We start from the raw sequence: 114,054 nt of genomic DNA on the forward strand, positions 1-114,054 counted from the left end.
GTTGCTGAGACCTCTTTAACAATCCCAAATATCCGAGTGGTCATTGATAGTGGCTTGGAGCGCCGAACTGTACAGCGTAATGGGCGCACTGCTCTGACACTCTGTCACATTTCCAAAGCCAGTGCCGCACAACGCATGGGGCGTGCTGGTCGAGTAGCAGCAGGAACATGTATCCGGTTATATGGCGAACATGCGCCTTTAGAGTTGGTTACGCCGCCAGAGCTTCACAGAGAAGAGTTAGTGGAGCCTATGTTAGCGGCGGCTTGCTGTGGACACCGACTATCAGAACTGGCCTTTTTGGACTCTATCCCAGAAAAATCACTTAGTTTGGCGCTTGAAACCTTACAGGCGATGGATGCCATTGATGCAGATGGAAAGATCACTGAACACGGCAAAAAAATATACCCATTGCCGATTGATGCACTGTTTGCTGATCTGGTTACCCGTATCCAAACCAGACCAGAAAGAGAAGCGATGATCGACTTAGCTGCAGCGCTTTCAGTGCCGGCTCAGTTATATCAATTGACAAGTGGTGAAGCGGCAGAAGCATTGGTACTAGAAGAACCAGCCGGGTGTGATGCTTCGTTACTGATTCGTTTGGTTCGCGGAGAACGATTGCCCGGTGTAAGTGTCGATTCTGCGGTGTTGGTAGAGGCACAAGGACTCGCGCAACAAATGCGTGAGTTGTTTGAGCTGCCTCAACTGGACGTGGCATCCAGATACAAACGAGAGGCTCTGAGCAAAGCGATTGCGGCCCTTCATCCAGAGTTAGTGTTTGTGCGCAGGGAGCGTCGCAGAGAGGCGTTGGGTAATGGCAGTCTGGAAATGGTTGTCGGACGCAACAGTCGCTTCCCTGCGAAAGAAGAAGCGGCCATTGTGTTAGACAGTCATAGTGTGCCGGGCAGGGGAGTGAAACAGACACTGAATCTCGCGTCAGTCATGATGCCAATCCCATTAGCGTTCATTGATGAGCTCAAGCTGGGCGATTGGCAACAAGGCGATACCAATTACGATGAAGAGGCTCTACGAGCAAGCATGAATTTGGTATACGCTGGTCGTACTGTGATGACTGAATATCAGGCTCTTCAAGGTGACGTTGCCATACTGCCGATTATCGATCTGATTGAGAACGAAAGCTTACTGCCGGGTTTTGCCCCGTTACGAAAACAGCAGATTCAACATTGGAAATTGTATAACGCGCTTGGACTTAATAAGCAAACTGCCGATCTTAGCGTAACGGAGTCACTGACGTTTTCAGGTTGGTTAACAGAGCAACTTAAAACACTGGGTGTGGAATGCGTGTCTGATATTGAGCTATTTGAGGCAGATGACTTACCTTTCGACGGGATCCCTGAGTGGGAATATGAAGAGTTTGCAGAAAAATACCCGCTGAAGTTATTTCTGGCTGAGCTCAAGCTGGATGTCGAGTACTTTGCTACCCGCAAGCTTGTTCACGTAATTTATAGCGAAGGCAGTCGAAAGGGCGATCCAAAGCGCTGGGAGCTACCTCGCTGGTCAGGCTGGAAAGTGCAATACAAAAAAGCCAGTCGCGTCATTGATGTGAAATAGACGAGTTCCAGACCCAATTGAGTCAATGTTATTAGTGTTATGAATGGGTGTTTATTTTGTATCCATTTATTGAATGTTTGTGTTCGTATTTATTTTACTTTCGAAATATTAATCAATTGGTTGCTTATATAGAAAAGCTGTACATTACTTGTTACGAGGCTGGTTTTAATATTTCCTTTTGCATATAAATTTGGGCATAAAAGATTAATCTTTTATATCCCATTGCTATATCAAAATAGTTGAACGATATTTGCTGTATCTCAATTCGAATCTCGGAGCATAGAGTGAATCAACAAAAGAAAACATGCATTGAATTCGACTACACCAGCTTCTTAGGGGCGACAGCAAGTAAGAAGTGGACCTTCTTGGAGGCATTTGCCACGATTGCTCCGATGTTTGGTTTGATGTGGAAAAAAAACCTCGCTGAATTGCGTCAGCCTGAAGATCGATTATGGGATGCGGCGTTAAAAGCGTTGTCATCACGTCATAGTGATGAGTCCAATCTGGTCCAGTTAACGCAGATTGCAAAAGACGAGGGTATCGATGAACTGCGTGTTGTCATGCCATATTCGCTGGACGCAAAACAGATTGAGTACATCGAATCTCGAAGCCACATGAAAGTGGATACGGCCGAACAAGACATACTTAATATAAAACTATAACTCTGTAAATTTGACGCCTATTAGCTGCGTTAGTTATTTCAGATATTAGAGCGATCACTGTGTGGGTCGCTTTTTTATTGCGCCGGCAACTTTATTACTCCTAACTCCTCACAACCTTCATCTAAGAGACCATCTTCTCAGAGCAATTCTCATTTTTATAAAATCTACGGAATATAGAGTTTTAATACTAACCGTAAGGGATTTGTCACACATAGCAATGCAAATGTCACAACTAGCTTCTAACTTATTATTTTGGAGTAAACGATTTGACCTGAGTATCAATCGTGTACGTTATAAATAATAACGCTTATGAACCAACAAGATAGGTAATTTTGTGCTCCTCCGAGTCAGTTGGGAATAAAGTAATAAACAAAAAGGAAGTGAGTATGTCTTTGTCTCGTCGAGATTTTATGAAAGTTGCCTCTTCAACCGCGGTTGCGACCGGATTGATCGGTTGTGGCAGCGATAGTTCTGAATCGGTAGTGGTTACTTTTGATTATGGTGTCGCCAGTGGTGACCCGACTCAAACTCAAGTTATCATTTGGACACGTGTCACTACTGAAAGCAGTTATGTGGATGTCGCTTGGCAAGTCGCTTCGGACGCAGATTTTTCGAATCTGGTGCAAAGTGGTGTCTTTAGTACAGACACAAGTCGGGACTTTACAGTAAAAGTCGACGTTCAAAACCTTAGCCCTAATGCTCATTATTACTATCGATTTATGGTCGGTGAAACAATAAGTGGCGTGGGAGAAACCAATACGTTACCTGATGACAACGTAGAGCAAGCCTCAATGGCCGTTGTTTCGTGCGCGAATTATCCGGCTGGATATTTCAATGTATATCGCGAAATTTTAAATCAGCACGAAGAAACGGCATTTGATGTGGTCGTTCACTTAGGTGATTACATCTATGAATATGGCGCTGGTGGCTATGCCAGCGAAGACGCTGAAACATTAGACCGAGTCGCTAGTAAAGGGACAGAGTGCATCACTTTAGACGATTACCGAAAACGATATGCTCAGTACCGCCAGGATGCCGATCTTCAGGCTTTGCATGCGAAGTTGCCAATGATTGCCGTATGGGATGATCATGAACTTGCCAATGATGCATGGAAAGAGGGCGCTGAGAACCATCAAGAAGACGAAGGTAGCTTTTCTGCACGTCGTGCTGCCGCTGCTGCTGCATGGTTAGAGTGGTTGCCGGTAAGAGAAAATAGCTATTCTAGTATGTTGATTTGCCGTCAGTTTTCTTTTGGTAACTTAGTGAACTTGATGATGCTCGACACACGCTTAGTTGGCCGCGATGAACCTTTGGATTATTTTTCATTGAGCGAACCAAGCATGGAGGCAATTGCAGGCTTATTAGCCGAGTCTCGTAGTGTGGACAGAGAATTGTTGGGTACCGATCAGCTTGCTTGGTTGATAAATGGGTTCACAGCTCAAGATGCGCAATGGAATGTACTGGGCCAACAAGTTCTGATGGCTAAAATGGAGTTACCGAGCTCTGTCATGACAGCGATGTTCCAACTTTTCACTGCAACAGAAGAACAGCAAGCAGCGGCTTTGCTGGCAGTGAACACAGCAATTACCAATTATCTGTCTGATCCAAGTTCCGATCCCATTTCGTTGCCTTATAACCTGGATGCTTGGGATGGTTATTACGTCGAGCGAGAAAAAGTTTATCAGTTAGCTAAATCAAGCAGCGGTCATTTTGTGTGTTTAGCGGGTGATACGCACAATGCTTGGGCGAGCGAGTTACATGACATTTCTGGGGATCCGATAGGTGTTGAGTTTGCAACAAGTTCAGTCAGTTCTCCAGGCTTAGAAGAGTATTTGGCAATGGATCCAGCCGTGATTGCGCAGATGGAATTCACTTTGCCGAATTTAGTTTCAGAGTTGCAGTGGACAGATATAAAACAACGTGGCTTTATGCGAGTGACGTTTACGCCTGATAGTGCGCAATCCACCTGGTATTTCGTGTCTACCATCAAAGAGACAGAATATCAGGTCACCACAAAATCGGTGTCGACGACCGACGGTATCACGTTAAACATTGCCTAGCCTGATGAATGGGCAGATATAAAAAAGTCCGCTCAACGCGGACTTTTGCTATCAGATCAGTTCTGAGGAATATCGAAAGCGTTAGTCGATCAGTCCATATTCTTTATTTAGAATGTCGATGATCTCGGCTTTCGGGTTTTCGCTCAGAACAATTGGCTTACCAATAATCTTTTCTGCGATGCCCAGGTAAGTTTTTGAAATGTCCATCAAAGACTCAACAGGCAGTTCATTGTCACGAGCAAGCGCTTCACGCTCAGGCATGCGCTCTTTATTCAGCAAAATATCTGGGTCAGGGAAGTGGTTTAACAGGAACTGACGGAAACCTTCTTTCGAGTTTTCGACGATATTACCTGCTTGGTATTCTTTAGCATCCCAAATACGAGAAGAATCTGGCGTGCCCACTTCATCCATGTAAATCAGTTTTTCATTACCAGCAGCATCTTGGACATAGCCGAACTCGAATTTAGTATCTACGAAGATCTGGTCAATCGCTTCTAGCGCACTGCTGATAACGTTAAAGCCTTCTTTCAATAGCTTTTCATACAGTGCGATGTCTTCTGCGCTAGAGAAGTTAAATGCTTCAAAGTTATCCACGATATTTTGGCGAGTGATGTTAACGTCATCCGCTTCTGGTACGCCCGGAATCCCTTTCAAAATGCCTTTTGTAGAAGGTGTCATCAACAATTCTGGGAGCGCTTTGTCTTTTTCAAGACCTTCAGGCAGCTGAATTCCACAGAACTCGCGCTCACCGTTTGCATATGCACGCCACATTGAGCCTGTGATGTATTTACGGCAAATTGCTTCGATTTTAACTGGTTTTGCTTTTTGTACGATCCAAACAAACGGGTGAGGAATATCTAAAATGTGGCTGTCAGCCAAGCCGTTGTCTTTAAAAAGCTTAAACCAATGGTTAGAGATCGCGTTTAATGCAGCGCCTTTACCTGGCACACCTTTAAGACCACCTTCACCATGCCAAATACAATCAAAAGCAGAAATACGATCGCTGATCACCATGATCGCCAGAGGTGCGTCTGGAGCTACGTCGTATCCTTTTTCTTTGATAAGGCGGGCGCTGTCTTCTTCAGTTAACCAGTAAACTGAACGAACTTTACCACTGTGAACAGGTTTGTGAGTGCGAATTGGCAGGTCGTCATTGACGGCAAGTACTTGATTAGCAAGGCTCATTGCGACATTCCTATTATCTGAATCAAACGTCATAAAGAGAAGATATTCAGCGAAAATTAACAGCTGAATAAATCGAATGTGGGCATCATACCAGAACTATTTTAACTCGCCAGAGAAAAAGCAAACGTTTGCTTGATTTATGAATTATCTAAGCTGAAGGTGAAAAAGTGCCCCCAGTTAAAGGAGGCGAGATGCAGGATGGGTAACGTCGATCTTGTTAGTGATACTGGTTTACTCTGCCTTCGACGAAAAAGACTTCACATTGATAGCGCTGACCAATGTCACGCAACATGGATTGATTCAGTGGCGCTATGTCATTAGAGGCGACGACTGCACTGGCGTTACCAGAACGAATCGCTTTAATTACAATTTGAACTTCAGAAAGCTGTTGAGAAGGCTTCATCTGAATGACGTTTTTACAGCAAATATTGAAAGCAGTGAGCTGGTCAAAATTGGGACGAGGACACTCGGAAGTAAATAAGATCCACTGTTTCTGCTGTGAAAGCACAGCCAGCTTAGACAGAAGCTGATCAGAAACGTCCATAGGTTGAGTAGCTTGTGCGAGTACATTGTAACGTGAATATGTTTGAGTTTGACCGTGTATCTGCATCTTACTGTTCCTTTATACATGCTGTATGCTTATACAGTAGTTTGTTTTCGATGACCGATCAACTTGTTTTTATATAAATTATGGCGACAACTGTTCTATTTAGAGTTGGAGTTTTTATTAACCTATTGATATTAATTGGTTTATTTTGAGTCTTGATATGTATGGTACGGAGTGCAAAATGTGAGGTGAACCGCAGTATTTAAACGGTATGCACCGAGAGTAATACTGTAAGTACAGCATGGGTTGGGGGGTTATACAGTGCTTTTTCGAAACGTATACAGGTGATTGGCATTGACTGGCGCGCGAGATCGTATTGATAGCAAGTAGGAGTAGGCGAAAAAATACGACAAAAAAGCGCCTTTGTTAAAGGCGCTTTGATAGGATCAGTTCCGTTGACTTGCTCTTTTACTCAACTTTTTCTTTTGCTCAACGGGTGCGTTGAGTCATTCGCTGAAGCATTTGTAATTCACCTTGATTGAACAGGCGAACATCGATTTTCGCCATGTCATAACAAGAACGGCATGAGTGATGATGTTTTCCATCCAAATAGTCATGACGTGTGATAAGAGCCGTTTTTTTACACCAGTCGCAGGTGCCTTCTACAGTGAACATTATTTCTCCCCACCTAGAATAGTTTGAATTTTTAGGTGCTATTTTTCGCAAAGCATTATGACATAAATAAGAGATAGAAGTTAAATGTCTGTTAACTGATTTGAGAGGGAAATCGATTGCAGGTCACTATTTATAGGGGCTAAAAGACGATCGGCTTTGACTGTTCTGCTAAGTTTACGGTTTTGTAACATTTTGTTAGGTGTATTTTCACGCCTGCTTGATTAGGTTGTGGCATGTCGTCTTTAACGCAGTTTTACCGTTTGAGGTTTATGAGGCGTGTGGCAGAAGGGTGAGTGATTAAGCTAAAACTCATAATGAGGGTTTGAAAAGTATTGAAACATCAGGCCAGGAAGTTATTTCTAGGCCTGAATCGTTATCTTACCGTGCTGTTAGATCACTTAAGAGGCAAAATTTGAATTTCTACACGGCGGTTACAGGCGCGACCTTCTGCCGTTTGGTTCGAACAAAGAGGGTTACGTTCGCCGTAGCCGCGAGCAATGGCGCGACCTGGTGCAACATTTTGCTGAACAAGGAATTGTCGTACCGATTCTGCACGGTTTTCAGATAGAGCCTGGTTGTGTGTGTCACTGCCGGTACTGTCGGTGTATCCATCAATGACTAAGCTTGTATCTGGGTATTCGACCAGGATTCGGGCAACACCACGTAGTGTGTTGTGGATTCCATAATCAAGTTGGTATGAATCTGTAGCAAAACCGATACCATTTTCCATTCGAAGTAGAAGTTGGTTTTCACCAACACGCTGTACCTGTACGCCAGAATTTAGCAACTCTTTGCGTAAGGCAGCTTCTTGCTTGTCAAAGTAGTAACCGATACCTGCACCTGTTGCGCCACCAGCAGCTGCACCAATCAGTGCACGTTGACGACGTTCTTTTGCATTATCCCCAGTCGCCAAACCGATAGCGGCACCGGCAACAGCACCTGTTAGAGCGCCCAGAGTGGTTGAGTTAGTTTCGTATTCACCAGTAGTGGCGTTTTGGCGTTGTGTGGCCTCACAGCCAGTTAGAGCTAGCACTAACGCAAGTGCAATAGACAGCTTTTTCAAGGGAAAATCTCCGTATAAAAGTGACGTGAAACGCTGCTTTAAAGTTAGATTATCAAGCAACTGCCAGTAATGTTTGTTAGGTGAAAGTAAGATGGCAGCAGAAAATTGTAAGAATTCTCTTACTTAATAAGGCATAAGGGTGATATGGCCAAATAATCTTGAGGAGTTTGCTACGCAGTTAAAGTTATTTGACCATTTTGAGACATTTATTCTGAGTGATTTCCGAGCATTTTTCGTGCTTGTTCGCCACCGACCCCGCGGCTGACGGAAACTTTGCGACCTTTTTTCAAACCGACTTCATAGTCTGCAGTCAGGTTTTTCATCGCTTCTCTAAGTTGCTTTTTAAAGGTTTCTCTGTCGATGTTTTTGAATTCTTTATCGATATAGTCGTTGATTTTGTTTGCCGACTCTTCATCAGGAGAAATAACAGGCAATTTTTCGATCGCGCCTTCTACCCAGCCAGAAACAAACGAGTTTACGCGACGAGTAACTTCCAGTGACGAGGTGCCACTGCCAGCGAAACTATTGCGGAACTGACCAGTACTTTCGTTCATTTCACGATAGATGATATCGAAAGCGAACGCGGCGAAAATTGCCCGATCAGCTTCACCGATAAATTCGACACGTTTTAGCCCTTTGTGATTCAGCAAAACTGCTTCAACCCCGAATTTGGTGTTGATGCCACGAATCACGCGCAAGATTGTAGAACCTATGTTTGCTGGTAGAAGATGGGAGGATTGTGTTTTTCCCATCTTGATGAACTCAATATCATCTTTATCCAGACCATATTTAAGCATCAAACGGTGCGCCATCTTGATGGCATTTGCAGCCTCATTGACGTTAGCAGAGTTACCCAGTTCTAAACACTTGGCGATTTTTTTCAGAGCTTTTTGTTTATCCATCGACAGCCAGTAACGAAAGCAGAAAATTAATGAAGTCAGACATATTACCTTTTTTGACATGAAAACGAAATACGAAGCCCCTTTTTAATGCGGATAAAAGCAACCTCGGGTGGCAAGAAGCTATGTGTTTAGAAGCGATGCGTTTAAGGGACGCTTTTTGCAGACAGGAAGGCTTACATTGCTTCAATGTTAGATATTAAAAGTCCAAAAATAAGGCATAAGATTAATTCTGGAATCGAGATTCTGATTTAATCGCTTTTTTAAATGTTGTAAAGTTACCGAATCCTAAGAAATCCATGCTACTCGTCCTCTTTGTCTAGTTCGTGAATTTAACGAAATGTGGCTGAGATATGAGTAATAATAATTAGATAACCCGCAGCTGATAGGATCAGCGACGTATGGGCAGGAAGCAAATGTTACCAAGATTACACTCGCAAACTGATGTCGACCCTCTTGTTCTGATTTTCCTAAAAGAGCTTGAACAAGCTGGATTCTCTGGCGATATAGAAAGCCAATATTCAAGCCGTCTAGCGGTAGCCACTGATAATAGTGTCTATCAGCAACTTCCTCAGGCTGTTGTCCATCCTAAAACGACTCAAGACGTTGCGCTTATCGGGAAACTGAGCAATCAAGAAAAATACGAACGAATCACTTTTTCGCCGCGTGGTGGTGGTACTGGTACAAATGGCCAGTCTCTGACCAAAGGCATTGTGGTTGATTTGTCTCGTCACATGAACAAAATACTCGAAATCAATGAAGATGAAGGCTGGGTACGAGTTCAGACTGGTGTGATTAAGGACCAGTTGAATGATGCGGTGCTCCCGTTTGGTTACTTCTTCTCTCCGGATTTATCAACCAGTAACCGTGCTACCATTGGCGGAATGGTGAACACTGACGCCTCTGGTCAGGGATCGTTGAAATACGGTAAAACGTCTGATCATGTATTGTCACTGCAAGCCGTGTTCGCTGACGGTTCGATTTTAGAGTCAGATTTGTCTCATGGTTATCCAAAAGAGGGCGAGTTTGCAGCAACCGCGCTCAACGTGACGGAATCGGTCTGTCGAGAAAAACGCCAACAAATCAACGATAAATTCCCGCCTTTAAACCGCTTCTTAACCGGTTATGATCTGAAGAACGCGCTCAATGAAGACGAGGATAGTTTTAATATCACTCGTGTGTTGTGTGGCGCAGAAGGTTCACTTGCCTTTATTACTGAAGCAAAATTGAACCTGACTCGTATCCCTAAAGTACGTACGTTGGTGAACGTTAAATACAACAGTTTTGATTCAGCATTACGTAATGCGCCACTGATGGTGCAAGCGAATGCCATGTCGGTAGAAACGGTTGACTCAAAAGTTCTTAACCTGGCAAAACAAGATATTGTGTGGCATACGGTAAGTGATTTAATCACTGATGTTCCAGACAAGGACATGCTTGGTATCAACATTGTGGAATACGCAGGTGAGGATGAAGAAGAGATCGCATCACAAGTCGCTGCGTTAACCGCCAGACTCGATACCATGCTCGAAACTGAAGAGGCAGGTATCATCGGTTATCAAGTTTGTGATGATCTGGCGAGCATTGGCCGAATTTACAACATGCGTAAAAAAGCGGTGGGTTTGCTTGGTGCGGCAAAAGGTCGCGCCAAACCAGTACCATTTGCTGAAGATACCTGTGTTCCACCAGAAAACTTAGCGGATTTTATTGCTGAATTCCGTGAGCTACTGGACGGAAAATCATTGAACTACGGTATGTTTGGCCACGTTGATGCGGGTGTCTTACACGTTCGCCCAGCACTGGATCTCTGTGATCCTAAGCAAGAAGCTTTGATGCACGAAGTCTCGGACGAAGTGGTTAAACTGGTGTCGAAATACGGTGGCCTGATGTGGGGTGAACACGGCAAAGGTTACCGCTCTGAATACGGACCTGAGTTCTTTGGTGAAGAGCTGTTTACCGAATTAAGACGCGTAAAAGCTGCATTCGACCCTCACAATAAGATGAACCCGGGCAAAATCTGTACGCCGCTGAACAGCAATGCAGAGTTAGTGAAAGTCACTGGAACCAAACGCGGTTACTTCGACCGTCAGATTGATGTTCAAGTTCGTGACAGCTTCAAACAAGTGATGGAATGCAACGGCAACGGTTTGTGTTTTAACTATGAAACCAGCTCGCCGATGTGTCCCTCAATGAAGGTCACTGCGGATCGCCGTCATTCTCCAAAAGGTCGTGCTGGCTTAGTGCGCGAGTGGTTACGTCAGTTAACCGAACAAGGCATCGATATTCTCGACCTTGAGAAGCAAACGCTGGAAAATAAAACGTCAATCAAAACGATGATTGACCGTGTTCGTCATTCTATTAACCGTCGCCACGAATATGACTTCTCTCATGAAGTCTATGAAGCTATGAATGGTTGTCTAGCGTGTAAAGCATGTGCTAGCCAATGTCCGATCAAAGTTGATGTACCAAGTTTCCGTTCTCGATTCCTGAACATTTACCACTCGCGCTATCAGCGTCCAGCGAAAGACTACTTAGTTGCCAACATTGAAACGATGTTACCGCTGATGGCAAAAGCACCGGGTGTGGTAAATGGCGTATTGAAGCAATCTTGGGTGAAAAGCTTGACCGCATCAACAATTGGCTATGTGGATGCACCTTTGCTGTCTGTACCTACGTTGCAAAAGCGTATTGAGTCTCTGACTACAGCATATGATCTCAATGCCTTGTCTGCACTCTCGTCAGAACAGAAGAGTAAACACGTTCTGATTGTACAGGACCCGTTTACCAGCTACTACGATGCGGAAGTCGTGGAAGATTTTGTTAAGCTGGTCAGAAAGCTGGGGATGAATCCGGTTCTGCTGCCGTTTAAGCCAAATGGTAAAGCTCAGCATATCAAAGGCTTTTTACGTAAATTCTCTGAAACGGCAATGGATACGGCTAAGTTTTTAGACCTAGTTGCCGATTTGGGCATTCCGATGGTCGGTGTTGACCCTGCGTTGGTGCTTTGCTACCGAGATGAGTACAACGAAGTTCTGGGTGACAAGCGCGGTGAATTTGATGTACTGACGGCTCACGAGTGGTTGTATCCAAGGTTGAAGGATTTTGCTGAAGTAGAGTGCAAACAACAAGAACCGTGGTACCTGTTTGCCCATTGTACAGAGAAGACCAAAATGCCAAATGCCGAAAAAGAGTGGGGCGCTATTTTTGCTCACTTCGGAGGGGTGTTGAATACCGTACCGGTTGGCTGTTGTGGGATGGCAGGGACGTTTGGTCATGAAGTGGATAAGTTGTCGATGTCGAAAGATATTTACAACCTGAGCTGGAAACCAAACTTAGACAAGTTGGACAATGAGCGATGCTTAATTACGGGGTATTCTTGCCGAAGCCAGGTAAAACGCTTTGAAGGAACCAAGCCTAAGCATCCAGTTCAAGCGTTGCTAACACTTATATAACTAACCATTAAGCAAATAAAAGCCCAGTTTTTGCTGGGCTTTTTATCGATCAATCAACTTAAGATTTCAAAGGATGAACCTTGAGAAAGCTTGAACTTAGAGTGCCACCAGTCGCCGTGTTCTTACTGGTGATTCTTCTGATGTACTGCCTGAAAGGACTCACACCGGATTTTATGATTAGAGTGCCTTTTGTCGAATTTGTCGTCTCTGCTTTAGCGTTGGTATCGGGATGTATCGGTATTGCGGGGATTTATGAGTTCCGTAAAGTTAAGACAACCGTGAATCCCGTTAAACCGGAGTCTGCTACGTCGGTCGTAAATACTGGTGTCTTTGCTTATACACGCAACCCAATGTACGTTGCTCTGCTACTTCTGATCATTGCGTTAGGGTTGTGGTGGCAACATCTGAGCGTGTTTATTTGTGGCGTGCTGTTTGTGTCTTACATGAACAGATACCAGATAAAACCAGAAGAGCGCGCTTTAGAACGATTGTTTGGTGAAGAATACCTGAAATATAAAAATCGGGTACGTCGCTGGATATAACCGCGATCTTTGCCCTTTTCTTCACGTACCCAGTGTGAATGAGTTTGTCTACATTGTCCCTGGTGGCCTTTGGGCAAACTCTTCTACTAAGAAGTCGATGAGTGCCCTGACTTTTCGTGGAACGACATTCCCTTCCAGATAGACCGCATTAATAGGGTGGGTGTTCATACTGTACTCTTCAAAGAGTCTTACGAGTCGACCGCTTTCGAGGTCATGCTGTAAAACGAAATCCGGACATATGGCAATGCCTCGACCATCTATCGCCCAGTCTTTAGCAATGCGAGCGCTGTTCACCATCAAGTTTCTGTCCGGAACCACGGATATTTCTTCCGTCCCTCTGTAAAACAACCACTTGTTGTGACTTCTTCGGTTTGTATCAATGATACAGAAATGATTGCTCAGCTCTTGAGGTGTCTTCGGCACTCCTCTATGAGCAAGATATTCAGCAGAAGCGACGACACAACTGGTGATTTCACCGAGTTTCCTTACCTTCAGCGTAGCGGTGTCAGGAAGACCTATGCGAAATGCTAAATCAATCCCTTCTTTTGCCAAATCAACATAAGTGTCGCTTAAACGGAGATCGATAGAGAGTTCCGGGTGAAGTTCAGAGAATCGACTAAGTAGACCGGTAATGTAGATCTCACCAAAGGTTAATGGTGCTGATAGGCGAAGTACTCCAGTCAGGCCCTTTGACTCTTCCGATATTGCACCAAGAAGATCATCAAGCTCATCTAACAGAGTAGGGGCACGCGCTAGTAATTCCTGACCTGTAGGTGTTAGACCGACCTTTCGGGTGGTTCTCTGCAATAACTGAGCGCCGATTTTCTCTTCCAACTGCGCAACGTACTTCGACGTGATGCGGTTAGATACACCCAACCGCTGCGCAGCTTCGGTAAAAGAACCGGTTTGAGCCGTTGCTACAAACGCTTTTAAGCCATCAATTAAGTCCACGCTATTGACTCCATTAAGAACATTTTGAGGATTATTATTCTACATAATCGTCATTGTATTGAAAGTGATTGAGGTACATACTTTTCCCATACCAAGTTAAACAAGCCACACTATTGTGGTACTGAAAACATAAGGGAAGAACGATGAGCGTGATGTCCTCACTTCAAAAGCTAAAAGACAGATTTAAAGCTTCACCAAGAATGCCGGTGGTATTTCTTGGGCATGGTTCCCCAATGAACGTCATTGAGGATAATGCATTCACACGCAGCTGGGCGGAGCTTGGACGCACGCTACCTAGACCTCAGGCAATTCTGGTGGTTTCTGCTCACTGGATGACACAGGGAAGTACGCTGGTTGATGTTTCTGCACTGCCTCGTACTATCCATGACTTTTATGGCTTCCCTGATGCTCTGTATGAAAAACAGTACGCAGCGCCGGGCCATCCACAACTTGCTAAAGAAGTTGCAGCATTATTGTCGGATCATCATGTGCAAACCGATGATACCTGGGGTTTAGATCATGGAGCATGGTCAGTATTAAACTCACTGTTTCCAGCCGCCGATGTGCCTGTTTTTCAATTATCTATTGATATCACCAAAGACATGAACTGGCACTTGAGCATAGGTAAAAAACTATCTGAACTACGCGACCGAGGTGTGTTGATTCTTGGCTCGGGTAATATTGTTCACAATTTAAGAGCCTTACAGTTTGATGGAAAACCACATGACTGGGCGATTGAGTTTGATCAGTATGTCGCTGACCAACTGAATAACCGTGACTTTAAATCGTTAGCCGATGTTGCTTCTATGGGAAGCCTATTGCGAATGGCGAACCCGACACTTGAGCATTATGCGCCAGCATTGACGATCGCCGGAGCATCAAGCTTGAAAGATGAGCTTATTTATACCTCACAAGGTGTCGAGCTAGGCTCAATTTCAATGCGCTCATTCGTTTTTAACGGCGCTTAAAATTAGGGGGATTAAAGTATGTTAGTAGATGGCAAATGGACAGAAAACTGGAAAGCGTTGCAAAAAGCGGATGAAAAGGGACGTTTTGTTCGTCAGGTTTCGGAGTTTCGTAACTGGATTACTCCAGACGGTAGTCCAGGTCCAACAGGGACTGGTGGATTTAAAGCAGAACCCGGACGTTACCGATTATATGTTGCTCTTATCTGTCCCTGGGCGTCGCGTACCCTGATCGCACGTAAACTGAAAGGTTTGGAAGATATTATTCCGGTGACAGTGGTTAATCCCCAAATGACATCACAGGGATGGGCATTCGGCGGTTATGATGGCGCTGATACTGACCCGTTGTTTGCATCACAATATATGCACGAAATATACACTCGAGCGAACCCAACTTACACGGGGCGTGCAACCGTACCTGTGTTGTGGGACATGAAACAAAACGTGTTGGTGAACAACGAGAGTGCCGATATTCTGCGAATGCTGGATACAGCGTTTGAAGAGATCGTGCCATCTGATATCAGATTGTATCCTGAGGAGTTTGCGTCGGAGATAGATGAACTCAATCCGCGTATCTATAACGACCTCAATAATGGCGTGTACAAAGCGGGTTTCACTAAGTCGCAGTCTTCTTATGAAGAGGCGGTGAACGAAGTATTTGCGATGCTAGACGAGTTGGAAGAACGTTTAGAGGGGCAACAGTTTCTTGTTGGAAATCGCCTCACGGAAACGGATATCCGAACCTTTGTAACACTGATTCGATTTGATGCGGCTTATCATGGCCTTTTCAAAACCAATCGGAAGCAAATCGCCGACTATCCGAATCTTTCAAGCTATATGGAAAGAATACTCAATCTTCCGGGAGTGGTTGATACGGTGAATATTGACCATATTACGGCAGGGTATTATTCAATTAAGGAGCTGAATCCGGCAGGAATTCGCCCTACAGGGCCAGCTTACATTGATGCTTTGATTGCTTCAGCGAGAAAAGTAAATAGAGAGAAGGTAAATAGCGGCAACTAATCAACCAGTTGCCGCGGTAAATTTCGTATCTGAGCGTATCAGGATAGGATAGGATAGGGATGCGAGTTGTTCAGGCAGCGATTATGCTGCCTCAATGAACTTTGCTAAAAATGCATCCTTACGCGCATGAAAACGCTGAACCAAATCATCAACGGCTTCTTGGTCGTACGGCTTCAAGCCACTTGCGACCATACGCTTAATGCCTTTACCAACAACTTTACCGTCTTCTTTAAATGCGAAGTTCAGCGTAACGACACCACGTTTGCCTTCAACATCGAAAGTTGCACCAGTAAATTCTACTTCCGGGTGAGTAAGGTCTAGGCGAGAAAATTCAACTTCCATGCTTTCATAAATCACTAGCGGGCGCTGGCAGTTGATCATCATTTGTTGCTCTTCCATTAGAGGAACCATGATGTGCGGGAAGTTCATGCCAGAAAACTGAACGTAGTTCGTTACAACGTGTTCAATAAAGGCTGAATCGTGATTGGTTTCGCCTTCACGAGACATGTGTAAATACTCTTTACCAGCCTCATCAACTACAGCGCTCTCTTTATCACACTTATTTTCGATATGAAGCGCAACGCCGTCATTAACCATGCCAGAGAAATTGAAACGCATCTTGTGGCTGATGCCTTCTTTACTCAGTAGTACCGCGAAAAGCAAATCGCCTGGTACGCAGAAGCGTTTATTGTCTTCATCATGGATAGGGTTGTAATCTCCGGCAACGCGCTTAGCGAAGTGACTTGCCTGCTCGCGAGTGAACTGGAACTGGTGCTCATTATTTGAAAAATAAGGTGTTAGAAACATAATTTTCACGTAGTAATCAAAACTGTAAGGGATTATATGCGAAACACTGACTGGCAATGGTCCAATCAGTGGGAGTTTACCCTATTTTCTCAATGGATAGCCATCGAAAGATAAACGTTTAAAAACGCACACTTGAGTGGCTTATTATACCTACATAATCTCTACGGGTTGATTAAAACGCTCGAAGCTATTTAGGTATAACGTCACTGTATAAAAGTATAGACATAAAAAAGGCTTCACACTTCATAAGGTGGAGCCTGATATTTGCTATTCAGTCAGCTTAGCCACTTTTGTCATTGTACACAGTCGTCATTGTATATAGTGCAAATCGAGGTGGCTTAGCCAGAGCAGCCAGAGACAGGTCAAACGCCTTCGTGTGAAATATATTCACCATTTACTATTCGGCCTACCAGACGTTTTGCACCGATTTGATAGCTTAAGTCTGCTGGATGCTCGATATCCCAAATGGCGAAGTCAGCATCATAACCTACTTCAATGACACCGCGTGAATGCTCGTAGCCCAGTGCTTTCGCTGCATGCTGGGTGACACCTCGCAATGACTCTTGTGGTGTGAAGCGGAATAGGGTGCAAGCCATATTCATCATTAAAGTCAAATCTGAAAATGGCGAGGTTCCCGGATTCACATCTGTCGCAATAGCCATCGGTACCTGATGCTTTCTCAGTAATTCAATCGGTGGCAGTTGCGTTTCTCGCAAGAAGTAAAATGCGCCCGGCAGTAAGGTCGCGACAGTGTTTGATTTGGACAGCGCGATAACGCCTTCTTCATCCAGATATTCAATATGATCGGCAGAGAGACCGTTGTACTTGGCTGTCAGCGCTGTACCGCCAAGGTTAGATAACTGTTCGGTGTGGCCTTTCACCTTTAAGCCATGTTGTTTGGCTGTTGCAAATACTCGTTCTGTCTGCTCAAGATTGAAACCGATGGATTCGCAAAACACGTCCACGCTGGTGGCCAGTTTTTCTTCCGCGACTAGTGGGATGATGTCCTGACAGATATGGTCGATATAGTCGTCAGCACGACCTTCAAACTCAGGTGGTAAAGCGTGTGCAGCGAGTAGTGTTGTCGTGATTTTGACTTTACGCTTTTGCTCCAGCGCCTTTGCAGCGCGCAGCATTTTCAGTTCATCGTTAAGCGTTAATCCGTATCCCGATTTCACCTCAATAGACGTTACCCCACTTGCCAGCAAGCCGTCTAAACGAGGCAGAGCAAGTTCGACGAGCTGCTCTTGCGTTGCTTCTCGCGTTGCTTTTACTGTAGAGAGAATACCACCGCCTTGCTTTGCGATTTCTTGATAAGGTACGCCGTTTAGACGCATCTCGAACTCGTTGGCGCGATTACCGGCATAAACAAGATGGGTATGACAATCAATCAGTCCAGGCATCATAAGTTTGCCTTTCAGATCGACAATCTGAGCGTAGTTTTGAGTAGACAGTAATGATTCGACTTCAGGATCGTCTTCGCCAATTGCGCTCGTGCTGATGGCGACGATTTTCCCTGATTGAATACCGACACGTGCAGCGGATGTAGGCAGGTAACCAGCGTCCCCTTGTGTCATAGTGACCAGGCGTGCATTTTCAATCAGCAAATCCATTTTTATATCCTTGTTAATTCGTATCATTAAATGTATATACAAATAAGGTAAAAAAGTATCGATGACAAGTTTAATGTTGAGAAAGTGTGATCGAAACTTAGAGGTATGAGTAGTAACTGATCATTAAATCAAAACCTTAGAGCTCAATTTGTATTTATTGCCAGGGTGGTAGAGCAGAGCGGTACTGACAAGTTTATCCTGGCTCCACGTTCTGCGGTTTAAGAGTAGGCAAGGTTCGTTTGACTGCATTTTGAGATCAAGTTTGATTCGGCTATCAGGAACGATGGCTTCAACAGTATGTTCTATAGCGCTCAATGGGCAGCTATCAGACAGATACTGGTTGGGCGTCATTTGAGTGAAATCCTGGTCAAGGTAACCTGGGGCATATTGGCTATTAACCCAGCGCAGTTCTAACTGAATAGGAGTGCTGTCTTCATAATGAATAATCTCACTGTAGAATACAGTGGTTCCGAGCATTACCCCGAGTTTTGTTGCGATTGTGTCGTCGGCTTTTATCGCAACCTGTTTTAGCACTTTGCTGCGGTATTGGCGCCCGCGATCGCGGACTTCTTCGGCAATGTTTCGGATATCTAACAATGGCGATTCAGATTTTTCAACCGGATCACAGACAAATGTTCCGAGCCTTGGGCGTCGTTGAAGTCTGCCTTCGTTGACAAGATCTCGGATTGCTTTATTGACGGTCATTCGGCTGACAGCAAATTGTTCTGTCAATTCGAATTCGGTTGCGATTTTTTGGCCAATCTCCCACTCTCCCAACTCAATTTTATCGAGGATAAATTGTTTGATTTGTATGTAAAGTGGTGCAGACATAATAGCTTCCTTTAAATTGACTATACAAATAGTGCTCAATTTAAGTGCAAATTGCAAATCATTCTATTAAATTGGCATCGATATGCTTGGTTTAGCTGCAGATATCCGAAATTAGATAAAAGGCATGTGCGTTACTCAGGTAGCAGCCGCTTAGCATTTGCCGACTTGTGGATGAAGATTGAATGACAAAGTAAATCGTTCTTTGCATTCTAATTGTGAGCTATGTACAATCGCACTTTCGTTAGCGGTCCGGTATTCGTGTTACTGAGCGACCACTATCGACTCTCAACTATTTTCAAATAAATAGCTTCTAATTTGAATAACATGTGTTGCTTGGTGTGCAACACCACTGTAAAGGACATAGCATGCCTATTATTACTCTTCCTGACGGCAGTCAGCGTCAATTTGACAACCCAGTATCTACTATGGAAGTTGCACAATCGATCGGTCCTGGTCTTGCAAAAGCAACTATCGCTGGTCGTGTTAATGGTAACCGCGTAGATGCGTGTGATCTAATTGAAGAAGACGCAAGCCTTGAGATCATCACAGTAAAAGATGAAGTAGACGGTCTGGAAATCGTTCGTCACTCATGTGCTCACCTTCTTGGTCACGCTCTAAAGCAGCTTTACCCACAAGCTAAAATGGCGATCGGTCCAACGATCGACAGCGGCTTCTACTACGATATCGACCTAGATGAGTCTCTAACGCAAGACGATCTTGAAAAGATTGAAAAGCGTATGAAAGACCTTGCGAAAACTAAGTACGAAGTTGTTAAGAAAAAAGTAAGCTGGCAGGAAGCGCGTGATACATTTGAATCACGTGGTGAACCGTACAAAGTGGAAATCCTAGACGAAAACGTATCTCGTGATGATCGTCCAGGTCTTTACCACCATGAAGAATACATCGACATGTGTCGTGGTCCTCACGTTCCTAACATGGGCTTCTGTCAACATTTCACTCTATTGAATGTTGCAGGTGCTTACTGGCGTGGTAACAGCGACAATAAAATGCTTCAACGTATTTACGGTACCGCTTTCCACGATAAGAAAGCACTAAAGGCTCACCTGACTCGTCTTGAAGAAGCTGCGAAGCGTGACCACCGTAAAATCGGTAAGCAACTAGACCTATTCCACATGCAGCAAGAAGCACCGGGTATGGTTTTCTGGCATCACAATGGTTGGTCTATCTTCCGTGATCTAGAAGTGTTCGTTCGTGACAAGCTAAACGAGTACGGTTACCAAGAAGTAAAAGGTCCACTAATGATGGATCGCGTTCTTTGGGAACGCTCTGGTCACTGGGACAAATACGCGGATGCGATGTTCACGACTTCTTCAGAGAACCGTGAATACGCAATCAAGCCAATGAACTGTCCGGGTCATGTGCAGATCTTTAACCAAGGTCTGAAATCGTACCGTGATCTACCGTTACGTATGGCAGAGTTCGGCTCGTGTCACCGTAACGAACCGTCAGGCGCTCTACACGGCATCATGCGTGTACGTGGCTTTACTCAGGATGACGCTCACATCTTCTGTACTGAGAGTCAAATCCAAGAGGAAGTAACAAGCTGTATTAAGATGGTTTACGATACATACCAAACATTTGGTTTCGAAAACATCGTGGTGAAACTGTCTACTCGTCCAGAAAAACGTGTAGGCTCTGATGAAATCTGGGATCAGTCTGAAGAAGCGCTAAAGCAATCTCTTGAATCAATGGATATTCCATACGAAATTCAAGAAGGTGAGGGTGCGTTCTACGGTCCTAAGATCGAATTCACGCTATACGACTGTCTAGACCGTGCATGGCAGTGTGGTACTGTTCAGTTAGACTTCAACTTGCCAGGTCGCTTAGGTGCCACTTACGTAGGTGAGAACAACGAACGTCTTGTTCCGGTAATGATTCACCGTGCAATTCTGGGTTCACTAGAGCGTTTCATCGGTATCCTTATCGAAGATTACGCTGGTTTCTTCCCAACTTGGTTAGCACCAGAACAAGTCGTTTTGATGAATATTACTGATAAACAGTCAGATTATGTTCAAGAAGTAGTACAAAAATTACAAAAAAGTGGAATTAGAGCTAAAGCGGACTTGAGAAATGAGAAGATTGGCTTTAAAATCCGCGAACACACTTTGAAGCGTGTACCGTATATGCTCGTTGTTGGTGACCAAGAGATGGAAGCTGGCGAAATTGCAGTGCGTACTCGTAAAGGTAAAGATCTCGGTAAATTTAAAGTGGATGATTTTATCTCATACATCCAAGACGAGATTTCAAGCCGTAAGCTCAATCTGGAGGAATAAACTATTAAAGGCGGAAGACGTGGCCAAGTGCCGGCCAAACAAAACCAGCACCGTTTAAACGGTGAAATTCGTGGCGTTCGTGAAGTTCGTTTAACTGGCGCAGATGGTGAATCAGTTGGCGTTGTTTCAATTCAAGAAGCACTAGCTGCAGCCGAAGAAGCTGGTATGGATCTCGTTGAGATCAGCCCTAACGCCGAGCCACCAGTTTGTCGTGTGATGGACTATGGCAAGTTCCTCTTCGAGAAGAGTAAAGCTGCGAAAGAGCAGAAGAAAAAGCAAAAACAGATCCAGATTAAGGAAATTAAATTCCGTCCTGGGACTGATATCGGAGACTATCAGGTAAAACTACGCAACCTGACTGGTTTCCTTGAAGACGGCAACAAAGTGAAGGTAACAATTCGCTTCCGTGGCCGCGAAATGGCTCACCAAGAAATCGGTGTTGACGTTCTTAATCGTTTGAAAGAAGACACTGCAGAATTTGCTGTAGTTGAATCTTTCCCAACGAGAATTGAAGGTCGCCAGATGATCATGGTGCTTGCCCCTAAGAAGAAGTAATTAACGGCTTATCAAGTAACTAAAACCTAGCCGCGTTCCTTTCAAAAAGGTACAAACGGCTGGGTTTCGTTCGCCCTAATTACATTGTTAATTAAACTACTACAATGCGGAGTTATTCATCATGCCTAAGATGAAAACCAACAAAGGTGCTGCTAAGCGTTTCAAGAAAACTGCTGGTGGTATTAAGTACAAGCACGCTACTAAACGTCACATTCTGACTAAGCGTACTACTAAGAACAAGCGTCAGCTACGTCCGAACTCAATCCTTCCAAAATGTGAAGTGGCTGGTGTTCTACGTATGTTGCCATACGCTTAATTCTTTTTAGTTATCAATCGTTTAGTTTAGGAGAAGCATAATGCCTCGCGTAAAACGTGGTGTACAAGCTCGTGCACGTCATAAGAAAGTTCTAAAACAAGCTAAAGGTTACTACGGTGCACGTTCACGTGTTTACCGCGTAGCTTTCCAAGCAGTTACCAAAGCTGGTCAATACGCTTACCGTGACCGTCGCGCTAAGAAACGTCAATTCCGTCAACTATGGATTGCACGTATCAATGCGGCATCTCGTCAAAATGGTCTATCTTACAGCCGTTTCATCAACGGTCTTAAGAAAGCATCTATCGAGATCGACCGTAAGATTCTTGCGGACATCGCAGTATTCGACAAAGCTGCATTTGCAGTTCTAGTTGAAAAAGCGAAAGCTGCTCTTTAATTAGCAGTTTAGGTTTAAGAAAAGGAGAGCGTTAGCTCTCCTTTTTTATTGCCTTTAAAAGCCAATCCCCTCATATTTCTCTCAATTCCTTTATCTCCACTGTTCTTATCGTCTCTCCAACGCTCATACCTACACTTGTCTATGAGCAGGTAAAAGCCATTACTCAGTCCAACTGCTAAATTCTGCGCTTGTTATATTAAGTTAATCCAACTAGATGATGGTTTTACCAAAGTCCACGGTTTCAATGTCGTAAAGGGGAGGGGACAGCGATCCATTTTTCCTGGTTTGATAAACTGTATTTTACTGCACATCATGTGAATTGTTATTCATTTTCTGTTTTGGGTTGGTAAAGTGTAACATTCTGAAATGGTATAATTTCTATGGTGTAACATTCTGAAATTTATGAACGGAATGTTGTAAGTGTCTAAATAGATGCTGAATTTATTAGTTTTTGTTATCAATAAGATTTGATGGGAATAATGAAATCAACAGCATTTCTCAATGTGCCATTTGTCATGTGAATGTAAGGGGCGGTATATTAATTCATATTTTTATGATAAAAATATGAACTATTGACTTGCCGAGTGGTTCTAAGTTGTTACAAATGTTGTACCGCTGTAACTTTTTCCAAAAGGAATTTTAGATGAGAGATTTGACTCCCGAGTATTTGCTAGCCGCTTTAAGACAAGCGATTAAAACAAAAGGGCTAACATATCGAGAGCTATCTGAAAAAATGGGCATGCCTTTGTCCACTTTTAAAAGACATTTAACCAGTACCAATCTGGCTTTAGATAAATTACTCGAATATTGCCGCGCCATCGATTGTACGTTGGATGAACTACAAAAGTTAGCAGACCAACTTCAGAGTGAAGATGAAGACTACTTTAGCCATACTCAAGATGAAGTATTTTTCCAATATCCATATCTGTACGATTTTTATCGTGAATTAAGAATGCTGCGCGGGAAAGATGGCTACTCCATTTTAAAGAAAAAGTATGAGCTGTCTAAACAGAGTATGTCCGACTACTTAAAAGCTCTGGAGCTATTGGATCTCGTCTATGTGGATGGAGAGAACAATATTACGCTTCATGGTCCGCTTTTCTATAGCTATGCTGAAAACTCGAAGCTTAACGATAAATACACAGAAATCATTAAAAAGCAGGCCATTGCCGCTGAGAACTGTGTCCGTGTCGCTTTGGCAAGGATGAAGATCACTGAAGAGCAGCTTTTACAGCTTGAAGACATTGTCGCCAAGACAGTGCTTGATTTCCATTCAAAGAATGTTGTCGCTGAGAACTATGACGTCTCGGATTTCACCAACATCGTCGTGCTAGCTGGCCCGCATCAGCCTGTCACATTCTCTGATGGCATTACTGAGACAAACGCGCACTTTATTGATGATATTCGCTATGCGATTGCCTCTGCAGGTGAAAAGCCGAGTTTGTCTATCTAGCGATTCCTCGCTTGTTAGTATCTCTACTATTTCTTAACCGCTGGCTGCCTAAAGGCAGGAATGAGTTTGAAATAGTAGTGGTATACTAATTTTTTTATACCGCTTCCAACGTGAATATCGCCTTTCTTATTCAGTTTTCCCACTTCGCTTTCGATCCGATTCAATGGTTTTAAATGGGGAAGTATAGGCAGCAGCAACTCAGATAATCAGGCTTCATTTAACAACTACACGGCTTTTTTTACGTTTTTGTGTTCTTTTTATTCAATAACCTCTTCTTTTCGTAATTCAATTTGGCATTGGTGTCTGGTTTGGCTACTATGTACAGCTATCAAAAAACCAATCACTCCCTTATGGACACTACCAGCAGGTAGATGAGGAAACGATGCAACATCTAGAAGAGATCATTGCTAGCGCAAGCACTGCAATTGAAGCTGCCGAATCGCTAGTCGCACTTGATGAAGTGCGTGTTCAGTATCTGGGTAAAAAAGGTGAGCTAACCACTCAGCTTCAAAGCCTAGGCAAACTACCACCAGAAGAGCGCCGTGATGCTGGTCAAGAGATCAACAAAGCGAAAGGTGCCGTTCAGCAAGCAATCGCAGCTCGTAAAGATGCACTACAACGTGCAGAGCTTGAAGCAAAACTATCGGCTGAAACCATCGACGTTACTTTACCAGGTCGTCGTATTGAAAACGGTGGTCTACACCCAGTTACTCGTACCGTTGAGCGTATTGAGAAGTTCTTTGGCGAACTTGGCTTTAACACTGAGTCGGGTCCAGAAATTGAAGATGCATTCCACAACTTCGATGCGCTAAATATCGCTGCTGATCACCCAGCGCGTACTGATCACGATACTTTCTTCTTTAATCCTGATTTGATGCTTCGTACTCACACGTCTGGAGTACAAATCCGTACGATGGAAAATGGTAAACCACCATTCCGTTTCATCGCTCCGGGCCGTGTATACCGAAACGACTACGACCAGACGCACACGCCAATGTTCCACCAAGTGGAAGGCATGCTGGTTGATGAGAACGTAAACTTTGCACAGCTGAAAGGTGTTCTGCACGATTTCCTATGCAACTTCTTTGAAGAAGAAGTTGAAGTTCGTTTCCGTCCATCTTACTTCCCATTCACAGAGCCTTCAGCAGAAGTCGATGTGAAAGGTAAAAACGGTAAATGGCTAGAGGTACTAGGCTGCGGTATGGTTCACCCGAACGTACTACGTAGTGTAGGCATCGATCCTGAAAAATACTCTGGTTTCGCATTCGGTATGGGTGTTGAGCGTCTAACAATGCTTCGTTACGGCGTGAACGACCTGCGTGCGTTCTTCGAGAACGATCTTCGTTTCCTAAAACAGTTCAAGTAATCCAGAGGGTTCATCAACATGAAATTCAGCGAATCATGGCTTCGTGAGTGGGTAAACCCTGCGGTTACTACTGACGAGCTCACTCACCAAATTACAATGGCCGGTCTAGAGGTTGACGACGTTCTTCCTGTAGCGGGTTCTTTCAATGGCGTTAAAGTAGGTCACGTTGTTGAATGTGGTCAGCACCCTGACGCAGACAAACTGCGCGTAACAAAAGTCGATGTGGGCGAAGATGAGCTTCTAGACATTGTGTGTGGCGCGTCAAACTGTCGCCAAGGCCTGAAAGTTGCTGTTGCAACGGTAGGCGCAGTGCTTCCTGGTGACTTTAAAATCAAGAAAGCAAAACTACGTGGTCAGCCATCTCACGGCATGCTTTGTTCATTCACTGAACTAGGTATTGACGTAGAATCTGACGGCATCATGGAATTAGCAGAAGACGCAGTAATCGGTACTGATTTCCGTGAATTCCTGGGCCTGGATGACGTAACTGTAGACGTAGACCTGACAGCAAACCGCGCTGACTGTTTCAGTATCCGTGGTATGGCTCGTGAAGTTGGCGTACTTAACCGTGCAGACGTAACAGAGCCGTCAGTACAAGCTGTTGCTCCTTCGATCGACGACAAAGTCTCTATCGAAGTGAAAGCGCCTGCTGCATGTCCACGTTACTTAGGTCGTATTGTTAAGAACGTAAACGTTCAAGCTGCAACGCCACTTTGGATGCAAGAAAAACTGCGTCGTTGTGGTATCCGCTCAATCGACCCGGTTGTAGACATCACTAACTACATCCTTCTGGAGCAAGGCCAACCAATGCACGCATTCGATTTAGCGAATGTCGATGGTGGCATCATTGTTCGTATGGCGGAGCAAGGCGAGAAGCTAACACTTCTAGACGGTAGTGAAGCAGAACTGAACGCAGACACACTAGTCGTTGCTGATCACAACAAAGCACTGGCTATCGCTGGTATCTTTGGTGGTGAAGGTTCTGGCGTAAACTCAGAAACTAAAGATGTACTTCTAGAGTGTGCTTTCTTCGCACCAGATCACATCCGTGGCCGTGCACGTAGCTACGGTCTGCACACTGATTCTTCTATGCGTTTCGAGCGTGGTGTGGACTACGCACTACAAGTAAGCGCAATGGAGCGTGCGACACAACTTCTCGTTGAAATTTGTGGCGGTGAAGTTGCACCAGTCGTTGCGGTAGAGTCAGAAGCGGATCTTCCTAAGCCAAATAAAGTTGCGCTGCGTCGTACTAAGCTAGACAACCTACTGGGTCACCACATCGCTGATGCAGATGTTGTTGAAATTCTGGAGCGTCTAGGCCTGTCTGTTGAGACAACAGAAGAAGGCTGGGTTGCAGTCGCACCAACATGGCGTTTCGATATCGCTATTGAGCAGGATCTGATTGAAGAAGTTGGCCGTATCTATGGCTACGACAATATTCCTAATCAGCACCCTGCGGCAGCGCTTAAGATGCACGACCAAGTTGAATCGGATGTTCCGTTAAAACGCGTTCGTAACCTATTGGTTGACCGTGGTTACCACGAAGCAATTACTTACAGCTTCGTTGAGCCTGAGCAGCAAAAACTGATTGTACCGGGTGTTGAGCCTCTAGTGCTTCCAAACCCAATTTCAGCGGATATGTCAGCAATGCGTCTTGGTCTTATCCAAGGTCTGCTGAACACGGTTGTTCACAACCAGAAGCGTCAACAGCCACGCGTTCGTCTGTTCGAATACGGTCTGCGTTTCATTCCATGTGAGTCGGCTGAGAATGGCATGCGCCAAGAGCCAATGCTAGCAGGTGTTATCGCTGGTACTCGCAGCGAAGAGCACTGGGACATCGAAACTAACACAGTTGATTTCTTTGATCTTAAAGGTGATCTGGAAGCGATTCTTGAGCTTTCTGCTAACGAAAAAGCGTACTCTTTCGCAGCAGCTAAGCATCCTGCACTTCACCCTGGTCAATCTGCAGCAATTATCGTAGATGCTGGTCTTGAAACTGAAAGAGAAGTAGGTGTGATCGGTACGGTTCACCCAGAGCTTGAGCGTAAATTTGGTCTAAACGGTCGTACAATCGTATTCGAAATCGAATGGTCTGCGATCAACACCAAAGTGATCCCGGAAGCCGTTGCTCTTTCTAAGTTCCCTTCAAACCGTCGTGATATCGCGGTAGTAGTGGATGATGCAATTGCTTCTGGTGACATTGTTAATGCTTGCCTAGAGCAGGGCGGCGAATTCCTTAAAGATGCGAAACTGTTCGACGTTTACGTAGGTAAAGGTGTAGAGGAAGGCAAGAAGAGCCTTGCAATCGCTCTGACTCTACAGTCGCTTGAGCGTACGCTTGAAGACGCAGACATCGCGGGTGCGGTAGAAGCTATCGTTGCTCACGTATCTGAGAAGTTTGGTGCAACTCTACGTGACTAAGCGTATCGCAACTCTTCTCTAATTAGAGTGTTTAAAAACCCTGCCAACTCGGCAGGGTTTTTTTATACTTTCAGTCAGTAAATCAAAATAAACGAGCATGCTAAATAAGGAACGTTCCCAACTAAAAGTGAAGATAATGGGGTTTAATGGACTTTATCGCGTCTAAAAACAAGACCTACCTCAACTATGGCTACTTAAAATACGTCGAAAACTAGGAAATTAATGGCGGCTATGCTAATTTTGCAAACGTTCCCAATTTTAATTGTTTAGGTAAACTGATGTCTTTAGCACCATATCTTTCTGTCTGTGGAGGTATTGAAAATATCACCCGCACTCTGCTTACAGAAAAAGATCTTATGATAGAAGTTCGGGATAACGGTTTGGTTCAGGATTCTAATTTGATTCAAACCCGAGAAGTGGTTCAAGGTGAAGTTCAGTTGACATTTTCTCGTCCCATGAATTTAAACCGTCGAGACTTGCTGGAAGTAGGCGAGGCCATTTCTGCTCAGCAACGTAATCGCTTTTCTGCTTTTCAAGTTCCTGTAGAGTGTGAATACCGTCCGACTTGGCACATCTCTCCTCCTATGGGCTTACTCAACGACCCGAATGGATTTATTTATCATAATGGCGCTTACCATCTGTTTTATCAGTGGTATCCGTACAGTTGTGAACATAAAGATAAACACTGGGTACACTTAACGAGTCAGGATCTAGTTAATTGGGAATGGGACTCTGTTGCTCTGACGCCATCTTTTTGGTGTGACAGCCATGGTGTGTTTTCTGGACATGCGTTGAGTCAGGGTGAGGATTTGATGTTGTTCTATACGGGGAACACACGCATAGGACAAGAGCGAGACAGACAAACCACTCAATGTTTAGCAATTTCTCGCGATGGTTTTAACTTCACCAAACATGGTCCGGTGATTGACGCTCTGCCGCCTAATGTCACGCCTCATATTAGAGATCCAAAAGTCGTACGTCACAATGACAAGTGGCTAATGTTACTTGGCGCTCAGACAACGGATCTTAAAGGACGCCTCGCTATTTACCAGTCTGAGGATCTCTACCAATGGGAGTTCAATGGTTTGTACGGCGACGAGCTAGGTGATTTTGGGTATATGTGGGAATGCCCGGATCTGTTTAATTTGGATGAACAGATGTTTGTGGTGATTGGTCCACAAGGTATCCCATCTTTTTCGGAATACAACACCATTCCTCATCACAACGGGATTGTGAAAGCCGATTGGATGGAGGGCAACGGTCTGAAAATGGGTGATTTTCAGCATTTAGACTTTGGCTTTGATTTTTACGCACCACAAAGCATGCAAACGACAGATGGTCGACGTGTGATGTGCGGCTGGATGGGGTTGCCTGACGAAGTGGATCAGCCAAGCCGCGATAACGGCTGGGTGCATCATCTTACAGCGATGAGAGAAATAAATTATCGAGATGGTACTCTATATCAGTGGCCAATTGCGGAGATGGAATCCCTGATTGAGTCTTCTTCTGAGCTAACACTTAACTCAGATGGTCTGAGCATCGGAACGAAGTGTTTTGACCTGAGCATTACACTAGAGTGGGGTGATGCACTGAACCTGTTTGAAAGCGCTGAGCAGAAGTTCGTTTTACAAGCAGACGCTGAAAAGTGCTGTTTGGTTATGGATCGCTCTCAAACGTTGAACCGTGCGCAAGATACGATTCGTGAGCTGCCATTAGACAGCGAACGTATTGAGCTGCGTGTTCTCGCCGATAACTCTTCGGTTGAAGTGTTTGTAAATGGTGGTGCTGCGGTCATGACGTCACGTGTGTTTACTAACAAAGATGCAATGCGAATCTCAATACAAGGTGATGAGAGAAAAGCAACTTTACACCGATATAAAGCGGCGAAAGCGCCATTTAGTCAATCATAAGTAATGACCTCTACAAAAATCCCCGCACGTGCGGGGATTTTGCTAATGGTCATTTGTTTTAGACCTTAAATGTAAGCGAGCAAAGCTTCTTGAGTCGGTAATGCTGTCATCGCCCCTTTTTGAGTCGTGGCTAACGCACCGCAGCCATTCGCCCAATTTACTGCAGCATGAATAGTGTCTTTATTCGCCCATTCTGCTTGCTGAGCTAACTTAGCGAGCAGGCCACCAACAAATGCATCACCAGCCCCCGTCGTATCGACAGGTTTAACCGCTCGACCAGAGATCAGCTCTTGCTCACCGGAAAATACGACCAACGCACCTTTGGCACCTTGTGTGATTAATACAAGCGTATTACCGAAAGGTTTGATCGCTTCCAGACCAGACTCTAATGAATTCGTATCGGTTAAGAAAAGCAGTTCATCGTCAGAGAACTTCACCACGTCAGCGAGTTCGATGGCCTGGCGTACCACTGGTTTAAGTTGACTTGGGTCTGTCCACACTTCTGCACGAAGGTTAGGATCAAAGCTGACAAAACCGCCGGCTGCTTTAATGTCTTGCATTGCTTTAAGCGTACTACTACGGCTTGGTTCGTTTGCAAGAGCAATAGAGCAGACATGTAACCAGTCCCCTTGTGAAAAGTCGGGGATATCTGCAGGAAGCAGGAACTGATCTGCACTTGGTTTTACCATAAACGTAAAGCTGCGTTCGCCTGAGTCATCCAAATCCACGATAACGGTTGATGTCCGATGATCTTCATCAAGCAACATAAAGTCGGTGTTTACAGACTCGTTTTTGAGCGTTTCCTTCATAAATCGACCTAACGGATCGAGTCCAACGCGACCAAAAAACGCAGTGTTACCCCCTAAACGCGCTATAGCTACCGCAACATTAGCGGGTGCGCCGCCTGGGCATTTTAGATACGTGCTGTCGGTATCCGGAATCAAATCAACGACCGCATCTCCAGTCACCCAAATTGTGCTCATAACTTATCCTTTAAACTACATAGAATCACTGAGAGTATTTTTAGCTAAAACGATTTAGCTAATCAATTGAAATTCATTTAGTAGAGTGAAAATAGGCAATGATTGTGATCTAAACCAAGCTATGGAGAGGATAAGTTGCGATCATGGTAACTAAGTCGCAATCATGGTAGCAAAAGGGATGGTTTTCACTATGTACCCAGATATCATGGCTCGCAACGTAGTTAAGCTATGATCGGAACAAATTAATTTGAAGAAGAAAAAACTGAAGTTGGCGGATATTGCAGAACTCGCTGGAGTATCTAAGTCCACCGTCAGCTTTGTCCTTAATGGCCATGCGAAGAAGCATCGTATTAATGAAGAAACGGTGAAACGAGTTCAAGCCGTGGTCGATGAGCACAATTACGCACCAAGCCTCTACGCTCGTGCACTTAAGGCAAGTCGTACTTATACCTTAGGTCTCGTGATACCTGATCTAGCCAATATGGGATTTGCTACGACAGCTAAATTACTGGAGAAGCGGGCCCGTAGCCATGGCTACCAGCTTTTAATCGCTTCTTCGGAAGATAATCCTGAGCTGGAGAAAGCCGCAGTTCAGAGTCTGCTGGAGAGGCAAGTTGATCTGTTGATGGTCGCGACAGCGATGACTGAAGATACGTTTTATCTTGAAGTCACTCAACAGACCCCGGTAATACTGTTTGACCGTATTTTTGAGTCTACCTCGTTAACCACGATCAAAACTGATGCCTACAGTGCGACACAACAGGTGGTAGAAAAACTTTGCCAGCAAGCAGAAGAATGTGCGTATTTAGGCGGGCAATTAAATCTTTCACCAAGTAAAGACAGATTCTCGGGCTATCAGGCGGCGTTGAATGCAACTGGCATAACGCTGGATTTGGCTTTGGTCAGACATAAGGATTATCAGCCTGAATCTGGTTATGCAATGTTGCAGGAGATTCACCAAGATATTGGGCGTCTGCCGACAAGAATATTTGTTGCTTCTTATTCCATTCTGGAAGGCGCGCTGCGCTATCTGACTGAACATCGGTTGCTGGATGAAAATATAAAAATAGCCACATTCGATAATTCAGCAATGTTGGACTGTTTGCCGATAAAAATTGATTCAATCGAGCAAGACTGTGAACTTATTGCGCAAGCCTTATTTGAGCAAGTCGCAGCGTTAGTTGATTCGTCAGAACGTCAAGCGGAACATCTGACTCTTCCCGCAAAGTTACATTATCGTAAGTGAATCTCTTGCCTCATTACGAAAGAGACAAAGTGTAAGTGAGCAAAAGCGGTAGGGTTAAGATGCTGAAAAAATTGCCAAATAACACCATCGAAGCAACTTTCATTGGTTCTATATTCAGCCGCTCTGCGAATAAATAATTCATAACGGCAGGCGGTAACATGGTGAAAAGTACCATCATTTGTAACTGCATGGTAGGCAGTGGAATGAACCAGTAGATTAACGCAAACGCGACTGCTCCCGTTACCAGTGATTGTACTGTACAGATCACACCAATTCTTAGGCCATCCAAGCGTAAGTTACACATCTGTGCACCAAGAGAAAGTAACATGACAGGTACAGCCGCTTGGCCTAACAAGGCGGTTGCTTCATATAGGGGAGTCCACGCCCCGATTCCAGATAAGTTCAGACATAATGCGAGAGAGGCCGAAAAAAATATTGGCATTTTGATGATTTGCTTCAGTGGATTACCGTTGCTCAGTAGCATTACTCCCAAACTGACATGCAAACAAGCTGATACAACAAACAGCAAAACCGCTGAAGAAAGCGCAACATCTCCGAATGTGTAAGTAAACAGAGGAATAGCTAAGTTACCACTGTTACGGAACATATGTGGGGGTGCCCACGCTTTAAAGGTTAACCCAGTCACTTTACAGATAGGTATCATAAGTAAACCCGGGGCTAAAACAGCGATAACGGCGGCGAAAAGAAGAGGCCCCTGATCCGCATCAAGCGGCATGCTGACAAGCGAAGAAAATACCAACGCAGGGGTAAATACATCAATGTTGATTCGATTGATTGGGCGGAAGTCGGGTTTGATATGACGACCAACCAAGTAACCTACGCCAACAAGAGCAAATACAGGAAAAAGAATATTAATGACTTGATTTATCATGACCGCTCTTAAATAGACGTTAAAAATGAGTTACTAAATGAACCTGAGTTCAAACTATCAACCTTTGTATGCTGAGTCATCGAAAAACAGCGAGAATCTTGGGGTGAATCAAGCTTTAAAACGAAGAACTGGCGGTAGCTGGAGAAAGGTTGGGACAAGTAGGTTTGGTGCCTAGCTACGTACAAATTACTGAAATATCGACAACTTTTATGTCAGAAAATTGTAAATTAGTCTATGCGTGATATATTTATCAAATAGGGAAATTAACTAAATATAGGTAAGATTATGGTCAATTTAACTGCTTGTTATTTGTATTTAAGATTTCTCTAAATAAAAAGCGCTAAAATATCGGTATTTAACAATAATTTATACAGCTGTAATCCATTTAATCGTAAAGAAAAAAGTTGGCGAAAATCATAAGCTTGTCATACACTTCCTGATGTAACCCCGATATGTTGTTGAATTGGTAGGGTAAAACTGCTCTGGCGCTACACTAGGTAGCATTGTTAAACATAGCTTTGAGGAAAGTTTTATGGCGCTCACAAAAGCCGAATTGGCAGAAAACCTGTTTGATAAATTGGGATTTAGTAAACGGGACGCCAAGGAAACGGTGGAAGTGTTCTTTGAAGAAATTCGTAAGGCACTGGAAAGTGGCGAACAGGTAAAACTGTCAGGTTTTGGAAATTTTGATCTTCGTGACAAGAACGAACGACCTGGTCGTAACCCGAAAACCGGTGAAGATATTCCAATTACTGCTCGACGTGTCGTTACCTTCCGCCCGGGCCAGAAGTTGAAAGCTCGCGTAGAAAATCTTAAGAAAGAACAGTAAAGCAATCAAATCGATCACGGCCTGATCGTGGTCATTTGTTGTGTGTGCATATAGTGTCGGCATACAAAAGAAAACCACCGCAATGCGGTGGTTTATTATTTTCAGAGAAGATGTTTTGCTAAGCAGCTTCTAAATGCGTGGTTAAGTAAGGCTGCCATGCTTGTTGGTACAAGTTCTTCGCTTGACTGCGCATGGTTCTCACTGATGCCATTTCAAATTCAGTCAGGCTACGTTTTTCCATTGTCGCTTGTCGTTCAAGTTTCTGAATTTTCTCATATAAGTCGTGTTCCGGACCGTTTTTCACATCCGCAATGGCTTTCAAATGGATTTGTACTTCTGCAATTAGGTTTGTTTTCGGTAAACGAACCAGTAAGTTTAAATCTCGGTAACCCGATGGCCCCGGTTTTTTAAATCGGTTTTTGACTTTAACAATCGTCGTTTCACGTTCTAGTGTTTCGTAGATTGAAACTAAACTGGCCACATCTTCTGCCACTATTGTCGCACGTGCGAGGTCAGTAATTCGTTCCACCTGACCATCAAGTTCGTGAGCGATCTTTTCCTCTGCTCGTTGTTTGGATTTTACGCCGGCAAAGTAAGGTTGGGCGTCGTTGAGAAGGGCCGTACTTTTACAGATGGTCTCAAGTTCGAATTGAGCTTGATGTGCTTTGCTGTAAAGAATATCAAAATCAGAGTATGGCTGAGTTGGGTATGTGTCTAGTGGTTGAATACCATACAAGCCACTTAGGCTATGTTTGAATAACTTTGGACATACCTCATTTTGACTGGTCGTCCGGTTTTGTTCGTTACTTGGCGCAGGAATAGCGGCGAATGCAGGTGCACGGCTTAGTACCAAAAGCATCAATGCTGCTGTACGTAAAAATAAGCTCATTCACTCTCCTTAACTTGCTTGCACTTAGAAAATGGGGGACATAGAAGTCGCTAAGTTTGCAAATCAGGTTGTTATTTATAAATGGGGGATCTTTTGAAACATTCCAAGGTTAACTCTCACGTTTGCAGTGGAATTATGCGTTAGATCACCATTTATATTTTCATTGTTCTGTTAATTAAGCGTCAGTATCGTTTGGTTTATCATGATTGCATCCTAGCATTTGAGGATTAACTAAAGATGAACAGCATAGACAAATTCGAAAAAATCATTAGTCTTATCGCACAAAATGAAAATCAGCTGACAAGTAGAAAGTAAAATGAGAGACCCAGAATTTTGGCACAGCAAGTGGGCCAGCAACAAAATTGGATTTCACCTGGAAGATGTAAATCCATTATTGCCTCAGCACTGGCATCTTACGAATCCAAAACGCGAAGATACCGTGTTGGTTCCGCTCTGTGGTAAATCTGAAGATCTAGTATGGTTGGCAACCAAACATGACGAGGTTACTGGCGTCGAGTTAAGCCAAATTGCGGTGCGTGCTTTCTTCGCTGAGCATTTTTATACCCCAACGGTAACGCAATTAAATGGCAGGCATGAGCTGTACCAGTTTGATGAGCTCTCAATTTATACCGGGGACTTTTTTAGTGCTCCTATTTCTCAAGCCGATATCGTTTATGATCGCGCTGCATTAGTTGCACTCCCGCAAGATATGAGAGAAGAGTACGCAACTCGTTTAAAACAGCTTCTTAATCCGGGAGGTCGTATTCTGCTTGTGACACTAAACTACGTTCAGGAAGAGATGGCTGGCCCTCCATTTAGTGTACCGGTAAATGAGATAGAACAACTATTCTCTGGTTACAAAGTCACTTGTCTGAACGTTGATGAAGCCGATGAAGATCACCCGAAAATTGCAAAGCAGGGGCTGAGTCGTTTTTCTGAAGAAGTGTATTTAATCGAAGCGCTGTAACTTTTAATGTTGTAGGCCGTTACTTGCCCAGAGATACAAAAAAGCGCAGCTGACTATTTAGTAAAGTACGAATAGTCGCTGCGCTTTTTGTTATTTTAGACGCCTAAATGGGGCATTTAGTAAATGATATTTACTTTTGATGCGCTTTCTACAGCATCCTGGACAGACTTTTCTATAGTCTTACGACGAGTAAGTACGACACCCAAACGACGACGGCCGTCGATTTCAGGTTTGCCAAATAGACGAACTTGCGTCTGTGGCTGTGCTAATACTTCAGACAGGTTATCGAAACGAATATTCGTTGAAGTGCCTTGTCCCAGTATGACTGCTGATGCAGAAGGTCCGTATTGAACGATTTTGTTAATTGGCATACCTGTAAACGCGCGGACATGAAGCGCGAACTCAGACATTTCCTGTGAAATCATGGTTACCATGCCGGTATCGTGTGGGCGAGGAGACACTTCGTTAAAGATAACTTTATCGCCTTTCACAAATAGCTCCACACCGAAAATGCCGTAACCACCCAGAGCATTAACCACTTTCTCAGCAGTGAACTCAGCCGCTTTTATCGCGTTCTCAGACATTTCTTGTGGTTGCCAAGATTCACGGTAGTCGCCATCTTCTTGGCGGTGACCGATTGGAGCACAGAAATGTACGCCATCAACCGCACGTACTGTCAGTAGCGTGATCTCGTAGTCGAAATCGATGAAGCCTTCCACGATCACACGGCCTGCGCCAGTACGACCGCCTTCCTGTGCATAATTCCACGCTTTTTCGATGTCGTCTTCTGTTTTGATAACGCTCTGGCCTTTACCAGATGAACTCATTACTGGTTTAACGACACATGGGATACCGACGAATTCTACTGCCGCTTTGAAATCGTCATAGCTATCTGCAAATTTGTAAGGAGAAGTGGCAAGATCAAGCTCTTCTGCGGCTAAACGGCGAATGCCTTCGCGGTTCATGGTGAGTTTAGTCGCCTTTGCAGTTGGAACTACATTCAGGCCCTTCTCTTCAAGCTCAACCAGTTTGTCTGTCGCGATAGCTTCAATTTCCGGTACCACGTAAGCTGGTTGTTCTTTGTTGATGATCTCTTCTAAAGCTTGGCCATCTAGCATATCAAGCACGTAGCTGCGGTGAGCGACTTGCATCGCTGGTGCATTCGCGTAACGGTCACAAGCGATGACTTCTAAACCAAGTCGTTGGCATTCAATTGCTACTTCTTTACCAAGTTCGCCTGAGCCTAAAAGTAATACACGGGTAGCATTCGCGCTAGTTGCGGTACCGAACATATTGTTCCCTTACAAAATAAAGTGATGAGACAAAATTTTCAGGGGATCATACTGAATTTTTCTCGCAAAGCAAACGTTTGCTTCCGGCTTTTTCACAATAAAAAAGCTCTACATCTTGTAGAGCTTCGATCGACATTATTGTCGGTGTTACACGTTAACGAAACTGAGCGGAATATCCGGATTCAGCGCTTCTAACGTCGATTGTGTATCGGCTAAGTGGCTAATCTTGCCTTCAGAATTTTCTACCAAAGCCGCTGCTGTAATTTTATCGAACGTTTCGCCAGCCAGAAGTACCTGAATCAGCGCCACTTGCAGAGGTGGAAGGCTTGGGTTGAATGCGGCATTTTCTGCGTAGGCACCCTGAATAATACGCCCGTCAGCAAGCTCTAATGCTAAGCCGCTTAGGTTGTTCGTGTATGGGGCATGACTCATGTTCATTGCATCAACGGCTTTTTGAATCAATACATCGTCATCATCACATCCAAACTGATGCTTCACGTCTGCCATTAAACCAGATGTGATCCCCAAATCTGCAGGGCCAAACGCTTCAGGAAGGTATTCGTGTAGCGATTTTTCTTCACGCTCTGGTAGCTGTACCTTTAACTCTTTCGCGGTAGACAGCTCATTCATAAACTGACGGCAGTGACCGCAAGGGCTGAAGTTAATTGTAATGTTTTTTAGACCACGTTCGCCTTTCATCCAGGCATGGCTGATTGCAGATTGCTCTGCGTGAACGGTTTGTCCTAACTGAACACCAAGGAACTCCATGTTTGCACCAAAGTAAAGGCGACCTGAGAGACCGCGAACAATCGCGCCAACATAGAATTCAGAAATCGGAGCGTAAGAATAGGCTGCGGCAAAAGGAAGCAGAGCAACACGTAGCTCTTTATCTGATAAGCCAGTAGCGGAAAGTAACTGCTCGAACTGCTGAACTGAAAGAGTGGCATCAAAATCGTCGGCAAGGACGATAGGAGCAAGTTGGTTTGAAAGTGCTTCAGGAGCGTTTGATAGCGCTTGTTCAATGCGACTTTTCATGTTGAATCCTTGTTAATGCATGGACAATTATTCTAAGCAAAGGAGAGAAATGTTCAGTGATTTATATCACGTTTAATTATGCAATAATTGTGCTTGTTACATAATTAGAGTGATGTCACACATGTATTCGATTGCGCAGCTGCTGAGTGTAAATTTCGTCTCATAACTATATCAACTCATGCACATATACCCAAGAAATGGGGGAATGAAAACGCTTTCTTATTAGCTTTGGTTTTACGGTTTTGAACTGTAGAGGAAAAGAATGGGAAATGAAGGGGGCGACCTGCCGTAGGGACAGGCAGGTCGCTGATACTAATTATTGATATAGCCAGACAGCCAGAGCGAAAAAGCTTGGTGCCAGAACAGAAGTGATAATACCGCAGAGAACCAACGCCAGAGATGAAAATGCCGCGTCGGCCGGTTGTTTCTCTACACAGGCTGCCGTACCGAGTGCGTGTGACACGGTACCCATGGTAAGGCCTCGGGCGATAGGATGCTTAATGCCAATCAGGTTATAGATCGGGTAGGCGACGATGGCACCCAGCAAACCCACGAGAAGAACTAAGATCGCAGCAACAGCGGCTTCACCACCGAGGTGGCTGGAGATTTCCATTGCGATAGGGGTTGTCACGGATTTACCCACCAAGCTGGCGATCAAACTAATCTCAGTATGAAATGCTACGGCGATTAAGGTTGTCGTCAGCATTGACATCACACTACCCACAACACAAGCGAGTGTAATGATACGCCAGTTGGCCTTAATTTGTGGCAGCTGCTCGTAAAGTGGATAAGCAAGCGCGACAACCGCTGGTTGCAGTAAGAAACTGAATATCTGGTTGTCGGCGTAGTAAGTGTCAAACGGCACGTCCAAATAGGTTAACAATGGGATAATGACCGCAATGCTGATAAGTAGCGGGTTTACAAGGGGATTATTTGCCTTGACCGCAATTTTCCGGGCGATCAGGAAAACGACAATAGTGAGTAAAATCCACATATTAGTGTTTCTCCTTAAGCAAGTAATCTAACAGCAACGCAAGACTGACCAGAACAATCAGGGTACCACCTACCGCGCTAGCAAGAATTGACCAGGCGTTAGCGAATAAGAGGTCGAAATGCTGCATGAGGCCAACACTGACTGGGACAAATAACAAAATCATGTAGCGAATAAACAGAGTCGCCCCAGGTTTGACCCATTCCACTTTAACGATGCCAAGCACCATACTAAAAAACAAGATGATCATGCCAATAACACTGCCCGGGACGGCAACGTCAGTGAACTTTTGGATAGTAACCCCAATACCAAGCGATCCCATGATGAGAAAGAGGGAAATAAGCAATTGAACCAGTTGTAAGAATCGATCTTTTATCATTTTGATAGCATATTGAAACGACAAGTGCACCTGATGGTGCCCTTGGATTAAGTAATAAAATTAAGAGGCTAGGCTCTCAACGTAACGGTAAACGGATTTTAATAGCGCGATTTTCTTTTCGTCACTTTCATGTTCATGAACTAAGTTCTCCAAATTCATCATGTACTCTTCAATCTGGCTTTCAAACACTTCGCGGCAGTGCAGTGCCCAGCGTCTTTGTTCTTGTTCATCAAGAGTACCTGGGAAATTTCGTGCACGGTAACGGAAAAGCAGTGGCTTAATGCGTTTATCATCGAACTCAATATTCAGAGCTGCCAGGTTATTCGGGTCGGTTTCACGAATGATATCCATTGCTGCGCGATCCGCAGGCGAGAAGAATCCATCATAAAGCTGGGTATCTACATCATCATTCTTTTCAAACGTGCGCTCTACAGAAAACAGGCTGATCAGTTTTTCACGAATCTCTGGATGCTGGCGAAGCAGTGCAAGATTGTTCAAACACTGCTGACGGTCTATGCCAATAGATTCGGCGTTTTCTGCGGTCAGTGTTTTAGCCGGAGCCAGAATAGGGCACTTGTTCAGGTGCACGAGTTTGACTGGTACTGGCAATAAATCTCCGAGATCTTCACGTTTGGTGTACAACCTTTCATGAAGCTCTTCGGCTGATAACTCAAGAATTGGCTGCGGATCTTTCGCTAAATCAATCGTGATTACCGCGTTGTTATTCGTTGGGTGCCAGGCAACTGGTACAATCCAGCTTGTGTATTGGCACTCACGCCCTAACATGCCTGATACATGCATCAGAGGCGTCATATTGACGATATCAACCAACTCATTCAGCTTACGTTTTTGACGCATCGAGAAGAAGTACTCAAACAGCTTAGGCTGCGCGGCTTTGACTTTTTTCGCCATCTCGATCGTCGCGATAACGTCAGCCATTGCATCATGCGCGTTGCTGTGTTCGATACCATTGGCAACAGACAAGTTCTCTAGCTTAAAGCTCGTAAATCCGTCTTCGTTTTCTGGCCACTCGATACCCTCCGGACGGAGTGCATGGCAAGCACGCATGACATCAAGTAAGTCCCAACGTGAGTTACCGTTCTGCCAACTCCAGGCATAAGGATCAATGAAATTTCGGTAACACGTATAACGCGTCACTTCATCATCAAAACGAATACTGTTGTAACCCAAACTCGTGGTGTTCGGTTTGGACAACTCCGCATGAATTTTAGCGATGAACTCAGGCTCAGACAGACCTTCCTGAACGGCTTTTTGAGGGGTAATGCCCGTAATCAAAGCAGCTTCAGGAGAAGGGAGATAATCAGCAGGTGGCTGGCAATACATCACTAAAGGTTCGCCGATGATATTGAAGTTTTCATCTGTGCGAACACCAGCGAACTGACTCGGACGATCTTTTGCGGGGTTTGTACCCCAGGTCTCGTAGTCAAAGAAGAAGAATGTCGGCTGTTCTGAGTTATTCATAGGATTCTTTTTTTGTTCGTTGTTCTTCAAAACTATCCTTGTTAATCAGTCGATTAGCGTTGTTTGTTATGCTATCTTTTCATTAGGTTTTTGTAGTTTTAACGCGTTTTACATTTGCACTTGCGTCCAAATATGTGTCCAAATTTTGTAAGTGCTGCGTCCTAATTTTTAAGGTAGATAACTTGAGTATTACAGACAAGCAGCTAAAAGCTATTACAAAGCTAAGCGAATATAGCGGCCCGGCAGAACTGAATGACGGTGAAGGTTTAGTAGCGAAGATATCGCCCAAAGCAAACATCACTTTCCAATACCGCTGCAGGTTTAATGGTAAAAACAAACGCATCCGTATTGGCAAGTATCCGATAACCACCCTCAAGAATGCAAGGCAAATCCATAAAAGGATGCTTGAGCTGAAAGAAGAGGGCAGAAACCCCGAGATAGCCATGACGGGTGAAACCGACTTTCTCACCCTAAAAGATTGTTTGGATTACTGGTTTGAGCACAAAGTCTCGACTCAAAAAGAGGGGACGCAGACACTCTACCGTTCGGTAGCGAGCAACTACTTTTACAATGCCTTCCCTGATGTCGATGTAGAAAAGATCTCAGCACGAGAATGGATGCGTTGGTTCGACGACATCGCCAAGAAAAACCCAAAGACGGCAAACTCCGCGTTTTCCAAAATGCGCGCTTGTCTTAACTTCTGTAAATCCAAGTTCCTTATCGATGGAACGCACTTTGAAAAAATCAGGCAGCAAGATGTCGGTGAGTCGGCCAAAGCCGGTGACCGCGTGTTATCACTTCCTGAACTCGCCAAAGTGTGGATTGCGATTGAGCGCAGCAAAGCAGGAACAACGACCAAGAATCTGCATTTAATAACAATGTTATGGGGTAACCGATTATCTGAACTTCGCTTGGCCAAGCGTGAACACTTCGATATGGTCAACGACATTTGGACGGTACCGCCAGAACTCAGCAAAATGGGTAACACCATTCGCAGACCCATCCCTAAACACATCAAGCCGATGCTGGAAAGGTTAATGAACATCTATGATGAATACCTTTTCCCTGGCGCATCCCTCCATAAGCCCATCAGCATATCCGCAGCAAACCGCTACATAAGAAGGTTACGCGATAACCTGAACCTACCTCACTGGCGAACCCACGATTTCAGACGCAGTATTTCTACCACTTGTTCCGAACTTGGCACAATGCCACATGTGACCGAAAAAATGCTCGGGCATGAGCTGGTTGGCGTAATGGCGATATACAACAAGCATGACTGGCTATCAGACCAAAAAGAAGCATATGAAAAGTTTGGAGAAGCGTTGTTTGCCCAAGTGCAAAAAGAGCTGGAATATGAAAAAGTAGTTGTAAATTAGTATGCTTGTTGCTGACCAATTGGTAGCATAGATCAATAACTAGCTGTTTAACTTTTGAATCTAACAATGAAAGGCGGCATGATAATGTCGAAAAGGTGGCTCTTAGCCGTTTAATAAGCGTTAAAGGCCTAAAGGAAGCTAATGAGTATTTGGAAAGAACTATACGATATTTTTGATAAAGAAAGAGCTAGATGGCAAACGAAAAGTGCCAATAAGCAGGCTTTGGTATTTGAGCTTCAGAGTAACTTATCTTTTCTTGCCGATGCTTTAAAAAACGGTCTTGGTCAAGTCAATATAGTGAACGGCCTAGAACGTTCGGTTTTTGAAAAATCGATGCAAAGTGGCTTTTCTATTAATTCCATCTCCAATAAGAAGGTAACAACCAAAACAATTGGCGGTTTTGCTGAGTTCAAAAAGTACGTCGGCAAAGACACCGAATATCTGGTGAAAAATGCGTACTTAAAAATAGGTACATTGACAAAGCTTGTAAACTCAAGTGACAGCAAAAACTACTCACTTAAGATTAAGTCACTGTTTAGGTTTTTAATGTTGTTGATTACTCATATAGAGGGACGGTATTTAACAAGGAGCTCAAGGAATAGAAGATGAATAATACTAACCGGCTATACAGATATACAACATTGCCAGTAGCATTAGATATACTGTTTCATCTACAGTTGACATTTTTAGACCCTAGTTCTTGGGATGACAAAAATGATTCTTATTACATGGAGCTTTATAGAAAAAAGAAACGGCTTAAGAGCCTTCTTGCATTGTGTTTTACTACTAAAGCTGAGACATACCATCATTGGAAAGTATTCGCTGATGGTATTAGTGGTGTTAGGATAGTATTTAATAAGCAAAGGCTAATGGATGATATTGCTAGATATAGAACGGCTAAAGTAGATGAGGTGTACTATCTGCCTATTAGCGAACTTAAAGATAGACCACCAGAAACCAATGAGTTACCGTTCATCAAACGTTTAGCTTTTTCAGACGAGCAAGAATTTCGTGCTATTTACGAGTCAAGACAAGAATCACTTCAATTTGTTCACCTTAATATAAGTCGACGAAGTATAGTTGGAGTCACTTTGAGTCCTTGGGTTCCAGAGGAAATCTTCAAGTCGGTGAAGGAAGTAATTCACTCAATTAGTGGTTATTCAAACCTCAATGTTCAAAGATCGTCTTTAATAGATAACCAGATTTGGCAAGAAGTCGCTGACAGACCAAGAGCATAATAAGGCATCTAAGAGTTATTACCAACACGTGGCTTCTTGGTTTGAATTAGTTTTAGTGTTTACTGAGCATTCTATTAGATCAGTTGGTGGCGTTGTCCACACCTTGAGTACGTCTACATGTGTACAGTGTAGTCAGAAGGAGATTTTAATTATGAAAATAAATATTCATACATCACACCCATCTGCGTTTATCAGTTCAACATTTGTTGATTTATACGAGGATAGAGCTGCGATAGCGGATGTTTTGAAAAATAGAGGATTGAATGTTAATGCATTAGATATACGACCTGCTTCAAATCAGTCATCAAAAAAAGAAATACTCAACGGTATTAAAGAAAGTGACTTTGTTATTCTGCTTATCGGTGACAGGTTCGGGTCAATCTTAAAAACTATGACTGGTAATGAATCTCAAAGCATCACTTGGTGGGAGTATACAAACGCATTGAAAATGGGGAAACCCGTGATTGCTTATTTTAAGAATGTAGATAGCACAGACCCTAAATCTCATGATGAAAAGTCTGACCCTTTGTATAAGCATAAAAGACTTCAGTTTGAGAAATTTAAAAAAACCGTCACACAAAGACATAACCCATCATTCTATACAAATCCGTATGAACTTGCCGACCAACTAGATGAATCTCTAATTAGTACATATCGTGCCGGCGTTAAAGCACTATGTTTGAAAAATTCAGAGTTACAAACAAGGATTAGTCAGCTTGAATCTGAGTTGTTGGCATTAAAAGCGAAGCCAGAACCACTTACTTCTAGCACACCGGCCAATCCTTTTAGTGAATTACTGAACTTGGGATTAAACAATCCACAACAAACTAACACAGATGCACAAGTGCAGGGGCTTTATGATATTTTGAATAAAAAGCAATCAAAATAAAGCGTTTAAGGCAGATTCTTAGCATTTGGTGTTCTCAGTTCAGAGGCGGGATTTGTTACTCTGTAGTGTTTAGGTTCGGTAATGGTGCTTCTGACTACTTTAACGTGGCGTGATGTGTCAGTGTTTGCGGAGGTTAAAATGAGAAAAAAGATAGACTTAGACCCCCTACGGCAAGCTATTAGAAAGCACAATATGATGGCAATTTGGCGAGAAAGTACGATCAGCGAGTATGAATCTCCTGAAGAACACGCAATTAAAAAGGCTCATGAGTCAAAGCGTAAGTTTGAACAGATAATGTCATCTGTAAAAAATGACGGTACCAAAGAGTATTTGGCATGGGCTATCAATACTTCGTTGAATCTTAAACTAACCCGTGGGCATAGCGCTCAAGCAACAGGTGGGAAGCACTGGCAGTCATGGGGACTCAAAGCTAATAAACGTAACAAGAAACACAAATAACAAAGCCTTGAAGAGTTATTCCCTTCGCTTGGCGGTCGCAGTTTTGTATTTTAGGTAGTCTGCGGAGACTTTAGTATTACGTTGCTAATTCCCTTAACGCCCGAATATTTCTTTAGAAGCTATAACGTCCAAATTATTATTTTTAATGTGTGAGTGAACAATGAATAAACTATTAGTCCTATCGGTTACCGTTTTACTTCAAGCTTGTGCCACGGTGGGTATGATGCCTAAAAGTGCGAGTGAAGTTGATTTTTATGGAGTAGAAGGAAAAACAGGCTGGTCTCAATACAAGCATGTTGAAACCTTTAGAGGTTATACAAAAGAACAGGTTTATGATGCAGCAAAAGTTGGTTTAGGAAATGCTGGCTTTTCCCTTCGTCAAGCTGACTTCTCAAAAGGTCTGGTTATCGGTGAGCATGGCATGACAATGCATGATTGGAATGTCATGGCAGGCGTTTACTTTATAGAAGAAGATAACAATACCAAGGTTGCTGTTATTGCCGAGGGTTCAAAAGATATTGGTTTTAGTGGTGACGTAACATCTGATGGTTGGACAGGTAAGATCCTAAAGGGCATGCGTGAGTATCTAAATGACACATACCAAGCTGTATTGAAGGTCGATAAGAGTGACTTAAAATAGCTCTCATATTGATATATAAAAGTGACTCCCAATGCTTGGCATTTTTAGTTCAAAGTTGGGTTTGTATTTAAACCGCAATTGCTTACGCGGCAGCGTTGCTCACCAATTAACGCGGTTACACATATTGGATTTAGCATGGCAATACTAGATGATTTAATTAAGTTAGTTGATGAGTATCAGGCTCGTTTTAGACACCCAGAGATGCAACCTCTGACGTTTGTGCCAGAGTTTGACTTAAATGTTACAGACCCAATCTGTCCAGTAGACGCTGCAAAAAAAGGGGTCTATGCAATATTCTGTGGCGAGAAAATTATTTATATAGGTAAGTCCTCGGCACAGAAGAAGGCCATATGGCATCGTATTGTGGACCATATATATAGTTCTAAAAAGAGTAAGTGGAGCGACCAAGCGACTCATTTCGTTGCTTGGGCTGTACCAGATGAAACTTTTTTTGAAGCGAGTGCTTTAGAGGAGTTTTTAATTTTTAGGCTTAAAAATGAATTGCCCAATAATAGAATTGGCAAATAAGAACATAAATTGCTCAAGACTCATTCCCAACGATGAGGTAATTTAGGGCAAAACCCTCTAAACCCCAGCCTTAAACCCACCTTCATGCTCTACCCATTCCATCACCGCTGCGCGTATCCAACGCAGCGGTGATTTGCTAATTGGCTCTGGGAAGTTGCGGTTCTTGCGCCAGGCGATGATGGTGGTTCGCTTCTTATTGAAGAAGTCCAATACCTCTTGATGACACATGATCTTGTTGGACGACTCAGGGTAACGCTCTGCGTCATAGGCAGGTTTTTCTGTTTGTTTCGCTGACTCACGGACGAAAGCAGGAGCAGAGTAGGTGAAGTTCATCGGTGATTGATTGAAGTCTGAATAGTTCATTACACAAATTCCTAATTTTCGTTAACTGTAGCCGTTGGCTGATAAATACGAACTCGATTAGCGGTGTGCCAGCAAGTCGCGTCACCTTTAAATAAACCGCCATCGCTTAGCTTGGCGCACCCTTCTGGGAGCTGTTCTCCGCACTTACTGCATTTCCCCAGTTGCGTTTGAATCACTGGAATTTCGCTATAAACACGGTGGATCAGTGACTGTAGTGCTTCTTCCTGTGTATAGGGTTCAGCAGGGTAGGCGAAGAACTGACAGATTTTCTCTAGCTTCGCCTGTTCCTGAGGGTTTAGAGATATGCGCAAATCATGGTTGTTGTTGGCTTTGCGCTTATCTCTACATCTTTGAGCGCGCTTTGCGTTTTGCTTACGTTTACGCTCTTCAGGTGTCATTTTGTTTTGCTCTTTCTAGTTCGCTTTGGTTTGCTAGGTGAGAGCATCTGTTTAGCTCTGGCTAGGCATTCATCGAACACCTTACCTTTGGCAAAACCTGCAGTATTACGATAGTGATTGATTCCGCGCTCAACGGCGCGTTTGATGTCGAGTTCTTCATGTCCATCGTTCTCGAGAGCTGTGGTCATATGTTTGGCGATAAATGCTTCTTGGCTGTTTCGGTAAGTTAAAGTACTCATTACACAAAGTTCCTATTGCTTGTGGGTGAATACCCGCAATCAGCCTAAGCCCTTGATATTGGTGGTCAGCCAGAGATATACTGATTGCGAGGTTTGGTTATCTAAGTCTCATTGCACAAAGAACGCCCCTGTTGGTTTGGTCACCGATAGGGGTTTTCTCTTTCTAGTGGGGTAGCGTTCTCGCTTCCACTGCGGCTTGCAGGCTAACCAGCTGGCTGAATAGCTCTTGCGCCTTTTCAAAGTCTTCTTCGTTTACGTGAATCTCCAGCCCTTTAAAGTCTTCGGCTCCTTCAAAGATGGAAGTCGCAGCGATACGAAGCGGATCATCCTTACTTAGCTCTGCTGTGAACTCTTCAAACTGATGGCTGCACACATTCAGTAATTGCAGGTTGTTTAGCAGTTGGTGAGTTTGTTCTAACGTCATTGCTTTCATCATTAAGCTCTCATTGCACAAAGTTCTCGGAAACCGATTGGTCAGATCGGTAAGTTGCGTCTGGTCAGGCATACTAGATTTTGAACACTAATTGTGTTTACTAGATTGCCTCGATAGGAATAAAATACACAAAACGTGTTTATTATGTCAACACGTTTTGTGTTTGGTTTGCGCCAAATATAAAAAAACCGCCTAAAGTTAGGCGGTTTTATGAAAAAAAGCTGTTTGTCTTTTCTATACGAGTCTTAGTCTTGCTTCTACTACGACACCGATGATTTTGCAGTTACCGTTGATAGGAATCATTTTATAGTTTTCATTTAATGGCTTTAAATAGTCCTGACCACCATCAGTTACAAACTTTTTAAACGTTGCTTCATTAACGTCTGTTAACTTCGCTACAACCAAAGAACCATTGCAATGTTCTTTCTCTGTATCGACCAGTACAAGAGTTCCTTCAGGGACGCTGACCCCAGACAAACTGGTCATCGAGTCACCTTGAACTTTTAACCAAAAGCTTCGCTTCGATGTTTTAACTGTTGCTTCATACCATTCGTCTATTTCATCTAAGGCGTATGCCTCACAAGCTTCTGTCCATTGACCTGCCTGTACAGAACTTAAAAGAGGGAATGAGCTTTGAAGCCTAGGTTGAATATCTATTTCATGTACATTTGGAATTGAGTCGATTTCTGAGGAATCGAATAGGATTTCATATGGTTTGATTTTTAATACCGAGGCAATAATTTCAGCATCATCTAAATTGATACTTCTTACTCCAGCTTCATAATTGCCAATACGAGACGCACCCCAGCCGCATTTCTCAGCTAGGGTCTTTTGGCTTATGCCTTGGGCTTCTCGGAATCGCTTTAAGCGCGACCCCACTTCTTGCTTTTTACTCATATCCATAAATTAACACGCTCTGTGTGTGGTGTAAGCACACGATTTGTGTTTACTGTTAAACACGTTTTGTGTATTCTCTTTGGCGGAGGGCTAGCAATGAACAATATTTCATTATTTCGCAATCAAGCCAAAATCAGCCAATCGAAGTTAAGTCAGATGGTGGGAGTAACGCCATCGACCATAGGTAACTACGAATCAGGGATTCGAGCCATAAATATCAGTATGGGATGGAAAATCGTGAATGCATTTTCTGCTTTGGGTATTAAGTGCCAGTTCACAGACGTATTTCCAAATCCCTTAGATTCAAAAAATAGCAAACCCCGTTCTTAAAAGGCTGATCAACAACATTCTGTACAAACAACCAGTAAGGAAAACCATGAACAACAGTTTTAAAAGCGTTATGCGTAACGCGATAGAAAGTTGGCGAACGGAGCTGAGCAAAGAGTGCATTGCTCACCGTGTCGCTAGCTTGTATCACAAACTCGATCTTGAACATGAAGTCGATGCTCAGCGTAAAGCTCTGCTCAAAGTGCCAGGTGCGGATGACAAGAACAACGCGCAGAACTTTTTCCGCTATGTCGAGCGCACCAGTGTAGAAGCCAAAGCCACAATGATGGATTTGTTACCCGCGGTACTTAAGGCGATGCCCGCAAAACGCGCGAGCGACATGCTTAACCAATTTCTCAACCCGCTTGGGTTCTCTGTCACTTGCATTGGTGCCAGTGATGCCAACCTTAACCGCGATTTATTGCTGCACAACCACAACAAAGAAACTTCAGAAGCGTTTTGTGCGGTGATCTCTTTGGGTGAGAACGCGACCATCGGCCAGCTGCGCAATGCGTACCGAGAAGTGCAGGAGGCGAAGGCATCTCACGCGCCGCTTCTGGAATACCTTGAATCGTTGATGGCCAAGAAAGCCGCCTGATTTAAACGCGTAGTGGCTGACCACCACACAGTACGCGCCTTTATCCGAAAACACGGAGAACTTTGTGCAATGAGCCTTAGCTTACAGAACTATCACGGCTGCCTGATTTGGGTGGCCAATAACGGTGTGTGTCGTTTCGTCGTATCACGGACTAAAGCGATGGAAATCTTTGAATCAATGAAAGCGGGGACGAGTCGTGATTGAGTATCTGGATAGACCCATCGCTTTTCATAGATCGTTCGTGAAGATGGGGATTGGTATCACGGGCGCATTAATGCTTAGCCAGAGTATTTACTGGAGCCGAAGAACGAACGCTTCTGGGTGGTTTTATAAAACTCAGGAAGAGTGGCAAGACGAAACGGGCATGACTCGAAGAGAGCTTGATACCGCGCGTAAAAAACTGCGTCAGTTGGGTATTCTGGAAGAGAAAAAACAAGGTGTGCCTTGTCGAGTTTTCTACCGCATTAATGAGCCAAACTTGATTGCACAAATGGAGCAAACTGGTTTGGCGGAATGCGCCAAACTAGAACGTACAAATGTGCCAAGCAGTGCTGCACAAATCAGCCAAACTAAAACAGAGACTACACAGAGATTACCAGAGACTACTACAGAAAAAGTAAACAAAAAGTCTCCCATCACGGGTAGCTTGGTTTCTGAGGAGCACATTCCAGCCATGCTCGATCGCGATGCTTGGGCTGAGTACCTGGCATTCCGTAAGCGAATCAAAAAGCCTTTCAAAACTGAGCGGGGCGAGCGAACCAAAATGCTCGACTTGCTCAAGCTCTCCCAGAACGTGGTGAGCATGCAGCGCCAAATCATTACGCAATCCATCGACAACGAGTGGCAGGGTTTGTTTAGCCTCAAATCGTCCTCGCCAAACTCAAAGTTAATTCCGGTGGAGCAGTTTTCTGACCAAACCAACCCTGATGATTACGGACCACCTCAGTGGTTCAAAGACCGCCAAGATGGAGGTGACCAATGAGCAGCTTTTACCAAAAATTACAGCAAGCGATGCCTGCGAACGTTGTGCCGTACACGGCTGAGCAGATGGAGCAAATCGCTCAGCAGGAAGTCGAGAAGCAAAGCCAAGTTGCATTTCAAAACTACCAGCAGAGCAAGGTTCAGGATTTGCTTGGCCGCAGCGGTGTTGGCAAGAAACACCAAAAGTGTCGATTCGCAAACTACGTGACAGACAGCCAAGGCCAGCGTCAGGCGTTCAGTGTTTCTCGCCGTTGGGTGTCGGAGTTCTTAGAGGGTGGCTCGAAGAATTTTATCTTCTCCGGTTCTACTGGGACGGGAAAAAATCACCTAGCTTGTGCGATGGCGAATTCGCTGATGACTCGCAATCATACGGTGTTGGTGATTACGGTGGCTGAGCTGATGATGAAAATCCGAGATAAGTACAACCGCCAATCGAATGTGACGGAAGCTCAGTTTCTGAAGTATCTGTCTCAGGTGGATCTGTTGGTGCTCGATGAGGTTGGGGTGCAGCGCATGAATGACCACGAGGCGATCATGATTAACACCATCATCGACTCACGTTACACCAACGAGAAGGCAACCGGCATTCTGACCAATCTGAAATCTGATGACCTGACTCAGGTTCTTGGGGCACGAGTGATGGAGCGTTTGTTGGAGAGCTGCGAGTGGGTGAGCTTCACGTGGGAGAGTTTTCGCAAGCAGGTGAGGAACAGCAAGGAGGTAGCGTAAATGCGACCAGAAACGTTATTGGCTAAATTCGATTTGAAAGGCATAAATTACGAACCGCAAAAGGGCGGCAGGGGCTTATTTTCTCTTGAAGACCAACTCGGGATGGTGGGGATAACCTGGAAGGAATCTCCAGTTGGTTTTTTAGTTTTGTTTGTGGAGTTACTGGACAACGCACAATCTCGAAGAGCACTTGAGAAAGCGGTTCTTGCGGAATTGTATACTCTGACCGATGACTGGCGCGGCCAAAAAAGCGAAGCCGCATTTGCTGCCATTGTTCGCGCAGCTGTGGAAGAAGCGATCACTCCACAAGGCCGTGTTTGTTCTTGCTGCGGTGGAAGCGGTAAGTACCGAGCCCCAAACCGCCACTACCGTAAATGCATGCATTGTAACGATGGCCGTGTAGCGTGGGATCTAGAAAGCCGCTTCGCCGCCATGTGCTCCGGCCGCTTCGTTTGCACTTTCTCGGTATTCAAACGCCAATACCACCCAGTTCTCGATGGCCTAGCAGATTGGCTAGCCGCAAAACGTAATGCTGCGATGTTGGCGTTGATGGAGAGAATTGAGAAGGAGAGGGTGGCTTAGTTGGGGAGGCCTGTCGAACTTCTAAATTTTATTTTACGGGGATAACACAGGCCTTGGTGTAGCAGGTGATACCATAAATATGGTGCTGTGAAAGTTGACGTGCTGAATATTACCGTCTGGTTTGGAAATGTTCGCACTGAATAATTCCTGATATGGTTAACCTTTTTCGTAAGCAGAGTCCTTAAAAAGTGGTATTCGTTAGTGTGAGTGTGGTAACACTTTGCAAAAAATCAGAGCCGTGAACTCAATGGTTTCTAGATTAAAATTAATAGGTTGGGGTATGTCATGCTAGGATGTGATGTAACCCCTTTAGTTATCCGATAACAGTAGGAACTTCTGGTCACCATAGTGCTCCAGCGAGTAGGTAACAGTACTGTATCTACTTTGACGGAAGTAAAACTTACTAAATTGAGTAATAGGACAACTGGCTCCATATTAATAGATAGGGGGTAAATACTATATGTTTAATCCAAAGCCACCTGCGGGATGACTTTTCTGTTTATCAAGCACGTCAAAGGTGGAAAATCAACGTTAAGTTCAAGTTAGGACGTGTTTATGAGCGAGACGGCTAATATCGCAAAAATGGCTTCATGTGTATCAGACGAAATGTTTGAAGTATTCAAATGGAAGCGAAAAATCGTTCAGGACCATAGCTGGGAATGTGTGACTCCAGAAGATCACGGTGGAAAGGCAGATCACCCTTCTGATTGTGTTTTTTACTATCGTGATCCTTACGATAATGAAATGAAGTATGTGAACACAGATCTAAAAAGTTATGCGAAAGGCTCGATTACGAAGACGCAAATTCGAAAGGCAATGCATTCTCTTACCTACGCAACAAATTGTGCTCAGTACAATCAGAACTGGAAGGATTTGTTTACTCCAGAGGCTTCTCATACTGTCAAAGGTATGCTGTTTGTGTACAATCACTGCGGTACTTATAATGGCTCGTTTACCGAAATCATCAATGACATCAACGAACCTGATGGTGACAAAGAATATGTGAATCACCTAGACGGTTATGGACAAGTTTACGTCATGAGTCCATATAAGATAGTTGAGCTGAACAGTGTTGCTTCAGATATCCGAGTGATGATTGCTAAACAAGAGCTTCCCTTCCCTGAACAGTTCTGCTTTTTTCACCCAAGTGAGATGCTGAACAAAAATCATTTTAGCCAAGAATATTCTGAGCCAGCCACGTTAGAGGTTTTGTTTTCTTCTTGGATCATCATTAAACATGCAGCTACTGCGAAAACTGATGCAGGGTACGTTGTGTACTATATGCAAGAAGGTAATGAAGTAGATGAGTTTGTATACCTTTTAGACGCCCTTTCCTATTATCAAATACTTAATGATAAGGGTTCGGTACGTATTAAGTTGGTGAAAAAAAGTAAGCATGCTGTTTTGAAACTACGTGAAGCTGTCGGAGAGTACTTTAGAAACCTAGGGTATGATGATGAACGTATAGAAGAGTTGCAAAAAAGACTAGCCGGGGAAACCATTGCTAAAGTTATCCCACAATTTTCTGAAGTAGAAGTGGGGTTAATGGACTAATGAGCAGAGAGCATTTAAAAAACGGTAATCGTCTGTACTTCATGAATGATAAAAATATTCGTGATGGCTTGGTCGCTCAAAAGGTTAAAGCAGATCACCTTATTAAGTTCCTACAAGATAAGGGCATTTTTGTTGATCGTAACAGCTCGAAGGATGACCTTGTTGACGCTATCCAAACGATGAGGTTTGATTACTTCGACTATGTGTACCTGTCTTCGCTACTTGAACATCATGATAAGCGTGATAGCCAAGCAAAAACGGAGCTTCCGACGAAGTTTACTGCTACAAAGATTACTAAAGCTGCGGATGATTTGCGTAAAGCGTTGGCAGAAGAAGAAATTGAAGCAACACACACAATCTCGGGTAAGAAAGCGACAATAGAATTTAGCTATGTTGACATTGACTATTCGAAAGCCCCAATGCGTCAAAAAACGCCAAAGAAAGCTAAAATTGTTGTTGATTTTTCTGATGAAAATGGCACTGGGATTGATTTTCCTTCCACTGAGATGGGAAAAAAAGTTAAGACTCTCTTGGTTAAACAGCTCAATAGCCAACTACCTAAACCTGTCGCTCCTGTAGATATTGAGCTGGAACATACTACTCCAGCAAACCGAAATAAATTTTTTACTTCTCTATTAGCTTTGCCGGGCTATGAAGTATTCGACGTCGAGAAAGTTAGTGTGGCTCACTCTTCTGGCATGGATGAAGATGAAAGCGATGTAACAGGCGAATTGCGTAATGCAGCCTTGTCTGGAAAAAATCTCTTGGAGTCTGCTGTATATCAAGGTCTTGCGAAAACCAACTACAATATCTATCGTATTTCATGGAAATTGAGAGAAGTCGTCACTATCAAATCATCAGATGAATCTGGTGAAGCTGAGACGCTAGCGTCTACTGCGGATCAATCTGACTGTTTCACCGTAGAAGCTAAGTTTGATGATAGAGAGAGTTTTAAAGGTTTTAGTTTCAGTATTAAAACTGTTCAACGTTATAACCAAAGTAAAGCACAACTTAATTCTACGACTGCTAAGCCAGACAAGAATGAAGTTGATAAACTTTCTAAGCACTTGTACGACACTGCAGTGAAAATCTACACGAAACTAATTAGTGAGGGATAAAATGGGTAGTCGTATCTCATTGTTTGAATTTCAAGTTGACATGAGTATAGAGGATATAGCTAACTCGTTGATTAATATGAGATATGCTATTGGGAAAAGTTCGGGGTTCATTCTGAAAAAAGTTCAGAGAGACCGTATTTTTGCTAAGCACGTAACAGAGGTTATGTCTGAACGTTCCGTAACAAGCCCGTACGGTGACGTAGAGGTTTCGCTTATTAAAGATTATTTAGTAAACGAGTTCGAGTTGAGTCAAGGTATGCTGAAGATCAACGATGCTACAAAGAGTTTGTCTAAGTTGCGTAGTGATTTGTCATCAAGTTTGCAGTATCAATGTTCTATTTCAAGTTTTAATTTGGATCTTAAGCGTATAGCTGAAGAGATAGCAATGGAGCAAAGCACTATAAACATTACCTCTGTAGATATCGTGACCTATGATTTGCTCCCAAACAGCACATCTAGGATGTCTATAACAAGTAACCAATGTGTCATGGAGAAGGTCCTCAAGCATTTTTGCGATAAGTCATTCGAAGTAAAAAAATTGGGGATTGAGACAGACCTAGGGAAAGCAGAAATAACCCAAAAAGGTAATGTTAAGATTCATGAAACAGATAAAGCTGCAAAGTTGTTTGATGTAGTTCAGGCAAAGTTTTTAGCTTCGCGCAACTAGCTTGAATTTTCACCCTAAATTGCGCACTCGTTCCAGCGTGTAAAACCTCGCCAACTCGACGGTTTTTTTGTTTTTATGTCATGAATTAAAAGACTAATTTATATAGCCGAATGGTCACAAAGCACAATGCTGAGCGGTTGACTTAGTTGTTACTAGACCTGTCAGTGTCTAACTCAATAAACAATAAGCTCTGACAGGTCTGTATGATTTAGTTAACCTATTTATTACAAAGCTAAATTACACGATAGGAGAATGGAAAAAAGGCGTTATGTGACTTAAGCACTAGCGGTACCGCTACAAAGGAGTAGCAGTATACGCACTAATAATAGTAAGTATGATCGTTTCAGGATTCCAAACCTCATCTTCAGTTAATCCAACTTTTAGGTTAGAGCCTTCTGGGCAATCGATCGTCCAGTACTCACTACGTTTTACTGACCCATACCTACTTGTTCCTAAATTTTGTGTTCCTCTGTATTCACCCATAACTTTTTTGTCAGAGGTTATACAATAAAGCCGATAATAAATATTTACTTCACCAGTTGTCCCATTCGAATGATGTAATTCAAAAAATTTGGTCCCATTAGTATCTATTTTAGTATTCATGTAAGTATATAATTTGCTGCGATGTTTGTAAGTTTTGGAGTCTTCTAACTTTATCTTTTCTTTAGCCCCATTAGGCGTATAGTGCATAAAAACTTGCTCGGCTGAGAAGCAACTAGCTGAGAACAAGATGGATATTAAAATTGCGATAATGGATTTCATGTACATTTCTCCTGGCCAATTGACAATATTGAAAATAGACGAAGGGTTGGCGTTTTTCTGTCTCAGAATTGCGACGATTTAGGTTAAGCTGTTGCACCGTTCACAACTCAATGTGGTGTTATGCAACAGATTGTGTCTTGGGGGCATAATTGTTAAAATTTTAATTTTAAGAAGATTCAGCAATGAGTGAAAAATCAATTTTGGAAAAAGCATATGAAAGAAAAGCATTACTCTCTTATAAGTCAGACTCTTGTAAAGCTTTGAGCTCATCATTAGCTGCGGCTTCCATAGCATGGTTTGGTCTTTACCTCGCACATGCGCTAAATACTGGTGATGTTGTATATCCAATATTTGCTATAATAGGGTGTATTTTGTTACCTTCAATGTCCTATGGGTGGTACTCTAAGGGTAGAGGACACATGGTTCAGGTTGCAAAACTTGAAGCTGAATTATCAAAAAACTAAGGAGTGGAGATGTTTGAGCAAGAGATACTGTTCTTAACTATTCCGTTTTTGGCTCTCTTAGTGGGGTTTGTGTTTACCTATATTCACGTTTGGCACAATAAGTCGAAAAGAGAAGCCTCAGAGTCTCAAATTACTGAAAATATCGTGGCTCAATTGCGTGAACACAAAACCGAAGATATTCAAAAAAATGCAGAAAAAGAGAAAACGCCAGATCCAGATGAGTTAGTAAAAGAGTTGCTAGCGCAGCAATACTTAGTCGCTGAAAAACGCTGGGAAGAATTTTGCGAGGCAAATAAAATTGTTTCAGATAAGATATCTAAACTAGAAGCTAAGATGCATTCTAATCAACGAAGTAAAGTAAATCCTCGTTCCGTTGGCTTGGCTATGAGTAATTCATTGGGTGTACAGAGCTATATAGGTGAAACAAAGGCGGCTATGCAAGCTCTTTCTCTTCAGATGCCCTCCGAAATACCATACGATTTTGCTATAGAATATCGTGCTTCATTACCATCACGCTTTCGTGGAAGAGTTAAAACGCGCGATTTACAGGTTAAAGGTGCAAGTTCAAAAACAAAATAGTCAGTCATGGCTAAGTATTTAAGAGTGATTTCCAAGGTTTGGCATTCTTAGCTCTAATAGGTTTTTGTGGGGTGAGTGTTGACATTCACCCCTAAATGGCGCACTCTTTCCAGCATGCAAAACCTCGCCAACTCGGCGGGGTTTTTTTATATCTCTACAAAATTAATTTGGAGCGCCTTTCGGGGCGCTTTTTTCATTTCTGAGGGTTTCAAATGGCGTTAGCACGTTTTGAAGAGTGGAAAGAGCGAATTATTACCTACGTTGGTGGAGGCAGTATCAGCCTATACAACGAGAAGGTGTTAGCAAAAGCTCAGGAGACGGCGGAAGCTGTAGCAAGCTCTGGCCAGTCAGTGGAGCGTTTGATTTCTACAGCAGGTTTGGTTCTTATCGCTAGTCGCCTCGCTTTTGAAATCTTCGTGTTTTTTGATCAGCGTAAGTTGAAAAAGGAGCAGCAAAAAGATGGATGCAAAGCAACTGACAGAGCTGGTCGTTAGGCCAACTTTAAAAGAACTTGGTTTATACAGTACAGCCGCGGAGCAGCTGGTTGTCGGCACTATTTTTGTTGAGAGCCGGGCTAAATATCTTAAACAGATTGGTAATGGCCCTGCATTGGGCATCGTGCAAATGGAACCTGCAACGCATGACGATATTTGGCAGCACTATTTAGCTTACCGAACTGAACTAAGTGAGAAGGTAAGACAAACTACAAAAGAAGCGATTCCTAAGGAACTGATCACCAACCTGGCTTATGCGGTAGCAATGTGTCGAGTGCACTATCTGCGAGTGCCAAAGCCTTTACCCAATTCCGGTGATATTCCGGCGTTAGCGAGATACTGGAAGCAGTACTACAACACGCATCAAGGCGAAGGGGACGTTTCTGACTTCATCGATAAATTCCCGAAAGAAATACTCAAATAGCAGCGGCCTACCACGGCCGCTTTTTTATTGGAGCCAATACCATGAAAGTTTTCTTGTTTACCTTCTTCAAAAGTCTGCTTGGCTATTGGGCTGCAAAGCTACTTAGCCCTGAATCCGTGACTGAACTGCTCATTACGATCGCAGACTCACACGCGAAAAATACCAAAACCGATACTGATGACCGCTTGATTACTGTGGTGAAAAAGCACCTCGGTAAAGAGCAGTAATTCATTTTCACCACCAAGAGCAAAAACGTTAGCGTTCTGCAATGTCGTCGAGCATTGCCAGGCTTCGGCCATTTAGCAATTGTGCTTACGGTGGTGACCCTTTTGGGCAGGCGATGGTGCCTCGCTGTTTCTCTGTGTTAGCTACGACCATGAAGTAACCTGACCCGTTACTTACTCCTTAACATGAGAGCGCACGAAGAAAATCAATAAGGCACAAGCTAAGGGGCGAAACTCCCCTCATTACTGGAAACGTCAGCCACAGGCGAAGAAGCGGCGTGACACTGGAGAGACAGATTAGCGGTTTAACTCTATGACTACAGTACGATTACGTATCTCTGATGCGAAAATTAAAAGCTATCTGAAAAGTGATACTGTCACGAGGCTTAGGGATGAAAGGTATGCGTTGGAGCTGCGTTTTCATAAGTCTCGTGAGAGTGCTACTTGGTGGTTGATTGATAAGCGCAAGAATAATGGCAAGTACGGGAAACCGAAGTGGGAGCGTCTTGGCTTATGGCCACGTTTAAACGCAAAGGCTTTGTTTGAGTTGTTACCTCACAAGATAGCGAGAATGGCGACAGAGACAGACCAAGTCGTCACGGATTGGGATTGTTTCGGTGATTGTTTGCGTTGGTATGTGCAGCATATCGAATCGAACAAGGACATTTCATCGGAAAGAAAGAGTGCGGTTAAGTCAGTGGTGGTTAATCATCTGCTACCTGCACTGAGCGAATTACCTCTCTCCAATATTCGAAAGCATCACATCAAGGATTTGTTGGTTTGGCCGCTGAGAGAACGGTACGAACTCAGGACGGTGAAAGGCTATTTTGCCATTCTGAAAGCCGCGTTTAATCAGGCGTATCGAGAAGAGCATATCGTTTCTAATCCTGTTGCTGGCATGGTGTTTACTGACTTCATCAATAAGAAAATCACTCCGAATGAGGGCAAGATTCAGTCTGATGATGTAAGCCAATTGCTCGAAAGGTTAAAGGCTTATGCACTGCAAAAGCAGGTGTTTGTTTTGATGCAGTTAGCGCATGGGACACGTATTCGTGAAACCCGATTAGCTCGATGGAGCCATATCGATTGGGATGAGAACATCTGGAGGATACCGGCCTGTAATGCCAAGAACGGTGAAGCGTTGATGTTGCCAATGACCTGGCAGATTAGAAACCTGCTTCAACAATATCGGCTCACTCAGAAAGAAGGCCAGAAGTTTATATTCCCAAATACGAAAGGGGATGCGCCTATCTGTAAGGACACGGCCAACAGCACTTATGCAGAGTGGAGTGAAGGCGAGTTTACCAGCCACCATTGTCGTAAGTTAGTCGGTACAAGATTGACTGACCTTGGTGTCGATAAGTTCGTGCGTGAACGCATTCTCAATCACAAGATGTCAGACCTAGACCAAGCTTACATACACACCACGACAGAAGCCTTAAAACTCAAGGCGTTGCAGACCTATCACAACTGGTTAGATCTGCAGGGCTTTATTTTTTTTCATGGGAAGATCGCGGGAAGATCCTAAAACATGATCATCTAGCCTGAGCTTAGATTTCATAAGGGCTCAAGCATCGCTGACCGATTTAACTCTTAAGAAAATCGGTAAATTGCGGTGATTGTGATTTTTTGGATTTCTAGACGTCTAAAACCAAGAAGGGAGTAGAAGGGAGTTTTACCCCTATTTTGCCCCAAATCGCCTGATTTCAGCGTTTTTCGAGGGGTCGAAAATCGGGGCAAAAATGGGCTTTTAAAACGCTGTTCGATTGAGTTCGAAACAATTTTCCTTCAAGCCTTATTCCACGTGGGCTGCGAGAGATTTTTGGGTCCTTCCCAGATGTTCGAAAAGCCACGGGGCTGAGACTCGCCGTTTCCGCCTCGTTTTTATGTGCGGTTTCTACTCCCTTCTAACGGGCGGGTTGAGAAGGGAGTGAACCATAACGCGTAACACTAGAAGAATGTCGCTATGGCTGAAGTAAACCGAAACGAATTTGCCCGAATCATGGGCTACTCACCCAAGTGGGTGGGTGACCTCATCAAAGAAGGTTTGCCACACCAAAGCGGTGGTGGTCGAGGCAAGCCACTCATCATTGAAACGGATAAAGCCATTCAATGGATTATCGACCGAGAAATTAAAAAGCAGGTTGGCCAGTACGAAAAAGAGCACAGTGCTCCAAAGGTCGGAACCAAAGATGGTGAAGACTTATTACTGACTGCAGCCAAACGCCGCAAAGCTGAGATTGAAGCTAAGAAGGCAGAAGAAACCGTGATGGATTTGGGCGACTTGGCTCAGTTCCTTTACATGGTTGGAAACTTATTCGGCAGTGAGCTGGATGGAATAGGTGCGCGAACCGCTTTAGAGGTAGCTTCAGAACATGAACCCGCCAAGTGCAAAAACACCATTGACCGAGAAGCCAGACGTATACGCACTGCCACCGCTGACCACCTCAGTTCGTTCGTTGCTGAATATCTTGCAAAACGTAGCAGAGATGATCAGAGCGAAGCCGTTGAGGAATGCAGCGCAGTGGGCAACTGAAAACCGAATTATGCCTCCGGGCTCTCCGATACCTGGTCCGTTTGATACCACTTCTACGCCATACATGATTCCTGTCTGTGTCGCCTTTGCTGACCCAGCATATTCGAAGATTACCTTTGTGATGGGAACACAAATGGGGAAGTCGGCCACCATGCAAAACGTGATTGGCTGGCGACTTGATGATCAACCGGCACCGATTATTTACGTCGGTCCAACCGAGTCGAACATAAACAACGTTGTCGAACCGAAGATCATGGAAATGTTCCGAGAGTGTTCGGCGTTATGGATTAAGTACGACGACAAAAGTCCAAAACATAAAAAGCGTATTGGTGGTGTGTCGCTGCGTTTTGCATGGGCGGGTTCGGCGACCGAGCTGGCGTCCGACTCCGCAGTTATCACCTTGGTGGATGAGCTAGACCGACCGGATGCAAACGCAACTGGCGAAGGCTCACTAGCTGAAATTGCAGAAGCTCGTGGTGATGCTTACATCGATTCAAAACTTGGGCTGACCAGTACGCCAACACACGGCAAGGCCAGTACCTATGAACATCCAGAAACAGGAATAACTCATTGGGCTGTTGCGCCGAAAGGTAAAGTCTCCAGCCCAATCTGGTTGGAGTGGGAGCAGGGAACCCGACATGAATGGGCGGTTCCGTGTCCAGACCCAGATTGTGGTGATTACTTCATTCCACGAAGTGACTTACTTTGGTGGCCCGGTAAAGGTACCGAAAATGAAGTCTCTCCGGCTGCTGCTTCAAGAGAAGCTCGTTTAATCTGTCCTCACTGTGGTGGTCAGATTGAAGACAAACACCGCAAGGCAATGAATGCTCGCGGTGTTGCGATTGCACCTGGTCAGTATGCCAAGAAGCACGATGCCTCTTCTGTGCTAATCACCCAAGGTGGCGAGTCTACAGTAGTCCCGTTTCACTCCATGCTTCATCCATTGGAAGACAACAACCATTTCAGTATATGGGTTAGCGGTTTGTGTTCTTTCTCGGGGAAAAAGAGTTACGGCTATTTAGCGAGAAAACTCCTGCAAGCACAGAGAGGTGGTGACCCGCACCAGCTGCTTTCGGTCTACAACACTGGCTTTGGCGAGATATTTGCCGTGGTCGGTGACGCTCCTGAATGGGAAGAAGTTTATAAGTTACGTTCAACCTACGCTTCAGGCGATATACCTGATGGGGTAGACACACTCATCTGCACCGTAGACGTCCAGAAAAACCGCTTGGTATACATCGTTCGAGGCTGGATCAACGGCATGACATCGCGCCTGATTGAGTTCGGAGAGCTTTGGGGTGATACCGACAAGCCAGAGGTCTGGGGTGAACTTGATGACCTGATGGAACAAGAATGGGGTGACTTAAAAATCCGACAGTGTGGCGTCGATGCTGGCTATCGAACTGATGAAGTTTACGCTTGGGTTCGTCGCCATAAAACTCGCGCACGAGCGTTAATGGGCTGGCAAAAACTTCCTAAGCCTTTTCGTGTAACCCGTGTCGAAGTGGATAAGCAGGGCAAGGTAAGAAAGCGTGGTGACAAACGTTGGGATTTCGATGCCAGCTTAGCAAAGGCTTGGGTACACAACCGTGTTAGATGGAAGCGTGGAACCGTCGGTGACTGGTTACTGCCTTCCGATATTTCAGAGGACTACTGTAAGCAGATCGTTGCCGAAGAGTTCGATGAAGAAAAGGGCGAGTGGAACCGAGTCAGTAAGGATAACCACTTCCTCGACTGTGAAGGCATGAACTATATGGTGGCCAGAATGCTGCGACTTGACCGCAAGAAACATAAGCCGACTGATGATGAGGATGAACCTCAACCTGAGTCGGTAGCCGAAGAGGCAGAAGAAGAGCAGGAAGACGATGAAGAACGTAAGCCTGTTAAGTTTAAAAAACGTAAGCGCCGTTTAGTCCGGCGGAAAGGAAACTTTGCTAAATCATGGTAATGCCGACGACGATCACTGCAGGTCTGTCGGTCAACTTCCAACTCTCTTATCCAGATTTCCCCGCTAGTACTTGGGGAGCCACTCTCTATCTTCGTTCCGCATCCGGTAAAGCTGACATTGTCGGTACGCCGGAAGGTGAGGCGTTTCTTTTCTCTGTGCCAGCAAGTGAAACCGCGAGCTGGCCAGCGGAAGAATACAGTGTTGTGTTGCGAGTGAGTTATGGCACTGATGTTCATCAGCCATTAACCAGTCGATTGACTGTTCTGCCAGATTTGGCAGCGATGGATACTCACGACCCACGAAGTGAAGCAGAAAAAGCATTGGCAGCTATCCAGGCAACGTTGAGCAACCGTGCAACTTCTGATCAGCTCAAGTTGTCATTTGGTGGGCGCAGTCTGGAGAAAACCCCGCTTAGTGACCTGCTGAAGTTAGAGCAGCGTTTCCTTAATCGGGTAAATCAGGAGAAGCGTAAGAAGTCTGGCCGAGGACTTTTGACAGTACATAAAGTGAGGATGCGCTGATGTGGAATCCTTTTAAAACTAGAGCTCAGCCAGAGGTGAAAAAGAAACGCCGCAAAGCTCCCTATATCAAACTTAATCCTGTCTCTCGTAACCTATTTTCAGCAGCAGACCCAGACAGAAATAACAGCACTTGGGATTCCACTCCTGTACCGATTGGCAAGATGATTGACCAAAAGTTGTCTGTCTTGGTTGCCCGTTCTCGGGAGCAAATCAGTAACAACGATTACGCCCGTGGGTTTGTCCGAGAAGTTCGTAAGAACGTGCTTGGTCACAAGGGCATTATTCTTCAGGTTCGTGGAAAAGAGCTGGATGGTTCGCTCGATGCTTATGGCAATGCTGCTGTTGAAAAAGCGTTTAAGAAGTGGGGGCGAAGAGACACTTGTACGGTTGATGGCCGTCTTGACTGGCAAAGAGCCAAGCGCGTAATCCTCAACACAGTAGTCGGTAGCGGTGAGCAGTTCATAAGAATTGTAGAAGGCACCACTGCTGGGCCTTGGGGTTTTGCTATTCAGCTTATCGACCCTTTACGTGTTCCGATTCAGGTCAATGAAAGTCGACTATCAAACGGAAACATTATCCGACATGGGATTGAAATGACTCCTTACGGGCGTCCTATCGCTTACCTTGTCGAAACTAAAGCTGGCGTTTTGGCTGAACCTTTCAGGCATAGCGGTAAAGAGTTTGAGCGAGTTTCCGCCGAGGACATGCTGCACATCTATGACCAGGAACACCCAGAGCAATTCCGTGGCATACCTTGGAATCACAGCTCGCTTAGCCGGATGCGAAACTTAGCGGGATTCGAAGAAGCGTCTGTGGTTAACGCTCGAGCTGGCGCGAGTAAAACGATGGTGCTGAAAGCCGACCCAGATGTGTATGAACCGGAAGATGGGGAAGACTTTGCAGAGCCAGAAATTGAGCTTGAAGCCAACACGGTTGTGACTCTACCTCCGGGCTTTGAGCCAGTGGATTACGCTCCTGATTTTCCATCAACTGAAACCGCTACATTCTCCAAGCATATGCTGCGTGGTATCGCGACTGGCGTTGGTATTGCTTACAACACCTTTGCTAACGATCTCGAGGGCGTGAATTTCAGTTCTATTCGTCAAGGCAAGCTCGATGAGCGTGACGGTTGGAAAGAGCTTCAAGAGTGGTTCATCGAGTCAGTTTGTCAGCGCATCTATGAGCGTTGGCTGCAGTATTCACTTCTCTCCGGAAAAATCATCAATACCAATGGCAAATCTATTCCAGCCAGCCGATTAGGAAAGTTCTTAGAGGTTGAATGGCAAGCTCGCCGTTGGGAATGGGTTGATCCGCTCAAAGAAGAGAAAGCCATTACGGAAGCTCAATCAAACGCACGTAAATCACCAGGAGAAGCAATTCGAGAATCTGGTCGTGACCCTGTTGAAGTTTGGAAAGGGTACGCCGCAGATATTGCTGCCATGAGGAAGGAGGGCATACCGGAAGCAATGATTCTCCAGATATTAGGGATTACCGCCAACGCACAACCTGCAGGAGTAAATCAAAGTGAGCAAGAAGAAGACGAAACTGACAACTAGTGACCTTATTCGTCAGGTTACTGGTCAGCCTGTGTATCGGAACTACACGGTTGAGTCAGTGGATGAAGAAAGCCGCACGGTTGAGCTGGCGTTCTCCAGTGAGTACCCGGTGGAAAGGTGGTTTGGCTACGAAGTCCTCGATCATTCCTCTGGTGCGGTACGAATGGAGCGGTTTGAGGCGGGTGCCTCTGCGTTGGTTAATCACGATTGGGATGACCTGGTCGGAGTGATTGAGTCAGCTCGTGTTGAAAAGGGAAATGGACGTGCCGTTGTTCGCTTCGGTACTAGTCCACGGGCGGAGGAAATTTGGCAAGACGTTAAAGATGGCATTCGTCAGCACGTTTCTATCGGCTACATCGTGCATGCGATGGTGCTGGAGAGTGATGAAGATGATGTTCGCACTTACCGCGTGACAGATTGGGAGCCATTTGAGCTCTCTTTTGTCACCGTTCCCGCTGACCCTTCCGTTGGTGTAGGGCGCAGCTTAGATACAACCAAATATCAAAACCATCTGCGTGATATGGGGATCATCATCCCAGCTGGCGCAGCAGAAAATGAACCTGAAATAATTGATAAACGGAGCAATCCTATGAAAGAAAAAGTCCTGCGTGATGCCAGTGGCCGTTTGGTACGTGCAAAAGTTGATGAGAACAATGCCATTGTAGAAGTGTTGGAAGTGATCGAAGAAGCCGGCACTGAGCGCCAAGCAGGTGCGGAAGCAGAACAAAACCGAGTGCGTGACATTCTTGATCTGTTTGAGCAGTACGGTAGCCGCGGTGTTGACCCTAATGCTTATCTTCGTGATAAAACGAAGACCGCTGCCGACTATCAACGTGCCTTGCTCGATGCGGCAAGTGAAAATGGCGGTACGCCAGCTGGTTCACGTAGCGCAACACCAACCGTTGCAGACAGTCCTGATATCGGTCTATCTGATAATGAAATTCGCCAGTATTCATTCCTCAATGTTCTGCGTTACCTTTCTCAACCAACGAACGAAAAATACCGACGAGCCGCTGCGTTTGAGTTAGAAGCATCCGAAGCAGCTGCCGACAAGATGAAGCGTGAAGCGCAAGGTGTTATCGTGCCTAATGACGTTCTCCGTGCTGCTGCTCCAGTGAGTAAAACTGGTACTGGCGGCAACTTGGTTGCAACGGAACATATGGCAGGTAGCTTCATTGACATGCTTTACAACAAGTCAGCGGTGATGAACTACGCGACAACACTGACTGGGCTGGTGGGTGACCTCTCAATCCCGACTCAGGAAGGTGGTGCAACGGGCTACTGGCTTGGTGAAGACGTTGATGCAACGCTATCTGAAATCACCTTTGGTGAGCGTGGCTTGCAGAACCGTACTTGTGCGGCTCTGGTTGAGATGACACGTAAAATGCTGATGCAGTCTTCTCCAGACGTCGAAATGTTAGCTCGCGCTGACATCGCGAAGGCACTGGCTCTGACCATCGATAAAGCTGCTATGTACGGTACAGGTGGTGATCAACCGCTTGGATTAGCGAACATCACTGGTGTGAACGGCGTGAACTTCGCGGCAGTGAATCCTACTTACCAAGAAATCGTGAATATGGAGACTGAAATCACGGCAGATAATGCTGATGTTGGCTCCATGCTCTACATGATGAACGCTACGGGTCGTGGCCACTGTAAGACAACTCAGAAGTTTGACGGCACCAATGGCGCACCTATCTGGGAAGGTGGTAACACTGTCAACGGGTACGGTACGCACATTTCCAACCAGATTGAGACTGGCGACTACTGGTTCGGTGTGTGGTCTGAAATGTTGATTGGCCTGTGGGGTGGTCTGGACTTAACCATTGACCCATACACTCACAGTGCCAAAGGTCGCTTGCGCGTAGTCGCGTTCCAGGATGCTGACGTCACTGTCCGTCATCCAGCTTCGTTCTGTTTAGGCAAAAAGCCAGCAGCGTAATTAATCCCAGTAACCATCTAAGCCACTCTGCATGAGTGGCTTTTTATTTGGAGAAACAAAATGTCTGTTCAAGCAATTGTAGTCACCCAACCATTCCGATGTAACGGCCAATTAGTGAAACCAGATACCGTGCTTGAAGTCGGTCAAGGCTGTGATGTAACCCCATCAGAAGCCCGTTCTCTGGTCGGACAAAAGAAAGCAGTTTGGGTTCCAGAAGACGAACTCGAAGTAGAAGAAGACGAAGATGAGTAATTGGTCTCAATCAGTATCTGAAATGGACTCTGCCTTATTTGATGCGTTCGGAGAGTCCGCTGTCATTGCGGGTCAATCTGCAGAAGTGGTCCCAACTACATCACAAGATCAATTTGGGATGATGGCCGCAAATGTGACCCGTTTGTCTATTTCCGGCTCATCAGGTGTGAAGGTACGTAAGGGTGACAAGGTCACTTATAAAAGCCGCGGTTATGTAGTGGCTGACGTGCCCGAATACCATGATGGCTTAATCAGTTTTGATCTGAAATGAATGAACTAGACCGCCAATTGGCAACTGCAGTAAAGAACCTCAGTGCGTTAGATGAAAAAGCGGTACCTCGTGCCAGTTCTATGGCAATAAACCGTATCGCCACCCGAGCAATCAGTCACTCAGTGAAAGACACTTCCAAGGCGGTCAAGGTTCAGCAAAAAATCATCCGACGTTACGCCAGAGTATCCAAAAAAGCATCACCAAAGCAGCCTGTTGCTTATGTGCGAGTGAGGCGTACCGACATCCCAGCCATTCACATAGGGGAAGCGCGTACACAAATTCGGCGTAAAAAAGGACGTTACCAGGTGCAAAGTGCGACCCGTGGTAAAGATGGCCGTTATAACAAGCGCGACATATCTGGCTTTACGTCCATCAAAGTAGGTAAGCATAAATTTAATAATGCTTTTCTACAGAAATTGGAGAATGGCAAGTGGCACATCATGCAACGTACCAGTGAGTCACGTTACCCAATCAAGATGTGCGCGATTCCAATCAAGAATGAAATCACCACGGCATTTGAAGCCAATAGCAAAAAGCTCATGAAGACGGACATGCCTAAAGAGCTTTCTTATGCCATGAGCCATCAAATCAGACTTGTTATTAGGAGAGAAGTAGGGCGTGGAAATTAACAAACAGATTCGAAATCAGGTCATTGCTGACTTGGAAGCTGCATTGGTTGACGGTGAAGGACAGCCACTCATTGCTGCGTATTTTTCTGGTCGAGGCGAGCCAGTTACTGCCAGTGATGATGGTGAAACCGGATACCTAGAAGTACCAGCCATTTCCGTCTACATGCTCGATGGTGAATCAACTGGGCAGGACTTTGATGAAGAGGAATGGAGCTCGGTACTTGCTGTGGAAATTATGGACTTGGCCACTAATCAACTGGATGACGACCTCGATAGCTTTAGTGAGAAAGTTCGGGCCGTAATTGACCGTAATTACAGCGCTAACGGATTATTAAGCCTTTGCAATCGTGAAGGGTTTTCGTATGTCCGAGAGGAGGGAGCGCCATGGGGCTCCTTGGTTTTAACATTTTCAATTGAATACACCGAAGAGGTTTAATCATGGCAGGAACATTAGATCCAACCAAAGCAGTAAAAGGCGCTGGTACTACATTTTGGCGCTTGAATGATGGTGAAACCATCGACGTGGTTGATGACTACTTTCAAGACACCAAGTGGACGCAGCTTGCAGGTGTCCGAGAAATTCAAGGTGCTGAACTAACTTGCGAAGACGAAGAGGACAACTACCTCGATGATCCAGAAGCGGATTGGGCGAAAACGACACCTGGTCAAAAGTCGGCAGGCGAGACGACCATTACCTTAGTTTGGAAGCCAGGTGAAACGGGTCAGCAACAGCTGATTACCGATTTTGAAAGTGATGTGGTTGGTACTTATCGCATCATGTTCCCAAATGGCACACCAGATATCTACCCGGGTTACATCAACTCTTTAGGCAAAGCCGTCACTATCAAAGAGAAAATTACTCGCACGGTAAAAATCAAGAACGTTGGTAAGCCAATTACCGCTGAAGACGCACTGATTGAACAAGCCAATGCAGGAGTATAAGAACGATGGCATTTCTGAAAGAGAAAACCATTCCGGTTGGTGAGCAAGAGCTCACCATCCGTCAGCTTTCTGGTCTAGACCGATTCGACTTTATGGACTTTTGTTCAGACCAAACTGTACCGGAACAGCTTGAAGCACCCAAAGAAGACGCAAACCAAGAAGAAAAGGAAGCGTTTTTGGTTAAGGCGAGCAAAGTCGCTAAGCAATGGGACCGTTTGAATTTCATTATGTGCGCAAGGTTAGTTGCGTTTGGTTCGCACTTTGATATCCCTGATATCGAAAAACGTCACCAACACATTATGGCATCGATGTCAGTAGAGCAAATTAAATATGTGCATGATGAGGTCGCTAAGCTATCAGGTATGGAGCTACCAGCACCAGAAGAAGATGCTAAAGAAACTGAAACTGAGCTTGACGATAAGGAACCCGTCGACCCAAAAGCTTAATTCGGGCTGAAAAGCGGTTCGCCCAAGACCTCGCTCGTGAGTTTGGTCATGTTTGTTGGCGAACCATGCTTGCCTCAGTCAGCAGTGAAACGGTTATCGAGTGGCAAGAATATTTTTCTGAGCAAGGCTTTACATCCCAGATGGATAACTGGAGGTTTGCTGTCAGTTGTGCATCGAACTGGAATGTCACCTCCTTGGCTGCAGGCATTAAGTTAGACGAACCCATTTCCTACCGCGATTTCTTACCCGCCACTGGCGAGCCCGAAGAACCCCGTGAATATACCGATGAAGAGCTGATGGCGATGAGCGAATCAGCAGGAGGATTCCGCATTGAGCGCCCAGATTGCTGATTTTAATATTCGCTTCAATACTGAAACAGCCAAGTTTCAGAAAGACGTGGATTACGCCAAGAAGATGCTGCGCGGCTACACAAAAGAAGCCAAAGTAGCTAACGATGAAACGGGAAATTTCGACCGACAACTCAAAGTCGCTGGAGCCAATTTTAAAGAATTTGGCAGAGGCACTTTGCAAGTCGCCGGCATGATCACTGCAGGAATGACTGCCACCGTCGCTGCAAGTGCTTACGTTGTTCGTCAAAGCGCTCAACAAGCTCGAGAAATTGAGCGACAAGCCACTGTTGCTCAGGTCTCAGTTGAGCGGATTCAAGCCTTAGCCTATGCCTCTCAGCAATATAATATTGAAGGCGACAGAATGTCGGACATCCTCAAGGATGTGAACGATAAGCTAGGTGACTTCTCCGAGAACGAAGGCGGTGAGTTTGCCGACTTTATGGAGAATATCGCGCCTAAAGTCGGCCTCACTATCGAGAAGCTGCAACAACTATCCGGTCCAGAAGTTCTCATCGCGGTGAAAACTGCGATGGATGCTGCCAACGTTCCGATGAAAAGTCAGATTTTCTATCTGGAAAGTATCGCCAATGATGCCTCGGCATTAATGCCATTGCTGGATAACCAAGGCCAAAAGCTTTATGAGTTAACTCAACACTACCAAGATATGAACGTGGCTATGTCTCAGTTTGACATCAGCCAGTTCAAGCAAATGGACCAACAAATTGGTGACATGGAGCTAAAGCTTGGTAAAGCGTTTAGTGGTCTTTCTCGACAAGTGACATTCAGCCTTCTACCTGCATTAGATGATGTAAATATCTTTGTCGACGGTTTGACGAAAGGTGTAAGAGATTACACGAATCAGATTGAAGCCTTTGGTCTCGCCTCAGCAACGTTGAATGTGTTCTCTGGCACTACGATGCGTGAAAAGCACCGTGAAATTTTCGGTGAAATGATCGAGCTAGAGGAAGAGCTTAAAGAATATGAAGGCGTAGATATCAACAAGCTGCCGAGTGTTAATCCATTTGGTAAAAGTCGTAATGAATGGTTCAACTTACAGCGTGATCTCGCAATGAAGCGTGATGAGCTTAAAGAACTGAATGACAAAGTGGTAGAGCAGCAAAAGCGTTGGTCAAGCAACTTCGATTACAAAGGCTCAGGGAGTGGTAACGACAATGACACTGGCAGTGGTAGTGGTTCAGGTACAGATAAGGATTTAGAACGACAGCAAGCAGCAAGTGCATCCAGACTATCATCACTGGACACACAGTACGCAAACGAACGTGAAAAGCTCTTGTTGGCACACGAGCAGCGCGTTGAAGACATTGAAAACCTCAACCTCTCAGAACAAGAAATTGCAAAACGTGGCTTTGAGTCTCTGGCTGCAATAAAAGCAGAGTACAAAGAGCGTGAAAAGGAGTTTTACGCTGCTGAGCAAGAAGAGTTTGAAACTAAACAAGAAGAAGCACTTCAGCGCCAGTTTGATGCTCACAACGCTGCAGAAGATGCGAAAACCGATAAAACCAGAAGGGCAGCACAACAACGTGCAGATACAGAAAATCGCATTGAAAAATCTGTATTGGCAATGAAATTTAGCGTGGCGTCGCAAGGACTTTCATTGATTGCACAAAATGCCAAAGAAGGATCGTTAATTCAAAAGGCCGCATTCGCGGCGCAAAAAGGCATGGCCGCTGCTCAGGTATACATGCAGGGTGAAGTAGCAGCAGCAGCAGCATTGGCTCCGCCTCCTATAGGTTTAGGTCCAATCGCTGGTGCTGGTCAGGCAAGCATCATTAGAACCCTTGCTGCTGTGAGTGCTGGGATGATTATGGGGCAAGCCATCGCCGGCATGGCGCATAACGGTATCAGTGAAGTTCCGATGTACGGTGGTCGCAGTGAATCGAACTGGACGCTAAAAGCAGGTGAGCGAGTTTACACCAACGAATCAGCGCGACGCATTGACCAAATGTACCAAGCCACCATGGCAATCTATCGCCAGCGATTTGCTGCTAACGACCCAACCATGGCCTACCAAAACCGTATAGCTGGAAACAGTAGCCCCGCCAATGTCATGGTGAATTTGGTTGAAGACGCGAGCCGTGCAGGAACCGTGGAGCAATCGAACGATGGGGACCTGGTTACCCTAGATATTAAGGTTGCCAAGATTCTGCAATCGTCATCGTCTCAAAGCGCTCAGGTCATGAAAACTCGATACAGGACTCAACAGTATGGCAGTTAAATTTACCTACCCAAGCATGTTGCCGGTGCCGTTATTGTCTGCGTATAGCCTCAATCAGCAGTCTAGTGTGATTACGACAGAGTTCAGCACTGGCCGAGTTAGAGCGAGGCAGTTAAAAGACCGCCCGAGCACCATGAAAGCTGTCTGGCGTATTGATGAGTCAATGGCCGAGATGTTTGAAAGTGCGCTCGAAAACTGGCTGCTAGGCCGCTGGTTTCTTATCAAGATTAGGCTTCCACGAAGCGAACGTATGCAGGAAGTGGAAGCGCTAATCACCAAAGACCCAAGAGAAAAACGCAAACCAAGCAGCAGAAACCTTTCCAAATGGGAATACACCGGCGAATTATTAATTAAACCGTTGCCACAAATGGACGAAGGCAAACTGCTGGACGCGATGCTGGCCCCGAACACCTTTGCTGAGCTGATTGAACAGCTCGAAACCACCATGATGGAGTTACCTTAATGTCCAATTTCCCTGATTTATTGACCGATTTTGACAATGCAGTGCAAGCGCTAAAAGTCAAACTAAGCTCCGATGAAAATGCGAGCACCACGTATAACGGTGAAGAAATCATATCCATCGTTGGGGATGTGGAGGCGCGCTACAGTGCACTGAAAGCACTATTTGCTGAAAATGGTGGCGCTGCCCTTGTCGGTACTGCTAACGGTATCACCGTGCAGGAAAAGTTTAATGCTCTAGTGTCCGATCTTTATGAGTTAAAAAGCTCGGGTGGTGCTGATTTAATTGGCACCTATAACGGTAGTGATGTGCAGGCTGAGCTGGATGCCTTAACTGCCAATCAGCAATCAGGCGTAGTTGTATTTCAAACCTATGCGTTACTTGATGCTTACACACCTGCGAATTCGACCGAGGAAAAAGGGTCATTTAAGGTGGCTAATGACCCAGATTCCTCGTTAAATGGCTATTACACTTACGATTCAAGTACGACCAGTTATATAAAAGATGCCAGTTTAGTTGCTAGTGAAATAGATAAAGCCAATACGAGTGATCCTGTCAGCGGTGCCGCTGTCTACAATGAATTAATTAGACGAGTTATTACTCCAAGTCTGTTTGACGAATCCACAGTTCACTATAACCGCCAGTTGCCGCTGGGTGGAGTGTTCCCTGAAGATACCGCCCGTGATGCATCTGACTTTATTGATGTTTCAGGGTTAGATACGCTAACTGTATCAACTGCAGATGATAAGTTGGTTTGTGGTGGCATTGCTTTTTATGAAGAGCTCACTTCTACAAGTGCAACGCATGTAGGAGATTATTCTAACTACATATCAGAATTTACTGCAGAAGTGCCAGCAAGTGCTAAATATGCTGTGCTAGTACTGCGAAGAGATACCGCTGGAAGCACTGGCGAAGGGTTACCTTACTATGGTGATAGTTGCGTTGTGTATCAAGGTGATAACACTGTGGTGACTGAAGCTAGGCTAAAGAAAGAGGTAGATACGATTAATGCCAGTCTCACGGAGTATTATAAAGTACCTTCAATCTTTGATGAATCCACGGTTCACTATAACTATCAACTCCCTTCCGGTGGAAGTTTTCCGCAAAATACCACTCGTGACGTATCTGACTTTATTGATGTGTCGAATGCAACATTTATAAGTGTATCAACATCGGATGAGAAATTGGTCTGTGGCGGTATTGCATTTTATGAAGAAACCACATCGACAACGGCGACCCCTGTAGGGTCTTACAGCGATTATGTGCCAGAATTTACAGCCGCAGTACCAGAAGGTGCTAAATATGCTGTATTAGTGCTGCGAAGAGATACAGCCGGAAGCACTGGCGAAGGATTACCTTATTATGGTGATAGTTGTATCGTTATTCGGGATGGTGATAATTTAGTTAATGAAGAACGATTATCCGAAGCGCTCCTTTCCGTCGGTGATAACCCTACATCTGGTAAAACTCTTTCTATATTCACAAGCAGCAACGGTCATCCAAATTACGGGACTTGGGCTGTCGATTTGGCTGCTGATTTAGGGATGACATTAAACAATAGTGGTGCATACCCAGGCGCTTCGTATCCGTTGTTATCTGAGGGAGGGAATTCTATTGTCACAAGCATTGAAGAATACAATACGAATTACCCAGAACCAGTTGATATCATTATGTTCAATAGTGGTTCAAACGATATAGCGTTGAGCGGTCTTACCCTTGGTGATTTTGATACAGTGATTAGTAAGACGTTGAGCGAGATACGTGCTTCTAATGACTCTACTTTCGGAATAAACACATTCTATGGTGCCGCCAGGTATTGTTTTGAAACGATGCAAACAGCCCAACCCTCAGCAACGATCTTCGTTATGACACCGTTTCAATGGTATGAGCCTTATTGCAGCAATTTCTTTAACACTCTGTATGAGCCACTAAAGAAAATCGCGAGAAGGTGTGGTTGCACCGTTATCGACTGTTTTGGTGAGGGTACATTTAACTCCGCATTTGAATCGCAAGGGTCAGTCGGCAAGTACACAGTTGATGGCATTCACGTGAAGCTCAACAGCAACATTAATGATGCTGGTCGATTGGTTCAGAGAAGGTTTCTAGCGCGCCAGTTGCGCACTAAGTATTATTCGATCAATGAGTAATGCCTATGTCTCAAGCCCTAAAACAATACCACGCCAGTGCTGGACCCGATGACAAGCTGATCACCCTGCAATTAACCTCAACCGCGTTTGGAACTCGTTATCTTGTTTCGGCGTTTGAGGATGTCACTGCCGCTTTAGAAGATACAACTATGGTAAATTTTGAGGCGGCGGGACTGGCGGTGAACCTTCCAAAGTCTGCCACTGGAGCAGAGATGGAGCTTCAATTTGGTCTCGATAACGTAACTGGTGAAGCAAGAGAGCTGATAGAAGCAGCGCGAAAAGCCGGTGCCGATGTATTTATTACCCTGCGTCAGTATATTGCCTCAGATCTAACGGCACCTGCAGCAAAACCAATTAAGTTCAAAGTCACTACAGCAACGACATCTCGCACGAATTGTAGCGTTAACGCAGGGATAGGTTATCTCAGCAATAGCGCTTGGCCACGAGAACGGTTTACTGTCGAATACGCGCCTGGTCTGGCGAACATATCATAACGATTAAAAGAGGTTAGCTATGAATACAGATAGGCTGCTCAGTATCGCTGAGCGAGTCCCGTATTTGCCTGGTGGTCGTGATCTGTTGGGGTGGGATTGCTATGGTTCTGTTCGCTGGCTGAATTACCAATTCACTGGCGTATTGATGCCTGAGTTTCCTGCAATCAGCCACAAGGAGTCCATGACAACCCAACGTGCAGCGTGGGCCATGCATGATCACGTGCAAGAGTGTGACTTCCAACCTCTGGCTTTGGCGTCTCAATATAGAAATCGACGTTGGGAGCATGTTGGTTTGGTACTGCCAGATCGCCGCATTATTCACGCCTATGAAGGCATCAATAAAACCACCATCCAACGGCGGAGCATGTTTGAAATGCTTGCTCCTGTTACCAAGTATTATCAATGGAAAGCTTAAGATGGCCACACTGATTGTTTATCCTGATGCTGCTGACGTTACGGTTCGAGAAGAAAACCAGATTCATGAACCAACATTGAAAGCTTATCTTGATCATCATATCCCTGGTTGGGATTGCGGCCCAAGTGGTCATAAGCTAAAAGCCCCAAGGTTCGCTGCTGTGCTTAACGGTAGCTCGTTCTCACCATCTCGATGGCAGTCTCAAGTTCTGTTGGATAGCGACGTAATTGAAGTGGTGCTTCCGCCTAAAGGTATTGAGATCACTGTTGCAGGCTGGATCGCGATTGCGGTCTCAGCAGCGTCTGCGGCTTACAGCTTTTTCATGATGAACAATATGAACCAGCTTGGATCTAACTCCAGTACGGTTCCCAAAGGTAAAAATATTTATGACATCAACGCTCAGGCGAATAGTGTTGAATTAATGGGGATCCGGCCTCAATGGTTTGGTCGTCACCAGTCAGTTCCGAGCTATTTGTGTAGTCCTTATAAATACTATAACGAGAATAATGAGCAGGTTCTCGCCCTGATGCTTCATGTTGGGGAAGGGCATTACCAGATATCTTCAACCGGATTGAGCATTGCTGGTACGCCAATCAGTCGCCTGAGTGACGATGTGGACTGGCAGTTTTTTGAGCCTGGAGAGGATGTCACGGTTCATGAGGCTCATCGCAATATCTACACTGCGGAAGAGGTTGGCGGAACGGACAGCTCAAGCGGTCTGGACTTTATCGGCCCTAGTACTTCGGTTTCCTTTGGCTCCGAAGATGCTGACATGGCGTTAATCCTGAGTGACGACACCGTGCTTATTCAGGAGCGTATTACACGCACTGTTTATTACGGTGGCGATCGTGATAATGAGACGACGAGCTACTGGAAAAACAAAAATCTCAAATGGGCAGATGGCACAACGTTTACCATCACCGGTATTTCATCTCAGTCGGTTCTGATTGATGACATTGTGGAGATCGTCGACAGCGGTAACGATGAAACGACAGGGGAACCACTGCCGGATAAGATTATCGGCAAAGGATTTAGTGTCCTTAGCGTCAATCAGGAAATTCAGCTGTCTGGCGCAGGCTCGAATGATTCGACTTATTTGGCTGTGCCTCTGTCAGATACAGAGCTGACTTTCAAAGACCTGGAAGGTAATGACGTTATCGATCTAACGCCCGCGCCAAGTGTGACGGTGAAGATCACGACAACGAGCACGGATGATGGTCTGTATCAGATTGTCTCCACCGATTCTGATTATAAGATGACTGTGACCCGCGTCGGGGATGAAGATTGGACTGGCTTTATTGGCGGAACGTATAGCAACGATATCTCACTGGATGTAACCAGCGACACGTTACCAGATTACCAGCTTGGCCCTTATGTTGGTTGTCCTGAAGGGTACACGACCGATTATATTGAAATCGACATGCTGCGTAGTTCTGGGTGGGGGTGGTACGACAAAAAAGGCAGGCTGCAAAATATTACCGTGGATTGGGAGGTCTGGGTCCGTGATGCCGATATAGGAGAACTTGATGATTGGCAGGTTTTCCCATTCAGCTATACAGATAAAAGCTACGACCAAGTCGGTCAGACTCACCCTATCACGCTTCAAAGCGCGATCCGTCCTGAAGTGATGTTGGTTAGAAAAACCAAGTCGTATGATGACACTAAGTATCTGGATAAGCTTCAGTGGATGCGCTTAAAGTGTCGACTTCCCACGGCAAGCAGCTACGCGACCAGCACCACACTGGCTATATCAATTCGTTCCGATTCAAACCTTTCGGCGTCGGCCACAAACAAGATCAAAGTAGTGCAAACCAGAAAACTGCCGGTGCCAGATGGAGCTGGAGGCTGGACCGAAGAACTGCAAGCGACCCGAGACATTGCTCCTGCAGTGCGCTATATAGTGCATAACTCGGGTGGTTCGGACGATGACATCGATATGGATGAACTACTGTGGATGCAAGAAAACGTGTGGTCACCAGGCGAGGAGTATTTCGATGGTGGGTTTGTCGATGAGGGAACTATCTACTCTGCTTTGAAAACTACCTTGCAGGCAGGTATGGCCGAGTTTTGTTTCGACATTGGTAAGATCCTGCCAAAGAGGCTGTTTGAGAAAACCAGTGCTGGCCACGTGTACACACCGGATGTCATGAAAGGTGAGGGGTTAACCATCACCACCACACTGTATGACCCAGACCAAAATGAGGGGCTGATTGTCTATTACATGGATCCGACGGATTGGAGCACCAACAGCGTTAAGTGCTGGCTTGGCGATAAGGACGCGATCACAAAATGGGGAGAACTGGAGCTTACCAAGGGGGTGACATCACGAACCCGCGCTTGGCGAATTGGCATGAGAATGCTGAGGCGAGCTAAGGGCGAAAAAATCAATTACTCATTCACTACTGAAATGGACGCGCTAAACAGTACATACCTTGACTATGCGGAGCTCTGTGACGATTTACCGAACTTTGGCCAGTTCGGGGAGATAGTGGACTGGCAGGTTGTCCAGAATAGTAACGATGAATTGGTGGCTCAAATTACCGTGGATCGGGACTTAGAATGGACCGTGGGTGATACTCACTATATGACCATTCGACGCCATGATGGCACGGGCAATGGACCTTTTGTCGCGACGAAGGTTAGTAACCGAGTAGTCATGCTCGATGGCCAGCTGGACTTTATCCCAAATCTTACGGGCAAAATAGAGCCGCCGCTTTGGCTGTTTGGTGATGCGACCCGATATTCAGAGCCAGCGGTGATCACCTCGATAATACCCAACATCAACAACGACAAGACAAAATGCAGTGTTAAGGCTACGAACTACGTGGCTGATATGTTTAAAGACGATAACAACCTACCGCCAGCTCCTGGGGTTACTTGGTGGGAGTAGTTCTTTCAAGTTTGTGTCCGTGGACACAAAGCCATTAGGTAGCAACAATATGAGCCAAGAATAGCCACTGCATTGCGCGGTGGCTTTATTTTAGTCATTAGTAACAGTGTAAACCATCGACTCTGGGGTAACTGAGGTTATTGATAATTGGTAGTTTCTAAATCGAATTGTTTTTGTATCGATGGGATAAACCAACTCTTGAGTGAACGCGGATCTAGCATGGTTGTCGAATGTGTACTCTCGATAAAGGACGTTTATACCACTGGAACTGAGTCCAGTAAAAATCAATTCATGGTTTATATACCCTGACTCTGACAATGGCGTTCGCGTTTCATGCTTCTCAAACCGGGCATCATTTGGTTCTATCGTGTATTGTGAACCGCTACCTACCGGAGAAGTCCAATAACTACCGGAAACTACTGTGTTGTCCCAATTTCCAGAGTCATCGATACCAAACATAAGGTGACTACCAGGGATCGTCACTATATCGTTTCCTTTTTCATTAGTCCCTACGATCTCGTAGACGTCACCTTGTTTCCCCGAAAGTCGCATAGCGACACTCGCTAAGCCACCGGATAAAAGAAAATCTTGTTTGGCTTGGTAAGAGTTAGGCTGAATTAAATTTTTATAAGCCTTTCTAGTTAATAACTCTTCACCTACATAGGCTTTTGTTTTCACGCCAATTTCGTAGCTTCTCGTGTCTATATTTTCCACTCTTGAAGGAGCTGTTTTTGTAAAGTTTGCCGTAGAGGTACAGCCAGTTAACGCTGATGCCGCTAGCGTTAAGGCAAAAAGCCATTTCATATCGAATAGTCCAACTTATTTTTATATAGGCTTTACAAACTATTAGGTTCAACAAGCCCTGTCACCAAACCGGACTATGTTTTGTGACTGCAATAGCATAGTGAACAGGTTTGGAATGTGGCTCAGAAGTAGGGTGGTATTGGAGAGAGATAATTTGAAGACCTTAAAACAGTTAATGTGTTCAAAACAAAAACCGCTGACGGTTTGACCGTTTTTAGGACTTTAGGTGTGCGTCCTAATTGCGTCTAAATATAGGAGGTTGTCTATTGTTGTTTTTAAAATTAATCACTTGCGGAGTGGTAAGTATAATCAAAGAAGAAGAAAGTGGGCTGATTATCTTGGCGCATTCTGCTTACCGTTTGCGGAACCGAAGAGAGTATTAGACCATTCAAAGCCTTAACTCGCAACGAAAGATGCAAGGTAAAGTTGTGAATATGAAAAAGCCGATTTGTGAACTGGTAATGTCACGATTTTATGGGAATTATTTCCACTACTTGTTCAGAACTCGGCACTATAACGCACGTAATCGAGAAAATGCTCGGGTATGAGCTGCCTCAAACCCGAATCTTCATCGGGTGACTATAATTTCTAAAATTCTAACGATAATTTTAGAATCTAGGTGACCTGAATGGCTGATGAGAGAAAAACAGGGCAATCACAACGAAAGCACTTGATTGTTATCGGAGTCGTTCATCTATGTCTCAGCTTAATAATTGTTTACCCAGATGCAAAAGACGTTGAAGATGCGTCAGGCGGATTACTGATGCTATCAGGGATAACTGTATTTTCGGTGTTGATGTATGTGTTAGCACCTGCTCATACACGCATTTCCCTCATGTCTAGAGGTATTTTCCAATCTTATACAACGCTGAGTTTAGTACTCATTTTACCATTTTCGATCATTGTGCTCTTCAATGGTCCGCTAGGCTCTGGCTTTATCGTTTTTATCAATCTGATACCAATCGCGCTACTTTCCTTACTGGTCGGTATTTTCGCAAAGCGTGAATAAACTAAGCCACAGAGAGCATTTAAGAGTGATTTGTCACTTCTTATTATGTGATGCGTTCCATGAGTTAGGCTTAATACGGAGATATGAGTATTGATCTACACTCTTTTAGTACAGTGTTATGCATGTAGATTACTATTTAAACTTTTAACCATACGACATTTTAAGCTATTAGTGTCATATATACTTTTAACACTTAATCGAATCATATGGAGTGTCTTATGGATTTTATCGAACGGGTACAGGCTCTTTCTAAAAAAATACCCCAAGTTTCAGCTAGCTTAGCTACAGAAGAAGCAACTAAAAACGCCTTGGTCATGCCATTTCTTCACTCTGTACTGGGTTATGATGTATTTAATCCAAACGAGGTTATCCCTGAATTTACAGCTGACACAGCTACGAAAAAGGGCGAGAAGGTAGACTATGCTCTAATAAAGGATGGAGTTGTTCAGATTCTTATCGAGTGTAAAAAATTTGGGGAGCCGCTCGCAACTAAGCATGCTAATCAGCTATTTAGATATTTTTCAGTAACTAATGCACGAATTGCGATTTTAACTAATGGCTCAGAGTACCAGTTTTTCACGGACTTGGATGCACCGAACAAAATGGATGAAAAGCCATTTTTAACTTTAGATTTAGCTAATCTAGATGAGCATGTAATTCCAGAGGTGAAGAAACTCACCAAGTCGTCCTTTGATGTTGAGTCAGTAGTAGATGCGGCAGGAGAGCTTAAGTATCTAAACCAAATAAAGAAAGTACTGCATGAACAATTTCAGAACCCAGAAGAAGAGTTTGTGAAATTTTTTACCTCCAAAGTCTATGATGGTGTGCAGACAGCTAAGGTCAAAGCTCAGTTCTTGGATATTACAACCAAGGCTTTAAAACGGTTCTTGAATGATAGTATTAACGCTAGGCTAAAATCAGCTATTGGTGGAGATGAAAAAGAATCTATCAAAGTTGAAAGCGCAGTAGATTCTTTAGCTGAGACCGTTGAGTCGACACAGGATAAGCCAAAAGTTCAGACGACAGATGAGGAAATTGAGGGCTTTAATGTAGTTAAAGCTATATTACGTCAAAAAGTGGATGTTCAACGAGTTTGTGCACGTGATACTCAAAGCTATTTTGGGATCCTACTTGATGACAATAACCGGAAGCCACTATGCCGTTTATGGTTTAATACGAAACAAAAATACATAGGTATTTTTGACGAAGACAAAGCTGAAACTCGTCATCCCATTGACTCGATTGATGATATTTTTAAATTTAGTGAGCAACTACAAAATACCCCAGCGCTCTATGACTAAATACATCACCCAAATACTTAAGTCTTGAAGACACGTTTAATTTTGATATGAGCGATTTAGTTTTCCTTTTCTAAGTCGCTTTTTTTAAAAGTAAACTGAGCTTGAACAACTAACAGTGCACCTAAGTAGTTTCGGTTAATATTGCCCCTAAACGCCCGTCTTAAACCCACCTTCATGTTTTACGCACGTATTCAACGCAGCGCTATGTGAAGTTGCGGTTCTTACGCCATGCAATGATGGTGGTTCGCTTTTTATTGAAGAAATCCAATACCTCTTGATGGCACATGATCTTGTTGGAAGTTATGGAACTCGAAAATGTCAAATTCCGTATCTATTCACACATATGCTACAAGTTTTACGTCCGTATTGTTGTAAGGTGTTCTGCATCATTCACAGGGAGTTACAAAAAATGGAAAAATGTCCTGCTATAGTTGGCGTCGTTTTTGATGATAAAAGCTTAGCTGCAATAGATCGAATAAATGAGCTTCATGAACTGGAAAAAACTGCAAAGTTCTTTATTTCATTGGGAAACCTAATCAATATTTTTGCTGGTAATGTTGTTAAAGGTGCTGGAAGTAGTGGTGTTACAAACGCTATATCAGCAGTACCAGTAAATAACACGTTACATAAAGCACGGGATGTTGGTATTACTGTGGGTAGGGGGATTTCTTCCGATGTAGGGCAGACTGCATGGAATATAACCCAAGCGAACTGGGAGTATTATTTCAAGTCTTATACTGCGTTAAATACTATTAAGCTAAGGAAAATTGAAAATATAGCTACTGAACAGGCGTTAGTGCACATAACAGATAGAAAACAGTACAGATTTTGGAAAGCGATATCTGATGGGTGTAAATTATGAGCAAAATTTTAACTTTGTTTCTTTTCTTTCTCCCGATGTTTTCTTATGCAAATACGAGCGTGGAGGATAAATTATTTGAAGATTTAAATAATGCAATCATCGCTTTAGGTGAACGCATTACTGTATGTAAAGAAAGCGCTAATACAAATAACCCCGACGAAGAGACCTTGAAGTTTGCAAAACAGAGGGTTAACGAATTAACGCCTGTATTGTCTCATTTGAACTACCTGGCTTTTGAACGTTGTACGCTCAATGAAAAAAGAGAACTAGCATATAGGCTTTTGAACGCAAAAAATAATGCTAGACGTCATAGTACGCAAGAGCTTATTAAAGCTACGGAAAAGATAACATTCTCTATAAATACAACTTCACAAAGTCAGTTTGATTCTTTGGATAGCGATACGAAAGAGTTTTTGGAAAATAGTGACTTTTTTTCGAAGCCCTTTGATGTCTTAGGGTTCTACGAAAAGGTTGCGGATAGGTAAGCGTTGAATAACACATTGTCATTTCGGTCAGCTCAGCGTTGGGTCTTGTGTTTACGGTGCAATTGCTTAGGTTCAGTGGCATTCCCCCTAGTCCGGCGTTATTATTCTCTTTCAAATTGACTCATTTGGTAGGGCGTCGCCCCCAATTCTGATAAAATCCAAGTCTTCCAGTAATCACGTTGATAGCACTGGATTTACCTAAGACTAGGAACTATTTTGACGAATAATGATATTTTACGCCGTGTACGTTATACATTTGATTTAAAAGACAATGTAATGACTGAAATCTTCTCTTTAGTAGACTTTAAAGTGACAGATGAACAAGTTACTAGTTGGCTGAAAAAAGAAGACGATGAATCTTTTGCTGAACTTAGCGATAAAGAGTTAGCTATATTTCTAAACGGTTTTATCAATTTTAAGCGTGGTAAACGCGAAGGTGAGCAACCTAAGCCAGAAGAGAAATTAAGTAATAATATTGTGTTCCAAAAGCTACGTATTGCTTTGAACTTAAAAGCTGAAGACATTTTAGAGATTCTGCAACTTGTAGATTTTCGTTTGAGCAAACATGAACTCAGTGCATTTTTCCGTAAACCTGAGAATAAGCATTACAGAGAATGCAAAAATCAAGTACTTAGAAACTTTTTGCTAGGTCTCCAGCATCAGTTGCGTCCAGGTAGTAACGAATCATAACAAAGCTTTTTTGAGTGACGCCCAACGCTTGGCATTTTCAGGTCAAGGTTGGGTTTTGTGTCTACTGGCAGTGGTTTAGATTGGATGGTAGCGTTACTCACACCCTAATGTGGCTTATACCGCCGTTTGTGGTCGGGGTTTTCGATTTAAGCGCAGCACTTCTTGTATTTTTTACCGCTTCCACAGCTACATGGATCGTTTCTGTTCGGCGTTTTCTCAAATACAGTTGTCTTTGGTTTACTTAGTAAAGTGTCAAGTTCAACGGTATTTTCTGCTTGGCTTTCATCTACAGTGATGTTCGCGAAAATTGAATGCTGCTTAACAATCTCTTCGATCTCTGCTTTGCGTTGTTCAGTCGGCACTGTAATAAAAATTGGAGCTTCTTCACTGCCAACCTTAACATTTCGGTTTACGTTATAGCCGGAAATTACATGGTTTTGTCGAGCGTCGATTCGACCTTTGAAAAACAGTTTGGACATGCTGGTACTCTTTTCTAATTGAGTAAAAATGAGCGTGGATTATACGTGTAGCGTTTAAATGATAAAGCGAAATTAGCAGTATTATGTGTAATTTGGTTGGTTTGATATAGAGCCAGTAATCTAAATGGATTACTGGCTCTTAGAGAGTTTAGTTTTGAGCGTATTTAACTCTGATTTTGCTCTTAGCTACCGTTGAAAGGTTTAGGTTTTCAACAGCTGCTTTTGCTTCTGTCTCATCAGGCATTTCAACAAAAGCGAAGCCTTTTGATAGGCCAGTTTCTTGGTCTAACACTAAGTTGCACTCTGTTACTGTACCGTACGTTGAGAATAGAACACGGATTTCATGCTCAGTAATTTTTCGCTCTAAATTGCGAACTAGAAGTTTCATAATGATTGCCTAATATAAAATGCCTGCTAAGTGTGTCAGTTAATTGGTAACAAGCCAAGCAAATTACAATGATAATCACCCACTCAGCTCTGGGTTAGCCGACTCCTTCTGAGTTTGAGAAAGAGGTGAGTACTCGAAAGCGCATATTCACTAAAGTTGTCCCAAATCTATTTTGTTAGCGATATCTTTCATCACGTCGATCATGCCGTGTTGAAACAGGAGCGCATCGGTGAATGTGTATGACTTAGACCAGACACTGTCGGGTTCTTTTCGATCGAGTGTTATAAATGCATAGCCACCACCATTGCCATCAGCATTAAAGGCCCGTCCTAGTTTTAATCGTTCTCCATCCACAAGACCCTCGCTGTTAAATGTGCCTTTAGCCAAACCACCTTCGGCTGCAGTTTTGAAAAACTTACCTTCCAGGGTATCTAAGAACCATCGCAAACCATGCTTAGGGAATTCGATTTGGTAATGAAGCCACTTACTTTTTTTGGTCCTTTTATTTGTGAAGTACTTCGCGGTAGCGATAATGATGTAATCGTCAATTAATAAAAAATAGAAGTTTTTAGCCTCTTCTTCATCATCAGGTAAAGTGGCAATCAGGTTAGGGTGTTGTGAAACCGTGAGTGGGTCAATGTCTTTAAACTGTTTCATCTGTCGGTTCCTTTTCCGATGTTAATGCCACGAGAAGCGAATCACCAGCCGTTATGCCTCCAGTACAAATAGAGCCCTCGTAAATGCAGTAAACCTTAGAGTGCGTATTCACTAAAGTTGTCCCAAATCTATTTTGTTAGCGATATCTTTCATCACGTCGATCATGCCGTGTTGAAACAGGAGCACATCGGTAAATGTGTAAGATTTGGCTAACCCAATATAGCTATCAATACGATCTAAAGTGATAAAAGCATATCCACCGTTACCATTACCATCGGCATCAAAAGCACGTCCTAGCTTTAATCGCTCTCCATCCACAAGACCTTCGCTGTTAAATGTGCCTTTGGGTAAGCCTCCTTCAGCAGCGGTTTTAAAAAACTTGTCTTCCAGGGTATCTAAGAACCATCGTAAACCGTGTTTAGGAAACTCGACTTGATAATGTAGCCACTTACTTTTACCGGTTCTTTTATTAGTAAAGTACGTCGCATTACAAATAATGATATGATCATCAACCAACAAAAAGTAAAAGGTCTTCGTTGGTTGTTTATTGTCAGGTAAAGTTGAAATCAGGTTAGGGTGTTGTGCAACCGTAAGTGGATCAATGTCTTTAAACTGTTTCATTTGTCGGCTCCTTTTCCGATGTCAATTCTCACAATGGCTCCCTCTTTTTCCAGCTTTCCAAGAGTTTGAGGATTTTTATCCCATGTAAAGGTTTCGCAAGGACCATATTCCAGATCATCATCAATGTGACCAAAAGGAGTTTTATCGTATTGCACGCTGTTGTCTTTGGTGACGCCGTTGCCAAGAAAATGTTCGTTTGCTCCTAAACGTTGTTGTATCTGACTCCTTACCGCCAACGTTTTTGCTTGATAAGGAGTGAAACCAAGTTCTTGACAATATTCTTTATATTGGTCTGTGTCGCTCACTTCAATCCCATCTTGTTTCGACGAAACCGCCACCTGTTCATAATACTGGCTAAATTCTGGTGTCATGCAGGAAGTAATTAATTCACGACTATCTTCAAATTCGCTGGCTAATTCAGACTCAGTAAATTTGGTTATTCTCTCGTATGTCGGGATAAAACTGTGCATGTCGCCTATGTCATCGGCTTTTTTGTGATCAATTAACAGTATGGTGTATTCGCAGTCGGGCTTGTATTCGATCCCCACGGCATTGCAGATGGCTTCTGGGTCAGTATCTCCGTGCTCCGCCTGAGTAAATGTGGTTGTCCAGTATTTTAGTTTGGTAACCCCTGCGGGTTTGTAACCAATGTAGCCAGTATCTTTGTTGTGTTCGGACTCGATGATGCGAAACAGTAGCGGTTCATCTAGCCCTTTTTTAACAATTTCTCTCTTGTCTGCTGTGGTGTAAGGAGAGCCAGGTAAAGCAGCGCCACCTTCTCGGGCGGCGTCAACGTAGGGTTTGGCTTCTGATAATCGTTTTCTTGCTTCTGTATAGGTTTTCGGTGGTGGTTGTTTATCGGCACGATACTTCTCACCAATCAATACCGTTGTATTACCAATCACGATTTTACCCCCGTGACTGGTTGAATCCCCCATACGGGCAGCAGGCTTGCCGTTAATAAATACAGAACCAGAACCTTGGCTTATGGAATCTGGCGGACCAACACATACGAGGCGGTCGCCCTTACGAGCGGATGGCAAACCACCAATCCTTACAGAGGGTGAGCCTACGACTACCGGCCCGCCCACATGAGGAACTTTAGCGGTGACTTTGGGGCATATGTGCATAGATGCCAGTGTGGCGGCGGGCTTTCCCATAGCAACTCTCTTGATATGTTTGAAGTTGCGTATCTTAATCTTGGTGAGGAAAGAATATTCTGTGATTGTTATGATCTTTGGAGTCACTTCACCTAATCAGTTCATTTATAAGTAATAAGAAAGACTCACGATGCTTGGGATTCTAATTTCAAAGTTAGAGAAAAGCAGTTACCCGTAATGTCGCAATAAATCTAAGATTTCTCTTCGGTGCAAATAAACCACCGGATCTTCTTGATAACTGAACACTTGATAAATCATAGCTTTAGCGACATCTTCGGCATCAATGGGGACAAAGTTCGCCAATTTCCCCAGCATGAAAGGGCGAATAACCTTAAATACACCCTGAACGATTTTTTCGTCGGTTCTTGGCTGGACTCGCTGACCGACAAGTGGACCCGGACGAACAAAGACCACTTCTTCAAATCCCATTTGTTCGATGTTCTCTTCCATCTGACCTTTGCACGCAAGGTAATGAGAGGAAGATTTACTATTTGCACCTAGGCTGGAGACGACAGCTAATCGCTTCACGCCAACCATTTTCATTTGTCGCGAGACATTCGTGACGAGTTCGACATCAACCTTTCGCAAATTTTCTTTGCTGCCAGCTTGTTTAAGTGTGGTTCCCAAACAGATAAAGCCGATTTCAGGTGTCGATTGCTGTTCATCCCAATTCAATATAGATAGATCCGCATCTATCATCGGAACTATTTTGTTTTCTGGATCGGAGATGTTGCTAAGCGGGCGTCTGGAAAGTGAATATAAGGTATGGATACCCGGTTGGGAAACAAGGAGTGTAATCACTTTGCTGCCAACCAACCCCGTTGCTCCGGCAATGATTACACAGGTATTGTTACTCATTTTCCTTCTCCTATCTGACAACAAGCGCCCAACTAATTGTAGATGATCACAATTGCTTAATCTTGCTTTTCGTCAAGGACTTGGAAGTGAAACGTCTATCAATATGCAGAAAAACAACATACGTGTCTTAAGTTTGGTTATCAAGCGCTAACTTTTTAACCATAAAGAGAAAATGGGTGATTTAGCTCCGGAGAAAGGTACACTATTACTCTTTGTCGTTTGAATTTGCGATAGTGCAAACCAAGGAAGAAAAATGAATGTAGACGTAAGCACACTCGCTCCGACGCAGGTGTATCATCTAATGACCCAAACCGTTATTCCTCGCCCAATTGCCTGGGTGCTAACGGACTCTGGCGAAGAAAATTACAACCTAGCGCCTTTTTCATATTTCACTGCTGTTTCCAGTCGCCCTCCGTTGCTGATGTTGTCTATTGGCAAAAAGCCTAATGGTGATGTAAAGGACACGACTCGTAACGTATTAGAGACAGGAAAGCTGGTCATTCATATTGCCTCCAGTGAACTGGCGCAAAAGGTCTCGGATTCCTCTGCGACTTTAGAGCATGGCCAATCAGAATTAGCTCTGACAAATTTAGAAACTGTTGATTTCAGTGGCTTTGAGCTACCAAGGTTAAAAGACGCGAAGATCGCATTTGGCTGTAAATTGCATGAGGTCATCGAGATGGGTGAAACGCCACAGAGCTTAATTTTTGCTGAAATTGAACACATTTATGTCGATGAGAAAGTCATTTCAATGCAAGGCGACAGGCTGAAAGTAGATGCGTTGGCCGTCGATCCTCTTTCTCGTTTAGGTGGAAGCGAGTTCGCTACACTCGATAAGACTTTCTCTATTGCCCGTCCCCAATAAATAAAAGGAACTAAATACATGGACCGCACCTTCGCTGCTGATATCCAAGCGCGCATTGACAATAAAACCAAACCCGTTGGTTCGTTAGGACTTCTCGAAAAAGTTGCTTTGGAATTAGCGTTGATACAAAGCCAAGACCAGGATTCCGCAGTCGAACAAATTACCATTCGTCAGCCAACAATGCTGGTATTTGCGGGTGATCATGGTGTCGCGGAAGAGGGTGTTAGCATTGCGCCAAGCTCAGTAACACAACAAATGGTCGCCAACTTTTTAGCTGGCGGAGCGGCGATCAACTGTTTTTGCGATCTTAACCAAATCCAATTCAAAGTCATTGATTGCGGTATGTTGTCGCCAATTGAAACCCTCGTTCCTGATTTTAAATCGCATCCTAACTTGATAGAGAAACGTCTGGGCAATGGCACCGCGAATTTCGCCAAGCAAACTGCGATGTCATTAGAGCAAGTGGCGCTTGGTCTGGAATATGGTGCGAAAGTGGCAGAACAAGTCATTTTGTCTGGTTCCAATCTACTCATGTTCGGTGAGATGGGGATTGGCAATACCAGTTCGGCGTCAGCTTTGTTAACCGCACTCAGCCCACTTGAGGTTGATCACTGTGTCGGACTGGGCACTGGCATCAATCAAGAACAGCTGAACCGCAAGATTAAAGCCGTTGCTCAAGGTGCGGCTCGTTGCAATGAACTGAATACCAAAGAAGTGCTGGCTCAAGTCGGCGGGTTTGAAATCGTACAAATGGTTGGCGCATTTTTAGAAGCTAAACGCCTGAAAACACCAGTATTAGTCGATGGCTTTATTGTCTCTGTGGCCGCCTATATTGCAACACTGCTTGATGAAGAGGCTCGTGATTTCATGTTATTTGCACATCGCTCTGAAGAATCCGGGCATAAGTTCGTACTGGAATATTTAACAGCCGAGCCTTTGCTCGATCTCGGACTTCGCTTGGGTGAGGGAACAGGTGCAGCACTGGCTCTGCCATTAGTGAAAGCGGCAGCGCAGTTCTACAACAAAATGGCGAGTTTTGAGAGTGCAGGAGTAACCGTTTAGTGTCAGACAAACCACGCGATACAACCACAGGTGATTGGCGCTATCAATGGGAGCTTTTCCTGTTAGCGGTGAGCTTCTTTAGCCGTTTACCTGTTCCTGCAAGCTTGCCTTATAGTGAAGCTCGCATGAATCAGTCCGGGCGCTACTTCGCTCTGGTTGGTGTCGTACTGGGCGTGCTGTGTGCAGCGGCTTTTGGGCTGTTGAGTTTAATGTTTCCAGCTTCTGTAGCGATTATCATCACCATGGTGTTTAGTCTGCTACTGACGGGAGCATTTCATGAAGACGGACTGACTGATATGGCGGATGGCATCGGCGGTGGAATGACAGTCGAGAAGCGGTTGTCTATCATGAAAGATAGCCGTATCGGTACATATGGCGCTGCGACTTTGGTCATGGCGTTGTTGGCGAAGTTCGTGTTTTGGGGCGAGTTGGCTTATGAGCCACGATTTTTGCTGATGATTGTGGTCGCATACACCGCCAGCCGTGCATTAGCCGCAACGCTTATTTACGACATGCCTTATGTCAGCGACAGTGATACATCAAAAAGTAAGCCACTTGCCAACAAGCAGTCGTCTTTAGAGGTGACGATTCTGCTGTTTACCGGTGGTGTCGTTACGTCGTTTCTCGGCATTTCGCAGGCTGTGGTTATTGCACTGGTCTTGGCGATATTTCGCTTTGGTTTTAAACGTTGGCTCACCAAGAGGATTGGCGGTTTTACCGGCGATTGTTTAGGGGCCGCTCAGCAGCTATCAGAATTGCTGGTTTATCTTACTCTCATCGCCTTTTATCACACATCATGAAGCAACTAATATTAGGTGGAGCACGCTCCGGAAAATCGAAGTTCGCCGAACAAACCGCGAAGCAGTTCGTTGCCGTTTCTCGCGCTTCTTTGCACTACGTCGCGACAGCTTTGCCGTTTGATGATGAGATGCGAGAACGCATTTATCATCACCAAAAGCAGCGTGGGGAAGGTTGGGATGAGCACGAATGTCCGCTGCATCTTCCTGATTTGCTATTAAGCTTTAATCACGATGATGTTGTTCTGATTGATTGCCTGACACTGTGGCTGAACAACTGGATTTTCGAGTTGGGTGATGAATGCTCAAATGAAAAGTTAGAAGCACAAATTCATAAACTGGTGGAAGCGGTGTCCGGCTCACAAGCAACGTTGATTTTTGTTTCTAATGAGGTCGGAATGGGCATTGTGCCACTCGGTGCAATAAGCCGCTATTTCGTCGACAACGCCGGACGTATGAATCAACAACTTGCGCAAGTTTGTCAGCAAGTCACATTTGTCGCTGCGGGCTTACCACTTGTACTTAAAAAATAGGGCATAACATAATGAAAACGCTCAATATCTATCTCATGCGTCACGGCAAAGTGGATGCTGCTCCAGGGCTGCATGGTCACTCAGATTTAAAAGTGAAAGCGTCAGAGCAGCAAGCCATCGCTCAGGCATGGAACGAGCAGGGACGAGAGGTTGGCGGCATTATTACTTCATCGCTTTCTCGTTGTAGTGATGTGGCGCAAATCATCGCTGAGCAGCAAATGCTGCCTATGAGCGAAAATTCTGAACTGAAAGAAATGAGTTTTGGCGACTTCGATGGTGTGCCATTCGATATGTTGAGCGACAAGTGGAAAAAACTTGAGTCTTTCTGGCAATCTCCCGCACATCATACGCTGCCAAATGCTGAGAGCCTTAACGCATTTTCGCAGCGCGTAAGTAGTGCTTGGTCTCAAATTATCAATGATATCAATGACAACCTGCTAATTGTCACGCATGGTGGCGTTATTAGAATGATTCTCGCACAGGTGTTGGACGTTGATTGGCGCAATCCTCGCTGGTACTCAACGTTGGCCATCGGCAATGCGTCAGTCACACATCTAACAGTAACGATTGATAACCAAATCTATGCCTCAGTTCGTTCGATCGGTGTGCCGTTGATTGAATATAGATAGTAAAAATAACGAAAGGGGCCAGCTCCGTTACATCGAGAGGTTAGATTAACTTGCTTCGCTATGAGGGCGACAAGCTCTCAGAAGAAGTTGTTGAAGAGTTTGAACGATTAATAACCCATCGAAGTCAGGGCACGTAACGTTTTTAAGCACTATACGTTTCACAAGCAAAAATTTCGTGAAATCATAATGAACTTAACTAGGGCTGTGTTAAAGTTCACAGCCTTAACAGTTTGTAATTGATTAATAAACAATCGGTTTATTGCTTGGTTTGAGTGTATGGCGCGAAACGGTATCGGATTTTCAATCAAAACGTCGATTTCTACTCATAAGTGGGATCGCAGCAACAAAAATCCTTTGTACAATTTATTAACATGTCCGCCGTGCAATTAAGGAGTAACGCATGACGAAGTCTTTTTTTCGCCAATCGTTTTTAGCTGATACGTTAGATATGCATATAAATGTTGAGCCAGCGGAGTTGGTCTTATCTAATGGAGTAACACTAAAACTCTATCAGCGTGGTGTTCTAGAAGTGGTTCCTGAGAATTACACTCAGGAGACGAAAAACATCATCATCTCAACTGGTATTCACGGCGACGAAACCGCACCGATGGAGCTAGTAGATTCAATAATAAAAGACATTGAATCTGGTTTCATGCAGGTCGATGCCCGTTGTCTATTCATCATCGCTCACCCTGAGTCTACCTTGGCGCATACGCGTTTTCTTGAGGAAAACCTCAACCGCTTATTCGATGATAAAGGTCATACGCCAACCAAAGAGTTGGCTATTGCAGATTTACTGAAGTTGCACGTCTGTGACTTCTTTAAAGGTACTGACCCAGAAACGCGCTGGCATCTTGACTTACACTGTGCAATTCGTGGTTCTAAACACTACACGTTTGCTGTGAGTCCTAAGACACGCCATCCGGTTCGAAGCCAAGCTTTAATGGAGTTCTTGGATAGTGGCCATATTGAAGCGGTTCTATTATCAAACTCTCCGGCAAGTACATTCAGCTGGTACAGTGCAGAAAACTTTAGCGCGCAAGCTCTGACAATGGAGCTTGGACGTGTTGCTCGAATTGGTGAGAATGATTTAGATAAGCTAACGGCTTTTGATTTAGCGCTGCGTAATTTAGTCTCAGGCACAAAAGCAGAGCACCTGTCTAAGCCGTGTATTAAATATCGCGTCAGTCGTACGATTGTACGTTTGCACGATGACTTCGATTTCATGTTCGACGATAATGTTGATAACTTTACATCATTTGTTCATGGTGAAGTTTTCGGTCACGATGGTGACAAACCTCTGATGGCTAAGAACGACAACGAAGCGATTGTATTCCCTAACCGTAACGTTGCTGTCGGTCAGCGCGCGGCTTTAATGGTGTGTGAAGTTAAAACCCGCTTTGAAGATGGCGAATTAGTCTACGATTAAAGCGAAGCTTTGCTGCGCCTGACCCGATATAATCGGGTTATTTACGTATAACGGTTCGAATTCGTTGCAATTTACCGAGGCTTAACTGTAAGGTTAGGCCTCGTTTGTTTTTATCGGCTATTATGGATTTTCAACAACTTATCCTGAACAAGGAGCGACGCTGGCAGCGCAATCTTTTGATTATGTCCGCCGTGCTCATACTACTCTCTGCCATACACCTGATGGTCGGAGAGGTTTTCCTTTCTCCTTTTCAATCGATTTCTGCATTTGAGCAAAAATTGCTGGTGGATCTGCGCCTGCCAAGATTGCTATCCGCAGCTATCATTGGAGCCGCACTTGCCGTCTCTGGTGCGACGCTGCAAGTTTTATTAGGAAACGTACTTGCGGAGCCAGGTGTGCTTGGTATTTCCGGAGGTGCCAGTCTTGCAATGGTATTAGTGATGTTCGCTATTCCCGCGATGCCAACGCCGATGATCTTTATGCTGGCAGCCATTGCAGGATCCATGCTGTTCACCTTGGTTTTAGTCTCTATCGCAAGAGTGATGCACCTGACAACAGCGCGCTTGCTGCTCGTCGGTGTCGCGTTGGGTATTTTCTCCAGTGCGATCGTTACCTGGGCATTTTATTTCAGTGATGACCTAAGCCTGCGCCAGTTAATGTATTGGCTGATGGGGAGCATTGGCGGCGCGACTTGGTACCAGCATTCAGTGACTTTGGTGATGCTGCCAGTATTGATTTGGCTATGCTGGCAGGGCAAACCGCTCGATAAGCTGATGCTGGGGGAAGTCCATGCCACTCAGCTTGGTATCGATGTTCATCAGATGCGCTGGAAGTTGATTCTGGCGATTTCCATTCTTGTTGGCGGATCCGTCGCTCTCGGGGGAATCATCAGCTTTGTTGGTTTGGTTGTCCCTCATCTGCTGCGATTGGCATTTGGTACCGAGAACCGCTATTTGTTGCCGCTATCTGCGATTACAGGCGCAGCGTTATTGGTCTTTGCGGATATCGGTGCAAGATTGTTACTCGATTCGGCTGAACTGCCATTAGGCGTCATGACTACGTCGATTGGCGCTCCTATTTTCATTTGGATGTTGGTAAAGAGTCATGATGCACGTTAAGCACATCGCGGTCGGGAACCGATTATTGCCACTTTCGTTTGACTGTAACGCAGGGGAAATCGTACACGTCGTTGGCCCGAATGGTTCTGGTAAAAGTACGTTACTTGCAGCGATATCAGGCACACTGTCCAGTCAAAATTCCTTGAGCGGTGAGGTCATCGTAAACAGTGGCGATTTGCTCGAGATGCCATTATCTGAGCAAGCTTACGTGAGAGGCTATTTATGTCAGCAATCCAGACCGGTATTTAATGTTGACGTGTTCCAGTATCTTGCTCTTTCCTTACCAGTAGGCGTCAAGATCAGCGACAGTAAAGTGCGAGATGCTGTTAACGAGGTTATTACTCTGGTTCAGCTGCAAGATAAGTTACACCGTAGCATTCAAACGTTATCTGGAGGCGAGTGGCAACGCGTTCGGCTGGCCGGGGTGTGTTTGCAAGTATGGCGAACTATTAATCCATACTCGCAGTTAATGATTTTGGATGAGCCTGCTGCACCGTTAGATATTGCACAAGAGGGCTTGCTCTATCAACTCATCGCCGAAGTCGCTGGTCAAGGTATTGGTGTTTTGGTGGCGAACCATGATCTAAACCGAACTCTAAGGCATGCAGACAAGGTTCTATTGCTCAGTAATGGCGTACTCCACTCATCAGGCAAAGCTGAAGATGTGTTAACGGAAGAGGGATTGGGAGAGGTGTTTAATACTCAGGTGAGAAGGGTAATGGTTGAGGAAAAACCTTATTTACTTTTCGAATAGTCTTCTGATTCTCAAACAATAAAAAACGACCCTCTTGGGTCGTTTTTTATTTATGGACTGCAATTTATTGCGTCAGAGGCTTAAGGTCAGCCGGACGGTAGTAAACCGATTTTAGCACTTTGCCCTTACGAACCGTTTTGCCTTCGGCTACAAAGTCTTCAGCACATTTAGCGATGATGTATTCACCCTGATGTACCGCCATCAGTTTAATGCCTTGCTCCGCATAAAACGCTTCTGTTTCTGTGTACTCTTTTTCATTGCGGCACACTTTGCTCATGTTGCTTGAATGCACTTCGTCCCAGCAAGGGATAAAGTCGATACCACGGTTTTTCGCAACGTTCAGTAGCAGGTCAATCAGGTAGCTGATCGCCAAATTGTCTTCCACTTTGCTGTTACCAAGGTGAACAAGACGCCCCATCAGGACATAAACGCTGTCTACGATCGCGTCTGCTTGTTCTGTTTTACAATCTGCTTCTGCTAGCTCTGTAAGCTCTTCGATCGCCAAAGAAGTGTGTAGCGTATCCGCTTGTGCATCCAGACTAGCTTGGTCTGCGACTGGAAGGTCGAACGTGCTTCGGAACTCGGTGATGTCACGGTATAGGTGATCAAAAATCTCTTGGGTTAGCTTTGACAGTTGCATTCTAATATCCATTGAATCGATTGAAGCGGTAATGATAACAAACCGCTCTTTATTCCCCAAGAGACAAGAGTCTGACTGACTATTAAATCTGCCGCTTGGAGTGAGTGTAGGGTGCCGCTCTGAACGTTAAAAGCCGTAACTTATCGAAATAAATACGGGAACAGCTTTTTGCGTTCTTCTTCAGAAAGGGCAGAAACACGAGCGATGTTGGTATCTGGGATTGATTCAGGATCAGGGTAGTGTTTCAACATCTTTTCCATGCTCTCTTCACGAATAAGGTGAAAGATAGGATAAGGAGAACGGTTAGTCAGGTTTTCGTCGTCTTCAGGCTCTGCGCCACCAAAACAGTAATCCGGATGGAATGTCGCCACCTGAAAAATGCCTTCCCAATCTTGCTGCTTGATTAAGCCTTCAACCCAGTCAATAAACAGGTTGTAATCCCAGAAGTCGTCGAGCATGTTTGGTACAACTACTAATGTTGTTTCCAGTTTTTCTGACTCAGTATTACTTAGTTCGATCAACTGCAACAAAATGTCTTCCAGTAAGGCCACTTCTTGCGTTGCTTCACTGACGAAGATTTTAATCTGCTTGTTACGTTGTGGTTTAGCCGCAAACGGGCATAAATTCAGTCCGATAACCACGTCATTTAGCCATTGATCAACTTGTTGGCTGATTACGTTGGTATCTGTGTTTTGAGTTTCAGGTGTTGAGCGCGTTGACATACGATTTTTTAAATCTTTTTGAAAGTGGCGCAAGCATAGCAGAGATAAGATTTAACTTCTTCTCAATCCCGTAATCTCTTCACTTTCCTTTGCATCGTTTGCCTGCGTAATGCGTTTTAGATAAGCAATCGCACTAAACATGGCCAGATATAATGCACTGCCACCAACTAGTACTGTTGACCATCCGCCATGCTGCCAGCAGTAAAGAAGCAAGAACCCACCAAGACTTCCGCCCACATAGTAATGCACAAGGTAAAGAGCCGTAGCCGTCGCTTTTGCGTTTGTCGCTTTTTGACCCACCCAACCGTACGCCAGGGTGTGGGTAAAGAAGGCGCCGAAGCTAATCAGCAGTAAGCCAAACAGCATCGCAGCAACACTCTCAATTGCCGCAATCCACATACCGCTCAGACTAATGATTGCGCCTAAAAACATCCCAAGAATCGACGAGTAACGTTTACTCCAGTGACCTGCACAACGGGATGAAAAAGTACCGCCCAAATAGCAGACAAAGATAAGCGAAGCCAGACCTACTGGAATGTTGTGCGGCTCACTAACTAATCTGAAGCCCATTACTGAGTATAAATTTACGAATAACGCGAAATTCAGACCGCCAATCAACATCGCAAACCACACTCGTTGGTTTTTGAAGTGGCCTACGATGGCGCGGTTTTGTTGTCTTAATCCACTTGACGATGGTGTGAAGTTACGCTGCTTTGGCAGTAAATAGTAAACGCAGATAACACCCACTAGCGTCACTACCATAATGGCTTCTATGGCAACATCAACACTGAAGTTGTCGGCCAGCAGACCACCACTGATACGGCCAGCAATGCCACCTAACGAGTTAGCCGCAATGTAGGTGCCAATGGCCATCGAGAACGCATGTTTGTCGAGTTCTTCCGCCATATAAGCGACAGCAACGGCAGCAAAAGCCGCCAACGCGACACCAATAAGGGCGCGGCAGACCACTAAAAACAGGAATGAATCACCAAGCAGCATAAGTGCAGAAAGTGCAGGAATGGCGAATAAGCCAGCCATCATAACTGGTTTTCTTCCTATGGATTCAGACAATACTGCCATCGGCACGAGGCTGAATGAGAGCGCCAGCGTGGATGCCGCAAATAGCCAGTTAACTTGTGTCTCAGAAATGGCAAACAGCTGAGCAAAGGTCGGCAACATTGGCTGTAGAAGATATAAATTTGAGAAGACCAAAAATGAACCCAACGCAAGAGAGAGCGTGATTCGTTTGTATTCTGGTGTGCCGAAGATGACCATGTGTCCTGCCTGATGCGCGAGCGCCAATAAAAGAAACTGTGATCAATTTATCAGCTAATCATGAATTAAAAAAATATATTAAAAATATGGATGTCATATATTTTTGATCTAGTGGAATCAAAGCAACTTAAACATTTCCTTGCGGTTGCAGAGCAAGGCAATATCACCCATGCGGCTAAGGTGCTGAACATTGCTCAGCCTGCCTTAAGCATATCTATCAAAAAATTCGAGCAGTCGCTGGGAGTGACACTTTTTCGGCGTGAAGATAAGAAAATCAGTCTGACACAAGAGGGCGAAACTTTGTTGGTGCACGCAAAACGTGTGATTCAGCAATTGCACGACGCTCAGCTTGCGATCAATGAACTGAAAGGTCTGGCGAAAGGTGAGGTGCGCTTAGGCACGCCTTCAATGATGGGGAGTTACTTTTTCCCGCGTATCGTCATGGCGTTTAAAAGTCAGTTTCCGGATTTGAAACTAACGCTGGTGGAAGCGGGTACACAATCTGTAAGAAACATGCTGCTTAATGGTCAGTTAGATATCGGCGTGATCAGCTGTGACAATGTTCCTGACGATCTCGAAACCGATCATCTATTTACCAGCCAGATGGTTGCCGTTGTGGCGCCAGAGCATGAGTTGGCTCAGCGAGAATCACTCACGTTTGACGAGTTTTTTGAACACGAACTGGTGATGTTTCAGCGTGGCTACTTCCACCGAGAGTTCTTAGATCACGTCAGTGAAGAGCACGGCTTTACCATGAAGTCGTCGTTTGAGACCAACTTATTGCCATTGATCCTCAGTATCGTAAAGCACGAGTTCGCGATTACCGCGTTACTGGAACTGGTTACTCAGAATGAAAAAGGTGTGGTAGGGATTCCGTTTAATCCGCCAGTAACGCTTGATCTCGCGTTAGCATGGCGGAAAGAAGGCTATTTATCGATTGCGGACAGAACGTTTATCGATTTCATTAAACGTTATTTGTAATCAGACGAACAAATTGTAGTCAGAAGGAAAAATTAGTCCTCTTTGTACATCTTTTCGAAGTTCTTTGGATTCCAGCCAATCATCACTCGGTCACCAATCTTTAGTACCGGAACTGAGCGCGCACCCAGTGCATCCAGCTCTTTACGGCCTCGCTGCATTTTCGCATTGCACAGGCGGTAAGTGATGTTTTTCGAATCCAGATAACGTTGAGCATCTTTGCAGTGGGGGCATTTGTCTTTGATGTAAAGAACGACACGTTTCATTGAATTTCTCTCCATTATCTTTGGGCTGCGAAGTTTAACGACCTTTGGCGACAATTGAAAGACGAAATCTATTTTGAGAGCAAGGGTGAAAGTACTGTTTAACTCGGGTATATTTAGCGCCTTTCCTTTGTCATAGCAGACTTTATACTATGCATCCGTCACTTCGATACATTCAGGGTTACCCTCAAAACATCGTTGAGCAAGTTAGCTCTTTGATAGACAGCGGCAGGCTAGTTCCCTGGTTTGAAAAACGCTATCCGGAACGCCATCAAATCAAAAGTGAAAAGGCGCTGTATGAGTATGCCATAGCGATCAAAAATCGTTATATGAAGAAAGCAGCACCGATCAGCAAAGTGGTCTACGATAAGAAAATTCACTTAATTAATAACGCGCTAGGGCTGCACAGCGTGATCAGCCGTAACCATGGTGGCAAGCTCAAATCGAAGAACGAAATTCGTATTGCGAATGTGTTTAAAGAGGCACCGGAACCACTGCTGAGAATGCTGGTGGTGCATGAACTGGCTCATACGCGAGAGAAAGAGCACGATAAAGCCTTCTACCAACTGTGCTGTTACATGGAACCCGAGTATCACCAGTTAGAGTTTGATGCGCGTCTGTTTATGATTTACCTCGATTTAAAAGCGAACTCGAATGAAGAACAATAACCAACCCGCTAAGTCAGAAAAATCCAAACACGTAGCAAAGCCAAAGCAGGGTAAAGATGGCGCGAAAGCGGAGAAACGTTTGAAGAACAAACCTTCTGCCAAAGCAAAATCGCCTGCAGCAGCGAAAAGTGATGTGGACTTCATTAAAATAGCCAAAAATGGATTGCATGAACGTAATCCGCATCGTGGTCGTTATGACTTCAAAAAATTGACTGCAAGTGAGCCTCGATTAAAAGCCTTTGTGATTAAGAACCCGAATGGGGAGGACTCGATCAATTTCTCAGATCCAAAAGCGGTCAAAATGCTCAACAAAGCCTTGCTAGCGGCGTATTACGATATCGAATTTTGGGATATCCCTGAACACTATTTATGCCCTCCAATTCCGGGGCGTGCCGATTACATTCACCGTGTTGCCGAATTGCTAGACGGAGAAGTAAAAGGCAAGTACCCGCATCATGATGTACGTGCGCTAGACATTGGTGTTGGTGCAAACTGTATCTACCCTATTGTCGGGGTAACAGAATACGAATGGCACTATACTGGTAGTGATGTCGATCCAAAGTCAATTGAGTCGGCGCAGGCGATTGTCGATGGCAATGTGTCACTCAATGGCAGAATCGAACTGGTTCATCAGGTTAGCCAAGCAAACATTTTCCGTGGCGTGATTCAGCCTGGGGAGCGTTACGATGTCACAACGTGTAATCCTCCTTTCCATCGTTCAGCAGAAGAAGCGGCGATGGGTAGCCAACGTAAAGTCGATAACTTAAGAGCGAACCAACACAAAAAGGGCTTGAAACCTGTCCGTACAAGTTCTACTAAGCCAACGCTTAACTTTGGTGGCCAAAATGCAGAACTTTGGTGTGAAGGTGGGGAAGCGGCGTTTATCCGTAAAATGGCCAACGAAAGCCAGGGTTTCAGCGCGCAAGTGCTTTGGTTCACTACGCTGATTTCAAAGAAAGACAATGTACGTCCCATGCGCAAGCAGCTTGAAAAACTCGGCGTGAAAGCCATTCGCGTCGTGGAAATGAGTCAAGGCCAAAAGGTGAGTCGTTTTATCGCCTGGTCATATATGGATAAAGAAGAACGCAAAACGTGGCGATCGCTGAAATAAGTGAGTGAAGCCGATCAGTTTACATACCAGTCTGCTATTTTCTATTTTGACGTACTTTCAGGGTGTTACTACTATTCAATGAGATCCATTGTATGAGTGAACAAAAATGAAGGTAGGAATTTCCAGAGAATATTCTTCATCGGGTCAAATAGACGAAGACGAATGCATTGTTTTGTTGGACAAAGCGGAGTTGGTGTCCGGAGAGATCCGCATAAGTGGTAGTGGTGAACGAGACCCTACGTCGAAACACGATGGCTACGCTCTGACCGGCTACGTGCTACTTCATCCTGCAGAGTTTCAAAAGGTGGTCGATATGGCGCTCGAAGCGGGTTTGATTACTATAAAAGTGTCGGACGGTAAGTAGTAAATTAGAGCTTAATTAAGCATTGCCAGATAACGCGTAATCTAGCAATGCCAGTTCATTTCCAGCCAGTGTTTAACTGGCTTTCATGGTTCTGATAAATGGAACACCATCGTCATCATGGTGGACATTCGCTTCCACCTGATAAATGTCTTTAACCAATTCTGTCGTCAGGACATCTTTTGGCGCTCCTACGCTGACTAATTCACCCTGTTTTATCACCAAGAGATTATCGGCGTACTGTGCGGCAAGATTGAGATCGTGTAAAACCATGATGCTCACGTAGTTCTGTGCGCGAGTTTGAGTAACAAGATGGTCGAGCAATACGTGTTGGTGATGAAGGTCGAGTGCGCTGACGGGTTCATCAAGCAGCATGATTTGTGGGTTGCGCATGATAGCTTGAGCGAACAGGATCATTTGACGCTGACCACCACTTAAAGAACTCACGTTGCGGTTAGCTAAATGCGCCATGCCGATGCTATTGAGTATCTGTAAGCCTTCACCAAGAAGTTTGTCATCGATACGCAGGCTGAGGCTGTCTAAACGTCCCATCAGTACCACTTCAATAACAGTCAAACTAACCTCTAAGCCGATATCTTGTGGCATGTAGCCAAACTTAGCTCGCCATGAAGAGAGAGACTTGTGATTGAGCTCATCACCGTAGTGAGAAATTGAGCCGCTGGCCAGATTTACATCACCGAAAATGGCTTTAAGTAGGGTACTTTTACCCGCACCATTTGGCCCGAGTACCGCTGTTACCTGGCCCGGTTCCAGTTTGAAGTTGAAGTCATTGGCAAGGGTTAATGTATCAATCTGAATGTTTACGTTGTTTGCTACCAGCATCCTTAACCTCGCTTCGCCAAAATCAACCAGAAGAAGAAAGGTACGCCGATGATCGCAGTAACGATACCGATCGGGAACAGTGCACCTGGAACGATGATTTTTGACAGAACCGACGCGCCAGAAAGCAGGAAAGCACCAATCAGGAAAGAGAGTGGCAAGAAGAATCGCTGATCTTCACCCACCATGGATTTCGCCATGTTAGGAGCAACGATACCCACAAAGCCGATGATCCCGACGAAGCTGGTTACGGTGGCGGTGATGACCGCAACGATAAACAACGTTTTCAGACGTAAGCGAGTGATGTTAACGCCAACACTTTTCGCACGCTCTTCTCCCAGTCGAAGCGCGGTCAGCTTCCATGCATCTTTCAGTAACAGCATTCCGCCGATAAGCACGACAGCAGACGTAATCGCAACGGTATTCCAGGTCGCTTTGGTTAAACTACCGAAAAGCCAAAACAGAATCTGCTGGCTAAGTTCTGGAGAGGATACGAACTGAACCAGAGACAATAGCGACTGGAACAAAAACAGCAGGGCAATACCAGCAAGAATGAGTTGTCCTGAACTGATATGACGAGCCGATGCTAAAGAAAACAGGAAACAGGCAGATAACATACAGCATAAGAATGCGCCCATCGGAACCGCGTAATAACTGCTTAAGCCAAACGATCCCATATACAGGGTGATAGCAGCACCAAAACCAGCGGCCGCAGCCATACCCAAAGTATATGGGCTTGCCATTGTGTTATTAAGCAAAGTCTGCATTTCGGCTCCGCCCATTCCGAGCGCGCCACCAACGACAATCGCCATTATCGCAATTGGCAGTCGTAGTTCTGTCACAATGATTTGAGTGGAAGGTTCAACCTGATAAGGCAGGCCAATAAATTCAAACAGAGAGTGGAGTACTTTGGTTGCATCAAGAAGAGAAGGGCCTGTCATGATGTCGAGTACGAAAGTCATCAGAATGAGTGCGCTGAATGCACCAATCACCAAAATTCGGCGCTTTTCGCTCTTACGTTGCTGCTGGATAAGCTGTTCTAAAACTGCAGTTTGCACGACTTACTACCTAATTATTATTTATTTACGGCCAGTAGATAGACTTACTCGGCGCGCTAGGAAGGTAGCGATACTAGCATTAATGATAGTTAGTTGCATTAGCATTAATAAAAGAATTAATATACGCCCGCGAGGCGGGAATTGGAGCCGTCTTACTCATCGAATAAAAAGGAACCGTCTTGATGTTGAAACACTTATTAGCGCTTGCTGCTGTATGCGTTAGCACGCTATCTTTTGCCGAACAAACTACCGTTACAGATGTGCTAGGACGTGAGGTTACGTTCGATTCGCCAGCAAAAAGAGTGGTCGTCGGCTTCTATCCAGAAGATTACATGGCGATCGGTACTGAAGCGGCGTATGACAACGTGGTAGGCATGTCCAAGTATATTTGGCAGGCTCGTTCTGCAAGTTGGCAAGCGTATGTGACACATCGACCATCACTGGATGCGATCCCAGAAATTGGGCGTGTAGATACTAATGCGTTTTCTGTTGAGAAGGTAATCAGTCTAAGCCCGGATGTGGTGATGCTGGCGGATTGGCAGTTCAAAGCATTGGAAGCAGACGTTGAGCGCATGAAGAGTGCGGGTATTGCGGTCGTCGTAGTGGACTACAACGCACAAACGGTTGAGCGACATGTTCAGACCACTAAACTCATTGGTGAAATCACCGGTCAGCAAAAGCGCGCAGAAACCATCGCAAATGAATATGAGCAAAACGTTGATATGATCAGCGAGCGATTGGCAAAAGCGAATCTGGCTAAGCCAAAAGTTTACACTGAATATGCTGCGTCGGGTGTGAATGAAGTGGGTTACACCTTTGGCAAAAACATGTGGGGCGCTATTGCAACAATGGCTGGTGGTGACAACATCTCTGCGCCATTCGTTGAGTGGTGGGGCAAACTGAACCCAGAACAGATCATTGCTGCAAACCCAGACGTTATTGTGATGACGGGCTACGAGTCCGGCAGTGCAGATGATTCGATGCTCATGGGTGAAGGTATTGACCAAGCATTAGCCAAAGAAAGATTAGCAGGCTTTAAAAAGCGTATCGGTTGGTCTTCGATTTCTGCGGTAAAAAATAACCGTATGTATGCGGCTTACCACGGTGCTTGCCGTACCATCATTGATGGTGCGCTGATTCAGTTTTATGCCAAAATCATGTATCCAGACGTGTTCAGCGATTTAAACCCAGAAGCGGCGTACGAAGGTTTTTATGAAAAGTACCTGCCGATTAAACCTGTTGGCACGTTTATGACGGAGCTTTAATCTCAAGTTGTAATGTCTGCTGAGCCGAAGTTACTCTTTCCTGATTAACTTCGGCTTTTTATTTGCTACTCAATTCAAAAACACGCTCGCTTTCATTGGTTGAGTACTTATTGATTTCGAATAGAAATACCTGCCAACTCAAAACGCATCATCAATGGTTTATCCATGTTTTGGTACCAGATAGCCGGCATATTTGGCTTGAGCTTCGCTTGCTCTTGTTTACTTATCACCACATAGTGCAAAAATTTATTGAGCGTCTGTTCCATCGTTTCGAATGACATCTCTCCATCTTTGCTCAGAGTTTTGAGTAAGCCAATAATCGTTTCCTCAGGGACTAAAGGTTCAACGACACTGTCCTTACGAGTTTGAATTGTGGTCGATGCAGGTAATGCTTCTCTGGCGGTTTCCCAACAAGGTTTATTGGTTTTGCTTACGAGGTTGTGTTTAAAGCAGTAATAGCTAAACAGGAAGCGTGGAATGTTGTGCCAGCGTTGTGTCTGAACTTCCAACCAAATATGTTGAAGTTCGATGTCAGCATCGGTCATAGAGTAATACGAAGTTATCAAAGATATCGCATTTTAACGTGTGGCGGAGAGGCACGTCCAGAATGCGTTGAAGAATAGCGAAATAGAAAGCCCTCGACTAGATCGAGTCGGATTAACGAGTCATTCTGAACAGCGAGGCACGAGCGTGATTCAGAATCTACACTCCACGCGCTTATTGCTAGAGTAATGATGAGAATTTCTCAGCACGCTGATATTAGATTCCTAGTCTCGCCAAGGCTCGCTGGAATGACGACGATGAGAACAAATAGAACACATTCAATCTATCGAACCTTAAAGCGAGCGGCATTACCAACTAATTCGAGGGCCTTTACATTCGGTAAGCGACACTTGCGTGAGCTTATTTCACCAGGTAGTGTTTGATGAATTTAGTGATTTTCACCATATCATCAACCGCAATGAACTCTTCAGTGGTGTGCACCTTTGCCATACCCGTTGAGAGGTTAACCGTTGTCAGACCTTTCTTGTTGAAGTTGTTTGCATCGCTACCGCCACCCGTGCCTTTGGTAAACGCTTCGATTCCCATATCCGCGAATGCCGCTTTGATATCAGCAACGTGTGCGTTGTCTTCTTCAATAACAAACGCATCGTATGCACGCTTAGATTCGATTTCGACTACCGCTCCGTGTTTTTCACCAACCGATTTGAATGTCGAGATCATGTGGTTAACTTGTGCTTCCAGTTTATCTCCATTTAGAGAGCGCGCCTCGGCCACAATTTTAAGCTCTGGCATAACGATGTTTGTTGCCTGACCGCCATTTACCATACCAATGTTCGCAGTAGTTTCTTCGTCGATGCGAAGTAACTTCATTTGGTTGATGGCATCTGCTGCAACCATGATTGCGCTGATGCCTTCTTCTGGCGCAAGACCTGCGTGCGCAGGACGACCTTTGATCGTTGCAACGATCTTTTGCTGGCCAGGAGCGGCGGTCACGATGGTACCGATTGGACCGCCGGTATCAAGTACGATCGCTTCTTTTGACGTTAAATGCGTCATATCGAAATACTCAGAACCGAACAGACCGCCTTCTTCATGCACGGTGAACGCAAGTTCTAACGTTTTGTGCTCTAGATTTTCCGCTTGAATGCAGCGTACGGCTTCCATAATTGCGGCTATGCCAGATTTGTCGTCACCGCCAAGGATCGTGTTGCCTTTTGAACGAATAATGCCGTCTTCGATGATTGGATCAATACCGATACCCGGCGTTACGGTGTCCATGTGGCAGCTCATGAGAATCGAGCCTTCTTTTTTACCTTCCAGACGGGCATAAACGTTGAAGCCATTTGAAATATGCTCTGGTACAGGGAGTTTGTGAACCGCAAAGCCTAACTCGCCCAGTTGCTCAGCCAGAGTTTCTGCGATTTGTTTTTCATTCATCGATTCGCTGTCAATGCGAACCAGTTGGCAGAAGTGTTCAACTAGACGTTGTTGGTTAATTTGTGTCATTTGGATATCTCATTTTGTAGGGGCGAGGGCGCTAACGATGCAGCCTGAGCGTCCTCGAGCGGAACAGAGTCGGTGTTATTACACACGAGAGAGTAAGGAATACTGAGATGAATCAATAAAGTCACTGGCTTGACAGAATTATAACCAGATGGCTGAGATACTGATCGCATTGTGGCTTTAATTCAGCGGAGTAGTAACGCCAAATCTGATGCGGAGATGTAAGTTAATGATTTGTATAAAATATCATCAAGCTGCCAATAATAATTACCATGGTAACAATCTGTTTACATTAATGATCGTCATTTAGGTTTGGTTTTAGTTGGTTAATCTATTGAAATTAATTGCTTTTGTTGTCATTTTTTACAGTAAGTATGATTTAGGTTTTTCTTGTAACAAATATTTTACATATTTATCTTAAAAAACCATAAACAGAGATTCTTGTGGATGTATTCCAATTTTTCCCCACCTGCGCCAAGTTAAGAAAATAAGTTCAAACAGCGCAAGAGCGCTGTCAAACAAATTAATGACGCAAGGAGAAAGTCATGGTGGATGCATACAACCCATTAGGTACAGACGGATTTGAGTTTGTTGAATACACAGCTGCGGACAGCAAAGGCATTGAACAACTGAAAGAGCTATTTGTATCGTTAGGCTTTGCTGAAATCGCCAAGCACCGCTCAAAAGAAGCTTGGTTATATCGTCAAGGTGATATCAGTTTCATCGTTAATGCGCAGCCTCATAGCCAAGCCGAAGAGTTCGCTAAAGTACACGGCCCGTCAGTATGCGGTATGGCTTTTCGGGTAAAAGACGCAACAGCGGCACTTGAGCATGCAATTCATAACGGCGGTACACAATACAAAACCGAAATTGGTCCGATGGAACTGAGCATTCCTGCGATTTATGGTATTGGTGAAAGCTTGCTTTATTTTGTCGATCGCTATGGAAAGCAGAGTATTTATGATGTCGATTTCCGTTTTTATGATGATGCAGAAGAACGCTTAGCGAAATCTGATGTTGGCCTTTACGAAATCGACCACCTGACTCACAACGTGAAGCAAGGCAACATGGACATCTGGTCTGGTTTTTATGAGCGTATTGGTAACTTCCGTGAAATTCGTTACTTCGATATTGAAGGTAAACTGACGGGTCTTGTCAGCCGCGCAATGACGGCACCTTGCGGTAAGATCCGTATTCCTATCAATGAGTCGTCTGACGATAAATCGCAAATCGAAGAGTTTATCCGCGAATACAACGGCGAAGGCATTCAGCATATTGCGCTGAGTACGGATGATATCTATCGAACGGTTCAAACCTTGCGTGACCGTGGTATGAACTTTATGCCAACACCTGATACGTACTACGAGAAAGTAGACCAGCGTGTTGAAGGCCACGGCGAAGACGTAAGTAAACTTCGTGACTTGCAAATCCTGATTGATGGCGCGCCGATGAAAGACGGCATCTTGCTGCAAATCTTTACACAAACCGTCATTGGCCCTGTGTTCTTCGAAATCATTCAGCGTAAAGGCAATGAAGGCTTTGGTGAAGGTAACTTCAAAGCGCTGTTTGAATCGATTGAAGAGGACCAAATCCGTCGTGGAGTACTGAGCGATGCATAAATGGATCACATTCCCTCATCGGGAGGGCGTGTGCTCTAAACAAGCACATGCTGATTTCCCGGAAGAGGCAATATATGAACGTGAAGCAGGTCGAAGTGGTTTCTTTGGCCCTGCGGCACATTTTCATCACCAACACGCGCCAACAGGCTGGTCTGAATGGGAAGGCGAGTTACGCCCGCGGGCTTTCGATTTCACTTTAGTGGAGAAGGCCAGCCAAATTACCCCTTGGTCTGTACCACATTTACTGCATAACGCGAATTGTAAGATCCGTGTTTGGCGTATGGATGAAAAGATGGATTTCTTGGTACGAAATGCAGACGGCGACGAGCTGTTGTTCATCCACCAAGGAACAGCGGACCTTTATTGTGATTACGGGCACTTAAAGGTGAGCGAAGGGGACTACGTCATGATCCCACGCTCGACGAGCTGGCGCCTGGAACCAAGTGAGCCGATGTTCATCCTGATGATTGAAAACACCGATGCAGCCTACTCATTGCCAGAAAAAGGCATGGTGGGTAACCACGCGGTGTTTGATCCTGCTGTACTGGAAACCCCGTCAATCAACGATCAATTTCGTGCCCAGTACTCTGAGAATCGTACTCAGGTACAGGTGAAACGTCACGATAAAGTGAGTGTTATCACATATCCGTTTAATCCTTTAGATGCAATTGGTTGGCATGGTGACTTAGCTGTGGTGAAAGTGAACTGGCGTGATATTCGTCCACTTATGTCACATCGCTACCACTTACCACCGTCTGCACATACTACATTTGTAGGAGCGGGGTTTGTGGTGTGTACGTTTGTTCCACGTCCGATCGAGAGCGATCCTGGGGCTCTTAAGGTACCGTTCTACCACAACAATGATGACTATGACGAAGTCTTGTTCTACCACGCAGGAGACTTCTTTAGCCGTGACAATATTGAAGCAGGCATGGTGACGTTCCATCCGGCTGGCTTTACTCATGGTCCTCATCCAAAAGCATTTAAAGCGGGTCGGGAACATAAGAAGAAGTTTACTGACGAGGTAGCGGTGATGATCGATACGCGTCACGCACTACAGTTCTCGGATGAACTGGAAACCGTTGAGAACAAAGAGTACGTCTACAGTTGGCAAGAGAAGTAAGAGGCAAGGATGAAATTAGCAACCAAAAAAAATGGTACTCGTGACGGTCTGTTGATGGTCGTGAGCAAAGACTTAACGCGCTGTGTACCAGTGTCGGAAATTTTCCACCCGATGAATTTAGCGCCAACAATGCAAGTCGCCCTGGATAATTGGGCAACCTTAGCGCCACAACTGGAAGAACTTTATACCGCCCTGAATAACGGTACGGTCGCTGGGTTTGAAGAGTTCGAAGCGCACTATTGTGAATCGCCACTACCACGCGCTTATCAGTGGGCCGATGGCAGTGCGTACGTTAATCACGTTGAGTTGGTTCGCAAAGCGCGTGGCGCAGAAATGCCAGAAAGCTTTTGGACGGATCCATTGATGTATCAGGGTGGTTCGGATGCGTTTATTGGTCCTTGCGATAACATTGAGTTTGCCAGCGACCAATGGGGCATTGATTTTGAAGGCGAAGTTGCGGTGGTGACGGGTGATGTACCAATGGGGGCAAGCGTTGCCGAAGCGCAGGAGTCCATTCTACTTATCATGTTGGTGAACGATATCTCGCTGCGCGGATTAATTCCAGCGGAGTTAGCGAAAGGATTTGGCTTCTTCCAATCTAAGCCTTCATCGGCGTTTTCTCCTGTCGCTGTAACTCCGGATGAATTAGGCGATGCGTGGTACGAAAATAAAGTCCATTTGCCACTGGTTTCTACCTATAACCATAAGCCATTTGGTTGCCCTAATGCGGGTGTGGACATGACTTTTGATTTTGCAGATTTAATTGTTCATGCCACCAAAACGCGTCCGTTGTCAGCAGGTGCAATCATCGGTTCTGGGACGGTTTCGAACAAGCAGGATACAGAATATGGCAGTTCGATTGAGGAAGGTGGCGTAGGTTACTCATGCATTGCTGAAGTTCGTATGATTGAAACGATTCGTGATGGTAAACCGTCAACAAACTTTATGTCGTTTGGAGACTCAATCAAGCTTGAGATGTTTGATAAAGATGGCAGCAGTATCTTTGGTGCGATTAATCAGCAAGTTAGTCAGTACCTGAAACATTAATGCACAGTCTCATATAGGAAGGATAAATGAGCGAACCGATCACTCTATATGGATATTGGCGATCTTCAGCGGCTTATCGCGTACGTATTTGCTTGAATCTTAAAGGACTTGAATATGATTCAAAGTCGGTTCATTTAGTACGCAATGGGGGCGAGCAGCATAGTGACGAGTATCATGAGCTAAATGCTACTGAACTGGTACCAGTGCTGGTGGATGGGAAACTTCGATTAAACCAGTCGCTGGCGATCATTCAGTATCTTGATGAAAACTACCCGGATGTTTCTGTTATTCCAGAGCAAGCGCCGCTTCGTTATCAAGCGTTAGCAATGGCGCAGGATATTGCGATGGAGATTCACCCTCTGAATAACTTGCGAGTCTTGCAGTATTTGGAAGGGGAGTTAGCGTGCGATCAGGAGTGTAAAGTTGCCTGGATTCATCACTGGATTAATAAGGGTTTCGCTTCACTAGAAGAGAAACTCCTGAACCATCGAAAAGAGCAGGGGGATTGCCTATTCAGCCTGACTGATTCGCCTTCGATCGTCGATATTTGTCTGGTACCGCAAGTCTATAACGCATTGCGTTTTGGCGTCGATTTAGCACCGTATCCAGTCATCAATTCGATTGTTGAAGCGTGTTACCAACTTCCCGCTTTTATTGATGCTATGCCTGAACATCAGCCTGATGCCGATAGTTAGTTAGATGTTAGAGCTTAATAAAGGCGACATTATTAAGCTCTTTTCCTACTCCAGAATCGACCAGAGCTGCAACATCGAACCCTCTTTGTCACGCCGATGTTTCCGATACCTTGTAACACGGCATGTTAAGTGAAGTTCATTGCGACAACTGAACGAAAACTAAAAAGTTACTTAGATCACATTCTTATCCCCATGCGAGGCGATTTTAGGCGATAAAATCACCTGAAAACGGGTGTTGAGTTTACATTTTCGCCAAACGATTCAAAGTTAGCGAATTTATGCTTGCACCCCAAGTGGCTTATGGCTAATATCCTTCTCGTTCCAGAGAAATGCGTCCGTAGCTCAGCTGGTTAGAGTATCGCCTTGACATGGCGGGGGTCGGTGGTTCGAGTCCACTCGGACGCACCATTCTGAATTGAATGGTAGTCAGGAGCGCAAAATTTGGGTCCGTAGCTCAGTTGGTTAGAGTACTACCTTGACATGGTAGGGGTCGGCGATTCGAGTTCGCCCGGACCCACCAAATTTTAGTTCTTCATGAACAAACACAAAGCCCGCATTAATGCGGGCTTTGTCGTATCTAGGGTTTATCTAATCCAGCCCCAACATTCCCATCTGAACTTTACATATTTATGTGCATAATATTCACTTAGTCATACCTTATTGGGCACAGATGGTCATCATTGTGGCCATTTGGTGACCTTGAGCTCTGTCGATAGAGTGATAAGTAAAACTGATCCTAGTCTAAGTTGTTGTCTGTAATATGACTATATAAATTCATGCAGTGTCAACACATATCCTAGATGCTGGTGTATAAAATTCAAATCATCCACCGAAATCATAACCCAAATACTTTTTGCATTAAGAGGATAATCCGAATAGCAATGGCGTATCATTTAATAAATAGGCCTAAAAATTTATATTTTTAATTTTGCACATCATTGGTGCTATTTATTTTGTTAACTGTTAATTATTTATATATCAGTAGGTTATGTTTTGGCTTTTGCACCAATATATCTTAGTGTGCACTATTATGTTGCCAGTTGAACGATCGTATAAATAACTGAATAATTGCTATTGAACGACCGTTCACTTTCTATTAATCTCATTTTAAATCCGTAAGGAAATGGATAGATAGAAGGAGAGAAAAATGGAATATTCTCCATTGGTTGAACGTATTAAAAGCGAAGGCGGTGATGCGTGGAACATTCATACTAAAGCGCTTGAAGCTCAGCAAAATGGTCAGGATGTGATCATCCTGAGTGTAGGTGACCCAGAATTTAATACCCCAGATGTTGTCACTAATGAAGCCATTAATGCTCTTAAAAGTGGTGAAACGCATTACACTGAAATGCGCGGCTATGATGAATTGCGAGATGCTATTGCAGAGCATTACAACCGCACTTCTAAAGTCCCGGTAACCAGCGATGAAATTATTATTGTACCGGGAACGCAAAATGGTCTGTACACCACGGCACAATGTATTCTAAGTCCTGGTGACGAAGTCCTGATGCTTGATCCATCTTACGTAACCTACCAAGCTACGCTTCAGGCAACTGGCGCAAAAGTTGTCACAGTTCCAACCAATAGTGATGATTATTTCAGGCTTGATTGCGAAGCACTGCGTCAGGCAGTGACAACCAAAACCAAAGCGATATTCTTCGCTAACCCAAATAACCCTACCGGGAGAATGATGGATCAAAGCGAAATTCAGGCGATTGCTGATTTGGCTAATGAGCACGATCTCTGGGTTGTTTCTGATGAAGTGTATGGCTATTTAAACTTCGAAAAACCGCACTTAAACATACGTGATTTACCGGGTATGGCGGAAAGAACGGTAGTGGTGAGCAGTTTATCAAAGTCACATGCGATGACGGGATGGCGCTCTGGTTGGGTTATTGCGAACCGAGAGTTAACTGAACATATTGAGCGTTTAGCATTAAATATGTTTTATGGTCTACCGGGCTTCATTCAAAAAGCGGCGATCACTGCAATTAAGCACTTCGATGAAATATCAACCCAGATGCGAGCGGTTTACCAAAGACGTCGTGAACTGGTGATAGAGCATTTAAGTGATTGTGAATCAATCAAAGTGATGAAACCTGATGCTGGTATGTTTGTCCTGCTAGATATCAGGGATTTGCCCGTCACGTCAGATCAGTTTATCTGGGGGTTATTTGATAGCCAGTTGGTCGCTACGCTCGATGCTTCTGCTTTCGGTAAAGCGGCAAGTGGTTTTATTCGCCTTTCCTTTGCTATAGGTGAAGACCGCTTAATAGAAGCATGTAAAAGAATCAAGCGATACGTCTCTGAACTGGATTTCAGTAAGCCCTTAACTGTTAAAGATCATTTATTTTCGACCACTTCCGAAACATTCAAATTTAAAAGGCCGGAGAAGGTTATCGAGGTCGTCGATCTGCATAAGAAATTTGGTGACAACGAAGTACTGAAAGGAGTATCTCTTACTGCCCGTCAAGGTGATGTCATCTCTCTTATCGGTGGATCTGGCTCAGGTAAAAGTACCTTGCTTCGTTGCATCAACATGCTCGAAGTGCCTAACCAAGGACTGGTGTATGTGAATGGCGAGGGGATTGAGACAGATATAGATCACAAGGGACAGCCTTTCATTCGTAATCAAAAGCAGCTTCTAGATATCCGTTCTCGATTAGGCATGGTATTCCAAAACTTTAACCTTTGGCCGCACAGAACCGTATTAGAGAACCTAATTGAAGCACCAATCCACGTCTTTGGTGAATCAAAAGCAGAAGCTACCGACCGAGCATTAGCATTGCTGGAGCGCGTTGGAATGGCTCACAAAAAAGATGCGTATCCTGGCTTTCTTTCTGGCGGTCAGCAGCAACGCGTAGCGATTGCACGTGCACTCGCAGTAGAGCCTAAAGCTATGCTGTTTGACGAGCCAACTTCAGCACTCGATCCTGAACTTGTCGGTGAAGTTCTGAAAGTAATTCGATCGTTAGCAGAAGAAGGCCGAACTATGATTTTGGTGACGCATGAAATGGCATTTGCACGGGAAGTTTCGTCACATGTGGCATTTCTGCATCAGGGAATTATTGAAGATGAAGGTCATCCTTCAGTGCTGTTCTCTAATCCAACGAGTGAACGTTGCAGACAGTTTATAAACGCTCAACACAATCGTTAAGAGGTGAAGTGAATGATGGATCACGTACTTCAACTAGTAGGATTTGGAAGCGAAGGCTGGGGTGCTGCGTTGCTAAAAGGTACCTGGGTAACAATGCAGATCGCTATCGGGGCTTTTATTGTCGGGATTGTTATCGGTTTAGGCGCAGCAGTCATTAAATTACGCGGAAGTGGTGTCTTGTACCAGACTGCCAAAGTCTATACCACGGTATGTCGTGCAGTCCCTGAGTTACTGCTGATTATAGTGCTGTTTTATGGTGGCAGTAGCTTAATTAAGGCGGTTGCGGCGATGCTGGGAATGGGTGAAATTGAAGTCGCCGGTTTGCCAGTCGCCATTCTCGTTCTTGGGTTAGTGCAGGGGGCCTATTCCTCAGAGATTTTTCGCGGTGCAATTGTGTCTCTTAACTCTGGGCATATTGAAGCGGCCAAAGCTTACGGCATGTCTGGTCGTAAGCTCTTCTGGCGGATGACCTTGCCAATGATTGCGCCCAATGTACTTGCAGGACTCTCTAACCTGTGGCTTAACCTGATAAAAGACAGCGCGTTAATCAGTGTGGTTGGAACCAATGAACTACTTTACACAGCGAAGCAAGCTGGGGGTTCAACCCGAGAATATCTGATTTTTTTCTTAACGGCTGCTGCGATTTATTACGTTATCACCCTGATTTCGAGTTTTGGTTTAAGACAACTGGAATTGAACCTGCGCCGTTGGCAACCTAAACACTGAGGTAATTTAACATGGAAGAATTACTCGATTATTCGGACTTACTCCTGGGTGGCTTGCAAACAACGGTATCATTGCTGGTTATCTCACTGGTTTTAGGTTTTGGACTCTCCATTTTGGTCGCGATTGCGCGTTTATCCTCTAACCGAATTATCTCGGCATGTGCTTTTGCATTTACTAGCGTGACCCGTGGTACGCCACTGTTAGTACAAATTTATGTTTACTACTACGGTTTGGGTACGCTTTTCGCGTTTAACCCTAGTATCCGAAGCAGCTTTATCTGGCCTTATTTAAGAGATGGTTACTGGTACGTTGCTGTTGCATTGATTTTATCAACGGCTGCTTATTTGGGAGAGGTCATCCGTGGAGGATTATTATCTGTACCAAAAGGTGAGGTTGAAGCGGCCAAAGCGTTTGGTATGAAGCCAGCTAAAGTGATGTTGCGAGTTAAGTTGCCTCGTG

Annotated in this window: 120 protein-coding genes, 2 tRNA genes and 2 pseudogenes (2 of these 124 cut by a window edge); 86 read left to right on the forward strand and 38 right to left on the reverse strand. The window is 44.5% G+C overall.

Annotation, left to right across the window (positions count from 1 at the left end; genetic code table 11):
• The 3 genes from ACWYU8_RS11770 to ACWYU8_RS11780 form a co-directional block, all read left to right on the forward strand.
• Positions 1-1,569 carry the 3' portion of a helicase-related protein gene (locus tag ACWYU8_RS11770; protein WP_457519758.1) on the forward strand. Its footprint begins 786 nt before the window's first position, so 1,569 of the gene's 2,355 nt are visible here — the last part of the coding sequence; the start codon falls outside the window, past its left edge; the stop codon is at positions 1,567-1,569.
• A gap of 284 nt (positions 1,570-1,853) precedes the next feature.
• Complete coding sequence (locus tag ACWYU8_RS11775; RefSeq protein WP_457519759.1) at positions 1,854-2,231, forward strand: transporter; 378 nt, start codon at positions 1,854-1,856, stop codon at positions 2,229-2,231.
• 386 nt (positions 2,232-2,617) lie between these two features.
• The gene (locus tag ACWYU8_RS11780) at positions 2,618-4,291 is read left to right on the forward strand and encodes an alkaline phosphatase D family protein (protein WP_457519760.1); all 1,674 of its coding nucleotides are present in this window, start codon (positions 2,618-2,620) and stop codon (positions 4,289-4,291) included.
• Positions 4,292-4,372: 81 nt separating this feature from the next.
• Here the strand turns inward: ACWYU8_RS11780 and ACWYU8_RS11785 are convergent, their stop codons facing one another.
• From ACWYU8_RS11785 to ACWYU8_RS11805, 5 genes are all read right to left on the reverse strand, one after another.
• The gene (locus ACWYU8_RS11785) at positions 4,373-5,476 is read right to left on the reverse strand and encodes a phosphoribosylaminoimidazolesuccinocarboxamide synthase (RefSeq protein WP_457519761.1); all 1,104 of its coding nucleotides are present in this window, start codon (positions 5,474-5,476) and stop codon (positions 4,373-4,375) included.
• Positions 5,477-5,693: 217 nt separating this feature from the next.
• The gene (locus ACWYU8_RS11790; RefSeq protein WP_457519762.1) at positions 5,694-6,086 is read right to left on the reverse strand and encodes a SulA-like leucine-rich domain-containing protein; all 393 of its coding nucleotides are present in this window, start codon (positions 6,084-6,086) and stop codon (positions 5,694-5,696) included.
• A 426-nt stretch (positions 6,087-6,512) separates the two neighbouring features.
• A complete protein-coding gene (locus tag ACWYU8_RS11795; protein ID WP_457519763.1) occupies positions 6,513-6,698 on the reverse strand; it encodes a hypothetical protein in 186 nt (61 codons plus the stop codon).
• Positions 6,699-7,092: 394 nt separating this feature from the next.
• A complete protein-coding gene (locus ACWYU8_RS11800) occupies positions 7,093-7,761 on the reverse strand; it encodes an OmpA family protein (protein ID WP_457519764.1) in 669 nt (222 codons plus the stop codon).
• A gap of 206 nt (positions 7,762-7,967) precedes the next feature.
• A complete protein-coding gene (locus ACWYU8_RS11805; protein WP_457519765.1) occupies positions 7,968-8,663 on the reverse strand; it encodes a DUF2786 domain-containing protein in 696 nt (231 codons plus the stop codon).
• A gap of 413 nt (positions 8,664-9,076) precedes the next feature.
• Between ACWYU8_RS11805 and ydiJ the strand changes: the two genes are divergently transcribed.
• Both ydiJ and ACWYU8_RS11815 read left to right on the forward strand, forming a co-directional pair.
• Positions 9,077-12,112 carry a D-2-hydroxyglutarate dehydrogenase YdiJ gene (gene ydiJ / locus ACWYU8_RS11810; RefSeq protein WP_457519766.1) on the forward strand — a complete coding sequence of 1,012 codons (3,036 nt, stop codon included), beginning with the start codon at positions 9,077-9,079 and terminating at the stop codon, positions 12,110-12,112.
• 80 nt (positions 12,113-12,192) lie between these two features.
• Positions 12,193-12,654, forward strand: a complete 462-nt coding sequence (locus ACWYU8_RS11815) for a methyltransferase family protein (protein ID WP_457519767.1) — start codon at positions 12,193-12,195, stop codon at positions 12,652-12,654.
• A 48-nt stretch (positions 12,655-12,702) separates the two neighbouring features.
• On the opposite strand, the gene ACWYU8_RS11820 is transcribed toward ACWYU8_RS11815, so the two are convergent.
• Positions 12,703-13,605: a LysR substrate-binding domain-containing protein gene (locus ACWYU8_RS11820; RefSeq protein ID WP_457519768.1), complete on the reverse strand. Its 903-nt coding sequence runs from the start codon at positions 13,603-13,605 to the stop codon at positions 12,703-12,705.
• 143 nt (positions 13,606-13,748) lie between these two features.
• On the opposite strand from ACWYU8_RS11820, the gene ygiD reads away from it, so the two are divergent.
• Positions 13,749-14,573 carry a 4,5-DOPA-extradiol-dioxygenase gene (gene ygiD / locus ACWYU8_RS11825; RefSeq protein WP_457519769.1) on the forward strand — a complete coding sequence of 275 codons (825 nt, stop codon included), beginning with the start codon at positions 13,749-13,751 and terminating at the stop codon, positions 14,571-14,573.
• Between the two features lie 18 nt (positions 14,574-14,591).
• Entirely contained in the window at positions 14,592-15,593 is a 1,002-nt protein-coding gene (locus tag ACWYU8_RS11830) for a glutathione S-transferase family protein (protein ID WP_457519770.1), read from the forward strand.
• A gap of 81 nt (positions 15,594-15,674) precedes the next feature.
• Here the strand turns inward: ACWYU8_RS11830 and ACWYU8_RS11835 are convergent, their stop codons facing one another.
• The 3 genes from ACWYU8_RS11835 to hutC form a co-directional block, all read right to left on the reverse strand.
• Positions 15,675-16,400, reverse strand: a complete 726-nt coding sequence (locus ACWYU8_RS11835) for a DUF3581 domain-containing protein (protein ID WP_457519771.1) — start codon at positions 16,398-16,400, stop codon at positions 15,675-15,677.
• A gap of 362 nt (positions 16,401-16,762) precedes the next feature.
• Positions 16,763-18,013: an imidazolonepropionase gene (gene hutI / locus ACWYU8_RS11840; protein ID WP_457519772.1), complete on the reverse strand. Its 1,251-nt coding sequence runs from the start codon at positions 18,011-18,013 to the stop codon at positions 16,763-16,765.
• 123 nt (positions 18,014-18,136) lie between these two features.
• Positions 18,137-18,844, reverse strand: coding sequence for a histidine utilization repressor (hutC, locus tag ACWYU8_RS11845; RefSeq protein WP_457519773.1), 708 nt, complete (start codon positions 18,842-18,844; stop codon positions 18,137-18,139).
• 365 nt (positions 18,845-19,209) lie between these two features.
• Between hutC and thrS the strand changes: the two genes are divergently transcribed.
• From thrS to ACWYU8_RS11885, 8 genes are all read left to right on the forward strand, one after another.
• Complete coding sequence (gene thrS / locus ACWYU8_RS11850; RefSeq protein WP_444492423.1) at positions 19,210-21,138, forward strand: threonine--tRNA ligase; 1,929 nt, start codon at positions 19,210-19,212, stop codon at positions 21,136-21,138.
• 27 nt (positions 21,139-21,165) lie between these two features.
• Positions 21,166-21,693, forward strand: coding sequence for a translation initiation factor IF-3 (gene infC / locus ACWYU8_RS11855; RefSeq protein ID WP_444492424.1), 528 nt, complete (start codon positions 21,166-21,168; stop codon positions 21,691-21,693).
• Positions 21,694-21,814: 121 nt separating this feature from the next.
• The gene (gene rpmI, locus ACWYU8_RS11860; protein WP_444492425.1) at positions 21,815-22,009 is read left to right on the forward strand and encodes a 50S ribosomal protein L35; all 195 of its coding nucleotides are present in this window, start codon (positions 21,815-21,817) and stop codon (positions 22,007-22,009) included.
• Positions 22,010-22,049: 40 nt separating this feature from the next.
• A complete protein-coding gene (rplT, locus tag ACWYU8_RS11865) occupies positions 22,050-22,403 on the forward strand; it encodes a 50S ribosomal protein L20 (protein WP_004727974.1) in 354 nt (117 codons plus the stop codon).
• 643 nt (positions 22,404-23,046) lie between these two features.
• Complete coding sequence (locus tag ACWYU8_RS11870) at positions 23,047-23,856, forward strand: helix-turn-helix domain-containing protein (protein ID WP_457519774.1); 810 nt, start codon at positions 23,047-23,049, stop codon at positions 23,854-23,856.
• A gap of 382 nt (positions 23,857-24,238) precedes the next feature.
• The gene (pheS, locus tag ACWYU8_RS11875) at positions 24,239-25,222 is read left to right on the forward strand and encodes a phenylalanine--tRNA ligase subunit alpha (RefSeq protein WP_457519775.1); all 984 of its coding nucleotides are present in this window, start codon (positions 24,239-24,241) and stop codon (positions 25,220-25,222) included.
• 18 nt (positions 25,223-25,240) lie between these two features.
• Positions 25,241-27,643 (forward strand): phenylalanine--tRNA ligase subunit beta, encoded by a 2,403-nt coding sequence (pheT, locus tag ACWYU8_RS11880; RefSeq protein ID WP_457519776.1) that lies wholly within the window; start codon positions 25,241-25,243, stop codon positions 27,641-27,643.
• Between the two features lie 278 nt (positions 27,644-27,921).
• Positions 27,922-29,553 carry a glycoside hydrolase family 32 protein gene (locus ACWYU8_RS11885; RefSeq protein WP_457519777.1) on the forward strand — a complete coding sequence of 544 codons (1,632 nt, stop codon included), beginning with the start codon at positions 27,922-27,924 and terminating at the stop codon, positions 29,551-29,553.
• 65 nt (positions 29,554-29,618) lie between these two features.
• On the opposite strand, the gene ACWYU8_RS11890 is transcribed toward ACWYU8_RS11885, so the two are convergent.
• Positions 29,619-30,536, reverse strand: coding sequence for an aminoimidazole riboside kinase (locus ACWYU8_RS11890; RefSeq protein ID WP_457519778.1), 918 nt, complete (start codon positions 30,534-30,536; stop codon positions 29,619-29,621).
• A gap of 247 nt (positions 30,537-30,783) precedes the next feature.
• Between ACWYU8_RS11890 and ACWYU8_RS11895 the strand changes: the two genes are divergently transcribed.
• The gene (locus tag ACWYU8_RS11895) at positions 30,784-31,782 is read left to right on the forward strand and encodes a LacI family DNA-binding transcriptional regulator (RefSeq protein ID WP_457519779.1); all 999 of its coding nucleotides are present in this window, start codon (positions 30,784-30,786) and stop codon (positions 31,780-31,782) included.
• A gap of 13 nt (positions 31,783-31,795) precedes the next feature.
• On the opposite strand, the gene ACWYU8_RS11900 is transcribed toward ACWYU8_RS11895, so the two are convergent.
• Complete coding sequence (locus tag ACWYU8_RS11900; protein ID WP_457519780.1) at positions 31,796-32,674, reverse strand: AEC family transporter; 879 nt, start codon at positions 32,672-32,674, stop codon at positions 31,796-31,798.
• A gap of 532 nt (positions 32,675-33,206) precedes the next feature.
• Between ACWYU8_RS11900 and ihfA the strand changes: the two genes are divergently transcribed.
• A complete protein-coding gene (ihfA, locus tag ACWYU8_RS11905) occupies positions 33,207-33,503 on the forward strand; it encodes an integration host factor subunit alpha (RefSeq protein ID WP_005462650.1) in 297 nt (98 codons plus the stop codon).
• 118 nt (positions 33,504-33,621) lie between these two features.
• On the opposite strand, the gene ACWYU8_RS11910 is transcribed toward ihfA, so the two are convergent.
• The gene (locus ACWYU8_RS11910; RefSeq protein WP_457519781.1) at positions 33,622-34,392 is read right to left on the reverse strand and encodes a RelA/SpoT domain-containing protein; all 771 of its coding nucleotides are present in this window, start codon (positions 34,390-34,392) and stop codon (positions 33,622-33,624) included.
• A 316-nt stretch (positions 34,393-34,708) separates the two neighbouring features.
• Between ACWYU8_RS11910 and ACWYU8_RS11915 the strand changes: the two genes are divergently transcribed.
• Positions 34,709-35,359, forward strand: a complete 651-nt coding sequence (locus ACWYU8_RS11915; RefSeq protein WP_457519782.1) for a thiopurine S-methyltransferase — start codon at positions 34,709-34,711, stop codon at positions 35,357-35,359.
• Positions 35,360-35,475: 116 nt separating this feature from the next.
• On the opposite strand, the gene purT is transcribed toward ACWYU8_RS11915, so the two are convergent.
• From purT to sbcB, 5 genes are all read right to left on the reverse strand, one after another.
• Positions 35,476-36,651: a formate-dependent phosphoribosylglycinamide formyltransferase gene (gene purT / locus ACWYU8_RS11920; protein WP_457519783.1), complete on the reverse strand. Its 1,176-nt coding sequence runs from the start codon at positions 36,649-36,651 to the stop codon at positions 35,476-35,478.
• 147 nt (positions 36,652-36,798) lie between these two features.
• The gene (gene cdd, locus ACWYU8_RS11925) at positions 36,799-37,686 is read right to left on the reverse strand and encodes a cytidine deaminase (protein WP_457519784.1); all 888 of its coding nucleotides are present in this window, start codon (positions 37,684-37,686) and stop codon (positions 36,799-36,801) included.
• A gap of 316 nt (positions 37,687-38,002) precedes the next feature.
• Positions 38,003-38,680, reverse strand: coding sequence for a CidB/LrgB family autolysis modulator (locus ACWYU8_RS11930; RefSeq protein ID WP_457519785.1), 678 nt, complete (start codon positions 38,678-38,680; stop codon positions 38,003-38,005).
• A 1-nt stretch (position 38,681) separates the two neighbouring features.
• Positions 38,682-39,056: a CidA/LrgA family protein gene (locus ACWYU8_RS11935; RefSeq protein WP_457519786.1), complete on the reverse strand. Its 375-nt coding sequence runs from the start codon at positions 39,054-39,056 to the stop codon at positions 38,682-38,684.
• Between the two features lie 60 nt (positions 39,057-39,116).
• Positions 39,117-40,538, reverse strand: a complete 1,422-nt coding sequence (gene sbcB / locus ACWYU8_RS11940; RefSeq protein WP_457519787.1) for an exodeoxyribonuclease I — start codon at positions 40,536-40,538, stop codon at positions 39,117-39,119.
• Between the two features lie 182 nt (positions 40,539-40,720).
• Between sbcB and ACWYU8_RS11945 the strand changes: the two genes are divergently transcribed.
• The 7 genes from ACWYU8_RS11945 to ACWYU8_RS11975 all read left to right on the forward strand — a co-directional run bounded on the left by ACWYU8_RS11945 (position 40,721) and on the right by ACWYU8_RS11975 (position 45,671).
• Positions 40,721-41,917, forward strand: coding sequence for a tyrosine-type recombinase/integrase (locus ACWYU8_RS11945; RefSeq protein WP_457519788.1), 1,197 nt, complete (start codon positions 40,721-40,723; stop codon positions 41,915-41,917).
• A gap of 141 nt (positions 41,918-42,058) precedes the next feature.
• Positions 42,059-42,526: a hypothetical protein gene (locus tag ACWYU8_RS11950; protein ID WP_457519789.1), complete on the forward strand. Its 468-nt coding sequence runs from the start codon at positions 42,059-42,061 to the stop codon at positions 42,524-42,526.
• Positions 42,523-43,155: a DUF2971 domain-containing protein gene (locus tag ACWYU8_RS11955; protein WP_457519790.1), complete on the forward strand. Its 633-nt coding sequence runs from the start codon at positions 42,523-42,525 to the stop codon at positions 43,153-43,155. The genes ACWYU8_RS11950 and ACWYU8_RS11955 overlap by 4 nt, the downstream gene beginning before the upstream one ends.
• A 151-nt stretch (positions 43,156-43,306) precedes the next feature.
• Positions 43,307-44,044 carry a DUF4062 domain-containing protein gene (locus ACWYU8_RS11960; RefSeq protein ID WP_457519791.1) on the forward strand — a complete coding sequence of 246 codons (738 nt, stop codon included), beginning with the start codon at positions 43,307-43,309 and terminating at the stop codon, positions 44,042-44,044.
• A 138-nt stretch (positions 44,045-44,182) separates the two neighbouring features.
• A complete protein-coding gene (locus ACWYU8_RS11965; protein WP_457519792.1) occupies positions 44,183-44,503 on the forward strand; it encodes a hypothetical protein in 321 nt (106 codons plus the stop codon).
• Positions 44,504-44,663: 160 nt separating this feature from the next.
• Positions 44,664-45,143: a hypothetical protein gene (locus ACWYU8_RS11970; protein WP_065299522.1), complete on the forward strand. Its 480-nt coding sequence runs from the start codon at positions 44,664-44,666 to the stop codon at positions 45,141-45,143.
• A gap of 135 nt (positions 45,144-45,278) precedes the next feature.
• Positions 45,279-45,671 (forward strand): hypothetical protein, encoded by a 393-nt coding sequence (locus ACWYU8_RS11975; RefSeq protein WP_457519793.1) that lies wholly within the window; start codon positions 45,279-45,281, stop codon positions 45,669-45,671.
• A 57-nt stretch (positions 45,672-45,728) separates the two neighbouring features.
• Here the strand turns inward: ACWYU8_RS11975 and ACWYU8_RS11980 are convergent, their stop codons facing one another.
• From ACWYU8_RS11980 to ACWYU8_RS12000, 5 genes are all read right to left on the reverse strand, one after another.
• Positions 45,729-46,034 carry a helix-turn-helix transcriptional regulator gene (locus tag ACWYU8_RS11980; RefSeq protein ID WP_206969868.1) on the reverse strand — a complete coding sequence of 102 codons (306 nt, stop codon included), beginning with the start codon at positions 46,032-46,034 and terminating at the stop codon, positions 45,729-45,731.
• An 11-nt stretch (positions 46,035-46,045) separates the two neighbouring features.
• Positions 46,046-46,432 carry a hypothetical protein gene (locus ACWYU8_RS11985; RefSeq protein WP_457519794.1) on the reverse strand — a complete coding sequence of 129 codons (387 nt, stop codon included), beginning with the start codon at positions 46,430-46,432 and terminating at the stop codon, positions 46,046-46,048.
• The gene (locus ACWYU8_RS11990) at positions 46,429-46,671 is read right to left on the reverse strand and encodes a hypothetical protein (RefSeq protein ID WP_262687150.1); all 243 of its coding nucleotides are present in this window, start codon (positions 46,669-46,671) and stop codon (positions 46,429-46,431) included. Before ACWYU8_RS11990 ends, ACWYU8_RS11985 begins: the two co-directional genes overlap by 4 nt.
• Before the next feature lie 163 nt (positions 46,672-46,834).
• Positions 46,835-47,107, reverse strand: a complete 273-nt coding sequence (locus tag ACWYU8_RS11995; RefSeq protein ID WP_273994020.1) for a hypothetical protein — start codon at positions 47,105-47,107, stop codon at positions 46,835-46,837.
• A gap of 231 nt (positions 47,108-47,338) precedes the next feature.
• Positions 47,339-48,007 carry a LexA family protein gene (locus tag ACWYU8_RS12000; protein WP_457519795.1) on the reverse strand — a complete coding sequence of 223 codons (669 nt, stop codon included), beginning with the start codon at positions 48,005-48,007 and terminating at the stop codon, positions 47,339-47,341.
• A gap of 90 nt (positions 48,008-48,097) precedes the next feature.
• Between ACWYU8_RS12000 and ACWYU8_RS12005 the strand changes: the two genes are divergently transcribed.
• The 9 genes from ACWYU8_RS12005 to ACWYU8_RS12045 all read left to right on the forward strand — a co-directional run bounded on the left by ACWYU8_RS12005 (position 48,098) and on the right by ACWYU8_RS12045 (position 54,557).
• The gene (locus ACWYU8_RS12005; protein WP_457519796.1) at positions 48,098-48,331 is read left to right on the forward strand and encodes a helix-turn-helix transcriptional regulator; all 234 of its coding nucleotides are present in this window, start codon (positions 48,098-48,100) and stop codon (positions 48,329-48,331) included.
• A gap of 46 nt (positions 48,332-48,377) precedes the next feature.
• Positions 48,378-48,926, forward strand: a complete 549-nt coding sequence (locus tag ACWYU8_RS12010) for a hypothetical protein (RefSeq protein ID WP_457519797.1) — start codon at positions 48,378-48,380, stop codon at positions 48,924-48,926.
• Between the two features lie 69 nt (positions 48,927-48,995).
• Positions 48,996-49,130, forward strand: coding sequence for a hypothetical protein (locus tag ACWYU8_RS12015; protein ID WP_457519798.1), 135 nt, complete (start codon positions 48,996-48,998; stop codon positions 49,128-49,130).
• Positions 49,123-49,908 carry a hypothetical protein gene (locus ACWYU8_RS12020; RefSeq protein ID WP_457519799.1) on the forward strand — a complete coding sequence of 262 codons (786 nt, stop codon included), beginning with the start codon at positions 49,123-49,125 and terminating at the stop codon, positions 49,906-49,908. Before ACWYU8_RS12015 ends, ACWYU8_RS12020 begins: the two co-directional genes overlap by 8 nt.
• Positions 49,905-50,636 (forward strand): ATP-binding protein, encoded by a 732-nt coding sequence (locus ACWYU8_RS12025; protein WP_457519800.1) that lies wholly within the window; start codon positions 49,905-49,907, stop codon positions 50,634-50,636. Before ACWYU8_RS12020 ends, ACWYU8_RS12025 begins: the two co-directional genes overlap by 4 nt.
• Positions 50,637-51,218, forward strand: a complete 582-nt coding sequence (locus ACWYU8_RS12030; protein ID WP_457519801.1) for a hypothetical protein — start codon at positions 50,637-50,639, stop codon at positions 51,216-51,218. It abuts the gene before it with no gap.
• 555 nt (positions 51,219-51,773) lie between these two features.
• A complete protein-coding gene (locus ACWYU8_RS12035) occupies positions 51,774-52,772 on the forward strand; it encodes a hypothetical protein (RefSeq protein ID WP_457519802.1) in 999 nt (332 codons plus the stop codon).
• Positions 52,772-53,890: a hypothetical protein gene (locus ACWYU8_RS12040; RefSeq protein ID WP_457519803.1), complete on the forward strand. Its 1,119-nt coding sequence runs from the start codon at positions 52,772-52,774 to the stop codon at positions 53,888-53,890. The genes ACWYU8_RS12035 and ACWYU8_RS12040 overlap by 1 nt, the downstream gene beginning before the upstream one ends.
• A 1-nt stretch (position 53,891) precedes the next feature.
• Positions 53,892-54,557, forward strand: a complete 666-nt coding sequence (locus ACWYU8_RS12045) for a hypothetical protein (RefSeq protein WP_457519804.1) — start codon at positions 53,892-53,894, stop codon at positions 54,555-54,557.
• Between the two features lie 294 nt (positions 54,558-54,851).
• Here ACWYU8_RS12045 and ACWYU8_RS12050 read toward each other — a convergent pair whose 3' ends face one another.
• A complete protein-coding gene (locus ACWYU8_RS12050) occupies positions 54,852-55,319 on the reverse strand; it encodes a hypothetical protein (protein ID WP_457519805.1) in 468 nt (155 codons plus the stop codon).
• Between the two features lie 182 nt (positions 55,320-55,501).
• On the opposite strand from ACWYU8_RS12050, the gene ACWYU8_RS12055 reads away from it, so the two are divergent.
• From ACWYU8_RS12055 to ACWYU8_RS12170, 24 genes are all read left to right on the forward strand, one after another.
• Positions 55,502-55,783, forward strand: coding sequence for a hypothetical protein (locus ACWYU8_RS12055; protein ID WP_457519806.1), 282 nt, complete (start codon positions 55,502-55,504; stop codon positions 55,781-55,783).
• Positions 55,784-55,792: 9 nt separating this feature from the next.
• Positions 55,793-56,362 (forward strand): hypothetical protein, encoded by a 570-nt coding sequence (locus tag ACWYU8_RS12060; RefSeq protein ID WP_457519807.1) that lies wholly within the window; start codon positions 55,793-55,795, stop codon positions 56,360-56,362.
• Positions 56,363-56,574: 212 nt separating this feature from the next.
• Positions 56,575-56,856: a hypothetical protein gene (locus ACWYU8_RS12065; protein ID WP_020333072.1), complete on the forward strand. Its 282-nt coding sequence runs from the start codon at positions 56,575-56,577 to the stop codon at positions 56,854-56,856.
• Positions 56,822-57,280, forward strand: coding sequence for a hypothetical protein (locus tag ACWYU8_RS12070; protein ID WP_457519808.1), 459 nt, complete (start codon positions 56,822-56,824; stop codon positions 57,278-57,280). The genes ACWYU8_RS12065 and ACWYU8_RS12070 overlap by 35 nt, the downstream gene beginning before the upstream one ends.
• A 41-nt stretch (positions 57,281-57,321) precedes the next feature.
• Positions 57,322-57,507 carry a hypothetical protein gene (locus tag ACWYU8_RS12075; protein WP_020333074.1) on the forward strand — a complete coding sequence of 62 codons (186 nt, stop codon included), beginning with the start codon at positions 57,322-57,324 and terminating at the stop codon, positions 57,505-57,507.
• A 310-nt stretch (positions 57,508-57,817) separates the two neighbouring features.
• Positions 57,818-59,032: a tyrosine-type recombinase/integrase gene (locus ACWYU8_RS12080; protein ID WP_457519809.1), complete on the forward strand. Its 1,215-nt coding sequence runs from the start codon at positions 57,818-57,820 to the stop codon at positions 59,030-59,032.
• Positions 59,033-59,470: 438 nt separating this feature from the next.
• Complete coding sequence (locus ACWYU8_RS12085) at positions 59,471-60,040, forward strand: terminase small subunit (protein ID WP_206969933.1); 570 nt, start codon at positions 59,471-59,473, stop codon at positions 60,038-60,040.
• Entirely contained in the window at positions 59,934-61,988 is a 2,055-nt protein-coding gene (locus tag ACWYU8_RS12090; RefSeq protein WP_457520187.1) for a terminase gpA endonuclease subunit, read from the forward strand. The genes ACWYU8_RS12085 and ACWYU8_RS12090 overlap by 107 nt, the downstream gene beginning before the upstream one ends.
• The gene (locus ACWYU8_RS12095) at positions 61,982-62,509 is read left to right on the forward strand and encodes a hypothetical protein (protein ID WP_457519810.1); all 528 of its coding nucleotides are present in this window, start codon (positions 61,982-61,984) and stop codon (positions 62,507-62,509) included. Before ACWYU8_RS12090 ends, ACWYU8_RS12095 begins: the two co-directional genes overlap by 7 nt.
• Positions 62,509-64,065 (forward strand): phage portal protein, encoded by a 1,557-nt coding sequence (locus ACWYU8_RS12100; RefSeq protein WP_457519811.1) that lies wholly within the window; start codon positions 62,509-62,511, stop codon positions 64,063-64,065. The genes ACWYU8_RS12095 and ACWYU8_RS12100 overlap by 1 nt, the downstream gene beginning before the upstream one ends.
• Positions 64,034-66,007, forward strand: coding sequence for a phage major capsid protein (locus ACWYU8_RS12105; RefSeq protein WP_457519812.1), 1,974 nt, complete (start codon positions 64,034-64,036; stop codon positions 66,005-66,007). The genes ACWYU8_RS12100 and ACWYU8_RS12105 overlap by 32 nt, the downstream gene beginning before the upstream one ends.
• A 60-nt stretch (positions 66,008-66,067) precedes the next feature.
• Entirely contained in the window at positions 66,068-66,259 is a 192-nt protein-coding gene (locus tag ACWYU8_RS12110) for a hypothetical protein (protein ID WP_457519813.1), read from the forward strand.
• Entirely contained in the window at positions 66,252-66,530 is a 279-nt protein-coding gene (locus ACWYU8_RS12115) for a sugar transporter (protein ID WP_273994045.1), read from the forward strand. The genes ACWYU8_RS12110 and ACWYU8_RS12115 overlap by 8 nt, the downstream gene beginning before the upstream one ends.
• Positions 66,527-67,159, forward strand: coding sequence for a phage tail protein (locus ACWYU8_RS12120; protein WP_457519814.1), 633 nt, complete (start codon positions 66,527-66,529; stop codon positions 67,157-67,159). Before ACWYU8_RS12115 ends, ACWYU8_RS12120 begins: the two co-directional genes overlap by 4 nt.
• The gene (gene gpU, locus ACWYU8_RS12125; protein WP_457519815.1) at positions 67,149-67,595 is read left to right on the forward strand and encodes a phage tail terminator protein; all 447 of its coding nucleotides are present in this window, start codon (positions 67,149-67,151) and stop codon (positions 67,593-67,595) included. The genes ACWYU8_RS12120 and gpU overlap by 11 nt, the downstream gene beginning before the upstream one ends.
• 2 nt (positions 67,596-67,597) lie before the next feature.
• Entirely contained in the window at positions 67,598-68,101 is a 504-nt protein-coding gene (locus ACWYU8_RS12130) for a phage tail tube protein (protein WP_318148443.1), read from the forward strand.
• 5 nt (positions 68,102-68,106) lie between these two features.
• A complete protein-coding gene (locus ACWYU8_RS12135; RefSeq protein ID WP_457519816.1) occupies positions 68,107-68,547 on the forward strand; it encodes a phage minor tail protein domain-containing protein in 441 nt (146 codons plus the stop codon).
• A gap of 65 nt (positions 68,548-68,612) precedes the next feature.
• Positions 68,613-68,897: a phage tail assembly protein T gene (locus tag ACWYU8_RS12140; protein WP_457519817.1), complete on the forward strand. Its 285-nt coding sequence runs from the start codon at positions 68,613-68,615 to the stop codon at positions 68,895-68,897.
• The gene (locus tag ACWYU8_RS12145) at positions 68,878-71,133 is read left to right on the forward strand and encodes a hypothetical protein (protein WP_457519818.1); all 2,256 of its coding nucleotides are present in this window, start codon (positions 68,878-68,880) and stop codon (positions 71,131-71,133) included. Before ACWYU8_RS12140 ends, ACWYU8_RS12145 begins: the two co-directional genes overlap by 20 nt.
• Entirely contained in the window at positions 71,123-71,596 is a 474-nt protein-coding gene (locus tag ACWYU8_RS12150; RefSeq protein ID WP_457519819.1) for a hypothetical protein, read from the forward strand. The genes ACWYU8_RS12145 and ACWYU8_RS12150 overlap by 11 nt, the downstream gene beginning before the upstream one ends.
• Complete coding sequence (locus tag ACWYU8_RS12155; RefSeq protein ID WP_457519820.1) at positions 71,596-73,740, forward strand: hypothetical protein; 2,145 nt, start codon at positions 71,596-71,598, stop codon at positions 73,738-73,740. The genes ACWYU8_RS12150 and ACWYU8_RS12155 overlap by 1 nt, the downstream gene beginning before the upstream one ends.
• A gap of 5 nt (positions 73,741-73,745) precedes the next feature.
• Complete coding sequence (locus ACWYU8_RS12160) at positions 73,746-74,234, forward strand: DUF1833 family protein (protein WP_457519821.1); 489 nt, start codon at positions 73,746-73,748, stop codon at positions 74,232-74,234.
• Between the two features lie 19 nt (positions 74,235-74,253).
• Positions 74,254-74,649 (forward strand): hypothetical protein, encoded by a 396-nt coding sequence (locus tag ACWYU8_RS12165; RefSeq protein ID WP_457519822.1) that lies wholly within the window; start codon positions 74,254-74,256, stop codon positions 74,647-74,649.
• A 1-nt stretch (position 74,650) separates the two neighbouring features.
• The gene (locus ACWYU8_RS12170) at positions 74,651-77,539 is read left to right on the forward strand and encodes a host specificity factor TipJ family phage tail protein (protein ID WP_457519823.1); all 2,889 of its coding nucleotides are present in this window, start codon (positions 74,651-74,653) and stop codon (positions 77,537-77,539) included.
• Positions 77,540-77,629: 90 nt separating this feature from the next.
• Here the strand turns inward: ACWYU8_RS12170 and ACWYU8_RS12175 are convergent, their stop codons facing one another.
• Complete coding sequence (locus ACWYU8_RS12175) at positions 77,630-78,343, reverse strand: hypothetical protein (protein ID WP_457519824.1); 714 nt, start codon at positions 78,341-78,343, stop codon at positions 77,630-77,632.
• A 628-nt stretch (positions 78,344-78,971) separates the two neighbouring features.
• Here ACWYU8_RS12175 and ACWYU8_RS12180 point away from each other — a divergent pair.
• From ACWYU8_RS12180 to ACWYU8_RS12200, 5 genes are all read left to right on the forward strand, one after another.
• Positions 78,972-79,352, forward strand: a complete 381-nt coding sequence (locus tag ACWYU8_RS12180; protein WP_457519825.1) for a hypothetical protein — start codon at positions 78,972-78,974, stop codon at positions 79,350-79,352.
• 218 nt (positions 79,353-79,570) lie between these two features.
• Positions 79,571-80,653, forward strand: a complete 1,083-nt coding sequence (locus ACWYU8_RS12185; protein ID WP_457519826.1) for a type I restriction endonuclease — start codon at positions 79,571-79,573, stop codon at positions 80,651-80,653.
• Positions 80,654-81,062: 409 nt separating this feature from the next.
• Positions 81,063-81,515 (forward strand): hypothetical protein, encoded by a 453-nt coding sequence (locus ACWYU8_RS12190; protein ID WP_457519828.1) that lies wholly within the window; start codon positions 81,063-81,065, stop codon positions 81,513-81,515.
• On the forward strand, positions 81,512-82,000 hold the full coding sequence (locus ACWYU8_RS12195; RefSeq protein ID WP_457519829.1) for a hypothetical protein: 489 nt from the start codon (positions 81,512-81,514) through the stop codon (positions 81,998-82,000). Before ACWYU8_RS12190 ends, ACWYU8_RS12195 begins: the two co-directional genes overlap by 4 nt.
• Before the next feature lie 216 nt (positions 82,001-82,216).
• Entirely contained in the window at positions 82,217-82,690 is a 474-nt protein-coding gene (locus ACWYU8_RS12200; RefSeq protein WP_457519830.1) for a DUF1456 family protein, read from the forward strand.
• 146 nt (positions 82,691-82,836) lie between these two features.
• Here ACWYU8_RS12200 and ACWYU8_RS12205 read toward each other — a convergent pair whose 3' ends face one another.
• The 6 genes and pseudogenes from ACWYU8_RS12205 to ACWYU8_RS12230 all read right to left on the reverse strand — a co-directional run bounded on the left by ACWYU8_RS12205 (position 82,837) and on the right by ACWYU8_RS12230 (position 86,853).
• Positions 82,837-83,169: a PBPRA1643 family SWIM/SEC-C metal-binding motif protein gene (locus tag ACWYU8_RS12205; protein ID WP_457519831.1), complete on the reverse strand. Its 333-nt coding sequence runs from the start codon at positions 83,167-83,169 to the stop codon at positions 82,837-82,839.
• Positions 83,170-83,317: 148 nt separating this feature from the next.
• Positions 83,318-83,557, reverse strand: a complete 240-nt coding sequence (locus tag ACWYU8_RS12210; protein ID WP_444492449.1) for an RNA recognition motif domain-containing protein — start codon at positions 83,555-83,557, stop codon at positions 83,318-83,320.
• Positions 83,558-83,707: 150 nt separating this feature from the next.
• Positions 83,708-84,214 carry a hypothetical protein gene (locus ACWYU8_RS12215; protein ID WP_457519832.1) on the reverse strand — a complete coding sequence of 169 codons (507 nt, stop codon included), beginning with the start codon at positions 84,212-84,214 and terminating at the stop codon, positions 83,708-83,710.
• Between the two features lie 111 nt (positions 84,215-84,325).
• Positions 84,326-84,835, reverse strand: a complete 510-nt coding sequence (locus ACWYU8_RS12220) for a hypothetical protein (protein WP_457519833.1) — start codon at positions 84,833-84,835, stop codon at positions 84,326-84,328.
• Positions 84,836-85,710: 875 nt separating this feature from the next.
• A pseudogene (locus tag ACWYU8_RS12225) lies at positions 85,711-85,995 on the reverse strand (PAAR domain-containing protein); the annotation flags it as partial.
• Positions 85,996-86,163: 168 nt separating this feature from the next.
• Positions 86,164-86,853 carry an NAD(P)H-binding protein gene (locus tag ACWYU8_RS12230; protein ID WP_457519834.1) on the reverse strand — a complete coding sequence of 230 codons (690 nt, stop codon included), beginning with the start codon at positions 86,851-86,853 and terminating at the stop codon, positions 86,164-86,166.
• Between the two features lie 253 nt (positions 86,854-87,106).
• Between ACWYU8_RS12230 and ACWYU8_RS12235 the strand changes: the two genes are divergently transcribed.
• From ACWYU8_RS12235 to btuD, 8 genes are all read left to right on the forward strand, one after another.
• Positions 87,107-87,718: a flavin reductase family protein gene (locus ACWYU8_RS12235; RefSeq protein WP_457519835.1), complete on the forward strand. Its 612-nt coding sequence runs from the start codon at positions 87,107-87,109 to the stop codon at positions 87,716-87,718.
• An 18-nt stretch (positions 87,719-87,736) separates the two neighbouring features.
• Positions 87,737-88,780: a nicotinate-nucleotide--dimethylbenzimidazole phosphoribosyltransferase gene (gene cobT, locus ACWYU8_RS12240; RefSeq protein ID WP_457519836.1), complete on the forward strand. Its 1,044-nt coding sequence runs from the start codon at positions 87,737-87,739 to the stop codon at positions 88,778-88,780.
• Entirely contained in the window at positions 88,780-89,580 is an 801-nt protein-coding gene (locus tag ACWYU8_RS12245; RefSeq protein WP_457519837.1) for an adenosylcobinamide-GDP ribazoletransferase, read from the forward strand. Before cobT ends, ACWYU8_RS12245 begins: the two co-directional genes overlap by 1 nt.
• Positions 89,577-90,110: a bifunctional adenosylcobinamide kinase/adenosylcobinamide-phosphate guanylyltransferase gene (cobU, locus tag ACWYU8_RS12250; RefSeq protein WP_457519838.1), complete on the forward strand. Its 534-nt coding sequence runs from the start codon at positions 89,577-89,579 to the stop codon at positions 90,108-90,110. The genes ACWYU8_RS12245 and cobU overlap by 4 nt, the downstream gene beginning before the upstream one ends.
• Positions 90,111-90,121: 11 nt before the next feature.
• The gene (gene cobC, locus ACWYU8_RS12255; RefSeq protein ID WP_457519839.1) at positions 90,122-90,739 is read left to right on the forward strand and encodes an alpha-ribazole phosphatase family protein; all 618 of its coding nucleotides are present in this window, start codon (positions 90,122-90,124) and stop codon (positions 90,737-90,739) included.
• Between the two features lie 400 nt (positions 90,740-91,139).
• Entirely contained in the window at positions 91,140-92,168 is a 1,029-nt protein-coding gene (locus ACWYU8_RS12260; protein WP_457519840.1) for a succinylglutamate desuccinylase, read from the forward strand.
• A 122-nt stretch (positions 92,169-92,290) separates the two neighbouring features.
• Positions 92,291-93,286 (forward strand): vitamin B12 ABC transporter permease BtuC, encoded by a 996-nt coding sequence (btuC, locus tag ACWYU8_RS12265; RefSeq protein WP_457519841.1) that lies wholly within the window; start codon positions 92,291-92,293, stop codon positions 93,284-93,286.
• Positions 93,273-94,040, forward strand: a complete 768-nt coding sequence (btuD, locus tag ACWYU8_RS12270; protein ID WP_457519842.1) for a vitamin B12 ABC transporter ATP-binding protein BtuD — start codon at positions 93,273-93,275, stop codon at positions 94,038-94,040. The genes btuC and btuD overlap by 14 nt, the downstream gene beginning before the upstream one ends.
• 64 nt (positions 94,041-94,104) lie before the next feature.
• On the opposite strand, the gene ACWYU8_RS12275 is transcribed toward btuD, so the two are convergent.
• From ACWYU8_RS12275 to ACWYU8_RS12285, 3 genes are all read right to left on the reverse strand, one after another.
• Positions 94,105-94,680, reverse strand: coding sequence for a nucleoside triphosphate pyrophosphohydrolase family protein (locus ACWYU8_RS12275; RefSeq protein ID WP_444492463.1), 576 nt, complete (start codon positions 94,678-94,680; stop codon positions 94,105-94,107).
• Positions 94,681-94,820: 140 nt separating this feature from the next.
• A complete protein-coding gene (locus ACWYU8_RS12280) occupies positions 94,821-95,402 on the reverse strand; it encodes a DUF1415 domain-containing protein (RefSeq protein WP_457519843.1) in 582 nt (193 codons plus the stop codon).
• A gap of 51 nt (positions 95,403-95,453) precedes the next feature.
• Entirely contained in the window at positions 95,454-96,677 is a 1,224-nt protein-coding gene (locus ACWYU8_RS12285; RefSeq protein WP_457519844.1) for an MFS transporter, read from the reverse strand.
• Positions 96,678-96,788: 111 nt separating this feature from the next.
• Between ACWYU8_RS12285 and ACWYU8_RS12290 the strand changes: the two genes are divergently transcribed.
• The gene (locus ACWYU8_RS12290) at positions 96,789-97,658 is read left to right on the forward strand and encodes a LysR family transcriptional regulator (RefSeq protein WP_457520188.1); all 870 of its coding nucleotides are present in this window, start codon (positions 96,789-96,791) and stop codon (positions 97,656-97,658) included.
• 32 nt (positions 97,659-97,690) lie between these two features.
• Here the strand turns inward: ACWYU8_RS12290 and ACWYU8_RS12295 are convergent, their stop codons facing one another.
• A complete protein-coding gene (locus ACWYU8_RS12295; RefSeq protein ID WP_457519845.1) occupies positions 97,691-97,921 on the reverse strand; it encodes a glutaredoxin family protein in 231 nt (76 codons plus the stop codon).
• Positions 97,922-98,070: 149 nt separating this feature from the next.
• Between ACWYU8_RS12295 and ACWYU8_RS12300 the strand changes: the two genes are divergently transcribed.
• From ACWYU8_RS12300 to ACWYU8_RS12310, 3 genes are all read left to right on the forward strand, one after another.
• Positions 98,071-98,586 (forward strand): YgjP-like metallopeptidase domain-containing protein, encoded by a 516-nt coding sequence (locus ACWYU8_RS12300; protein ID WP_457519846.1) that lies wholly within the window; start codon positions 98,071-98,073, stop codon positions 98,584-98,586.
• Complete coding sequence (gene rlmF / locus ACWYU8_RS12305; RefSeq protein ID WP_457519847.1) at positions 98,573-99,697, forward strand: 23S rRNA (adenine(1618)-N(6))-methyltransferase RlmF; 1,125 nt, start codon at positions 98,573-98,575, stop codon at positions 99,695-99,697. Before ACWYU8_RS12300 ends, rlmF begins: the two co-directional genes overlap by 14 nt.
• A gap of 106 nt (positions 99,698-99,803) precedes the next feature.
• Positions 99,804-100,061: a hypothetical protein gene (locus tag ACWYU8_RS12310; RefSeq protein ID WP_457519848.1), complete on the forward strand. Its 258-nt coding sequence runs from the start codon at positions 99,804-99,806 to the stop codon at positions 100,059-100,061.
• A gap of 72 nt (positions 100,062-100,133) precedes the next feature.
• On the opposite strand, the gene ACWYU8_RS12315 is transcribed toward ACWYU8_RS12310, so the two are convergent.
• Together ACWYU8_RS12315 and ACWYU8_RS12320 are read right to left on the reverse strand one after the other, a co-directional pair.
• Positions 100,134-100,901 (reverse strand): ABC transporter ATP-binding protein, encoded by a 768-nt coding sequence (locus ACWYU8_RS12315; RefSeq protein WP_457519849.1) that lies wholly within the window; start codon positions 100,899-100,901, stop codon positions 100,134-100,136.
• A 2-nt stretch (positions 100,902-100,903) separates the two neighbouring features.
• Positions 100,904-101,956: a FecCD family ABC transporter permease gene (locus tag ACWYU8_RS12320; protein ID WP_457519850.1), complete on the reverse strand. Its 1,053-nt coding sequence runs from the start codon at positions 101,954-101,956 to the stop codon at positions 100,904-100,906.
• Positions 101,957-102,138: 182 nt separating this feature from the next.
• Between ACWYU8_RS12320 and ACWYU8_RS12325 the strand changes: the two genes are divergently transcribed.
• Positions 102,139-103,221 (forward strand): ABC transporter substrate-binding protein, encoded by a 1,083-nt coding sequence (locus tag ACWYU8_RS12325; protein ID WP_457519851.1) that lies wholly within the window; start codon positions 102,139-102,141, stop codon positions 103,219-103,221.
• Positions 103,222-103,328: 107 nt separating this feature from the next.
• Here ACWYU8_RS12325 and ACWYU8_RS12330 read toward each other — a convergent pair whose 3' ends face one another.
• Positions 103,329-103,766, reverse strand: a complete 438-nt coding sequence (locus ACWYU8_RS12330; protein ID WP_457519852.1) for a hypothetical protein — start codon at positions 103,764-103,766, stop codon at positions 103,329-103,331.
• A 358-nt stretch (positions 103,767-104,124) separates the two neighbouring features.
• The gene (locus tag ACWYU8_RS12335) at positions 104,125-105,231 is read right to left on the reverse strand and encodes a M20/M25/M40 family metallo-hydrolase (RefSeq protein WP_457519853.1); all 1,107 of its coding nucleotides are present in this window, start codon (positions 105,229-105,231) and stop codon (positions 104,125-104,127) included.
• A 542-nt stretch (positions 105,232-105,773) separates the two neighbouring features.
• Between ACWYU8_RS12335 and hppD the strand changes: the two genes are divergently transcribed.
• The 10 genes and pseudogenes from hppD to ACWYU8_RS12385 all read left to right on the forward strand — a co-directional run.
• Entirely contained in the window at positions 105,774-106,847 is a 1,074-nt protein-coding gene (hppD, locus tag ACWYU8_RS12340; protein ID WP_457519854.1) for a 4-hydroxyphenylpyruvate dioxygenase, read from the forward strand.
• Positions 106,840-107,970, forward strand: coding sequence for a homogentisate 1,2-dioxygenase (locus ACWYU8_RS12345; protein WP_457519855.1), 1,131 nt, complete (start codon positions 106,840-106,842; stop codon positions 107,968-107,970). Before hppD ends, ACWYU8_RS12345 begins: the two co-directional genes overlap by 8 nt.
• 9 nt (positions 107,971-107,979) lie before the next feature.
• A complete protein-coding gene (locus ACWYU8_RS12350) occupies positions 107,980-109,017 on the forward strand; it encodes a fumarylacetoacetate hydrolase family protein (protein ID WP_457519856.1) in 1,038 nt (345 codons plus the stop codon).
• A 26-nt stretch (positions 109,018-109,043) separates the two neighbouring features.
• Positions 109,044-109,712 carry a maleylacetoacetate isomerase gene (maiA, locus tag ACWYU8_RS12355; protein WP_457519857.1) on the forward strand — a complete coding sequence of 223 codons (669 nt, stop codon included), beginning with the start codon at positions 109,044-109,046 and terminating at the stop codon, positions 109,710-109,712.
• A gap of 331 nt (positions 109,713-110,043) precedes the next feature.
• Positions 110,044-110,120, forward strand: a tRNA-Val gene (locus ACWYU8_RS12360).
• A 35-nt stretch (positions 110,121-110,155) separates the two neighbouring features.
• A tRNA-Val gene (locus tag ACWYU8_RS12365) sits at positions 110,156-110,232 on the forward strand.
• Positions 110,233-110,859: 627 nt separating this feature from the next.
• Positions 110,860-111,993 (forward strand): annotated as a pseudogene (locus ACWYU8_RS12370) (pyridoxal phosphate-dependent aminotransferase); the annotation flags it as partial.
• A 117-nt stretch (positions 111,994-112,110) separates the two neighbouring features.
• Complete coding sequence (locus ACWYU8_RS12375) at positions 112,111-112,869, forward strand: ABC transporter ATP-binding protein (protein ID WP_457520189.1); 759 nt, start codon at positions 112,111-112,113, stop codon at positions 112,867-112,869.
• A gap of 12 nt (positions 112,870-112,881) precedes the next feature.
• Positions 112,882-113,595 carry an ABC transporter permease gene (locus ACWYU8_RS12380; RefSeq protein WP_457519858.1) on the forward strand — a complete coding sequence of 238 codons (714 nt, stop codon included), beginning with the start codon at positions 112,882-112,884 and terminating at the stop codon, positions 113,593-113,595.
• An 11-nt stretch (positions 113,596-113,606) separates the two neighbouring features.
• Positions 113,607-114,054, forward strand: partial view of an ABC transporter permease gene (locus ACWYU8_RS12385; RefSeq protein WP_457519859.1) — the 5' portion only. Its footprint extends 236 nt past the window's final position; only the first 448 of its 684 coding nucleotides appear in the window; its start codon is at positions 113,607-113,609; its stop codon lies beyond the right edge, outside the window.

This window comes from Vibrio limimangrovi (genome assembly GCF_054064025.1).

Excerpts from the sequence above, each read along its gene's own strand:
- ACWYU8_RS11780 (WP_457519760.1), top strand. The coding sequence starts at position 2,618 with ATGTCTTTGTCTCGTCGAGATTTTATGAAAGTTGCCTCTTCAACCGCG.
- ACWYU8_RS11785 (WP_457519761.1), bottom strand. The coding sequence starts at position 5,476 with ATGAGCCTTGCTAATCAAGTACTTGCCGTCAATGACGACCTGCCAATT.
- ACWYU8_RS11790 (WP_457519762.1), bottom strand. The coding sequence starts at position 6,086 with ATGCAGATACACGGTCAAACTCAAACATATTCACGTTACAATGTACTC.
- ACWYU8_RS11795 (WP_457519763.1), bottom strand. The coding sequence starts at position 6,698 with ATGTTCACTGTAGAAGGCACCTGCGACTGGTGTAAAAAAACGGCTCTT.
- ACWYU8_RS11805 (WP_457519765.1), bottom strand. The coding sequence starts at position 8,663 with ATGGATAAACAAAAAGCTCTGAAAAAAATCGCCAAGTGTTTAGAACTG.
- ydiJ (WP_457519766.1), top strand. The coding sequence starts at position 9,077 with ATGTTACCAAGATTACACTCGCAAACTGATGTCGACCCTCTTGTTCTG.
- ygiD (WP_457519769.1), top strand. The coding sequence starts at position 13,749 with ATGAGCGTGATGTCCTCACTTCAAAAGCTAAAAGACAGATTTAAAGCT.
- ACWYU8_RS11830 (WP_457519770.1), top strand. The coding sequence starts at position 14,592 with ATGTTAGTAGATGGCAAATGGACAGAAAACTGGAAAGCGTTGCAAAAA.
- ACWYU8_RS11835 (WP_457519771.1), bottom strand. The coding sequence starts at position 16,400 with ATGTTTCTAACACCTTATTTTTCAAATAATGAGCACCAGTTCCAGTTC.
- hutI (WP_457519772.1), bottom strand. The coding sequence starts at position 18,013 with ATGGATTTGCTGATTGAAAATGCACGCCTGGTCACTATGACACAAGGG.
- hutC (WP_457519773.1), bottom strand. The coding sequence starts at position 18,844 with ATGTCTGCACCACTTTACATACAAATCAAACAATTTATCCTCGATAAA.
- thrS (WP_444492423.1), top strand. The coding sequence starts at position 19,210 with ATGCCTATTATTACTCTTCCTGACGGCAGTCAGCGTCAATTTGACAAC.
- rpmI (WP_444492425.1), top strand. The coding sequence starts at position 21,815 with ATGCCTAAGATGAAAACCAACAAAGGTGCTGCTAAGCGTTTCAAGAAA.
- rplT (WP_004727974.1), top strand. The coding sequence starts at position 22,050 with ATGCCTCGCGTAAAACGTGGTGTACAAGCTCGTGCACGTCATAAGAAA.
- ACWYU8_RS11870 (WP_457519774.1), top strand. The coding sequence starts at position 23,047 with ATGAGAGATTTGACTCCCGAGTATTTGCTAGCCGCTTTAAGACAAGCG.
- pheS (WP_457519775.1), top strand. The coding sequence starts at position 24,239 with ATGCAACATCTAGAAGAGATCATTGCTAGCGCAAGCACTGCAATTGAA.
- pheT (WP_457519776.1), top strand. The coding sequence starts at position 25,241 with ATGAAATTCAGCGAATCATGGCTTCGTGAGTGGGTAAACCCTGCGGTT.
- ACWYU8_RS11885 (WP_457519777.1), top strand. The coding sequence starts at position 27,922 with ATGTCTTTAGCACCATATCTTTCTGTCTGTGGAGGTATTGAAAATATC.
- ACWYU8_RS11890 (WP_457519778.1), bottom strand. The coding sequence starts at position 30,536 with ATGAGCACAATTTGGGTGACTGGAGATGCGGTCGTTGATTTGATTCCG.
- ACWYU8_RS11900 (WP_457519780.1), bottom strand. The coding sequence starts at position 32,674 with ATGATAAATCAAGTCATTAATATTCTTTTTCCTGTATTTGCTCTTGTT.
- ihfA (WP_005462650.1), top strand. The coding sequence starts at position 33,207 with ATGGCGCTCACAAAAGCCGAATTGGCAGAAAACCTGTTTGATAAATTG.
- ACWYU8_RS11910 (WP_457519781.1), bottom strand. The coding sequence starts at position 34,392 with ATGAGCTTATTTTTACGTACAGCAGCATTGATGCTTTTGGTACTAAGC.
- ACWYU8_RS11915 (WP_457519782.1), top strand. The coding sequence starts at position 34,709 with ATGAGAGACCCAGAATTTTGGCACAGCAAGTGGGCCAGCAACAAAATT.
- purT (WP_457519783.1), bottom strand. The coding sequence starts at position 36,651 with ATGTTCGGTACCGCAACTAGCGCGAATGCTACCCGTGTATTACTTTTA.
- cdd (WP_457519784.1), bottom strand. The coding sequence starts at position 37,686 with ATGAAAAGTCGCATTGAACAAGCGCTATCAAACGCTCCTGAAGCACTT.
- ACWYU8_RS11930 (WP_457519785.1), bottom strand. The coding sequence starts at position 38,680 with ATGTGGATTTTACTCACTATTGTCGTTTTCCTGATCGCCCGGAAAATT.
- ACWYU8_RS11935 (WP_457519786.1), bottom strand. The coding sequence starts at position 39,056 with ATGATAAAAGATCGATTCTTACAACTGGTTCAATTGCTTATTTCCCTC.
- sbcB (WP_457519787.1), bottom strand. The coding sequence starts at position 40,538 with ATGAATAACTCAGAACAGCCGACATTCTTCTTCTTTGACTACGAGACC.
- ACWYU8_RS11950 (WP_457519789.1), top strand. The coding sequence starts at position 42,059 with ATGAGTATTTGGAAAGAACTATACGATATTTTTGATAAAGAAAGAGCT.
- ACWYU8_RS11955 (WP_457519790.1), top strand. The coding sequence starts at position 42,523 with ATGAATAATACTAACCGGCTATACAGATATACAACATTGCCAGTAGCA.
- ACWYU8_RS11960 (WP_457519791.1), top strand. The coding sequence starts at position 43,307 with ATGAAAATAAATATTCATACATCACACCCATCTGCGTTTATCAGTTCA.
- ACWYU8_RS11965 (WP_457519792.1), top strand. The coding sequence starts at position 44,183 with ATGAGAAAAAAGATAGACTTAGACCCCCTACGGCAAGCTATTAGAAAG.
- ACWYU8_RS11970 (WP_065299522.1), top strand. The coding sequence starts at position 44,664 with ATGAATAAACTATTAGTCCTATCGGTTACCGTTTTACTTCAAGCTTGT.
- ACWYU8_RS11975 (WP_457519793.1), top strand. The coding sequence starts at position 45,279 with ATGGCAATACTAGATGATTTAATTAAGTTAGTTGATGAGTATCAGGCT.
- ACWYU8_RS11980 (WP_206969868.1), bottom strand. The coding sequence starts at position 46,034 with ATGAACTATTCAGACTTCAATCAATCACCGATGAACTTCACCTACTCT.
- ACWYU8_RS11985 (WP_457519794.1), bottom strand. The coding sequence starts at position 46,432 with ATGACACCTGAAGAGCGTAAACGTAAGCAAAACGCAAAGCGCGCTCAA.
- ACWYU8_RS11990 (WP_262687150.1), bottom strand. The coding sequence starts at position 46,671 with ATGAGTACTTTAACTTACCGAAACAGCCAAGAAGCATTTATCGCCAAA.
- ACWYU8_RS11995 (WP_273994020.1), bottom strand. The coding sequence starts at position 47,107 with ATGATGAAAGCAATGACGTTAGAACAAACTCACCAACTGCTAAACAAC.
- ACWYU8_RS12000 (WP_457519795.1), bottom strand. The coding sequence starts at position 48,007 with ATGGATATGAGTAAAAAGCAAGAAGTGGGGTCGCGCTTAAAGCGATTC.
- ACWYU8_RS12005 (WP_457519796.1), top strand. The coding sequence starts at position 48,098 with ATGAACAATATTTCATTATTTCGCAATCAAGCCAAAATCAGCCAATCG.
- ACWYU8_RS12010 (WP_457519797.1), top strand. The coding sequence starts at position 48,378 with ATGAACAACAGTTTTAAAAGCGTTATGCGTAACGCGATAGAAAGTTGG.
- ACWYU8_RS12015 (WP_457519798.1), top strand. The coding sequence starts at position 48,996 with ATGAGCCTTAGCTTACAGAACTATCACGGCTGCCTGATTTGGGTGGCC.
- ACWYU8_RS12025 (WP_457519800.1), top strand. The coding sequence starts at position 49,905 with ATGAGCAGCTTTTACCAAAAATTACAGCAAGCGATGCCTGCGAACGTT.
- ACWYU8_RS12030 (WP_457519801.1), top strand. The coding sequence starts at position 50,637 with ATGCGACCAGAAACGTTATTGGCTAAATTCGATTTGAAAGGCATAAAT.
- ACWYU8_RS12035 (WP_457519802.1), top strand. The coding sequence starts at position 51,774 with ATGAGCGAGACGGCTAATATCGCAAAAATGGCTTCATGTGTATCAGAC.
- ACWYU8_RS12040 (WP_457519803.1), top strand. The coding sequence starts at position 52,772 with ATGAGCAGAGAGCATTTAAAAAACGGTAATCGTCTGTACTTCATGAAT.
- ACWYU8_RS12045 (WP_457519804.1), top strand. The coding sequence starts at position 53,892 with ATGGGTAGTCGTATCTCATTGTTTGAATTTCAAGTTGACATGAGTATA.
- ACWYU8_RS12050 (WP_457519805.1), bottom strand. The coding sequence starts at position 55,319 with ATGAAATCCATTATCGCAATTTTAATATCCATCTTGTTCTCAGCTAGT.
- ACWYU8_RS12055 (WP_457519806.1), top strand. The coding sequence starts at position 55,502 with ATGAGTGAAAAATCAATTTTGGAAAAAGCATATGAAAGAAAAGCATTA.
- ACWYU8_RS12060 (WP_457519807.1), top strand. The coding sequence starts at position 55,793 with ATGTTTGAGCAAGAGATACTGTTCTTAACTATTCCGTTTTTGGCTCTC.
- ACWYU8_RS12065 (WP_020333072.1), top strand. The coding sequence starts at position 56,575 with ATGGCGTTAGCACGTTTTGAAGAGTGGAAAGAGCGAATTATTACCTAC.
- ACWYU8_RS12070 (WP_457519808.1), top strand. The coding sequence starts at position 56,822 with ATGGATGCAAAGCAACTGACAGAGCTGGTCGTTAGGCCAACTTTAAAA.
- ACWYU8_RS12075 (WP_020333074.1), top strand. The coding sequence starts at position 57,322 with ATGAAAGTTTTCTTGTTTACCTTCTTCAAAAGTCTGCTTGGCTATTGG.
- ACWYU8_RS12080 (WP_457519809.1), top strand. The coding sequence starts at position 57,818 with ATGACTACAGTACGATTACGTATCTCTGATGCGAAAATTAAAAGCTAT.
- ACWYU8_RS12085 (WP_206969933.1), top strand. The coding sequence starts at position 59,471 with ATGGCTGAAGTAAACCGAAACGAATTTGCCCGAATCATGGGCTACTCA.
- ACWYU8_RS12095 (WP_457519810.1), top strand. The coding sequence starts at position 61,982 with ATGGTAATGCCGACGACGATCACTGCAGGTCTGTCGGTCAACTTCCAA.
- ACWYU8_RS12100 (WP_457519811.1), top strand. The coding sequence starts at position 62,509 with ATGTGGAATCCTTTTAAAACTAGAGCTCAGCCAGAGGTGAAAAAGAAA.
- ACWYU8_RS12110 (WP_457519813.1), top strand. The coding sequence starts at position 66,068 with ATGTCTGTTCAAGCAATTGTAGTCACCCAACCATTCCGATGTAACGGC.
- ACWYU8_RS12115 (WP_273994045.1), top strand. The coding sequence starts at position 66,252 with ATGAGTAATTGGTCTCAATCAGTATCTGAAATGGACTCTGCCTTATTT.
- ACWYU8_RS12120 (WP_457519814.1), top strand. The coding sequence starts at position 66,527 with ATGAATGAACTAGACCGCCAATTGGCAACTGCAGTAAAGAACCTCAGT.
- ACWYU8_RS12130 (WP_318148443.1), top strand. The coding sequence starts at position 67,598 with ATGGCAGGAACATTAGATCCAACCAAAGCAGTAAAAGGCGCTGGTACT.
- ACWYU8_RS12135 (WP_457519816.1), top strand. The coding sequence starts at position 68,107 with ATGGCATTTCTGAAAGAGAAAACCATTCCGGTTGGTGAGCAAGAGCTC.
- ACWYU8_RS12140 (WP_457519817.1), top strand. The coding sequence starts at position 68,613 with ATGCTTGCCTCAGTCAGCAGTGAAACGGTTATCGAGTGGCAAGAATAT.
- ACWYU8_RS12150 (WP_457519819.1), top strand. The coding sequence starts at position 71,123 with ATGGCAGTTAAATTTACCTACCCAAGCATGTTGCCGGTGCCGTTATTG.
- ACWYU8_RS12155 (WP_457519820.1), top strand. The coding sequence starts at position 71,596 with ATGTCCAATTTCCCTGATTTATTGACCGATTTTGACAATGCAGTGCAA.
- ACWYU8_RS12160 (WP_457519821.1), top strand. The coding sequence starts at position 73,746 with ATGTCTCAAGCCCTAAAACAATACCACGCCAGTGCTGGACCCGATGAC.
- ACWYU8_RS12165 (WP_457519822.1), top strand. The coding sequence starts at position 74,254 with ATGAATACAGATAGGCTGCTCAGTATCGCTGAGCGAGTCCCGTATTTG.
- ACWYU8_RS12170 (WP_457519823.1), top strand. The coding sequence starts at position 74,651 with ATGGCCACACTGATTGTTTATCCTGATGCTGCTGACGTTACGGTTCGA.
- ACWYU8_RS12175 (WP_457519824.1), bottom strand. The coding sequence starts at position 78,343 with ATGAAATGGCTTTTTGCCTTAACGCTAGCGGCATCAGCGTTAACTGGC.
- ACWYU8_RS12180 (WP_457519825.1), top strand. The coding sequence starts at position 78,972 with ATGGCTGATGAGAGAAAAACAGGGCAATCACAACGAAAGCACTTGATT.
- ACWYU8_RS12185 (WP_457519826.1), top strand. The coding sequence starts at position 79,571 with ATGGATTTTATCGAACGGGTACAGGCTCTTTCTAAAAAAATACCCCAA.
- ACWYU8_RS12190 (WP_457519828.1), top strand. The coding sequence starts at position 81,063 with ATGGAAAAATGTCCTGCTATAGTTGGCGTCGTTTTTGATGATAAAAGC.
- ACWYU8_RS12195 (WP_457519829.1), top strand. The coding sequence starts at position 81,512 with ATGAGCAAAATTTTAACTTTGTTTCTTTTCTTTCTCCCGATGTTTTCT.
- ACWYU8_RS12205 (WP_457519831.1), bottom strand. The coding sequence starts at position 83,169 with ATGTCCAAACTGTTTTTCAAAGGTCGAATCGACGCTCGACAAAACCAT.
- ACWYU8_RS12210 (WP_444492449.1), bottom strand. The coding sequence starts at position 83,557 with ATGAAACTTCTAGTTCGCAATTTAGAGCGAAAAATTACTGAGCATGAA.
- ACWYU8_RS12215 (WP_457519832.1), bottom strand. The coding sequence starts at position 84,214 with ATGAAACAGTTTAAAGACATTGACCCACTCACGGTTTCACAACACCCT.
- ACWYU8_RS12220 (WP_457519833.1), bottom strand. The coding sequence starts at position 84,835 with ATGAAACAGTTTAAAGACATTGATCCACTTACGGTTGCACAACACCCT.
- ACWYU8_RS12230 (WP_457519834.1), bottom strand. The coding sequence starts at position 86,853 with ATGAGTAACAATACCTGTGTAATCATTGCCGGAGCAACGGGGTTGGTT.
- ACWYU8_RS12235 (WP_457519835.1), top strand. The coding sequence starts at position 87,107 with ATGAATGTAGACGTAAGCACACTCGCTCCGACGCAGGTGTATCATCTA.
- cobT (WP_457519836.1), top strand. The coding sequence starts at position 87,737 with ATGGACCGCACCTTCGCTGCTGATATCCAAGCGCGCATTGACAATAAA.
- cobU (WP_457519838.1), top strand. The coding sequence starts at position 89,577 with ATGAAGCAACTAATATTAGGTGGAGCACGCTCCGGAAAATCGAAGTTC.
- cobC (WP_457519839.1), top strand. The coding sequence starts at position 90,122 with ATGAAAACGCTCAATATCTATCTCATGCGTCACGGCAAAGTGGATGCT.
- ACWYU8_RS12260 (WP_457519840.1), top strand. The coding sequence starts at position 91,140 with ATGACGAAGTCTTTTTTTCGCCAATCGTTTTTAGCTGATACGTTAGAT.
- btuC (WP_457519841.1), top strand. The coding sequence starts at position 92,291 with ATGGATTTTCAACAACTTATCCTGAACAAGGAGCGACGCTGGCAGCGC.
- btuD (WP_457519842.1), top strand. The coding sequence starts at position 93,273 with ATGATGCACGTTAAGCACATCGCGGTCGGGAACCGATTATTGCCACTT.
- ACWYU8_RS12275 (WP_444492463.1), bottom strand. The coding sequence starts at position 94,680 with ATGCAACTGTCAAAGCTAACCCAAGAGATTTTTGATCACCTATACCGT.
- ACWYU8_RS12280 (WP_457519843.1), bottom strand. The coding sequence starts at position 95,402 with ATGTCAACGCGCTCAACACCTGAAACTCAAAACACAGATACCAACGTA.
- ACWYU8_RS12285 (WP_457519844.1), bottom strand. The coding sequence starts at position 96,677 with ATGGTCATCTTCGGCACACCAGAATACAAACGAATCACGCTCTCTCTT.
- ACWYU8_RS12295 (WP_457519845.1), bottom strand. The coding sequence starts at position 97,921 with ATGAAACGTGTCGTTCTTTACATCAAAGACAAATGCCCCCACTGCAAA.
- ACWYU8_RS12300 (WP_457519846.1), top strand. The coding sequence starts at position 98,071 with ATGCATCCGTCACTTCGATACATTCAGGGTTACCCTCAAAACATCGTT.
- rlmF (WP_457519847.1), top strand. The coding sequence starts at position 98,573 with ATGAAGAACAATAACCAACCCGCTAAGTCAGAAAAATCCAAACACGTA.
- ACWYU8_RS12310 (WP_457519848.1), top strand. The coding sequence starts at position 99,804 with ATGAAGGTAGGAATTTCCAGAGAATATTCTTCATCGGGTCAAATAGAC.
- ACWYU8_RS12315 (WP_457519849.1), bottom strand. The coding sequence starts at position 100,901 with ATGCTGGTAGCAAACAACGTAAACATTCAGATTGATACATTAACCCTT.
- ACWYU8_RS12325 (WP_457519851.1), top strand. The coding sequence starts at position 102,139 with ATGTTGAAACACTTATTAGCGCTTGCTGCTGTATGCGTTAGCACGCTA.
- ACWYU8_RS12330 (WP_457519852.1), bottom strand. The coding sequence starts at position 103,766 with ATGACCGATGCTGACATCGAACTTCAACATATTTGGTTGGAAGTTCAG.
- ACWYU8_RS12335 (WP_457519853.1), bottom strand. The coding sequence starts at position 105,231 with ATGACACAAATTAACCAACAACGTCTAGTTGAACACTTCTGCCAACTG.
- hppD (WP_457519854.1), top strand. The coding sequence starts at position 105,774 with ATGGTGGATGCATACAACCCATTAGGTACAGACGGATTTGAGTTTGTT.
- ACWYU8_RS12345 (WP_457519855.1), top strand. The coding sequence starts at position 106,840 with ATGCATAAATGGATCACATTCCCTCATCGGGAGGGCGTGTGCTCTAAA.
- ACWYU8_RS12350 (WP_457519856.1), top strand. The coding sequence starts at position 107,980 with ATGAAATTAGCAACCAAAAAAAATGGTACTCGTGACGGTCTGTTGATG.
- maiA (WP_457519857.1), top strand. The coding sequence starts at position 109,044 with ATGAGCGAACCGATCACTCTATATGGATATTGGCGATCTTCAGCGGCT.
- ACWYU8_RS12380 (WP_457519858.1), top strand. The coding sequence starts at position 112,882 with ATGATGGATCACGTACTTCAACTAGTAGGATTTGGAAGCGAAGGCTGG.